This is a genomic window from Bradyrhizobium sp. 14AA, assembly GCF_054185205.1.
Map to the genome: position 1 here is coordinate 112,650 of NZ_JAVAYM010000013.1, position 114,401 is coordinate 227,050.

A 114,401-nucleotide genomic window follows, 5' to 3' on the forward strand; every position below is an offset into this window, starting at 1 on the left:
ACTTAGGTCAAGTTCGAGGAGCGAGGCCCCGGCATTGTCCAAGGCGGCCACCTCTCCGTTCGACAGCCACCCAGTACCGCTCAACGCGGTGCCTGACACGGCGACGGTTGCTCCAAAAGGTTTATCGGCAGACTCCGCTTTGCGTCCACGGCACAGCGAGAACATCTGAGCCGGAGGCGCGAGAACCAGCGACGCCGACGTTTCGACGTCCGCATCTTCTTCCCCGCGGATCTCGACGAGCCTGTTCTCGAGTGGAACGTCAGCCATATTGAAGCGCGAAAGAACCGGCGACTCGACCATCACTTCTTTGTCTCCGGCGATGCTGCGATTGAGTTCGTCAATGAACTCCGGATCGCGACGCTTGAGGTTCTCGTACGTGATCTGCTTGCTGCGCGTTAGGAGGCTGAAATTGAATGCAACCGGCGACAGCGGCCAGTACCTGTTCAGCGCCTCGAACCAACGGAGACTGATCTCTGCAGCGCGCTGAATGCGTTCAGCCGGAGGTCGGCGCTCCTGCTCGTAGGCACTCAATGCCTTCGGCACATTGCTCCAGTTGTCCTTCAGGCACGCCGCCAGCGCGATTGCATCCTCCATCGCGAGCTTGGTCCCGGAGCCGATCGAATAATGCGCGGTATGAGCGGCATCGCCGAGGAGCACGACATTATCGAAGTGCCAGCGCTCGCAATTCACGACCGGAAATTGGCGCCAGACCGACTTGTTCGTGGTGAGCGTGTGCCCTTTTAGCTCTTCGCTGAACAGCTTGCGGACGTACGCAACGGTCTCAGCCTCGTCGTCCTCCTTCAAACCCGCGCGATCGAACGCCTCCGGCGTCGTCTCTACAACGAAGGTCGAGGCGCCGTCCTTGTACTGGTAGGAGTGAACGACCCAGACTCCATGCTCATTCTCCTTGAACATGAAGGTGAAGCCCGGCAACGGAATACTGGATCCCAGCCAGACGAACCTGTTCGGCCGTACCTCCACGGAGGGCTTGAACCGATCGCGGTACTGCTCGCGGATAAGACTGTACACGCCGTCGCTGACGACGACGAGGTCCGCATCGGCCAACTTGCCGAGCGACGTCACGTTGTGGGAGTAAACACACTCAACACCCAGCTCATCGGCACGAGACTGAAGAATGTTCAGAAGCGTCAGGCGCTCCAGACCCGAAAAACCGTGCCCCCTCGAGCGCACGCTCTGCCCCTTGAACCAGATATAGAGGTCGTCCCAGTAGGTGAATTTCGACCTGATCGTTGCGCAGCTCGCGGGATCGGCCTCTTCGAGCCGGCCGAGAGTTTCGACGGATAGCACGATGCCGAACCCAAACGTGCTGTCCTTCGCGTTGCGCTCGAACACGCGGATCTCGGCATCCGGGTTTTGTTTCTTGAGAAGGATTGCCGCGTAGAGGCCACCCGGACCACCACCAATCACATTGACCCGCATAAGCGTCACCGCCCAGATTACGTTGTAATTTACGCTGTACTTTATATCATCAGGCCGTCCTGTCAAGCGACAGCTAAGTAGCGATCCAGTACGTCTTGATTGTCAATCAACGCCTCACTGACGTCCGACAGAACGATGGATCCGTGCTCGAGGACGATCGCGCGGCTTGCGAAATTCAACGCACTTTCGACCTTCTGCTCGACGAGAACGATGGCCATGTCGGAGGTCGCGGCCAGTGCTGCGAATGTCTCCATGAGTTGTTCGCAGATCAATGGCGCAAGTCCCTCGAGCGGCTCATCAAGCAACAACAGTACAGGTTTGCCGAGAAGCGTACGCGCGATTGCCAGCATCTGCTGCTCACCGCCCGACAGATCTTTCCCCCAGCTGCGCCGCCGCTCCGCAAGCCTAGGAAACATCTGATAGCTTTCCTCGAGGCAGGCTCGCGAGCGCCCTTTCAGACCGGTCAGAAGATTCTCTTCCACGCTCAGCGAACGAAAGATGTTGCGGGTCTGCGGAACGAAACCGATTCCCCGCATGGCGCGCTCATCCGGGCTCTCCGAGCTGATGTTCTCGCCCGCGAACAAGATGCTGCCGCCGGTCTGGGTTGCCAAGCCAACAACAGCTTTCATCAGGGTGCTCTTTCCGGCACCGTTGCGCCCCAGGACTGTTAGGCGGTCACCGCGCCTGACCGTGAATGACACTCCCGACAGGACCTGAACCGCGCCGTAACCGGCATCTACGTTCTCGAGTTTGAGGAGCGCATCCATTATGTCATTCCTCAGCCGAGATACGCTTCGCGCACGCCGCGATCCTGGCGAATTGTGCCGGGCGTTCCATCGGCGATAACGCTTCCGTGGGCCAAGACGACGATCCGCTGAGCGAAAGCGAAAACGAGATCCATGTCGTGTTCGATCATGAGGATCGCTAGTTCCTTCGGAAGCCGCGCAAGGGTTCCCAAGACTTTATCCCGATACGTACTGGGGACGCCCGCCATCGGCTCGTCGAGAAGAAGCACCTTCGGGCGTAACGCCATTGCAATCGCCAATTCCACGAGGCGTTGCTCTCCGTATGCGATCGCGGAAGGTGGACGTTGCTGGAGATGGCCGATACCCAAATGCTCCAGGTGCGACGCAGCCTCAGCTCGGATCTCCGGGTAGCTGGAGATCGATCTGATCATGTTCGATATCGATTTCTCGCGAGCATGAATGGCCAGCTCGACTTGCCGCTGGATCGGGAGATCCATGGCCAGCTGCGTAATCTGGAATGTGCGACATAAGCCGCGCTTGACTCGTCCTGACTGCCTCAGTCGTGTGACGTCACTCCCTCGGAGAAGTATCGAGCCCTCCGATGGCAAGAGCGATCCCGCCAACATATTGACCAAGGTCGTCTTGCCTGCGCCGTTTGGCCCGATGAGGCCGATCCTTTCGCCCTCGCCGATGCCCAGTGAGACATTGCGCGTGACGTGCAGACCGCCGAAGTGCTTTTCCAGCGAGCAGGCCTCCAAGACGTTCATGCGATCCTCGGCTGTGCGCGCGACGCAAACCCCGATGTGACCCGCTTGCTGAACCAAGCTGCAGCGGCTTCTCGCGGGATGAACGTGGCCGCCATCAGCAGGCCACCAATGACAAACAACCAATGGTACGGGTTCATCGTCGCGGCCGTATGGTGAACAACCGTGAAGAATACGGCGCCGACCAGGCCGCCGAAAAGCGTGCCGACGCCTCCCAACACAAGCATCACCAACGCATCGGCGGACAGCGCGAAACCGAGGCTATCAAGACCAATGACCTGATTGATCTGTGTGGACAACGCGCCCGCCAATCCCGCGAAGAGACCGGCAACGCAATAGGCGGTTAGAAGTGTCGGCTGAATACTTGCGCCGATTGCCTCCATTCTCGTCCTGTTTTGTTCGATGCCTCGGCATGCGCTCCCAAACGGAGATCGGACAACCATCCGTAGAAGGAGCATGCAACAGACGAGAACCGCAATGCTGTACAAGAAGGCGACCCGGCCCTCGAGATCGAACTCAAAAGCCCCGAAGAGGCGCCCAACGGTGAAGCCGCTCAGGCCATCGTCACCGCCGGTGATGCTCTGGAACTTGCTCGCAAGGTTGAGGACGACCTGGCCGAATGCGATCGTAAGGACAATGAAGGGGAGACCGATAAAGCGCAGGAGAACAGCGCCCGATACAAAGGCTACGGCACAGCCCGCCGCCGCACCGACAGCCAGTCCCAAGAGCGGATCTGAGAAGCCACGCACTGCGATGAAGGCCGCCGTGTATCCCCCGATGCCCCATAACGCTGAATGCCCCAGTGAGACCAGCCCGCAATATCCGACCACGAGGTCGAGCGACATTACGAAAATGGCCAGGGTGGCAATTCGGGAGGCCAGTGGCATCCACTCTGGAGCGGCGACGTACAACGACGCTGCTGCTCCGACCACGAGCATGTAGGGAAGAAGTCGAGAAATGCTCATTTCTGCGGACCCATGATTCCGTGTGGCCGGAACACCAGAGCGGTCGCCGCGGCCGCAAAAAAGAGAACGCTCGCCCATTCGGAAGCGAGATACTTGCTTCCGGTCTCGATCACTCCGAGTCCCAGAGCGGCAATCGCCGTTCCAACGATGGAGCCAGCCCCACCTACCGCGACGACCACGAGGACGACCACGAGGTATTTCACGGGATAGAATGGCTCGAGCGGCAGGATTTCCGCGCCAAGAATGCCACCGAAACCGGCCAGCCCGCATCCGACGCCGAACGTGACCGCGTAGATCTTGCGAATTGGAAGACCAAGAGTAGACGCGGTCGCTCTGTCGTCGACAGCCGCTCGTAGCCAGACGCCGTATCGCGTCCACTGAGTCACGGCGAGCAGGACCGCCAAGATCGTTATCCCGGCAACGATCACGAACAAGCGTTGAGACGGTAGAGTCCGGAAGCCGAGATCGACCGGCTGGGCCAGCCACGACGGCAGCTTAAGGATGCGGACATCAGGACCCGCGATCGCGTTGATCGATGCAATGCAAACGAAACAAAGACCAATCGTAAACATGACCTGCTTAAGCTCGCCCTTGTCATAAAGATGACGGAACACGAGCCGCTCGAGCAGAATGCCGACCACCGCGACACCCAGAACCCCGCCTATGACAGCAGCGAAAAAGGTAGCGTTCAAGCTAATCAGACCGGCGGCTATATAGCCGCCGATCATTGCGAACGCCCCGTGAGCCAGATTGACGAACCGCATCAGCCCCAACGTCACCGTCAGACCGACCGCCGTCACGAAGAGGATCATGCCATAGGCGATTCCATCCACGGCGATGTTGAGCACCTGCGGCATCGTCGCTACTTTAGTTCGCCGGACGCGCCGCGAACGCCGAGTGACTTGACCTCGCGGTTCACCAGCTTGCCTTCATCATTCTTTTCAATCGTTCTCAGCCACACCGTCTGGTTAACGTGGCGGGTCGCCGGGTCGATCGAAACCTGACCGCGAGGGCTTTCCCACGCGAACCCCTTCGCAGCAGCGATCGCGCCTTCGCCATCCCGTTTGCCGGCGGTTGCGCTGACCATGCGATGGATGAGCCGCATTCCGTCCCATGCACTCGCCGCAGCGTAGTTCGGAATGACATCTTTATTGTAGGCTTTCAGGTCCGCGATGAATTTCTGATTCAACGGGGACTCGTGCGAGGCGGCGTAATAGTACGACGTTGTGATACCGACCGCGCCGTCTCCAAATTTCGGCAGGTCGAACTCATCAGCTTCCGCGGTCCCGTAAAGCTGGACGCCCGCCTCCTTCACCCCGTTCTCAACATATGACTTGACGAAACCGAGGGTCGGCGGGCCGCCCGGGAAGAACACGTAGACCCCTTGCGCGCCGCTCGCCTTGATGCGCTGCATGAATGGTGCGAAGTCGGTCGTGCTCAACGGGATACGGATCGACTCGAGCACCGCGCCGCCGGCGGCGGTAAACGACTGTTTGAATGCGCTCTCCGCATCGACACCTGGCGCATAGTCCGCGACGACCGTGAGCATCTTGTTGATCTTGCTCTGCGCGAGGTACTCCGAGAGCGGGACAGTGACCTGCCGGAGCGTGTAGGATGTGCGCAGGTAATAGTCTGACTTCTCCACGATGTCCTGTGTTCCAGCATTGAAGATCACGGTCGGGATCTTTGCTTGCTGGATCAGCGGGGCGACAGCCACGGCATTCGGCGTAAACACGAAGCCGCCGAGATAGCTGACCTTGTCCTTGATGATCAACTCCTGAGCCAACGACCGCGTCAGGGTCGGGTTCGGTCCGCCGGTATCGCGGAAGATGAGCTCGATCTCATGACCGTCGAATTTTCCGCCTTGAGATGCGAGATATGTTTCGACACCGGCTTTGAAGAGCTGACCATAGTGGGAGTATGGTCCCGAGAACGGCGCGATGATCCCGACCTTGACGGTATCGCCATACGACGACAATGGTGCAAAGCACATCGCAACGAATGTTGCCGCAACGAGTCTCTTAAGCAAAGCGTCCCCCTGTATTGTTATCTTGCGTTGGCTGGCGTCGTAGTCGCCAGCTTCTGCCGGATGTATTCGACCAGCTTGGATTTGATCACCTTCTTCGTCGGCGTCAGCGGCATTTCATCGATCAGTTCGAGCCGTTCCGGCCAAAGCAGCTTGGCCAGGCCTTTGTCTTTCAGGAAGTGCGTTATGTGAGGCAGCTCGGGAGCATCGCCCTTGGGGACGACGAACAGACAAGCGCGTTCGCCTAGCTTTGCATCCGGCATTGGCACGATCGCGCAAGCCAGGACGCTTGGATGCTCCAATACCAGCGCCTCGACGTCCGTTGGATTGATCTTCACGCCGCCGCGATTGATGATGTCTTTGCTTCTGCCGGTGACCGTTACGCTCCCGTCAGCGCCGATGTGGGCAATATCGCCCGTCTTGAACCATCCATCACTCGTGAACGCATTTCGCGTTGCGTCGTCGTTGTCCAGATAGCCAACGAAGATGGACGCACCCTTGATTTGGAGCTCGCCATCGACGCCGGGATCCTCGATCACCTCGTCATCTACGGCAACACGAACGGTTGCCCCCGGCGCCGCACGTCCTACCGTACCGAAACGAATTTCGAGACTATCGTCCAGTCGGGTGATGCAGCCGCATTGTACTTCACTCATGCCCCAAAGCTGGAGGACCTTGCCGTGTCGAAGGACGTCCTGTGTACGGCGCGCGAGCTCGGGCGGACACGCCGCACCAGAGATCATCACGAAATCCAGCGCTCCGAAGCACTCGGAGGTCAACGTTCCCGCATGTTGGCAAAGGCTGAGATGCGCGGGGCCGCAGAAGAGCGCTGTAGGCTTCAAGCTCTTCACATCATTGCCGAACGTCGCGGCATCGAACGACGGCATGAGCGCAATGGTCGCACCGACGTACAGGCTGACATTGAGAGTGAAGATGCCATACAGGTGAGTGAACGGCGCGGCCGAGACCACAGTTGAGTCACCAGATAACCCGAGTATCGGCGCCGTGCCCCGGGCATTCCCGAGATAGGTCTCGTAGATCGACGGGACCCCCTTCGGCGAACCCGCCGTGCCAGAGGTGTAAAGCAGGACATAGGGATCGGTGGATTGCGGAACATGGCTGGCCGTAGCGCTGGTCATTTCGCAGACATCGGCGAATGCAATCGCGCCATCCGGCGACTCGCCTACCGAGATGATCCGTTCAAGGCTTGGGAGACGCTCCTTCAAGCCGACAGCAAGCGCTGCCGCTTCGTAGTCCTTCACGGCGCCATGACAGACGAACACCCTTGCGCCACTGTGACCAAGCAGCTGGGTGAGCTCGTTCTCGCGATACGGCATATGCACCGTCTGCACGATTGCACCGCATAAACCGCTCGCGAGATAAACTACAATGAATTCGGGAACGTTCTGGAGTTGGACAGCGATCACATCGCCTTTGCTCACACCGAGAGATGCGAGACCGTTCGCGAATGCCTGAACCTTCGTCCTCAGCTGCCTGTAGGTCCACTCGGCTGTCGCTGATCGGACGGCTACGCGATCAGGATACTTGGCATTAGCTCGATCGAGCCAGGACTTGAGGGTATCGCCGTTCCAGAAGCCCTCCTCCTTGAAGCGGGCAGCAGTGGCCTCACCAATAGGAAACTCTATCCGGCCGCGCCGCATATTCCCTCCGTTTCGGACTGTACAATCTACGTCGTAAATTCAGCAGTATATTGCCATGTAAAATTATGCAGTCAAGCGATGTCGTTGCTGTTTCATGCGCTGCGGGTGCCTCAAAGGCGTGCGAAAGGCCCATTTTCCAACCAAATCTGATGTTGCAGCGCAATCTGCGTCTAGCGGACGCACTGCCGGGCGAAGGGCCGTCAACCAACAGAAGCGACGCTATCGAGACGTCTTCCCCGCATTCGGCCGAATATTGGAGGGCACCTCGAAATGTAGTCGAGCCCTACTGCTGTACACCGCCTGGATGCTGAACATCTGCATCCGCGTTCACTGCGTTGGATCGAACGAGTGAAGCCTAATAGTTGATTGGCCTCTACATATGGAAATCGCGAAGACGGACTACCCGCTCGCAGTCGAACTCCAAATATCTCACCCTCACAAAGGATATCGCGAGCCGCATGAGCGTGGTCGCGAGAAGGGTGAAGAAGCTCCTGGTACCGATTCCATCCTGCCCCATCGCATGGGATCCTGCATCGGTCCTTACAGTGCCCACTTTGGCTGTTTTCGAACCGCAATCGAGGAGACCAAGCTCGCATCCCGCGCCTGATGGTTTTCCGCTGGCTCAAGCAGGGAAACTGATTACGATCGGATCGAAGTTTCGGGCCCTCGCTCACGAAAGAGGATAAGCGGATGAAGAAGGGTTATATCGTCGGTAGGATCGATGTCGTGGATCTGGACAGATATCATGCATATCTCCGTCTGGCGGCAGCGGCCGTCAAGGCTAATGGCGGAGTCGTGTTGTCTGGAGGCCGTCGCGCGCAGGAGCTCGAAGGCAAATCCCGGGGCCACAATGTGATCGTTGAATTTCAAACGTTCGAGGCGGCTTGCGCATATTTCAACTCGCCGGAGTACGAACTCGCCCGGAGAGCTCGCGAGGGAGCGGCGATCGTCGAGATGATTGCTTTGGAAGGTGTCTGACCAGGCGGCGTAATGGGTCTAAACCGAAACAATTGCCGAGGTTGGTGTTGTGTTCCTAGACGGGAGAGATCATGAAGTGGGTTGGTCATACGCTGTCCGTTTCGAGTGCTGTGGCCTCTCCATAGGTGTAGGTGACGAAATCGCGATGCACTGATTGATGGAAAGGTGAGCGTCGTCCTGCGGCCACCTTTCGGGTGAGCTGATAGTCTGCGAGTCTGCGATGCGCTTTGTTCGGTAGGCTTAGAATGGACACAGTGGATAGTGCTATCACGGAGCCGGTTCGGCGCCCGGAAGTCTTCGCGGGAGCCGGTTGTCGGCGGAAGTGGGGCAATGAGTACAAGGCGCGGATTGTCGCCGAGATTGTGGCGAGTGGTGACGCGGTCTGCGCGGTGGCTCGACGCCATGGATTAACGCCACAGCAGTTGTTCAACTGGTGCCGACAACTGAGAGAAGCCGCGGCGGGGCATCCCCAACGGGAAGACGTGTAGTTTGTGCGCCGGTGGCGGTGGAAGCCGCCGCGCGGGCACCTGCTCTTGGCCAAGAGCGCGGAACGCTGCCGGGTAAGTCCATGTCCGACGTCTGAATGATCGAGATTGAGATTGACGGCTCGTGGTCCAGGTCGGCCGCGGCGCGGACGCCAACACGATTGCCGCGCTTGTGCAGGCGCTGAAGGACGCCCCGGTGATCGGGCCGTCCGGAACGGTGCGGGTGATAGTGGCGACCAAGCCGGTCGACTTCCGTAAGCGAATGGAGGGGCTAGCGCTGCTGGTGCGCGAGAGCATGCTGACCGATCCGTTCTCGGGCAGGGGCTATTTGTTCCGGGCCAAGCGGGTGGACCGGATCAAGCTGATCTTCTGGGACGGAACGGGTCTGTGCTTGTTCGACAAGCGGCTCGAGGATGGCATCTTACGCTGGCCGAAGATCGAGGATGGCGTGATGCGTTCGTCGTCGCCGGAATTTTCGGCGTTGCTCGAGGGGCTTGATTGGCGGGATGTCCACACGGCACGGGAGACGGTTGTCCCGACGCGGGCCGGATAATTGTGAGCCACGCTGCGGCGAAGTGAGTCAGGGCATCGAACACGTCGTCAGACGGGCACGAATACGCTCTGATTACCACCTCGACATCTGGTCATTTTAGTGTAGTTGCAGAGCAAATGTGCAATCGAAGGAGCGCCCTATGGATCTACCGAAAAACAAATTCAAGCAGGCTCTGCGCGAACGGCAGCAACTCGGCGTCTGGTCGACGTTGAGCAGCAATCTTCTCGCAGAGCTTCTTGCTGGATGTGGATTCGATTGGATGCTCCTCGACACCGAGCATTCCCCCAACGAGCTGCCGAGTCTCATTTCTCAACTGCAGGCATTGTCGAGTTCGAAGACGAGCGCAGTTGTGCGCCCCGCCTGGTCGGACATGGTATTGGTCAAGCGAATCCTGGACGTCGGCGCTCAATCGCTCCTGTTTCCGAATATTCAGAGCGCCGAGGAAGCGCGTGCCGCTGTCAGCTACACTCGCTATCCTCCTGATGGGATCCGGGGAGTATCGTCTGGCTCTCGCGCTGCGGCTTACGGATTGAATCCAAACTATCTCGTCTCTGCGCAGGCCGAAATCTGCGTTCTCGTTCAGATCGAGTCTGGAGAGGCGCTCAAGAATTTGGAAGAGATCGCCCGCGTGGATGGCGTAGATGGCGTATTCATTGGTCCCGCCGATCTCGCTGCTTCGCTTGGTCATCTCGGAAATGCCCAACATCCAGAAGTCCAAGCGGCGATCGACGACGCGTTTCGCCGGTTGCGATCTACTGGTAAGCCTGCCGGCTATCTTACGACCAATGAGGCCGAAGCGAAAAGGCGTATTGCAGACGGCGTTCACTTTGTCGCCGTTGGGACGGACACATCGATTATTGGCCGAGGTGCGACGGAACTGCTTCGCCGGATGTCAGCTTAGGCGAGCGGCTGGTCTCAGCAACCATACGCCGTTTGTCGGCCTCGTCGAACGTGCGTCGGTGCCCCTCACGCGGCGAAGGGAGGATCGGTTCTGGCGGCTCACTAGTCATATGACTAAGCTATGATTGAGCGCTATGACTGAGGGTCTGAATAAGCTGTCGCGGCCGATGTAGCAGTTTCGGCTCGGGTGGCTTGGTCTTGAACTTTGCTCGCCCAATTGCCCAACGCATTGGGCGGTATACCTGCGGCTTCCAATATTGGCGCAGCTTCAAGGGGCTACGCATCCATGCTTCATGATGCGCTCGCCAAAAGGCATCGCGCATCGGACGCGAGTCACACTTTCGTTCGCGATCATGTTATCTCCTCATCTGTAAATCGAGGGGGAGAACAGATCGCGTCCGCAAGCCGCGAAACATGGAAAGCCCGATAGTGACTTTGACGCGTTCGAGAGGTGCCAGCACCGTAAACTGCTTGCAGTTCCGGCAAGGTATACAACCTATCGGACCCCCTCGGTAATCGTGGCTCTACGCTATCGCCCTCGGCTGCGCGGTCAGGAGGTGCGGTATGGTCCAACTGCGTAACCAATTTGACACACGCTGCACGATTCAAAACCCCTCGACCCAAGATGGGTCTTCCGACCCAAAAACCAGCCGCCCCCCGCGTCAACTGAAATTCATTCGAATAGATCTGCCTCGCAGTGAATTCGAAGAGCGAGGCCCCGCTGGCGGAAGAACGTTAGCTCACAGCCAAGGGCATCGTCCGTTTATTCAAAAGGGGGACTCTCGAATGTCTTACACGAGGATTGCATCTACCGCGGCGTTTCTTTCGCTCGCCGGGCTTATGCCGGCTGGATTTGCGAGCGCCGCCGACCTGCCGGTCAAGGCAGCGGCGAAGGCCCAAGATCTTCCGTTCTTTCTTCTTATCGATGACCGGGTGACCTTCTCATGGATGCCCAAAGGCACCGACCCCGGTGTCTTCTCAGTCCGTCCCGATGGCAGCATCAACGGTACGACCGCCAAGCAGGTGTATTCGTTCACCCATTTCGACATTTGGCAGTACGGTACCAACTTCTTCACAATCTCGATGTTCAAGTCGGATCACAATGATCCGGCCAACCCCTGCACCAACGCCGGTTCGATAACCTCGCCAGCGGCCGGCTTCGCCACGGGTTCGGCGTCTTGCGCAGGGGCCACCGACATCTACGGTCTGTTCCGCTCGACCTTGGGCTGGAACCAAGTCTTCAATACGAAGCAGTTCACGATGGGGCCGCTGCGCAATATCTCGTTCGAGGTTGGCATGGACGGCCAGGCGGCGAATACGTACTTGGCGCCAGCCAAACGTGATGTAGTCGCTGGTCTGCAGTTCCAGTTCGACCTACCCTATAAGGGCTTCTTCGACATTGCGCCTCTGGCGTATTGGGAATTTTCCACCCACGGCGGCTTTAGCCAGTGCGGTGCCGGCTGGCAGGCGCCTCCGGCTGTGCCGGGCGTGAATTGCCTGATCGACGGCAACCGCAGCTACAAGCCGACTTGGGCCGTCGAGACCAACTACTACATGGATCTTGGCTTCCTGCCCGAGAATATGCAGTTCTGGTCGATCAGCGGCCGTGCCGCATGGTATGGGAAGAAGGGGACCGAGAACAACCCGCTTCCGTTCGATCCTGTGTCCAACGCCAGGACTGCAGTCGAGTTCAACTCCGAACCGATCCGTCTGACGCTGGACGCTTCCAAGGCGGTGTGGGGTCCGAAATATAGCCACTTCGTGGACGTCTGGGTGGCCTACCGGTACTGGCAGAACAAGTTCGGCCTCGACCATTCCGCGAGCTCGGTTTGCAATGTCGCTCCGGGCCGCAGCAACAACACGTGCACCGAGTCTACCGTCTACACCGGCATTACCGCGAAGTTCTAATCGCCGGTCTCGTTCAAGGCAAAACGACAATGGCGTCGCGATGTACCGCGGCGCCATTTTTCCATTTCCACACTAGGTTTCTTTCTGGCGAACGTCGCCTAGATCGGCTTGATCTTAGAGTTGATCGACCCACTCCCCTTAAACGGATCAGGCCGAAAGTACGCAGGATGTGCGTCCGTTCAGCGGTCACGCTGTGCGTATTCATAGCTACGACTATCATCACCGCTAAATACCCGGCCATCGTACGGGCAATGTGCATTGGCAGCCTGACCATTTATGCAACGTCCTGACGTCCTTGGGCGCATGGCCTCGACGAGGCAGAATCGGAGGGAAAGACAAAGCCCGATCTTAAGCACGGTCGGAGCCGAACATGGTGGCAAATTACCTGCACGCTCGATCGCGAGTCGGCACGAACGGATGATGCGTGTCCCTGTAAATCCGCGCAAGGGATCGCGCGCAGCAGGGCCGGCTTCCGATTTCATTGAGCCCCCGAAACTCGAAATTGGACGGTCCTCAAGATCAGCGAGAATGCCGTTGTCGAAGCGGAACCCAGCTCGTTGCGTTTCGTGATCAGACGATGGCCGATTGCTTCATTAGTCGGGGGGACGCTCCTCCAACGGACTTGGCGCCGCGGTGGCAAATAAGGGCGGAACCGTCAAATACCGAGATAACGGTGCTGCAGACCCGGTTCGGCGATCAACTGCTCCGACGTGCCACTCCATACCGTGCGACCGCGCTCGGCGCGCTGCGTTTTGCCTTGTCATTGAACCGCGCGAGCGACGTCTCGAAGGAGCCCGGCGACGAGAGTCTCACGATTCAACGCTCACGGCCTTTCGTCATGTGACAGCACGCTCCAGCATCCGCCACCAGACCGTGGCTTCCTTGATATGGATGCCCTTCGATGTGCTCTCAACGTATTCGAGCGCTGCCAGTCTCGTGATTTTTCGGCGAACGGTTTCCTTCGGAATGCCTAAGAGCGCCGACACCTCGATTATATTGATCGGAATGACCTGGATTGCAGCAGTTGTGGTCCTCGTTCCTAGATACCCAATCGCGAAAAAAATCAGCAGTTCGTCAGGCGTCAACCCCAACCGCTTTCTTGGTGAGGTGAAGACGCGCAGCAATCTGGCGACTTTCTCACGATACTCAAACATCTGAGCTCGCTGAGAACTCGCCTCGAATGACGGTCGATTGAAGTCCCGTAGGGCGTCGACATCCAGATCATCCTCACCCAATCGCGATCTTCTGATCATCACATCTGACCCTGGCTCTACCCTTGGCTCGCGGCGAATCGATAAACTCGGTCCATGGCAAATGGCGACAAGTGGAGCGACATCTCACTGACAGGTGCACTAAGCTCTTCGCTGACCAAGCTGTCTTGCGCACTACCGGGCCATCAGCGAAGCCTTCCACCGCCCACATCTGCCAGCGGATGCTCCCATTCGGGTACGAGCGCGATACCCATGCCCGACTCGCCTGCGTGCCGGAAACGTCGGGAGCAGCAACTGTTATGCGCTTTCATATTCCTGCGTGCGTCCCATTTCTCTCAACCTCCAGATCCTGCTATTCGGATAGCCGACACAAGCGTTTGTGGCCGTTCCTATCTGCTTGCCTTGTGACCCGCTCGACAGCGATGTCCTTTCGGCAGGTCTACTTTGCGCCGCGCAGGGTAATGGGGATTTCAGAGATGGAGATCTCCTGCAAGCGTGCGACCGATCCCCGGCCGCACGCAAGTTGCGAAGGGTTCTTGCTAATGCTTGCCGGCGTGCTTGCCGAAAAGCAGAGCGGCGACCACTCGATGGGATCGCTGCAACGCCCCTAGTCTCGCCCCGCCTCAGCAATGGCCTGCGCCAGTCGCGCGGGGTTGCTGAAGAGCATCTCGTGGCTACCGTCACATTCGACCAAGCGAAATAGGCCGAGCCGCTCCGACAGCCGCGGATGCCAGGGCGAGCTGTGAGGCAGTGCAGTATCTTGCCGGCAGTTCACATATGATTTTCCGATCGGCAGTTCAGCCAATGCCTGCTTCAACGTGATCTTGTCGGTAAGGGTGCGGTAGGGATGTGGATTGAGAGCCGCGTAGCTGGATTGTGCCAGTTCGATGCTTGCGTCGTTAATGAAAACTTCGCGCCAGATTTCGAATGGCAGCATCACCGCGTTCTTGTTGGCGGCTGCGATGGCATCGAACATGCCAGCATACTGCGGAGGCACCATGTCGACGAGGGATTGGCCGTTCAGCGGAACAAACGCATTGACGTAAACAATGCGGGCGATCTGATTGGCCAGCCGGTCCGCAACTCCAGAAATCACCATCCCGCCATAGCTGTGGCCCACCAGACGGATGTTTTGCAACTTGTTCTCTTCGATGTAGTCAATAATCGACGAGATCGCTTGCTCCAGCCCAATGGTTTCGCGATCGTCATTCGACCTATTACCGGCTATGGTCGGACAATGCACCACATGACCCTGCTGCCGGAGGTGGCTGGCTACGGCCTCCAATTCAGCCCCCGTGTGCCACCCACCATGAACCAGGACGTAAAGATCTCCCATATCTGTCTCCCCTAAGGTTACAATACCCTGGAAGCTTAGGGGAGCGCAGCGCTTGGGAATGGCCGATTTAAGCCACAGCAATTGGTAATTTATGCCAACTCTAGCGGTCGCGTCTGAACGCACCAGGCGTCATGCCTAAATACCTGCGGCATTGACGGATGAAGTGTGACGGATCGGACAGGCCCACCCGCATGCCAATTCCGCTGATGCCTATGTGGTCGAAGCGGGACTCACTCAACATTCGCCGTGCAATTGCAATCCGGTACTCGTTCAGCACGCCATTAAACGTTAGCTTAGCCTTGTTGAGGCACCGATGTAGTGTTCGTTCAGAGACGAGTAGATGCTCGGCGACAACCGAGGCAGTCAATCCCGGTTCTGCATAGCGCGAATGAATAGCCTGATTGACCCGATGTAGAAGCTTCGTTGCTTCACGCTGTTCGCCGATTGTGGCTGGGATTTCGCTTTCTAAAGCAAGCGCGAGCAGACCTCCGAGCTGGTCGCAAATCAATTTCGCCGGTAATGGTGGCGCAATGGCGAGTTGAGGTGACATCTGGCGAACGAATGTGCTGAGGGCTGAGCCCCAGCCGGCGCGGCCCTCGATCCGCTGCCCTATTTTCCGATCGGGATCGGTGATCCACGAATCGAGCCAGGCCGTCGGAAGCTCCAATGATAACGCATTCACCGTCTCCGGGTAGTCGAACTCGTAGCAGCGGCGAGAGTCAAGCAAGACGAGGTCGTACGGCTGCAGTCGTGTGGAATGTTCGGACTGCGTGGCAGCCCAAACCCCGTCGGTCTGGCACACCAAGTAGTAGTAACTAGATGCATTCGGAGCGAGATGATTTCTTCTACGGAAGACGCGCTGGGCAGGACCCTGCACCCGACAGATTCCGATCGCATCGAGTTGCCCGCGCGAAAGGCAGTTGTTGAAGTCGCTGCGAAGGGATGTGGTAATGTCCATCTTGAGGAAGCATTCGCATACGGCGCCAATCCAGTAATCCAGCCGCCGCTTTTCCTCGACATGGCCAGTCGACCAAGTCTTGACCTCTCCACTCGCGCTCTGTGCCATAGAAGCCAATCCAAGGTCTATGTTATCCCGGCAGAATCGCTGCTCGTTGACGGCCGGCAAGATGCCAGAAGTCGGCCGGGCTCGCCCAGCCCAGCATTTGTCTCGTATTCCGTCGCTCCATGTCAACCTCAAGCCAGACGTTGTGCAGTGGCCGCCATCGTGAACTGCTTCGTCCCGGAATTGGCAACGGCTTCTGTGCATCAGGACCGGGAAGGCTGAAGACAGACCGATCCGTCGCCGTATTTCGCGCATCGCTTGCTTCAACGGGTTTCTCGAAAGCTCCATTCGGAAAACCTCCCGCCCGCATATCGATATACGATCAGGGCGCGGTTGGTTCGGCTTTGCGTCACTCAGCCGACTCTTAGCGCGACCCCGCCAAGTGCACCGAAGTCTGCATGAAAGCAGTCACCCTGCGTGGCAAATGCCACGCGAGTAAACGAGCCTGTCAGAACGATATGACCCGGCTCCATGGTAATGCCCGGCTACCGAGCTTGTTTGCAAGCCAAGCGATGGCGAGGGCCGGGTGGCCCAGCACGCCAGCTAACCCAGCGATCAGGTGCGGCTGCCATGGCGGCCGTAAGAGACCAGACCAGTTCCCTGGGAAAACGTCTTCGTCCACCGCGACATAAACATGTTGCGGACGTTTTATCCAAAGTCTTGCTTCCTCAACGGGTTTACCTTCCAAAGATGCACACGCCTCGCCGCGAAGCTGGACTTCATCGTCGACCTGCTGCAGAGGCGAACGCCGCGACCGTGCTCGCAGCCGACTACTTCTCCGATCATGTAGCCCACATGTGCATGGAGCCGTTGAACGTAACGGTGAAGGCCGAGAAGGGACAATTGATATCTAGTCCGGCAACCAGTCACCAAGCACGAGGAATTCTTGGAATGATCGTGGGCAAGACGACACCTAACAAAGTCAATGTCCACACGATGCTGCTCGGTGGCGGATTCGGCCGACGCGCGGATGGCGATGATATGGTAATGGCGCTCATACTCGCGTTGAACGTGCCCGGAAAGCGGAACCGATTGCGTTCCGAAGTTAGACAACGGCCGAATGCTTTAGTAGCCGCGAGGAGGCGTTCCCCCAGCAATGATCTTGCCGACGCGGTGGCAAATAGCGGCGGAGCCGTCAAATGCCGAGATAACGGTGCTGCAGATCGGGCTCAGCGATCAGCTGCTCGGATGTGCCGCTCCACACCGCCCGACCGCGCTCGATGATGTAATGTCGGTCGACGATGCGGGCGAGATTGTCGACATTCTTGTCGATCACGAGCACCGATTGGCCGCGCGCCTTTAACATCGACAGGCAACTCCAGATCTCCTCGCGGATCAGTGGTGCGAGCCCTTCCGTCGCTTCGTCGAGAATGAGCAATCGCGGATTCGTCATGAGCGCTCGCCCGATCGCGAGCATCTGCTGTTCGCCACCGGAGAGCTGGTTGCCCATATTGTTGCCGCGCTCGGCGAGCCGCGGAAACAGCGCGTGGATCTTTTCCAGCGTCCAGGGATTGCGGGAGTCGAGGCGATTGGCCGAAGCCGCCACCAGATTTTCGCCCACGGTTAGATTGGGAAAGATCTGACGGCCTTCGGGTACGAGACCGATGCCGAGTTGCGCGATGCGGAATGCTGCCAGCCCGCGAACCTCGCGGCCGCGGAAGCGAACGCTACCTTCGCGCGGCGGCGTCAACCCCATGATCGAGCGGATGGTCGTGGTCTTGCCCATGCCGTTGCGCCCCATCAGCGCGACCATCTCGCCGCTCTTGACCGACAGCGACAGGCCGAACAGCACTTGGCTTAGACCATAACAGGTCTCGATGCCGTCTACCTCGAGCAGCGGTGCCGCGTCAGCCATGGCGAGCCACCACATGCTGATCGCCGAGATAGGCACGCTTGACCTCTTCATTGACGCGAATCGCGGCCGGCGCGTCGGAGGCGATCACGCGGCCATAGACAAGGACCGTAATGCGGTCGGCCAGTGCGAATACCGCGTTCATGTCGTGCTCGACCAGCACGATCGTGACTTCCTTGCGCAAGTCAGCGAGCAGCCTCACCATGCGTGTCGATTCGGTGGCGCCAAGACCGGCCATCGGTTCGTCGAGCAGTAGTAATTGCGGTCTGGTTGCGAGAGCCACTGCCAGCTCGAGTTCGCGCTGCTCACCGTGACTCAACTGAGAGGCCACGACATCGGCGCGATCGGAAAGTCCGACGCGCCCCAGCGCCGCAAGCGCCGCGTCGCGAAGCCCCTTCTCCTTGCGGGCACTGCCGAAGAAGCGAAACGAGTGCCCGTCGCGGGCCTGCGCTGCGAGCGCGACATTGTCGGCCGCGGTGAAGTCGCGCAACAGCGAGGTGATCTGGAACGAGCGCGCCAGCCCGAGATGGCTGCGCTTCCAGGCCGGCAGATGGGTGACGTCCTGGCCGGCTACGCGGATGATGCCGGCAGTCGGGCGCAACTGGCCAATCAGCTGACTGATCAGCGTGGTCTTGCCGGCACCATTGGGACCGATGATGGCATGCAGTTCGCCGGGTGCGATATCGAGCGAGAGATTGTCGGTGGCAAGGATACCGCCGAAGCGCTTGATCAGGCCGTCGATGCGGAGCAAGGGTTCAGCCACGGGAGAACCTCCCGATCAGACCGAGGATGCCGCCACGCCCGAACAAGACGATCAGGAGCAAGAACGGCCCCATCATCATGGCCCAGTACTCGGTGACCTGCGACAGAACTTCCTCCAGTAGGAGATAGACGATAGCGCCGACCACCGGACCGAACAGCGAGCCCATGCCGCCAAGGATCACCATAACCATCAAATCGCCGGAGCGGCTCCAGTACATCACAGCCGGGCTGATGAAATCTGTGTTGCTCGCGAGCAGCGCGCCGGCAAGCCCACACATCGTGCCGGCAATCACGAAGCAGACGAGTCGATATCGCGTCGCCGGAAAGCCGATTGCCTGCATGCGTTGCTCGTTCGAGCGCAACCCCTGCACGACAAGACCGAAACGGGAATTGACGATGCGCCAGACCAGAATAACCCCACCGAGCAAGCAGAACAGGCAGAGGTAGTAGAACTGGACGCGGTCCGACAGGTTGATCAAGCCGCCGAAGGTGCTACGCTTGTAGATGGTCAAACCGTCGTCTCCGCCATAACGCGACAACCCGGAGGCGACGTAATAGGCCATCTGCGCAAAAGCGAGCGTGATCATGATGAAATAGACGCCGCGGGTGCGCAGCGACAGGACGCCGATTCCCAGTGCGAACAGCGCGGAAGCGAGGAGCGCCACCGGCCACTGGACAAAGCCGGAGCCGATCCCTTCGGAGGCGAGAATTCCGACCGCGTAGCCGCCGATGCCCAGATAGGCCGCGTGGCCAAAGCTCACCATGCCGCCATAGCCAATTATAAGATTGAGACTGACGGCAGCAAGCGCAAAGATGACGATGCGCGTGAACAGCGTCAGCACGAAGACGTTGCCGGTTGCCTGCGAGAACAGCGGCAGCGCCAACAGACCCACGACAACAACCACCGCAATCACGTTGCGGGCATTGAGCGATGACTTCATCGACGGCTGGCCGGGAACAGCCCCTCCGGCCGTGCCAGCAGCACGATTGCCATGGACAGATATATCAGCATCGATGACAGCGCAGGCGCTGCGGTCGAGGCCGCCGCCGAACTGAGGACGCGCCGCAAGAGATCAGGCAGGAAGGCACGCCCGAGCGTATCGATCATGCCGACCAGGATCGCGGCAACGAAAGCGCCACGGATCGACCCGATGCCGCCGATGACGATGATGACGAAAGCGAGAATGAGGATGTTTTCGCCCATGCCGATCTGCACAGTGAGGATTGGCGCCTGCATCAGCCCAGCAAGGCCTGTCAAGGCCGCGCCAAGGCCGAACACCAGCGTATAGAGCAGCTTGATGTTGATGCCGAGCGCGCCGATCATATCACGGTTCGAGGCGCCGGCGCGGATCAGCATGCCGACGCGCGTTCGCATCACCACGAGGTAGAGCATCGCGGCAACCACCAACGCGACCGCAATAATGGCAAGACGATCGGCAGGATAAAACACGCCGGGGATGATTTGCACCGGCACAGCGAGCCAGGCAGGCAGGGGCAGTGCGAGACCTGCGGGTCCCCAGATCAGCCGCGCCAGGTCGTTGAAGAACAAGATCAGACCGAAGGTTGCGAGCACGTGATCGAGATGATCGCGCCCATAGAGATGCCGCAACGCGACGACCTCGATGGCAATGCCGAGCAGGAGCGTTGCGCCCAGCGCGAGTCCGATGCCGATGATGAAGTTGCCGCTCCAGGCGACGAACGTCGCGGCGAAATAGGCGCCCATCATGTAAAGCGAGCCATGGGCAAGATTGACCAGGTCCATGATGCCAAACACAAGCGTCAGCCCTGCCGCCAGCAGGAACAGCAAAAGGCCAAATTGCAGCCCATTCAGAAATTGTTCGACGATAAGCAGCATGGAACCGACCAAAGTGTGCCTCGTTACGCTCTTTATCAAGTTGCCGGCCTCGTAGTTCAAGACGCGATGCCTATTGCGCCGGTCGCTTACGGCCTCACTCGGCCGGCTCGGCGTTCCGCGCTCCTCACCATGAGGGGTTTTGACCGGGCGTGCGCTCGGCCTCATCCTGAGCAGCATCGCGTCGGCGATGCCGCCTGGAAGGATAAGCCACCGGTCTGACGAATATCAGCCGTCGGCGGCCAAACCGGTGCCGATGGTAAGAGATGGCGGCGCAAGTGCGACAGGCCCTTCTCGAAAGCACCGCTTACTTCATCGAGCATTTGTCGTGAAAGTTGTCCTGGCTGTCCTTGACGATGGTCGCCATGGTCTTCAGCGAGAGCCGACCGTCAGCATCCTTCACCACCTCCTGAAGATAGAAATTCTGGATCGGGATATGGTTGTTGCCGTACTTATAGCTGCCGCGCACCGACTTGAAATCGGCCTTCTCCATCTCAGCCTTCATCGCGTCCTTCTTGCTGGTGTCGCCTTGCACCGCCGTCACGGCGCTGTTGATCAGCTGAGCGGCGTCATAGGATTGGGCGCCGTAGAAGCTCGGGCGTCTACCATGATATTTTTTGAGGTAATCCTCGACGAACCTCTTGTTCTGCTCGTTCGGCAGGTCGTGCACCCAATCCTGTGCACCGGGAACGCCGATCGCATTGTCCTTTTGCAACGGCAGCGTCGTCTCGTCGATGGTGAAAGCCGTGTAGAGCGGCACCTGCCCCTTCAAACCAGACTGCGAATATTGATTGAGGAACTGTATCCCGGCAGCGCCTGGATAGAACACGAAGATTGCGTCCGCTTCCGAGTTGCGCGCCTTGGTGAGTTCGGCCGAGAAATCGAGCTGGCTCGGCCACACCGTATATTCTTCGCCAATTATCTGCCCCTTGAACGTGCTCTTGAGGCCGGCCATCGTGTCCCTACCAGCCGCGTAGTTCGGGCCGATCAAGAATGCCGATTTGACGCCTTTCTGGTTCATATACATGCCCATCGCCGCCGGCGTCTGGTCATTCTGCCATGACGTCGAGAACACATAAGGCGAGCACAATTCGCCGGCGAGCTGGTTTGGCCCCGCATTCGCCGAAATCAGGAACGTCTGCGAGTCCACGGCGGTCTTGAGCGAGGCGAGCAACACGTTGGACCAGATATAGCCGACGATGAAATCGACATGATCGGACTGCACCAGCTTCTCGGTTTTTTGCTTGCCGATATCCGGCTTTTGACCATCGTCCTCGTAAATCACTTCGACCGGCTTGCCAGCCATCTTGCGGCCGAGATGGTCGAGCGCGACCTCGAACGAATTGCGCATATCGTTGCCGACGATCGCGGCCGGACCGCTGAATGTCGAGACGAAGCCGATCTTGATCGTATCGCCTGCCGCCGCGGGCTGCGCCAGCGCAAAGGCTGCTACGCCAGTGAGCCAAAATGTCGTTCTCATGGTGTCCCTCATCTTAAAGTCCCGCGTCAACAGCATTTGTCGTCATGTGACAGCACGCTCCAGCATCCGCCACCAGATCTTCGCTTCCTTGATAAGAATGCCCTTCGATGTGCTCTCAACGTAGTCGAGCGCCGCCAGTCTCATTATTTTGCGGCGAACGGTTTCCTTCGGAATACCTAAGAGCGCCGATACTTCGATTATATTGATCGGAATGACTTCGATTGCAGCAGTTGCGGTCCTCGTTCCTAGATAGCCAATCGCGAAAAAGATCAGCAGCTCGTCAGGCGTCAACCCCAACCGCTTTCTTGGTGAAGAGAAGACCCGCAGCAATCTCGCGACTTTCTCACGATACTCAAACATCTGAGCTCGCTGAGAACTCGCCTCGAATGACGGTCGCTTGAAGTCCTGTAGGGCGTCGACATCCATATCTTCCTCACCCGATCGCGATCTTCTGATCATCACATCTGACCGATCCTATTCTCTCATTCCTATCCTTGGCTCGTAGCGGATCGTTGAGCGCGGTCCAGGGCAGTGGCTACGCGGCCATATTTCACCGACAGGTGCGCTACTCTCTTCTATGACCAGGTTGTCTTGCGTGCTGCCGGGCTATCGGCCAAGCCCTCCGCCGCCCACATCTGCCCGTCCGGATACTCCCATGCGGGTACGAGCGCGATACTCATACTCGACTCGCTTGCGCGCCAGAAACGTCGGCAGCAGCAACTGATATGCGCGCTCGTATTCCAACATGCGTCCCATTTATCTCAATCACCAGATCCTGCTATTCGGATACCTAAGGACGGCATTGACTATCCTTGCGTTCGGCTGCGGACTAAATAGCCATTTCATGAAATCGAACACCCACCCAGGGCGCTGATGCTCGAAAGCCGAAAAAGGGCGCTGCGTAGTTGTATTGTAGGTGTGTACTCGCTGACCGTGGTGGCAACTTCTTTTGCCAAATTGGTCGTTGTCTTCGCAGCGGATCCACGGGAGTCTTGAGGCCCGTTTCAATTGATAGCCGGCAAGTAGGCGCGAGGAATGCGCCCGTTCAGAACTAGTCTCTTACGGGCGCCGACAGTCTTCAGCCTATACGAGAGATCCAGGGCGGAACGGACGTGCAACGAAACTTGGAGCAGTCCGGCTCTGTCTGAAAACCATTCGGCCTCTCCCGGCCGGACCAGGGCGCTTGAGTGTTAGCGTCCTTTACTGAGCCCGCCATATGACCCGTGGCGGGCGTTTTTTTGCTGTATGCGTCGTCTAGCTGATGTTCGACAGGGCTAGCCTGCGCCTCGCGCAATCCCGGTCATCATGGAACGAGGTAGCATCGTGTGTTCCGGCGCACCGCGACATTGGAAGATGACCCGGAAATGTTGCAGAGTGCTACGTTGGCCTGTAGCGTTTGGTGAAAACCGGGAGCGAAACCACGCGTGGGGATTGGGCGGACCCGGATGGCAGAGGCTCTTCTCTCCCGTTGTCGTCGTGACGGTAGCGCGATGACCCGAGCAACTCCTCAAACGCGTGTCGCCAGTGCGATGAGCTCCTGCATGTAGTGCCGCTCAAGGAGTCGAGCGCGCTGAGGACAGTTCTCGGCCGGGGCCGTTGGAGCGACGAAATAGCTACCTTGCGACCAGAATATTGGAGCCCGTCGGAGCGCCAAGCTGGTAATTGCTTTTTCGGAACTGGCTGTTGTTCTAGCAGCCAATGTGCGGAAATGTTTTGGCCAATGTTGTAGGTCCCTCAAACGTAAAAGATCAGCAAGAAAGCAAAAATGACAACGTCTTCAATTCGCCTAGTGCCAAATCCCGGTTCGCGCGTGCTGATCGCCGGCGGATGCGGTGGTATCGGACGCGAACTCACGAAAGCCTGCGTTTCCCTGGATCTCGATGTCACCGTCCTCGACATTGCGCCCGCCATCGAAGCAGCGACACGCGAAGATAATGTTCATTACATTTGCTTCGACGGACGCGACGCAGCGTCGATCCGGGGCGCCGTTGCGGAATGCGCACGGGACAGGGACTCTATGGACGCATTCTTCTTCTTGAGCGGCTTCACGATCGGCCAGAATCGACGGCTTGCAGAGGTGGCACTCGAGAAGTGGAATGAACTAATCACAGTCAATCTCACTTCCGCGTATCTGCTCGTGAACGAGGTGACCCCTCTACTGAGGAAGGCCACCGCACCAGCCATCATCACTGTGGTGTCGAGCCTTGCCTATCAGCCCCGGCCAGGCATGGGCCCCTACGCCGCTTCGAAGGGTGGCCTGGTGACACTCACCAAGGCATTTGCGTCGGAGCTGGCACCGCAAATTCGTGTCAACGCCGTGGCACCTGGCGCGGTCGACACCGAGTTCCTCTCAGGCGGAACGGGGCGGACGAAAGACCTCGAGGAACGCTCCTCGTTCGAGGCAGGAAGGGAGAAATACGAATCCTTGATCCCTCTCGGACGTATGGCCACTCCTACGGATGTCGTAGGACCTATGCTGTTCCTCAGCAGTCCCGCCTCCGCCTATATGACTGGGCAAGTTCTTCACCTGAATGGCGGGCGTCTCACGCCGTGATCCATACGTTGGCCTTCGCGTTTGTTTGGCTCGGATTTCGGCAGGTCGCGGAAACTGCGCGCTTGTCGAAAGCCCAAGCCTCCATATCGGTGCCGAGGGTCCCTTTTGCGGGCCGCATCCCTACAGTCGGGTCGACGTGACGGCGCCGTATGGGAAGTCCCACGTCGACCAGGAGAAGGATTCTTGCCGAGATGACCGAAACGGATCCCTTGTTCAATACATTCGAGTACTTTGACGGCCAGCTACGAAATACGCACCCCCCTCTCCTCGCCAGCTTCGAGGGAAGGAGCGAAGCGTCCGTCAAAACGCATAAGGGGTTGCTCGACATAGACTACGGCTCTCATCCGCGACAAAAATTGGATATATTTCTTTCACCGGGACCTGCTCGCGGCGCAATCCTCTATTTTCATCCAGGTTATTGGCAGTCTCGCGACAAATCGACCTTTCGATTTCTCGCCGACTCCTTCGTGCCGCTGGGCTACGATTTCATTCTCGCGAATTATCCATTATGTCCCGACGTCACGCTCGGCAGCCTGGTCGAGCACGTCGCCGCGTCTGTACCATTTGCGCTGAATTGTCTCGTCGAGAGGGCTTACACGAATGGCGGGCTCATCGTTGCCGGACATTCTGCTGGTGGACATCTAGCCGTCGAAATGGCTCTGCGTGCTTGGCCAGCAACCCTCTGCAATGGTCGTCCCGTTCGAAAGGTGATGGCGATCAGCGGAGTCTATCAACTTACGCCGCTCGTATGCACGCCGGTAAATGACAAGTTGCAGCTGAACTACGAGGAAGCGAGGGCGAACTCTCCGATCCATCGAGCATCAGAAGTCGGTGTGCCGGCGATCTTCGTGGTCGGAGGCGACGAAACATCAGAGTTTCGGCGCCAAAGTCGCGATATGCGCGATGCTTGGAAAAGGGCCGGAAACGCGGCAACGTACGTCGAGGTGCCAGGGGCGGATCATTTCAGCGTCGTTTCCGATCTCGCATCAACGCAAATTCCGACGCTGCTGGCATCGTTCGGGCCATAACCGCCTGAAACTTGTCTCGGCGGCCCATCGGCGGCGGCGTGCGTAGGTGAGGCGAACCTAGTGTTGGACCCAGCCAACTGCGCCAGGCAAGGTGAGAGCGGAACGACGCCGGCTTCCGAACCCGGGTCCTCGGTATAGGACGGCGGCAATTGGCTGTCCTCGGGCGCCGTGAGAGTGAATAGCCATTTTGCCAAATCAAGCAACCACCCCGCGGCCGGGATGCGTGAAAGCTCCCAGACAGCTCATGCGCGACCAAGTGTCCTTCATTAATCTGACTGGCAATTCCTTTTGCCGAAGTGGTCGTTGTCTTTGCAGCCAATACGCAGAACTCTGAGGAGCGGGTTTGGACAGAACCCATCCTCAATAACCGTCAGCCAGCGAGCAGCGAATGAACCCTCATCGTGGTCGGAACCAGCCTTTCACCGGCGCCGAATATCTCCAGTCTCTACGAGACGGCCGCGAGGTCTGGATCTACGGCGAGCGCGTCGACGACGTTACCACGCATCCCGCATTTCGTAACGCCGCAGTCTCGATTGCTAAGCTCTATGACGCACTTCACGACAAGTCGCTCAAGCCGGTTCTGACCGTCGAAACCGACACGGGCGGAGGCACCTTTACTCACCGCTATTTCCGCTATGCGCGGTCGCGCGAAGATATGATCGCCCAGCGCGACGCAATCGCAGCCTGGTCACGCTTGTCATATGGGTGGATGGGACGAACCCCCGACTACAAGGCGAGCTTTACGAATACGCTTGGGGCAAACGCCGACTTCTACGGCAAGTTCGCAAACAACGCACGCGCCTGGTACAAGCAGGCGCAGGAAAACGTCCCATTCATTAATCACACGCTTGTCAATCCGCCGATCGACCGAAACAAGGCGGCGGACGATGTGAAGGACATTTACGTTCGAATTGAAAAAGAAACAGACGCCGGCATCTATGTTTCTGGCGCGAAAGTCGTGGCGACCTCGTCGGCGCTGACGCACTACAATTTCCTCGGCCAGAATATGGCTGCAGAAATCACCGATGACAGCATGGCGGTGATGTTCATGGTCGACATGAGCAGCCCGGGCATCAAGCTTATTTGCCGGCATTCGTATGAACTAGCCGCCGCTGCGACCGGCTCGCCGTTCGACTACCCGTTGTCCAGCCGGTTCGACGAGAACGACGCGATCTTTATTTTCGATAACGTATTTGTTCCCTGGGAAAACGTCTTCGTCCACCGCGACATAAACATGTTGCGGACGTTCTATCCAAAGTCCGGCTTCCTCAATGGGTTTACCTTCCAAAGCTGCACACGCCTCGCCGTGAAGTTGGACTTCATCGTCGGTCTGCTGCAAAAGGCCCTCCGGGCCTGCGGCACAGACGAATTCCGTGGCGTTCAGGTTCAGCTCGGCGAGATCGTGGGCTGGCGAAACCTGTTCTGGTCTCTTACGGACGCCATGGCAGCCGCACCTGATCGCTGGGTTAACGACGGATTCTTGCCGAACATACGTGCATGCACGTCATTCCGGATATTCGCCACAGAAGCCTATCCCGCTATCCGATCGATCATTCAGCAAATCGTCGCCTCGGGGTTGATTTACCTTCCTTCGAGTGCCCGAGACTTGAAGGTACCGGAGGTCGAGAAATACCTCGCTCGCTACTCGCGCGGTTCGAATGGAATCAATCACGTCGAGCGCATCAAAATCATGAAGGCGCTCTGGGACGCTGTTGGATCCGAATTTGGCGGTCGTCATGAGCTTTACGAGCGCAACTATGCAGGCAACCATGAGGCGATCCGGCTTCAGGCGCTGATCCACGCCAAAGTGTCCGGCGCAATGGGGGAAATGGAAGCCTTGGCGAGTTCCTGCCTCGCCGACTATGACGAGAACGGTTGGCGTGATCCCGCCTATCACAACGGCAACGATGTCTCCGTGCTCGACTACCTCGCGAGGAGTCGCTGATGGCCGTTGACCGCGTTGCCTTTCGGGATATGATGTCGCGGTTCGGTGTCGCCGTTTCGGTGGTGACGACAGATGGCGCAGCTGGCCAGTGCGGGTTTACTTGCACCGCGGTTTGTTCTGTCACGGACGAACCGCCCACGGTTCTGGTGTGCCTCAATCGCAAAAGCCAGATGAACGCGGTTTTTCGCCGGAACGGTGTTCTTTGCGTTAATGTCCTGAGCGCTGCACAAGAAGAGCTTTCCGTAGCTTTTGCCGGGCGCCGTGACATCAACATGACCGAGCGGTTCACTGTCTACCCTTGGGACCGGATCGCCACCGGTGCGCCGGCGCTACGAAACGCTCTCGGGGCGTTCGACTGCGAGATCTCGGAAACACAGGATTATGGCACCCATACCATCTTTTTCGGGCGGGTGGTTGCGATAGCGCTTAACCCTGCGCGCGACTCGCTTCTTTATATCAACCGCGAGTATCGCGTTGTGCCGTTCATGCCGCCCGCAGCTGTCGTTGGTCAAAGCTGAACCGGTACGTGTTAGACGAATAGCTTGGAGAGCCCATGAAACACGCGTTGGAGAACCTGCCGATCAACCTCGGCGACTGGATCGACAAGAATAAGGACACTCTCAAACCTCCGATCGGCAATCGTCAATTTTGGAAGGGCTCGTGGGAGACAACACTAGTCATGATGGTGGGCGGCCCGAACTACCGTCCTGACTATCATGACGACCCAGGCGAAGAGCTGTTCATCCAACTGCGTGGCGACCTTACGCTCAAGTTAATCGACGCTGCATCAGGAGAGCGCAGCGAGGTCGTCGTACGCGAGGGAGAAATGTATCTCCTACCATCGCATGTTCGGCACTCACCCCAACGGCCGGACGGATGCATCGGATTGGTTATCGAGCGGCGTCGCCAGCCGGGAGAAATCGACGCTCTAGAATGGTATGACGAGCGCGGGCGCCTGGAATTTCGCGGCGAGTTCCTCGTGAAAAATATCGAAGAAGATCTCGCCATAGTGCAAGCAGCTTGGAAGGCCTGGTCGGCCAACCCAGCTCGACAAATCCCGACAACGTGGCGGGTTGGAATGCCGGAACCCGCTTAAGTGGGACAATGATGGGAACGAGGATGGCTCAGAACGAGGAAAGTATCGAGCGGCCAGAGCACGGCAAACCGACGCAGGTCCTCAATGTGCCGGCGTATTTCCTCTATGGAGAAGACTGGTCGGGGTCGATCTTCGCTTTCTTCCATATCGAAGAACTCTTCGTCCGAAATGCACCTAATGAATGGCACATCGCGCTTCATCGCCATCTGGATTTCGACCAGCTTTCCATTCTCCTCAGCGGCCACTGCACGTTCGAACACGATGGTATTTCGCAACGCGTCGAAGCACCGAATTGCATTTTTACGCCGGCCAATGTCGTGCATCAGTTCGACTATTCATCCAACGCGGTCGGGTACGTCATCAGCGTCTCACCTGATTTCATTGCGGGGCTACCTTCAGTTGAAGGAGCAACGAGTACTGCTCTCCTGCGTTTGGCGAACGACCGGGTCGTCACATTCGAAACCGATCAGCAGATTGCAACGGTCCGCAAGCTGCTCGAGCTACTCTCGGAGAGGACTGCATCGCGTCATCCCTATCAACGCGATGCACTGCGGTATCTTTTCGGTAGCCTTCTCCTTGAGCTCGGTGGGGCGCTGATGTCGCCGTCGCAAAACAAAGCGCCGCAAGTATCCGCATCCGAACTCGATCTCTTCAAGCGCTATCGCGAATTGATCAGCTCAACCCTGAACGCCGTTGGCTTCACTGATCACCAAAGAACGAATACGTTCACCGTCGAGTTCTTCGCACAGCGGTTATCGGCGACGCCCTACGCGCTCAACACCGCCTGCCAGCATATTGCTGGCTTCCCAGCTCGCGACATGTTGCAGACTGCGGTCTTGGAGCACGCAACGCGCCTACTGGTTTACACAACGAAACCTGTGAAGGAGATCTCGTATCTACTCGGCTACTCGCACGCCTCTCACTTCGCCCGATTCTTCAAACAACGCCGAGGAACGACGCCCGAAGCCTTCCGCAAGGCTTGCGTCGATACAGCAGGGAGCGAAGCCGGGATCCAGTCCAATGAGCCAATACTCGATGACGAGCCATGAGAAGGACAGTTTATGACACGAACCATATTCAACAATCCCACCCTGCCGCGATCGAAGTCACCGCATTCGAATGCGGTCAGAATTGGCAACCTGATCTTTGTCTCGGGCTTTCCGGGCTACGACGATAATATCCAGGTTCCGAAGGGCGATTTCGCAGCACAAATGCGGCTTGCTCTCAAACACGTCAAGGCGACACTCGAATTCGCCGGAAGCTCGATCGAGAAAATCGGGAAAGTGAACATTTACCTCGATCGCAGGGCGGACTTCGATCAGATGAATGAAATCTATCAGGAATTCTTCGGAACTGACCCTTCTGGGTGGCCTGCCCGGACGACAGTAGAAGCACGTCTGCCGCGACCTGAGTTTCTTCTCGAGATCGACTGCGTCGCAGAAGCTTGAGTGAGAACAGGCAGCCAAGGTCGTCTGACGTGACACACCCTGATCGCGCGCATCTCTATAGCGGGATAAATCACCTATGCTAACTACACAACAACGCAAACAGGCCGCGGATGTTCTCATAGAGGCAGCGCGTAGCCGCGTACAGGCGACACAGCTCTCGACGCAGTGGCCGTCCATCACTTTCGAAGACGCGTATGCGATTTCCGCCGAGGTCAACACGCGGCGCCTCGAAGCAGGCGCCAAATTGATCGGTTACAAGGTAGGCCTAACCTCGAAAGCCATGCAGAGGTCCTCGCAGATCGATGAGCCGGATTTCGGCTATCTCTATGATCACATGATGATCGCGGACGGTGGAAGCACGCTTCACGAAACCTATTGTGTCCCCCGGGTTGAAGTAGAACTCGCATTCGTCTTGGGGAAGCCGTTAAAAGGTCCGGGCGTCGGGGTATTCGAAGCTCTTGCTGCTTGCGAGTATGTCTGCCCCGCGATTGAAATCGTCGATGCTCGTATAATAGATCCGCGAAAGATCTACGACACGGTTTCAGACAATGGAGCAGCAGCGGGCCTGGTGCTTGGTGGAAGGCCGGTTCGGCCCAACGACGTCGATCTGCGCTGGACTGGCTGCATCCTCTATCGCAACGCTGAAATCGAGGAAACCGGGCTGGCGGCTGGCGTGCTGGGCCACCCTGCCCTTGCCGTCGCCTGGCTTGCAAACAAGCTCGGCAACCAGGGCATCACCATTGAGCCGGGACACGTCGTTCTGACCGGCTCGTTTACCCGCGTGGCGTTTGCCAAGCCGGGTGACTGCTTTCACGCGGACTTCGGTACGCTTGGCGGAGTCGCGCTACGATTCGGCTGAGCGACGTAAAAGCCGAACCGCGGTAAGGGAGCTTTCGAATCGAGGTTTCGAGAGACCCGTTGGCGCAAGCGATTCTTCAAGACGGCAGTGGATCGGTCTGTCTTCAGCCGTCCCCGTCCTGATGCACAGAGGCGGACTGCGAGACAAATGCGGGGCCGGCCGAGTTCGGCCGGCTTCCTCGCATCTTGCCGGCCGTCAACGCGCAGCGAGTCTGCTGGGAGAACATCGACCTTGGATTGGCTTTTACAGCACAGAGCGCGAGTAGAGAGGTCAAGACCTGGTCGACTGGCCATGTCGAGCGAAAGCGGCGGCTGGATACTGGATTGGTGCCATCCCCAGCGCGGCGATAAAGAGCGGGTCACAAGGCAAGCAGAGAGTAATGGTCGTAAACGCTCTCCTCAGCTAGCCTATTCAGTCGACGATGGCTCTGTCAATTCGGCCTTGCCTGCGATCGCCACTCGCGTGCCGTCAGGTGGTAACGACGTTTGAACATACGGCAGAAATGGGAGAGATCGTTGAACCCATTTCGGTAGGCGATTTCCGAAATGGTGTATTTGGATTGCCTCGAATCCAGCAGAGCTTGTCTACACGCCTCAAGGCGCCGCTCTAACACCCAGCCGGCAAAGGTCAGGCCTAAGCGTTCGAAGCGCGCGTGGAGCGTTCTCAGCGAAATGTCGAAATGGGCCGATACAAGTCCCGCTGATAGCTCCGGATCGGCAATGTTGTTTCGGCAGAAGGATAAGATCGTCTCAATTTGCATGGCATCTTCAAACTGATCAATCTGTACATCCCGTGTCGCAAGCGCGAGGAGATTACAGACGTTCTCTGCCAACAAGCTAGTCTCGCCCTCGGGCTTGTCTTCTCTGGACACAAGTTCGCGAATGTGACGGCGCGAGAGGTCGCTGTATCGAAAATCCGCTTCGATCTTCAGCGTGTGTCGACGCCTTAGACTAGGAATCCGAGATTCAAGCGTAGCACGTGACAGGACCGCTATCATACGTTCGACATGCGGTGAGAAATCAATTTCATATGGAAATCGCGTATCGACGATCGCTATCTCGTCGACGTCGAGGTGGAAGCGGGCATCGCATTGCGCGATCGAACTGCGCCCACTCACCTGCAGGCTGACGAGATAGGGATGGTCATCTTCCGCCCTTATGTGCTTGTGAGTCCGCGCGATGCGATGCTGCTCGGAGTGGAACCAGGCAACTCGCATCGAGCCGTAGCTGCGGGCAACGAGTTGGGCCTCGAAATCGCCGCGCCCCTCGCGGTCGGCAGTGGCAGTGTTGATAGCTCGAGAGACGACCGCTTCCCACACGTCGAAACGGTCCTTTTGTCGAACGTTGTCTGTCGTCCAAAGTCCCATAGCTCCTTCCTCTCCAGCTCTTTTCGCGTCGTCTTCTGCGCCGCAGGCCCCTTTGTCAAAGGCCAACTATAGCAAGAGGCTCGAACCTGCCGCGATCAGGCAATTGCGTTCCCAGCCTGTCTGCACAATTCGACAAAAGTGATTGCATGTTTCTCCAAGACGCGAATAGTTCCAATAGTGACTATGTGCGGTAACCTTGGCACCATTATCGCGAATGGCAAATGCAAACGAACTTTACGGCCGAGCAGCTGGCTGACCCAAGCATTGCAGAAGTGAATGCGATCCTCAAGAGCTGCGTACACTACGGTTTCTGCACCAACACCTGCCCAACATATGTCCTAAGCCGCGACGAAAATGAATCGCCCCGGGGTCGCATCGACCTGATCAACAAGATGCTTGAGATCGGTGGCCCTCCCGATCCGAGTACCGTCAAGCATCTGGACAACTGCTTGTCGTGCCTTTCTTGTATGACAACTTGTGCGGCGAAGGTTGACTATGTCCACTTGATCGATCACGCCCGAGCACATATCGAGCGTCACTTCCGGCGTCCATTCAAGGATCGCCAGGTGCGCAGGCTCCTTGTCAAGGTCCTGCCCTATCCACGCCGTTTCCAGCTCGCGTTGGTGCTGGGTAGACTTGCAAAGCCCTTTGCTCGCCTCATGCCATCGGCTCTAAGACCACTCGTGAAGCTGATCCCGAGCGACAACGCACCGAAGATTCTCAAGCCGCAGGTCTTCAAAGCACAAGGCAAACGGCGCTATCGAGTGGCGTTGCTCGCAGGATGCGCTCAACAGGTTCTAAACAGGAACATCAACGAGGCTTCCATTCGCCTGCTGCAGCGCCACGGGTGCGATGTCGTCATCGCCGACGGCGCCGGCTGCTGCGGTTCGCTAGCATTGCATATAGGTCAGGAAGCCGCAGCCAAAACGACGGCCCGCAGGACGATCACCGCTTGGAGCCGAGAGATCGAGGCGATCGGTCTCGACGCCATCATCATCAACGCCTCAGGCTGTGGGACGACTATCAAGGACTATGGCCACCTATTCGCCCGCGACGACATTCGCCGCATCGCAGAGGGTGTGTCCCGACACGCCGTAGACATTACGGAGTTCTTGGCCCGGATCGGACTACAGGCGCCCGAGAGGGAGAAACGATATCGCATCTCTTACCACGATCCCTGCTCGATGCAGCATGGGCAGAAGGTCGTGCGAGAACCTCGCGAGTTGCTCAAGAAGGCAGGTTTCCTCGTCCAGGATGTGCCAGAAAAGCACTTCTGCTGCGGTTCTGCGGGTACCTACAACATCCTGCACCCCGATGTGGCCCGGCAGCTCGGAGAGCGGAAGGCGAGCCATATCCGCAGTACCGATTCGGACCTTCTAGCTACGGGCAACATCGGCTGCATGACACAGATGGGCCAGTACCTAGATTTGCCGATCCTCCACACAGTCGAATTGCTCGATTGGGCAACCGGCGGACCTTTGCCTCCTGCCCTCGAGGGGCGTCTCCTCCGCGAGCAGCGGCCTGAGACAAAGATCGAGATCATTTCGCAGGAATCGACCACCGAGCCACCGCCGTCCGTTGAGGACGCCAGCGGCTATTGGTGAACTCAATTCACAGGAGCACGTGGATGATGAAACAGGCGGACAAATCGGCCTTCTTCAATGCGGTAGCAGACAAGCTTGGCGCAGAGGCGGCCAATCGATCGGAAGAGACACTGACGCGTTATGGCGAGAACACGTTGCCCGGCGGCGATCGTCGACCAGCTGCAGTGCTTTACCCAAAGAATACTGCACAGGTTCGGATCATCGTCGGCCTCGCCAATGAGTTTGGCATGCCGCTCGTTCCCATCAGCACGGGCAACAATATTGGCGCAGGCAGCCGCTCGGCTGTCTTTTCCGATCAGGTGATCCTTGATCTCGGTCGCCATATGAACCGGATACTGGAGGTCAACGAACGTCTCGGCTACGCCGTGGTGGAGCCCGGCGTCAGCTACCAGATGATGCATGACGAACTCGTGCGTCTCGGCAACCGGCTAATGATCGACGTCACTTCCGGTCCCCCGCAGGGTGGTATCATCGGCAATGCCTTGGACAAGGGTGGGGGGTATGGTCCCTATTTTGATCATTTTGGAACGTCCTGCGGAATGGAGGTCGTGCTCGGCAACGGAGACATCTTGCGCACAGGTGATGGCTCCTTAGACCGCGAAAACCTCACCAATTGGCATACGTCGAAGTATTCATACGGCCCGATAATTGATGGGTTATTCGCGCAATCCAACTACGGCATCGTCACAAAGATGGGCATTTGGCTACTGCCTCGACCACCAGCCATCCGGTCCTTCCACTTCGCCTATCCGGACGATGAGGATCTCGAAGAGATCATCGAGCTCTGTCGGCCTCTGAAGATGTCGAACTTTGTCCCGACGTTGTTTCGTGTCGCGAATGATCTTTATACGTGTGGTACTGAGGCCGCCAATGCTGAGTATGCGGCGAGCTCAGGTCGCAAATCGATCTCGAATGAAGGCCGCCGTGCCCTTCGAGAGGCACAGGGCCTGGGATCCTGGACGGTGTCTGGCGCATTCTATGGCGCAAGCGATGCGGCCCTCGAGCCGCAAATTCGACGGGTTCGTGATCTTTTCGAGCGGTCGGGCAAAGCCAAGTACATACCGCACGAGGAAGCCCAGGCAATGCCTCCTCTTCGAGTTGCGATCGACGCCTTTTCCGGCATTCCTGGTCATACCGAACTCGGTCTGCTGAAATGGAGACCGGGAGGTGGAAATACCTGGTTCCTTCCAGGAACGCCTATGGACGGTAAGGTCGCTAACGATTTCCAGACACTTTGCCGTTCGATCTACGAAAAGCATGGGCTTGACTATATGGTTATGAACGTCTGCGGAGCTCGCTTCGCGCGCGGGCTGCACGTCCTCGTCTTCAATCGCCAGGACGAGGACGAGAATCGCCGGGCGGATGCCTGCTACAAAGAGATGTCCGATGCCCTTTCTCATCGTGGTGTCTTCATCGGCCGAGCCCCCATCGACTGTCACGACTTCCACATGCAACAAACGATGCCGAGCTTCCGGAACGTCTGCAATGGCATCAAACGTGTAGTCGATCCCAATGGCATCATTGCGCCGGGTCGCTACGGCATTGGCGGATGAGGAGTGGAGGCAGGCAACAGTCACCGTATTGGCCCGGCGTATTGTCGGCTGGCTCATCTACTTTGACAGGTCATTTGTCAGCGTGGACAGGTACTCCAGATAAACGTCAGTCTGGATAGCCTCGGAGGCGCACCAGTTTCACACCAGAAAGAACCCGAACGAACGACACTCATAAGCGGCCAAGCGACGCAAAAAAACTGCGTAAAATCAAGAAGTTTGGACCCGATTTGAGTTCGTAAGAGTTCAACCGAGCGACCCGTTTGGCAATTCATTTTGCTGAATTGGTCATTGTCTTCATGGCCGATGTGCGGAAGTGTTTTAAGCCTGGTTGAGCGGCTTTAAGATCAAATCTCTCTTCCGCGTATCTCCTCGTAAACGGGGTGGCCGCCCTTCTAAGAAAGGCCACTGCACCGGCCATCGCGCTGTGGCTAAGAGCGATACACAGTGAGAGCGGCAAGATGCTATCCGCTGCAAGCGGCGAACAAGGGGGAGAACTCATGACCACGGTTACCTTTTCCATCAACGGAAAGCCCGCAAGCGTCGAGGCCGATGCTGACACGCCGCTTCTCTGGATTGTCCGCGAGCATCTCAAACTCACCGGAACGAAATTCGGCTGCGGCGCTGGACTATGCGGCGCTTGCACGGTTCACGTCGAGGGCAAGGCGGTTCGCTCGTGTCAGACACAGCTCTCGGAAGTCGCTTCGAAAAACGTGACCACTATTGAAGGTTTGTCCGTCGACGCGAATCATCCGCTTCAGAAGGCGTGGGTGGCGATGCAGGTGCCGCAATGCGGTTACTGTCAGTCCGGTCAGATTATGCAGGCTGCCGAGTTATTGGCAAAGAATCCGAAGCCGACACGAGAGCAGATTGTCGAGCATATGGACGGCAATATCTGTCGATGCGGCACCTATAGCGAGATCGTTGCCGCCATTCAGAGCGTCGCATAAGAAACTGGGGGGACGGAACATGTTGAACGACACCAGCACGCTTGCGCTCTCGCGCCGTTCGTTTCTCGTGACAAGCGGCGCTTTCAGCGTCGCCGTCGCCTTTGGGCTTCGTCCCGAATCGGCGATAGCCGCGGCGTCATTCAATCCGAACGCGTGGGTGACTATCGGCGAGGACAACATCATCACAATTGTGGCTCCGGCCGTCGAAATGGGGCAAGGTGTACGCACATCTTTGCCGCTCATTCTGGCTGAGGATCTCGACGCCGACTGGGATATGGTCCGCATCTCCGCAACGCCGGATAATGATCAGGTCTACGGCAATCCGATTTTTCGAGAGCTTTTTGGCAGCGCACAACTGACCACGGTTGGCAGCTTTTCGATCGCTGGCTACTACGAGAAGCTGCGGCTAGTTGGTGCACAAGCACGCAAAATCCTGATCGCAAACGCAGCGGCGGCGTGGAGCGTGCCCGCCGGCGAACTCACGACCGAGCCAGGCAAGGTCGTTCACAAGAAATCGAATCGCAAAGTTAGTTACGGCGAGATTGCTAAGACTGCGACTGTGCCGAACCCGCTGCCGGCCGTGACCCAGGCCGATCTGAAGCCATCCTCGCAATTCCGCTTGATCGGGCGAGACACGGCGCGCGTTGATGTGCCGTCGAAGGTGAACGGCACCGCGCAATATGGCATCGACGTACAGCTTCCTGGCATGCTGTATGCGAGCGTGCTGTTTCCACATGTGCAGCACGAGAAGGCTGAGCAGATCGACGATGCGGCGGCGAAAGCAGTTAAGGGCGTAGTCAAGATCGTGCCGCTGCCCTCCGGCGTTGGCGTCATCGCCGACACGATCGAGGGCGCGATGAAGGCCAAGGATCTGCTCAACGTCACCTGGTCGAAATCGACGCCGGCACAGAGTTACGACGACGATCGCGTGATGCAGGACTATCGTACGATCGCCGTAGACTGGAACCAGCCAGGTTTAGAGATGATCAAGACCGGCGATGCCGACAAGGCCATAAAAGGTGCCGCGACCGTGCTCGCTGCGGACTATTTCTCCGATCACGTAGCCCACATGTGCATGGAGCCGTTGAACGTAACGGTGAAGGCCGATAACGGCACAATTGACATCTGGTCGGGCACCCAGTCACCAAGCACGATGAAGATTCTCGGAATGATCGTCGGCAAGACGACACCTGACAAAGTCAATGTCCACACGATGATGCTCGGTGGCGGATTCGGTCGGCGTGCGGATGGCGACGATATGGTGATGGCGCTCTTACTCGCTCTGAACGTGCCTGGAAAGCCGGTGAAGATGATTTGGAGTCGCGAGGACGATATTCGCAACGACAAACCGCGGCCTCTCACCGCACAACGCATAGAGATCGGCCTAGACCGCAACCACAATATCGTCGGCTGGCGGCAGCGGATCGTCAATGAATCCTATTTCGCTCGCATCCTGCCACCCGATCTGAATGCCAAGACTAAGGACATCGTGTCCGGCGGAGGGGGCGAGATAAGCTACGCGGTCGCCAATCATCGCGTGGAGTGGGTCCGCGCTGCACGCGGAATCGATGTCGGTGCTTGGCGTGGAATTGCGGCCGGCTACACCAAGTTCGCCATTGAAACGATGATTGATGAGATCGCTGCGCTCAGGAAAACGGACGCAGTCGCCTATAGACTGGAGATGCTCAAAGGCGCTCCGCGTGCTGCCAGCGTTGTGAAGCGTGTTGCGGAGATGGCGAATTACACGCGAAAGCGCGACGGCCGGGCTGTCGGAATTGCCTATTCGGATGCACTGAGAAGTCACACTGCGGTGGCGGCCGAGGTTTCATTGGACAAAAAGACCGGCGAGGTCAAGGTCCACCAGTTGTGGGCTGCCGTAGATGCGGGCACCGCGGTGCAGCCCAAGAACATCGTCGCGCAGTTGAAGAGCGCCATGACCTTTGGCCTCGGCGCGGCTCTCAAAGAGCGGCTGGTCATCAAAGGCGGCGTGATGCAGGCCACGAACTTCGACGGTTACCCAGTGCTGCGTTTGTCGGAGGTTCCGCCGATGGAAATCGCCGTGATCTCGACAAACGCTCCACCGAGCGGTGTCGGCGAAGCGGGCGTACCGGCGGTGGCTCCGGCAATCGCCAACGCAATTGCACAACTTACAGGGAAACGGCTGCGGCATCTGCCGATGACGCCGGAGCGAGTGAAGCAGTCGCTGGGATAGAGAATGGCCATCGACCAATATCCCGCCAAAGGGAGCGGGCCGCGCGAAGTGCGCGCGGCTCGAGCAAGTGATCGGTCCGCGGCACAACGATCCCTCCTGCGGTTCTGCGGGTGACCACGAGCGCGCTTTCCGTTGCGATGCAGCGATGCGTTAAGTCCGCGAGATCACATCGCGTCTGAGGTCATCAAAACCGGTGATGCGTCCAGCGATAGCGCTTGCCGCTACCGTGTACGGGCTCGCGAGCCAGACCTTGCCTGGACCCGAGCGACCAGGAAAATTGCGGTTGATCGCACTGATTACAACCTGATCGGGGGTTTCCGATGATCCCGGGCCGCAATTGGCACACGCACCGCAGGCGGGCTGCAATAGTTGGGCGCCGACAGCAGCGAATGCGTCGAGATAGCCCTTCTCCTCGCAATAGCGGCGCACGTCGATCGTACCGAACTGCAGGAAGAGTTGCACTCCCTCTGCAACCCTCAGGCCACGCTGTGCCGCCCAGGTCAGGACTTCGTGATAGCAGTCGAAATCATCGCGCTTGCCCGCCGTGCACGACCCGCCATATGCGATGTGAACATTGACCGGCTCGGCCAGCGCGGACAGCGCGAGCCCGTTGCCAGGGTCACCTGGGCGTGCGAGCATTGGCGAGAGCGTTGCGACGTCGATTCTGATCGTCGCCGCATAGGTCGCACCCTCGTCGCTCCGCATCCAGTCTTCGATAACAAATGTCTCGCCGCGGCGCTCCTTGATGAAGTGCACGGTCTCTGCATCAGGCGCGACGATACCGGTGAAGCCGCCGAGTTCGGCGGTCATGTTGGTCAATGTCGCACGCTCGTCGATCGACAGCGCCGCGATGGCCTCGCCGGCAAATTCGAAAACCCGGCCGACTCCCGCGCCTGTCCTGATCTGCGGCAGCGCGAGCAGATGCAGGACGATGTCCTTCGCCGTGACGCCAGCTTTGCGGCTGCCGACCAGCTCGATTCTGATGCATTCGGGCATCACGATCCGCACCACGCCCGTCACGAAGGCGTTGGCGATGTCGGTGGTGCCGACGCCGAAGGCGACGCAGCCGAGCGCGCCGCTGTGTGGGGTGTGCGAATCCGTTCCGACGATGAGTTCGCCGGGCCTTGCGTAACGCTCCGCCATCAACGCGTGGGAAATGCCCTGCGAGCCCGGGCCGTCGTTGAGATAGCCGTGGTGGCGAAGGCCATGCGTGGCGACGAATTCGCGATGCGCCTGCGAAAGCTCGCGCACGTGGGGCATCAGGTTGCGATGGGCGCTACTCAGATGCGTGTAGGAATAATGGTCCTCGAACACGATGATCGAGCCGGGATCGTGCAGACGCAGTGCATCGCCGAACTTATCGTGCAGCAGATGGCTGCACATCGCGGTGTAGATGTCGTGGATGAAGCGAATGTCCGCGCGGACGAAGCCGCTTTGGCCAACCCTGGCAACCGGCTCGGCATCAACAGCTCCGACGGCGTGGCGCGCGACGATCTTCTCGAACAGGGTTTTCGGCCGTTGGTCGTCGGCGACATCGGCCGGCGTGACAGTTGCGAGCTTGGCCCGCCCATAGTCCAGCAGGCCGCCGGCCCGCAGCACGGCGGCTGCGATCGGGTCGCGGCCTGCGAGCAGGTCCTCGACGGAGATGGCTTCGCCGCGGCGGATCCGGTCGATCAGGCCGAAATCGGTGGACGTGAACAGGCCGACATTGTCGGCGTTCTGGCGATAGATGCGCTCGAAGCTCTCGGCGATCACGAGGCGGATGCCCGTGGCTTTTTCCGCCAGCGGACTGTGTTCGCGCGACGATCCCTTGCCATAGCGCGCGCCGCCGACGAGCACGGAAAAGCCACCGGCTTTTAGGGCACCGCGGCCGATCGGCGTTTCGGCTCCGGCCTTGAAACCGATATGCGCGATATCACCAAGTCGCTCGTCGAACACCACAAGCGTGGGAACTGGCGTGATTTCGTCGGTCGAGATGTCGTTGCGCAGCGGCACGGAAGCGGCAAGCGTCACGTCCGCGCCTTCCAATTGCCGCCGAATGAGATCGGCATCGGCAGACAGGAAGAGCAATCGGCCAGGAAGTGCGACGATCGGTTTCAATGTGAGATCTTCTCCAGTTCGAGTCCGCTCGTGCGCGGCCCCATCAGGCCGATCGCCAGCATCACTATTGCCATGGCCGCGCCGATGAAGATGAACACACCGGTGACGCCGAAATTCTGCAGCATGAACGCGATTAGAAAGGCGCTCCAGATCCCCGAGAACCTGCTCCACGAATAGACGACCCCGACGGCGCGAGCGCGGATCCCCGTCGGGAACAATTCCTGCTGGTATGCGTGATAGGTGTAGGAGATGATGTTACCGGCCAGCGTCAATGCAATGCCTAGCGCGATGATCGCGGCTGTCGAAGAGGCCTGACTGAATAGCAGACCGCAGACGATGTTGACGGCGGCCATGATGACGATGACATGCTTACGTTCGAAACGGTCGGCGAAAAGCAAGCCAAGCAGCGGACCGACCGGCGCAGCGAGCGCGATGACGGTGGTGTAGCCGAGGCTCGTCGTGACGGTGATGCCCTGCTTAATCAACAGGGTCGGTACCCAATTGGCGAAGCCATAATAGCCGATCGTCTGGAACACGTTTAATATGATCATCATGATCGCACGCTTGCCATAGGGCGGCGCCCACATGTCCGCGAACTTACCATGCGGCGCAACGGGTTCGGCAGCGGCGGCGACGGGCAGCGGCTTGCCGTATTCTTTCTCCACGCGGCGTTCGAGGTCCGCCATGACGCAATTGGCCTCGTCGAGCCGGCCCTTCATCGCCAACCAGCGCGGGCTCTCAGGCAAAGCTAAGCGAATCCACCACACCGCGGCGGCGGCGATGATGCCGATCAGGACCACCCACCGCCAGCCGTCCAGTCCGAACGGTGCATTGGGTATCAGCAGATAGGAGAGATAGGCGACGACCGGCACCGCCGAAAAGCCGAACGCTTGCGAGCAGGCGAACGCCCGGCCGCGCAGATGCTTTGGCGCGAGCTCGGAAAGGTAGGCGCCAATGGTGACAATCTCTACGCCGAGTCCGAGTCCGGCGATGAACCGCCAGCTATTGAGGCCGAAGGCGGTGGTCTGGAATGCCATCACGAGATTGGCGGCGCTGTACCAGAGCAGCGACCAGGTAAATATCGCGCGCCGGCCGAACCGGTCAGCGAGGAAGCCGCAGGCGATGGTGCCAATAAACAAACCGGCGAAAAGCGCGGCGACGAAGCTCGCAACCCCCGTCGAGCCGAACAGGCCAGGCGTGGTGGGCGTCAAAATCCCTGCCCTGACCAGGCCTGGGGCGACGTAGCCTGTGAACAATAGGTCGTAGAGCTCGAAGAACATGCCGAGGCTCAGCAGAATGATCATTTTCCAGACGGTCCAGGTTGCCGGCAGCCGATCGAGGCGTGCCGAGATCGAGCCGGCGGACAGGCCTTGATCCATGCTGTCGGGCTGGGCGACAGCGAGATTCGATTGCATCGGCATTGGGTCCTCCTCCCGGTACCATCCGACGGTTTCTCTTGACGGAAACGCTGCTCTTGTCAGATGGACGCAATTCCGCAAAATAGTCGATAATCAGGGGTAGAGAATTTCTATTTTGCGAGCATAGTGTTCGTACGTGACGAACGCTCGCCAGTGAAGGCGTCGCATGGCCGATCCCGATCTCCAGACGCTGCGGCTGTTTTTGTCCATGGTGGAATTGGGCAACCTCACGCATGCCGCGCAGCGCCATAACATCGCGCCGTCTGCGGTCACCAAGAGAATTCAAGATCTGGAAAATCACTACGGTGCGAAGCTGTTCGAACGGCAACCGCGTGGCGTGACGCCGACCTACGCGGGCGAAGAATTGGCACGGCAGGTCCGCGATCTGTTTGCGCGAATGGATCGGATCGAGGGAACGATGAGCGAGTTCTCTCAAGGGGCGCGCGGACAGGTGCGGGTCCATGCGAGTGCCTCGAGCCTGTTGGAACACCTCGTGCAGTCGATCGCTTCCTTTACCCGGGCACATCCGCTAATCCGCATCGAACTACAAGAACTCATGAGCTCAGCGATCGTGCGTGACGTGTATGAGAGACGCGCCGATGTCGGCGTGGTTTCTGGGGCGGAGGAGATCCCAGCGGACCTGACCGCCGAATTTTACCGGGAAGACCTATTGATGGCGCTTGTGCCGTCGGATCACGTGCTCGCACCCAAGAGGTCGGTGAAGTTTATCGAATTGCTGGACTTCGACCATATCGGCATTGGCGTCACGAGTGCGCTGTCCGTGCAATTGGCTGAACAAGCCGCCCGGCTCAACCGCACGATCCGGCATGCCTATCGTTCCGCCACGTACGATGTGGCCCGGGCGTTCGTCGTGCAGGGATGCGGGATCGCAATTCTGCCGGGCAGCCTGACGCTGCCCTATGCCGAACTGCTCAAACTTCGTTGCATTCCGCTCTCCGACAGCTGGGCGCGACGCGAAATGCAGATATGCTACCGGGAGGACGCCGTTCTCACCGTTGCCGCGCGGCTCTTCATCGCGCATCTGCGGGAGGACGGCCGACAAGCGTGAGAATCGCCGGCGGGCGCATCGCGTCCTGTTCCGAATGGACACTCAAAGTCGGTAGCAAGAGAGATGGAGGCGTGCGCGATTGATTGCCGGGACTGCCGAGGAAGCCCGACGCGCTAGCCATTGCCCAATCGGGGGGGACGACACACGAAATCCATGCGAGCGAAATCGCATGAAACTGCAGTCTGGCACACAAATGGGGCCGCGAACTCTCCGCGTCGAACTTAGAGCGATTTCACACTGACTAGAATCCACGGGAAAGAAATATCATGAGCATGAACTCAAGCGAGCCCGCGGCTGCGGGTTTCCTCGTTCGGGAAATCGGGAGCTTTCATACTGGCGGACGACAGATCACGTTGTCTGGGCTTCCCGCCAAGACGATCAGTTTCACCGAGGGAATGGAGCCATTCCAAGTCGACCCGAATGGCGAATTGGAGGTCGAGCAAATGTACGTTCAATACGTCAAGCTCGTTCAACCCAAATCAAAACTGCCGATCTTGCTTTGGCACGGCGGCTCAATGTCCGGAGTCACATGGGAGACAAAACCCGATGGCGAGCCCGGCTGGCAGCAATTCTTCCTGCGTGCGGGCTACGATACGTATGTTTCTGACGCGGTCGAACGCGGTCGAGCGTCCTGGGCGACTTATCCGGGTAGTTTTGAGGGTGAACCGATGTTTCGTACCAAGAAACAGGCGTGGGAGGTGTTTCGGATCGGTCCATCGTATGAGACTGGCGGAAAGCGGAAGGCTTTCGAGAACACGCAGTTTCCGGTGGAGGCCTTCGACCAACTTGCAAAACAAGCTGTGCCACGTTGGACTACCAGCGATGCTCCGACACAGGCGGCGTATGATGCGCTCGTCCAGAAACTCGGCGCATGCATCATCATCGCGCATAGCCAAGGGGGCAACTTCGCTTATCGTGCCGCGTTGAATGCGCCGGACCATGTGAAAGCCGTGGTAGCAATCGAACCGTCAGGTGCACCCGACCCGACGCAAATAGACCTCGCGAGACTCAAGGGCATTCCACACCTTACCCTGTTCGGCGACTTTCTCGCGAACTCAAAATTGTGGCAAACCTTCGTAGAGGCTTCGATGCGCTATCACACGGCGCTTTCAGAGGCAGGTGTTGCGGCAACATGGCTAGACCTTCCCGGGGAGGGCATCCACGGTAATAGCCACCTGCCAATGATGGACCGCAATTCGGATGTGATCGCTCAGCGAGTTCTCGGCTGGATCGCTAATCACGTGACATCTTCGATCTAGGACCAATAATGTGTGAAGGTCGAAGGTTGTCCAGCCTTAGGAGCGGGCCGCAGACAGGCAACGCGTTGTACTCCAATCGGCGAATTAAGCGTCACAGGCTCGCTTGGGGGATCAGGGACCGACTACTCCGACAACTGCAGCCATAGCCGCACCAACGCGGCCTCGGGGGTCAACTTCCCACCGTTTTCAACACCGCTCTCCCAGAGCGGAGCACCTGCGGCATACGCACCGGGCACGAGGCCACCGTTTTCGCAACTGCTCACCGCGACAATACGACATCCTCGGCTTACGGCATCGCTCAACGTTCGAAGCAATTCCGGGCTGTGCATCAGCGTCCCCACGCCAAAGACACGCAGTACGGCACCTTCAAGCTCGCTGAGAGCCGCATCAATGGCCGCGATGCAAACACCAGGCGAAAGGGTCAGAATGGCGAGCTGCCGCGGCAGGAAGTGACGCGGCCGAAAATGCACGACGCTTTCCCGCTCGTCTTGACCGTCGGTTTCCCGGAAAGATGCCGGCCCTATTGAATGATGCTTGACCAGCTTTCGCGCGCACAGCAGCTCGCCGTCAAAGGCGAGCCAGACTCCCGGAGGACCTGAAATAGCACTATGAAGCGCGAAACGAAGATTGTCTTCGGCATTCACTCCGATCCCGAGCGGCTGCATTGAACCCGTGAAAACCACGGGCAGCCTGATGCCTTCGAGCGCGTAAGATAAGGCTGCGCCCGTGAATGGCATGGTGTCCGTCCCATGCGTAATTACAACGCCATCATATGGCCGCGACAGAATCAGCTCGGTTAATCGGTTCCATTGCTCCGAACCAACGTCGGCGCTGTCAACGAGCGGAACAAACGAAACAACGTCTAGTCGCGCGGCTACAGGGGCGAGCCGATTGAAGGCCGTTTCGACGACCTCTGCAGCCGGCTCAAGGCCATTCGGTCCCACCGACATACTTAGTGTGCCGCCCGTATTGATCGCCAAAATATCCCGCACGTCCGGCCTCTTAAAAATCACTACAACTGAACACGCGTCGGCAGATCAGGCACCCGCGCTGGCGACGCTGCCTGACTTGTCCCGTGACCGTCAGCATGCAACCACGTTGACCGCGAGCCCTCCGAGGCTCGTCTCCTTGTATTTGCTGCTCATGTCGGCGCCAGTCTGTCGCATTGTTTCAATAACAGCATCCAACGACACGACCTGGTCATGTGCTTTCAGCGCAAGCCGAGCAGCATTGATCGCTTTGACCGCGCCCATTGTGTTGCGTTCGATACAGGGAATCTGGACCAGCCCCCCGACAGGATCGCAGGTCAGTCCAAGGTGGTGTTCCATGCCGATTTCGGCGGCGTTGGCGACTTGCTCATTGCTGCCGCCGAGGACGGCTGTGAGAGCGCCGGCCGCCATGGAACATGCAACACCAATCTCGCCTTGGCAGCCCATTTCTGCCGCTGAGATGGAAGCGCGCATCTTGTACAGGATACCGATTGCTGCGGCCGTAAGCAGAAACTCACGAGATCGAGACGATGAAGCACCCAAACAGAAAGTCTCGAAGTATTTGAGCACGGCCGGGAGAACACCGGCAGCTCCGTTGGTCGGAGCTGTAACAATCCGGCTTCCAGCCGCATTTTCTTCATTTACCGCGAGCGCATACAGGCTGACCCAGTCCATGCCGCGCATTGGATCCTGCTGGTCGGACGACTGACACAGTGATCGATACATTGCCGGCGCCCGGCGCCGTACATTGAGACCGCCGGGCAGAATGCCCTCCGCGAGACATCCGCGATCGATGCTTTTCATCATGGTATCGCGCACGAGATCCAGAAACCCGCCTGTTTCTGTTTCCGATCTCCATGCAATCTCGTTCGCCTGCATGACCCCGGCTATCGTCATGTTCTGGCGCCGCGCGATCTCGAGCAACTCCGCCGCGGACCCAAAAAGGAACGCAGGGGTATAATTTGGCGGAGACCGATTGACGCGACCGTCTCCTTCCATGATGGTGCCGCCGCCCACCGAATAATAAGTCCTCTGCAGAACGACGTCGTTGCCGTTGAAAGCGGAAAAGTCAACAGCATTTGGATGACGAGGCAGGAATTCGTGCTTACGGAAGGTGAGATGCGTAGTTTGGTCGAACAACACGCGCTGCGTTCCACCAAGACGAAGCTCACGTCGCGTCCTGATGTCGTCGATGATCAATGGAATGCTTCGAGGATCGATCGTTGCTGGATCGTACCCCGATAGACCCAGCATGACGGCAACGTCTGTCGCATGCCCTTTTCCAGTCAGGGCAAGCGAACCATACAGGTCGATCCTGACACCAGTGCAATCCGAAACTTTGCCGCCAAGCTCGTTGACGAACTTGAGGGCTGCGCGCATCGGGCCAACCGTGTGCGAACTCGATGGCCCAATTCCAATGCCATACAGTTCAACTACGGATATCGGAGCGACCGCGCCGGCCGCAGGCCATTGATGACCTTTACTCATAGAGGTCACTTTGCCGTCCCCGGGCCATTGGGTCTGAATCGGTCAGGCCGGCGGCTGCGCATTTGCGTTTCTATTGCGCCGGTTCGCGCAATCGTCGGTTCCGCGACGACTACTGCGCCTCGGTCAGCAACTTCTGCCACTCGTCCGGCAAGACTGCTGACGGTGCATTCTCTAACGCCTCGAATCGTGCCGAGGCTCTGCAAGAGATTCGTGAGTGCCGCATCGTCACGCACTCCGACACGGTAGCTTACCATCCCCGAGCCAACTTCCCCCCGAGCTTCCACCGCCTTGAGTTCAACCCCTAGTTCCAGGAGGATAGGAGCGGTTGAACAAATGACCGCAAGCGCATCAGGTCCGATCAAATTGATCTCATGGACCACCTCAGTCCCAGGAAACGCGGCCTCAACCAGCGTCCGGAACGTGAAATGACGGCCATTGTCGCTGCCGTTCATGCTCGGCTCGCCCATGCGCTGCTTGTATGTATGAGTGGCTGCGGATCTTCGTCGCGACGCGTTTGGTGTCGCCGCCGAGCCTCCTATTGAGAGACCGCTGCTGTCACGATGATCTCCACCAGCACGTCGGGCGCGCCCATGTCGCACTGTGCGGTCGCTCGGGTTGGAGCCGCATTCGGCGCAGTCCAGGCGTTCCAGACTTCGTTCATGCCCTCGAAGTCCTTGACGATGTCCTTGATCCAGATCTGGGCGGTGAGCAGGCGGCTCTTGTCGGTACCCGCCTTCGCGAGAAATTCCTCGATTTTTGCGAGCGTCTGCCTGGTTTGTCCCTTGATGTCCTGACTGCGATCATCTGCGGTCATGCCGCCTACAAAGACCATGCCGTTGTAGGTCACGGCACGGCTACGACGCTTGTCGGTCTCGATGCGGACGATGTCACTCATTTGATTTTCCTGATCGATCTGTTGCTGTTTGGGGGGCGTTTGGCTAGCTGCCGAGCTCGCCGAGCGTGATCGGTTTGATCGGTGGTCTAATTCGGTAGTATCCGACATCAGTCGGATCGACGCCGCGCGCCTGGGCGATAGTCTCGGTGACCGTCAAACCGCATAAGCGCCCTTGGCAAGGTCCCATCCCGCAGCGACCAAATGCCTTGGTCTGGTTGGGACCCAGGCAACCCAGCTGCACATAGTGGCGTATCTGGCCTGCGCTGACTTCCTCGCATCGGCAAACCAGGACGCCATCAGCCTCGGGTATCCGGTTCTCGTTCTTGGGCCGGTAAAGAGTATCCAGGAATGGCCGGATGTGCGTGCGACGCTTGAGCTCGCGGTGCAACTGGTCTGAGTGCTCTGCAATGCTCCTGGTAGCGCCGAGCTGTAGGCCGATGGCGAGAGCAGCCAAGCGACCCTGTATCGCTGATGCCTGGGCACCCACGATCGCTCGACTATCGCCGGCTACATAAATCGGCGTTTCTCCTAACCGGCCCCATGCGTCGGTGACGGGCTGCCAGCAAAGCTGATCCGGACTCCACCGATGCTCTGCGCCAACGGACCAGCTAAGCTGCGTGTTCGGCACGACGCCTTGATGCAGCAGCACCAGCGAGGCGGGAAGCCGAACCCGTTTGCGGCGATGCGTGAAGGTCACGCCCTCGACGTGGCTCTTACCTTCGATTCGCAGCTCGCCAGCTCCGGAGAATACCGGAACGGCGTGGCGCCGAAGAGCGGCCAGCAGCTTCACGCCCTTCGCCAGGTCCGGCCAGCCCCTCAGCGCCGCCGGTAGGTGGCGAATGGCACGTAGGTAGTCGGCCGGTCTGGTCGTGTCGACCAACGCTTCGATCTTGGCGCCTGCACGCAAATACTGCCAGGCCAGCAGATAAAGCAAGGGACCGCAGCCTGCGAGGACAATCGGCTTTGCTGGCAGCGCTCCGGCGCTTTTGAGCAGGATTTGTCCGGCGCCGGCCCCCATCACACCGGGCAATGTCCACCCCGGAATCGGAAACGGCCGCTCCATCGCGCCGCTCGCAATCAGGATATGCTTACCAACGGCCTTCTCGGCCTTGCCGTTCGCGGTGTAGCCGACTGTGCCGTCCATGGATATTTTCCAGACGGTCGCGCCGCCCAGATATTGCGCGCCACTGGCGCGGAATTCCGACGTTAAGTTCCGACCAGCGGCGTAGTCTTGGCCGAGAATGCTCAGCCGTTCCGTTAGCGCGGATTCAATGCTTCGATAGATCTGTCCGCCAATCGTCGCCTGCTCGTCGAGCAGCCGGACGAATAGTCCAAGTGATCGTGCTTGGCAGGCAGCAGCCAATCCGGCTGGACCCGCTCCTATAATGACGAGATCTGCCACGGAATCAGTCACGGCTTCTCTCCCAAGGCATCGCCACTCAGTTCAGCGGCGCCGACCTGACGCCGCACCTGCATTCCGTCCCGCACTTGTATGAGGCAGCTCTGCCGAGCGGGAACGTCATCGATTTCAACCAGGCATTCGAAGCAGACACCCATCATGCAATAGGGAGCTCGCGGGGCCTGCCCGACTACGCTCGAGCGGAAGTCTCTCACGCCGGCAGCGAGCAAGGCGGCGGCAACACTGATACCAGCGGGCACCTTGCAGGCACGCCCTTCGAACGTGATCGTGACTGCCTCCGACTCCGACGATCTTGGGAGCACAAAGAGCGGATCAATGGTCATGGGAGAAACTCGCATTGGGGTCTGCAAACCGATCACCCCTAAAGACGTCGAATTCGGCAGGCGTTTGCATGAGGCCGCTCATCCATGGTCCAATGACGAGAGCATGCGCGGATGCCAGGGTCACGCCGCTATGGCAGGTCGCGACAAACGCGCCCGGGCAGGACGGCGATTCCTGATAGATCGGATATCCATCCGGCGACAGCGGTCGCAAAGCCCCCCAAGCCCGGACCAGCCGCGCTCGCGCCAAAGCGGGAAACGTCGCAACCGCACGGCGAGCCAACCATTCGATTTTATCGGACGTGGTGCCGTCGTTCAGGCCGACATCTTCGGAGGTGGAACCGATCTGCACGGTGCCTTCGACGGTCTGCCTTGCCTTGTTCGTCGGATAGTCGAGGAAGGGCTTCAATCGCTCCGTGATCAGCACTTGCCCGCGCGTCGAAGCGACGGGAGCACAGAGACCAACCTGCGATGCCAGCGACGCATTGCCGAGCCCCGCGGCCAGCACCACGCGCTCGCTCTTCCAGCTCTGGCCATCGCTCGCAATCGCCTCAAAGAGGCAGCTCTTGGCGTCGTACTTGACCTGCTCGACGTCGACACCGTTTATGACATCAGCGCCCTTGAGCCGCAGACCTGCATGCAAGCCGTGGAGCAGCATCAACGGATTTGCATGACCATCCAGCGGACCGAAACTGCCGCCAACCACAGCGGATCCCAGCCCGGGCAAGTATTGCTTGAGCTCCGCCGGCTCCATCATCTGAAACGGGACGCCACCGGCCTCACGGTCGATCTTTGTCAGGACCTTGGCGCGGGCTTCGACTTCTGCCTCGCTGAAGCCCAGCCAGAAGCCCCCCGGCTGCCGCAGACCGGAGTCGACCCCCGTCAACTCCAGAAGTTCCTTATGCAAGGACGGCCACAGTTTGGCTGCGTCGCGGCTCCATCGGGCATATCGGGGAGTCCCTGAGCCTTTGCTGGAAACCCAAACGAGACCGAAATTGCCGCGCGACGCCCGGTAAGCGACATCGCCCTGGTCCAGCAGGCGGACACGCGCGCCGAGGCGCGCAGCGCCATAGGCGATCGCAGCCCCGACGAGGCCGCCTCCTACCACGGTGATACATTCGTTGCTCATTCAAAGTCTTCCAGTTCTTATCCAAAATTGGGCTCTCAGACGCGCGAACGCCGTCGTCCTCCAGCCAGAGGCGAGAGACGGTTCAGGCGAAGGCGATCTAGCTCTTTCCGACCAAGACCCTGTCCAGACCGACGATCCGGTCGAGGGCGAACATCAACAACAAGGTTCCGATAATCAGAACCGTTGAGACGGACGTCGTCACCGGATCTGTCAGCTGTGATACGCGATTGTACATGGCGACCGGCAGCGTCATCGTCCCTGGCGTCGCCACGAAGATCGTCATCGTGACCTCGTCGAAACTTTGAATGAACGCCAGAATCCATCCGGCAATCACGCCCGGCAAGATCAACGGCAGGAGAATTCGACGAAAAGCGACGTAGCGCGATGCGCCCAGCGACCTTGCTCCGGCTTCCGCGTCGCGCTCGAGACCGATCACGGCCGCAAGGGTCAACCGCAGCGAATAAGGCACGACGACAACGGCATGGATAAGGACCAGCGCAGGGAAAGAACCCGTCCAGTTCATGAGCGAAAAGAACCTCAGGAATGCCACTCCGAGCACAACATGGGGAATCATAAGCGGGGACATCAGCACCGCCATCAACACGTCACGTCCGGGGAAGCGATGCCGCGCGATGGCAATGGCTGCGGGAAGGGCAACAACGGAGGCCAGCGTGGCGGATGCGAGGCCCAACCAGATTGAGAACCAGAATGCGCCGATCAGTTCGGGCGCAGCGAATATTTCCCGGTACCAGCGCAAGGAGGCGCCATCAAAAGGCATCGAGATATATTCTTTGCTCGAGAAGGAGACCAGCATCACCACGATCAATGGCGCTGTTATGAACACGATGAGCAACGCGTGGAATGCCAACGCCACCGGCCCGTTCCGCCCGACTGTCCCGCTGGTCATGCGAACACCTCCTTGAAGCGGCGCTCTATCAGCCGATTGGAGCCCACAATCACGAAGACAATGGCAATCAACAGCAGCACGGCGATTGCCGCTCCGAGAGGCCAGTTCAGCGAGTTCAGGAACTCATCATAGGTCGCCGTGGCGACGACTTTGACACGCCGGCCGCCGATGATGGACGGAGTTGCGAACGCCGACGCGGACAGCGCGAATACGATGATCGCGCCAGACAGAATGCCCGGCATCAACTGCGGCAGGATGATGCGACAAAACGTTGAGATCGACGTCGCTCCAAGAGACCTCGCGGCATGCTCGACTTCCCGGTCCAGCTTTTGCAACGCGGTCCAGACGGCAATGATCATGAAGGGCAGGAACACGTGCGTCAGAACGATGATCACGCCTGTCATGGAGAACAGGAGACGAACCGGCTGGTCAATGATGCCGATCCCGAGCAGTGCGGAATTCACCAAGCCGCGGTTTCCAAGCAGAACGGACCAGCCAAGGGTGCGAACGACGACCGAAATCAACAATGGGCCAAGGATGATTGCGAAAGACGCGCCACGCCATAACGGCGCCATCCGCGACAAGATCAGCGTTTCTGGCACTCCGAGAAGGATGCAAATAAACGTAACGCCGAGCGCCATTCCTGCGGTACGCAAGAATATCTGATGATAATAGCTATCAAGGAAAACCTCGGCGTAGTTCTGCAAGCTGAATCCAGGCTGAATCCCTCGCATTCCGTCGAACGCATTGAACGAAAGGATCGCGGTCAAGGTGAGCGGCACGGCCAGAAGACCGAGGAACAGCAAAAGGACTGGCATGGATAGAAGCCACGGCGTACCGCGATCCAGGAAGCTTGGCTTAGCCATCTGCTTGCTCCGAAGCGACAACCCGCAAGTCGCCGTCATTCCAGCCTATCCCAACGAGCTCTCCTTCTTTTGGCTGCTCTATTCCCAGATTCTGCGTGGTCACGCGAAGCGCACCGATGTCGCTTTCGATTTCGAAGAGCCAGAGGCCCCCGAGGAAGAGCCGCGTTCTAACGCGTCCTCGAACGTGCGATTTATCGGCTGCGTTGATGCGCAAGCGCTCGGGACGAACGAACAGTTCGATCTGGGGGCCCACATGCTTTTCGCTGATCCCGGCCGAAAAGCTTGTCGACCCGACACGAATGACGGCGCTGGAGCAGTTTCTCGATAGGATCTCTCCGGTAATGACATTGGCATGGCCGAGAAATTTGTAGACGAACTCGGAGGCCGGCTGGTCATAGATCTCATGCGGGCTGCCCAATTGGGAAATACGGCCGTTGGTCATGACTGCGATCCGGTCGCTCATCGTCATGGCCTCAACCTGGTCATGCGTCACGAGAACCGTGGTGATGCCGAGGCGCCGTTGAAGGGCACGCAATTCCACATGCATCTCGCCACGCAATTTGGCATCAAGATTGGACATGGGCTCGTCCAACAGCAGGACGCTCGGTTGGATTGCCAGCGCCCGCGCGATGGCGACACGTTGGCGTTGCCCGCCTGAGAGTTGACTTGGATAGCGATCTCCGAAACCGGAGAGACGCACCATAGATAGCGCCTCCTCGACGCGATCATGGAGTTGAGTTCGCGCCAGTTTCCGCATCTCCAGGCCAAAGGCGATATTCTGCCGCACGGTCATATGAGGGAAAAGCGCATAGCTCTGGAAGACGACACCCATGTCGCGTTTTTCGGGCGCGACCACCGTGAGATCGCGCCCTCCTACAACGACAGTACCTGCCGTCGGCGGCACAAAGCCGGCGACCATTTGCAATGTCGTGGTCTTGCCGCACCCGGAAGGACCGAGCAACGAGAGGAACTCTCCGCGCTCTACATCCAGATCCAGGCCGCGTACCGCATGGGCCTCACCATAGACTTTCGACAATCCACATAGGGACAAATAGCTCATGAGATCCGCTGAGGCTTGGAGGAAGGCTCGCTATTATGAAGAGCCGCGCTCACCGTTCGATTGTACGATTCCAACGATTGGTCCAATCAGCCCGCATCTCGTTGATCTTGGTCCAATCCACAATTGCCAGTTTGGCGATCGTATCCTCACCATAGGGCACTTGAGCTGCCAGCCTGTCGTCCAGCTTCGTCTGCTTGTTCGTCGGCCCCCACCCTTCAGTTGCCAGCTTCGCCTGAACTTCCGGCGACGCCAAGTATTGGATGAAAGCCTGAGACGCCTCCGGGGCGCTGTTCTGGACGACCGGGCACGCCGCCGTAAGGAGCGCGACTGCCCCTTCCTTCGGGTAGACGAACTCAACTGGAAACCCCGTGTTCTTGAGCGCCATTGTGCGGCTACTTCCCCAAACAGCCACATCAATTTCATTATTCTGGAACATTTCAGCGAGCTGGGCCGGCGATGAAGACCAACTCAGCACGTTCGGAGCGAGGTTCTTGCGGATTTCCTCGAACCCGGGCTCGATGTTGTTCTCGCCCCCGCCCTTGATGCGAGCAAACGTCACCAGTGTATGGACACCGTACGTTCCGGATAGCGACGATGCCGTGAAACGCTGCGCATATTTCTTGTCGGTAAGATCCAGCCACGAGATCGGAGGTGCCCAGCCTTTCTTTTGAAAACTGGCCTTATTGTACGCGATGCCGGTTGCGATGAGGCCAACTCCGACCGCCCGTCCGCCGAAGTGAGCAAATTCGTAAAGGTCGTTGTAGACCCGTGACGGCGCCAGCTTGTCGCAATATCCGTATTGTATCGCCTGATACATCGGACCGTCATCGACGATAATGACGTTCAACTCCTGTTTGCCGCGCTGCGCCTGCAGCTTTGCGACGATCTCACTTGAAATTCCTGGCACATACGTAATCTTGACGTTGTGCTTGGCTTCGAACTCCGGAATGATCTGAGATTGGAATAATCTCTGGACACTGCCACCGGACCCGGCGACGTACATCGCTTGCTGGGCAAATGCAGCCGAACCGACCAAGGTCGCGCCCAAAAAGGCCAGAGTGCCCAACGGTTTCATTTGGTTTCCTCCCTACCTTGCTCCGGTATCCCTTCGGGCCGGATCAGGTAATGAATGAACCCTATGAGGCAGCTCCCATCAGAACAAATAGAAAGATAGGTAGAGGTCATGCATTGCTGATATAGGCCAGCGGATCGCTCAAAGGGTGTGGATGACGAATGAATCTCTTGGAAGTCGTGATTGACAGCCGATAGAGATCAGGCACGGCGCTGTGAGCCGACCGAGCCCGATCTACGGGATTATGCCGACCCTGTCAGCGCACGCTGCTCTTCCAGCGTGACCGTCTTGAGGACTTCCACAAAGCTGGAAACGAGGCGATCCTCACGGCTTTCCCTCGGATAGATCAACATGGCCGAATGCTTAATCGATGGGCGGAATGGTCGGATCACAACGCCCATGTGCTGATAATCCTGAGCAGCAATTGGATTTACGATCGCGACACCAAGACCCTGCGCGACAAGGGAGCAGGTGATCGAGCTGTAGGGCGTGTCGAGCGTCATCTGACGCGCGACACCGGCCTGCTCGAAAATCGCGTCGACGTCGGAACGGCCATAGTCGTTTTGAGAAAAGGAGATGTAGGGTTCTCCCGCCAGGTCGGCGGGCTCAATGTAGGCGTTCGCGGCCAGCGAATGGCCCTTCGGCATCACGCAGACCCCGTCTATCCGATAGAGCTCCTCGCTTTCAAAGCCGTAGCTTCCAGTCAGGTGGGACACGACGCCAAAGTCGCAAAACTGCTCGTCGACCCATTGCGACACTGCAGCTGAATGGCCCGCATGGATCGAGATGCTCGCCTCGGGATAGATTTGAGCAAAACGCCTGAGTGCTCGCGGAATCAAACCGAGCGCCAACGTCTGTATGGCAGCGATCCTGAGCAGCCCTCCGCTGAAACGGCGGATGCGTTTCGCAGCCTCTTCGAGGCGCTGCAATCCAATGAAGCTGCGCTGCACTTCCTTGAATAACGAGAGCCCATCTTTCGTCGGAACAACTTTGCCGGGAAGACGCTCAAACAGCCGCAAACCGGTGGACTTCTCCAACTGAGCGATTGATCGGCTCACGTTTGGCTGAGACGTATTCAGAATGCGAGCAGCCGCAGTCGTAGAGCCGGAGACCATCACGGCCCGAAATGCCTCCACATGTGAAATGCGCATCAATACCCGCGTCCTTTCCGGCCCAACACTTCGTTGCCAGCGCGCCCGATCCGAAGAGAGCGCAATGATGCACCGGCCGCATCCGGACCGCGTCGCAATTGGCACCGATCAGTCAGGCGAGCCACCTTAGCAACATCCGGTCGCAGGACATCGATACAATCTACTTCGGACATCGCAATAAAATCATAGAGGCTTCCTACGATCTCGCCTACCGCAATCCGGCGACAGCCCTGCCCGGTGACAATCAAATCCACCGTCCTGTGAGCACTTGCAGCTTGATTGATGGGGCATTCGGAGGCGCTGAATCGGCAAGAGACCGCAGCAGCTCGATTGATCAGAATTCGGTTTCGACCAACCTATTGCGGCGCATCATTTACGCCTTCGCGTGCGCGAGTCCGCACTCGGGCACGGGCACACGTCCGGCATCGATGCGGGGCGCGGCCATCGGCCCCGCAGTGGAACTAGTGCGAAGAAGGCATCCCGAATTTGATCGGCCTCTCCATCGTCACCATCCGGAAGTCCGAAATCAGGATATCGAGGCGCAGCGACCACTCACCCGCGGTCGGTATCACAAGCTCGTCGATCCACCAGTGGCCGTCCGCGTCGGCTTTCGCTGTGCGTCTGAGTGGTTCGATGCCGGCGGAGGGCAAAGACAGCGACACGGTCACCTGCTTTGCGGGAAGCGGCTCGAGGTCATCGGTCTGAAGGTTGATTTCAATCGCCACTGGGCCTGCGGTGTTGGGCCGGATCGCGACCTCCGCCATCGCCTTTTCGGTGTGGATGTGAGCCATCAGGGTTGAATGCGTGAGAGCCAGCGCCCGCGGCGGCGACGTGAAACGCCATGTCGCCGCGAGGCCGAGCACGACGACGATGAGCAGGGATTCCACGGCGACAACCCGCGCGAGGTTGCGAGCCTGCCGCGCTTGATCGGCCCGCGCGGTGAACCACCAACGATTGAGTGCCGCGAGCGCGAAGACGCCCATCACCACGACCAGTTTGCAGATCAGTACAAAGCCGTAATCCGTGCCCCACAAACCGTTAAGAGTGTCAAGCTGGACGATTGCAAGCGCTGTACCGCTTGCGACAAGAAGCAAGACAACGACTGGAATGACGCGTGAGAAGCGCTTGAGCGGCATCGCGGCACGAACTCGATCGCGATAGAGCAGCAAGCCGAGCGGGGCGAGCGCCCCGACCCACGCGGCGATCGCGATGCCGTGCGTGAAGACGGCCGGGCGCGTCAGCCATTGCGGCGGCGCAGAGCTCGCATGGCCGCTCGCGGCCAGCGCCAGGCCGACGCCCGCAAGTGCAACAAGGGAAAGCGCGCGGGCCGTAGCGAGCCGCGACACGCGTAGCGAAACGAGACCCGTAATCAGTGACACCGCTGCGACGAAGATCGTCGTACCATAGCTGGTGCCCCAGGCGGCATGCCAAGTCGTCGCGTTGAAGACGTCGCCGAAGCCAAGGCCGAGCAGGTCTAGACCCTGAAATGCGAGCGAAGCCGTAGTCGCCACAAGCCCAACCCAAAGAAGGGCGGGAAGCAATTTCGGCGCCGGACTGTGGCCGTTGTCGATAAAGGCGAGAAAAAATGCTCCGCCGATACCGAAGAACAAAGCGGCGTAGAGGACAACCTTGGTAAGCCAGATTGAGAGCTGGAGCGGCGCGTTAGCAACCTTGCCGAGATCAACGGCGCTCGCCGTGACGCGGCCGACCGAGAAAAGGATGGTGCCGCTGATCGGGTGGCCGTCTTCCGATACGACTCGCCAGCTGAGCAAATGCGTGCCGACACTGACGGAACCTGGTTCGTCCACGACCAGTGTCTTGCCTGAGACATTCGGTGCAAGCGACAGCACCTCGCCGGATGGAAGCTTCAGCTGCAGTCGGAGCGCCTTCACCGGCTCGCTGAAGGTCAGCCATAGCTTGGTCGGCGACGAGGCGAGCAAAACGCCGTCAGCGGGCTCGGCCGAGACGAGTTCGGCGTGCGCTCGCGCGGGCGCGATCGTACCAAAAAGCGCGCAGGCAAGAACTGCGATGGAAGCCGCAATCCTAAACAGAGTGCTCAGCATGCGCGAGACGAAGCGCATCGCGTTTTACCGCTTCGGCACGAGCTTCAATCCGGGGGCAGGCGTTTTATAGTCGCCGTCACTCTTGCCTTCGGCTGGAACCTCGATCCAGCGCACAACACCCTGCTCACAGTCTTGCACAAGCGGAAAGTAGAGCATACCGGGCTTGAGGGTGTCGGAGAGCGATCCGCGCAGTACGAATTCGTCGTAATGAGCATCGAGTAGCCTGCCACCGCTCCAACTCACCTCCTTGACGGCGCCCTGCTCGCTGGAAGATTTGGTGTCCCGATCCACAATGGTCTCGAGCGTCCAGCCCGGCTTCGGCATTGGCTTTACGCCGGTGACGCCCGGCGGAATCTGCACGCGGACCCTAACCGTCGGCGAACCCTCGCAGCCATGGGGCACGCGGAACACCGCCTTATAGGTCGAGCCGATAGCGGCCTCGCCGGTCTCCAGCGTAACATGAGCCTGCACGGCAGGCGCAAACGCGACGAGCAAAACAGCAAGGGCGATCGTGGAAAAAGCGTTCGAACGACGCATGAGCACCCCTCAATGTCTGAGAATGTCTTCGCGACTGAGACACTGCTCGGGTTCAACGTATTTGACGGGCCTCATTTCCCGCAAATAGAAATGCAGGTGGGGCTAATGCACTGGTGATATAGGCGGGACTATAGATTCTCCGGCCGAGTCGGCTCGCTCGACGCAGGCGTTATCGGGCGGCCCGGCGTGCGCCTCGATGGTGTTCGGCGGGACCCGCCGCAAGGTCTAAGGTCCGCGACCATCCTCAAGATGGCGGAGCAAAGTCGTAAGAGATGCGACCCGCGGGCAGATAGAACAATGCGATGACCGCGCCGCCTTTGACTTCAGGATAGTGGCGGCTCCCCGGATCCGGTGCCGTCCAGCCGGCCCCCTGCCAGCCTTGCAAGCCTTTCAACTCGGCGCCCTTGTTCAAAGGCACCACAAGATTGAGCTCGCCGTAGGGATGGCCGTGAAACTGGCCTCGCAGCACTTCATCCTCATGGTCGTCGCTGAAGCGCTTGGTGTCGTTGCTATTCATATACACGGCGGTAATGCTGAAATGGAACGTCTCGGCCGACGGCTCCCAAATCCGGCTGCGCCGGTAATTTGGACCGTCCACCTCCTGGTTTGCCGCCCACCCTTCCTCGACCCCGATCTTGATCAGGCGAGCCAGGTCCTGATAGAGCGAGCTCGCCTCGCCATATTTATCATTTAGCCAACGCTCCATCTCGGCGCTGGGCGTCATGTCCTTGACTTCCCGAAGAAAAGGAATGCTGCGTTGGATCAATTCTTCACGGGCGCCCATGGTCGTCTTCCTCTTCGATCAACTGTTAATCTTCGAATCCTAAAAACGTGGCGAACACGTCGACCTCCGCCCGCGGCATGAGCCTTTCCGTCGCCTCGCACTTCGCGTGTCCGATCGAGATGCCGCACACCACCATGTGCTCGGCGGGGATCGACAGCAGCGGGCGAAGTATCCGGTGGTATCTAGCGAACGTCTCCTGGGGGCAGGACTGAAGCCCGTGGCCCGCCGCAGCCAACATCACGTTCTGGACGAACATCCCAAGATCGAGCCAGCTCCCCACTTCCAGGCGACGGTCGATCGTCACGATCAATCCCACTGGCGCACCGAAGAATGCGTAGTTTTTAGCCGTTTGCCGGCTCCGGGCTTCGACGTCGCTCAGGGCGATCTCGAGCGAGCCGTAAAACAGCCGTCCGAACTCCTGCCGCCGCTTCAGGTAAGGCTCAGGTAACTCGTTGGCGTAATACTTGTACTCGGATACATGTTCATCGCGGCACGTCTTGTGTGCCTCCAGGAGAGCAGCCGACACTCGGTCCTTATCAGTGCCCGCCAGCACATATGCATGCCACGGCTGGATGTTCGCGCCGCTCGGTGCGAACCGCGCCACGCGAAGAATTTGCTCGACGGTCTGCCGTGAAACGGGAGCGTCGGAGAAGTCGCGGCACGCAAAACGGCCAGCGATGATCTCGTCAATTCGCGCCAGGCGAACCGCACCCTCGCCGATCACGGCTTCGTCACGAGTGAGCATCCTCCCTCCTCCAACGGTCTGAAGGCTTCTTCTCCTGGAATTGTCGCAAGCAGCTTGTAGTAGTCGAACTTGTACTTGGACTCCTCCGGCGACTTGACGCGGAACAAATACATGTCGCGAACCAGCCGACCATCCTCTCGAATCCTGCCGTTCTTGGTCATGAAATCGTTGACGGGCATTTCGTGCATCTTGGCGGAAACAGTCGGTCCGTCCAGCGTGTCCGCAGCTTCAACCGCCTTGAGATAGTGCATCACCGCGCCATAAGTGCCGGCATGGATCATGGTGGGGACCTTGCCGGTCTTTTCGATGAAGCGCCTGGACCATGCGCGTGTCTCGTCGTTGAGATCCCAATAGAATGCCGAGCTCAGCATCAGGCCCTGCGCGCTCTGCAATCCAAGGCTATGAATGTCGGCAATGAAAACGATCAGACCCGCAAGCTTCTGCTGCTGCGTGATGCCGAATTCACCCGCCTGTTTGACAGCGTTGATGAAATCGCCGCCGGAATCGGCGAGCGCGATCACGTCCGCCTTCGAGGATTGCGCCTGCAGCAGGAAGGAGGAAAAATCAGGCGTATTCACTGGATGCTTCACAGCGCCGACAACCTTGCCGCCGGTGGCCTCGATCACCTTGCGGCTATCGGCCTCAAGCTGCGAGCCGAGGGCATAATCGGCTGAAAGGAAGAACCAGGTCTTCGCGCCGAGGCGCGAAATGGCCTTGGTTGTGCCCTGCGACAGGGCATAAGTGTCGTAAGTCCAATGAATCCCGGTGGGCGAGCATTCGTCGCCCGTCAGGCGGGAGGTGGCGGCGCCCGTCGCGAGGAAAAGCTTCTTCTTGTCTCTGGTGATGCCCTGTACCGCGAGCGCCACGGCCGAGTTAGGCACGTCGAGGATCGCCTCGACGCCCTCGTTTTCGAGCCACCGTCGGGTGATTGCCGATCCCACGTCGGCCTTGTTCTGATGGTCGCCGGTGACAACCTGAACGGAGCGCCCGAGCACTTTCCGGTTGAAATCGTCGACGGCCATTTGCGCCGCGACCACCGAGCCCTGACCGCCGTTGTCGGCGTAGAGTGAGGACATGTCGGTCAGGACGCCGATCTTGATGAGATCGTTCTGCGCGATCGCCGATGTCGAGAATATCGCCAACGTGAGTATCGCACCGATCGCCCTTCCTGTGGCCCCCGACATCACTCCGGATCTCATTTGCCGCTCCTCCAAACTTGGCCATGAGATATTGGCGGGATCGGTTGGTTGCGGAAGTGAAACTCTTGCAGAATGGTCCTGAACCGCCTTCAGGTTGCCCGCGAGGCGCCTGTTTCGGGCGGTTCGCTTAGTTGCGCTTAGGGCAGGTCTGGATTTAACTGGCGAGGATCGCGGCAGTCTGTTCAGGCACGCGGTCAGTCAGCAACTGGATCCTCCTCGTGTCCGTTTCCTTCAAGACATTGGACCTGAACCTTCTCAAGGTATTTGACGCCGTCATGGAGGAACGCAGCGTGCTGCGGGCCAGCCAGAAAGTCGCGCTAAGTCAGTCTGCCGTGAGCCACTCGCTCGCTCGGCTGCGCGAAATGCTGGACGACGACTTGTTCGTGCGCACGGCAACAGGAATGCTGCCCACGGCGCGCGCGTTGACTATGGCGCCGCAGGTTCGCGATGCCTTGCGCGCCCTGGAGAGAGCGGTCGAGCTGCCGACCTTCGTCCCGACAAGCTCAACCAAGCTATTCACGCTCGCCGCCAATGACTTCACCACGATGGTGCTGGCGTCTCCACTCCTCAAGATGCTCGGCCGCGAAGCGCCTTCCATCGACCTAACCATCAAACCAGTGACTCGGATCGATCTTGCCGAGCAGATCGACCTCGGCCGCATCGACGTCGCGATCGGCGTGTTCTCGGCCCCGCCGAGCCGCTTCCGCACTTCGCTGCTCTTTGAGTACGACGATGTGCTGATCGTCGGTGGAAAGCGCAAGATCGGTCGGCTGGACAAAGCGAAGCTTGCGCGCCTGCCGCTGGTCGTCGTCTCCTTTGGCGGCGAGCAGGAGGGCGCGATCGATGGCTTCATCTCCGAGCGGGGCCTCGCCAGACGCTCGGAAATGTATGACCGGGCCGCGCTCGAGCGGGCGCTCGCCGAGAGCGAGCGGCCACCGCGCATCGCAGTCTCATTGCCGCATTTTCTTGCCCTGCCCGCGCTGCTGCAGGATTCCGAACTTGCAGCCATCGTCCCGCGTCCGCTCGCCAAGGCCCTCGCGCAAAGCCATGCGATCGCCACTTATGATCTGCCCTACACGACAACGCCGGCGGAAGTGCGACTTCTCTGGCATGAGCGGGTCGAAAGCGAGCCATCCCACGAATGGCTTCACGACATCCTCCGGCGCGCTGCTGAGGAACTCAGGCGCGGGCGCTAACTAAAATTATGGATCGAGTTCTGTCGACACGCTTCAAAATGGCAACCGCCTGATCGCACGGATGTTCGATTAGCGCGCTCCAATTATCGCTCGGCGAGCACATACCCCGAGAATGTTGCTTCTGCTCGCATGCTCACGTTGGATGTGGCGCGACGATTCGGACGAGCGTCCATGGTCGTTCCCAACTCCCGCTTACCTGATCGTCATACGCTTGCGATCAAGCCGCCGTCAATGCGAATGACGCTTCCCGTGATGTAGCTGGCTCGATCACTCGCCAAGAACGTGACGACGTCGGCATATTCTTCAGGCCGACCGTAACGACCAAGAGGAATCGACGCAACGCTCTCTCCGGTGACTTTCTCGATACTCCGCCCCTCCTTCTTTGCTTTCGTTTCGTCCAAGAAGCGGATCCGATTGGTTGCAATGCGGCCAGGCAACACGATGTTCGCTGTAATGCCGTCGTTTCCAACTTCCCGAGCGAGAGTTTTCGACCATCCGGCGAGCGATAGCCGCAGCGCGTTCGAAATGCCGAGGTTCGGAATCGGCGAGACGACGCCCGAGGAAGTACTGGTGATTACCCGGCCCCATTTTCGCGCGCGCATGCCTGGTAGAACTCTGTCAGTCAAGGCAATAACCGAGAGCACCATGGAATGGAAGTTGGACGACCAAAGCGCCGGGTCTTGACCGGCGGCAGGCGTCGGCGGCGGGCCACCGGTGTTGTTGACGAGAATGTCCACCGGGCCGAACGCCTGCTCGATCGCACTGACGTTCCGGTCGATAGCCGAAAGATCGGCAAGATTCCAGGGCAGTGCCAGGCTTGCACCGTTCTCGCGCAAGATCGCGGCACTCCGCTGCTCGAGAGCCGCCGCATCAATATCGCCGAGCGCCACGCGAACACCTTCATGAGCCAAGGCGCTCGCGATCGCACCGCCGAGGCCACCGCCGGCGCCCAAGATGAGTGCAGTTTTTCCCGCAAGTCCCAAATCCATTTCGATTATCCTTCGGCTTGGTTGATGTTAGTTTGACGAGTCGAGCCAATGTTCGCCGGTCTGACCGGGCGATCGCGGCAGACGCCGGACCCGCGACAGGAACCCACACAAGCTTGGTGCGCAAATTCACAGCCAAGATTGCTCGATCAGTGAGAGAGTATCTTCGACAGAAACGTCTGCGCGCGGTCGCTCCGCGGCTGACCAAAGAAGTCGGCCTTGTCCGCGTCTTCGACGATTTCACCGCGGTCCATGAAGATCACTCGGTTGGCTACCTTTCGGGCAAATCCCATTTCGTGGGTCACCACCATCATGGTCATACCATCACGAGCGAGGTCCACCATGACGTCGAGCACTTCGCTGATCATCTCAGGATCAAGCGCGGAGGTCGGCTCGTCGAACAGCATTGCAATTGGATCCATTGCCAGCGCGCGAGCAATAGCCACGCGCTGCTGCTGACCGCCGGAGAGTTGGGCCGGGAATTTCTGCGCGTGCTCCTTCAGGCCGACACGATCTAACAGAGCCATACCCTTCACTACCGCCTTTTCATGCGGCCTGCCCAGCACCTTTTCCTGAGCCAGGCAGAGATTGTCGATGATCTTGAGGTGAGGAAAAAGCTCGAAATGCTGGAACACCATGCCGACGCGCGATCGGAGTTTCGGCAGGTTGGTCTTGGCATCATTGACGATCGTTCCATCGATTATGATGTCGCCGCCCTGGAAAGGCTCCAGGGCGTTGACGCACTTGATCAGTGTGGATTTCCCCGAACCGGAGGGACCGCAGACCACGACCACCTCGCCCTTGGCGACGTTCGTGGTGCAATTCTTGAGCACCTGAAAGGTGGTGCCGTACCATTTATCGATGTTTCTGATGTCGATCATGATTGGCTCTATCGAATGATGGCAATGCGCGACTGCAGGCGGCGGACGCCGAAGGATGCGACGCAGGAGATGGCGAAGTAGACGAGTGCTGCGAACAGATACATTTCGACCAGCCGGCCATCGCGCTGTGCGACCTTGCTCGCAGCACCGAGAAAGTCCGGAATCGAAAGCACGTAGACCAGCGATGTATCCTGGAACAGCACGATGGTCTGAGTCAGAAGAACCGGGAGCATGTTCCGGAAAGCTTGCGGCAGTACGACGTAGCGCATGCTTTGGGCATAGGTCAGGCCGAGCGCACTTGCAGCTGCGGGCTGTCCGCGCGAGATGGACTGGATTCCGGCCCGCATGATCTCGGAGAAGTATGCGGCCTCGAACATGATGAATGTGGTGAGCGAGGACGCGAACGCGCCGATGCTGATCGGGCGCGAGGCGCCGGTCACCCATTGGCCTATGTACGGGACCAGGAAATAGAACCAGAAGATGACGAGTACCAGCGGCAGCGACCTCATGAAGTCGACATAGAGGCCTGCGATACGTCCGAGCGGCGCGCGACCGGACAACCGCATCAGGGCGATGGCGGTGCCGAAAATCAGTCCACCTAGAGCGGATAACGCCGTCAGCATTAGCGTGAAGCTCATCCCCTGGTAGAACAGATACGGCAGCGCGCGGCGGATGACGTCGAAATCCAGGTTTGCGAACATCCTCATTTCCCCGTGATGTAGCCGGGTATGGCGACGTAGCGCTCGAGCACGCGCATCCCGATCACTACGACCACGTTGACCAGAAGGTAAAGAATGGTAGCCGCTGTGAACGCTTCGAAGACCTGGAATGAAAACTCCTGCATCGAGCGCGCTTCCCCGGTCAGCTCGAGCAGACCAATGGTGATCGCGACGGAGGTGTTCTTTATCGTACTTAGGAACTCGGAGGTCAGCGGCGGCAGGATGATACGAAATGCCATAGGCAACAGGACATAGCGATAGCCCTGCACTGTCGACAGCCCAAGCGCTGTCGCCGCCTGCCCCTGGCCGCGGGGTAGCGAGTTGATGCCAGCCTGAAGCTGCACCGCAACGCGTGCCGACATGAAGAATCCGATGCCGATCGCGGCGGTCCAGAACGGCGCATTCGGCAGGTGTTTGAGCCACGATCCCGCGGACTTCGGCAGAATTTCCGGCAGGACGAAGAACCACAGGAATAGCTGCACCAATATCGGGATGTTGCGGAAGAACTCGACGTAAGCGAAGCCCACCCAGTTAGCGCGCTGCGATGACAGCGTACGCATCACGCCGACCACAACCCCTGTGATCAGCGCGATGAACCAGGCTAAGAGTGCGGTTTCGAGGGTGACCACCAATCCCGACACCAACATATCCAGATAGGTGCCGCTCCCCATCGGATTCGGCTGGAAGAAGATCATCAAATTCCAATTGTAGTTCACGATCCCCCCACGCCGACGGACATGTTGCAACTGCTGCTTTCGTGCTGATCTACGATCGAGAGATGCGTTTTCCTTTCGAAAAGACCCATCACCTCCAATTCGAGCTTTCGCGCCGCGTCAGAGCAGGTGCCCGGAGCCCCGGTCAGCGCGACGCGCACCTCATGCGCCGCACAACCGACGCCGCCTTACCGCTGTCAGAACTTTGGGCTCTTGGCCTTTCGCGGCGGAAGTCTCAATCCATGAAATCCAAGTCAGTCCGCGCTCCCGAGCCCACCCCGATCACTTGTAGTCGTCCGGACTTGGAGAATCAGACGGCTTGGCGAACTCGTTCTTCAGCTCCGTCGATATCGGCGTGTTGAGGTTCAAGCCTTTCGGCGGGATGTTCTGGGTGAACCATTTGTCGTAGAGCTTCTGGCCTTCGCCGCTTGTGTAGAGCTCTGCGGTCGCGGCATCGACGACCTTCTTGAAGGGCACGTCGTCCCTGCGAAGCATGATGCCGTACGGCTCGGGCTTCGAAAACGCGTCGCCCGAGATGACGTAGTCCGACGGGCTCTTTGAAGTCGCGATGAGACCGGCGAGCAGGACGTCGTCCATGACGTATGCGACAGCGCGATCAGTCTCGACCATCAGAAATGCTTCGGCGTGGTCCTTGGCCGCAATGATGGTAGCGCCCAGATGGCGGGTGAGATTCGCTTCGATGAGCTGTTTGATGTTGGTGGTGCCGGCTGCCGATACGATCGCCTTACCCTTCAGGTCGTCGATCGATTTGATGCCGCTGGACTTCTTCGCAAGATATCGGCTCGCGGTGAGAAAGTGCGTGTTGGTGAACCAAACCTGCTTTTGTCGTTCAGCATTGTTGGTCGTCGATCCGCACTCGAGATCTATCGTGCCATTAGCCAAAAGCGGAATGCGCGTTGCCGCAGTTACCGGGTTGAGCTTGACTTCGAGCTTGTCGAGTTTGAGCTCCTTCTTCAGAGCGTCGACGACCTTGTAGCAAATATCCATCGCGAAGCCGATCGGCTTCTGATTGTCGTCCAGATAGGAAAATGGGATCGAGAAATCCCGGTAACCCAACGTAATCGAGCCAGTGTCCTTGATGTTCTTGAGAGTGCCCGTCAGCTCCTCGGCGCCTGCCGCTCCGGCGGTAAAGGTGGCAACGAGTGCGAACCCAAGATTGCAGAAATACTTCACTTCATGTTCCTCCTTTGATGGAGCCGCCCGGACCGCGTTGAAAGGCCAGGCAGCCACGACCGCCGACGATGCCGCTACACGAGCCAAGGCTCGTCCGATCGACCGTCATTTCCGCCCTGTGCTTAAGTCGGCCGCTTTCGAAACAGGCATCACAAGCGATAGGGCCGGTGAGCTCATGACGTTGCAGCGCCGAAGCCGCGTCGTTTCCGAGCGAATAACGGCCTGATTTCCGTGAAAACGCCCGGCCTCGATAAGCGACCCTTTTATTGAATGATCTAATTGTCTACAACAATACAATCCGAAATGCGAAAGGGTCAAGAGTTTTCAGGCAGATTCGGCTCAATTCGTCGCGCAAGGGCGCCGGAGCCGCCTCACCGTATTGTATTATTGACGCATTCGGGTCGCGCCTGATGCGTGCGCGAGCACAACTTGGACGGCGCTTCGTAGGAGATGCGCTCGTTATGCGGCCGCGTCAGCAAGGCGGAGCTTGCTTACGTGCAGGCCCTTCGTGCGCGGGGGTGTACGTTCCGCGACGTCGAGCCACTAACTCCGCGCGATATCCAAGTGCTTCTTAGGCGCAGCCCTGAAAGCTGCATTGAGGTGCTCCGCCATCAGTTGCGCGGCTGCGCGCCTGTCGCCGGAGCCAATCGCGTCCAGGATCTTCAGGTGCTCTCGACACCAATCTTTCACACGCCGGCGGTTTGCATATCCGCCGAATTCCAAGAGCCGACGCATGCGGTTCTGCTGCTGGATCGCCTGCACGAAAAAATTGTTGCCGCTAAACTCGGCGATCATCTCGTGGAACTGAGCGTCTGTTTCGAACAGCAGCGTAGATCTTACCGTTCCGATATTTGGATGTGCCTCCAGGAAAAGGTGCTGGCGTCGAGCCTTTTCTAGCGCAACGCTGTCTACTTGGAATGTGTCGAGCAGAATTCCGGCAGGCTCGATCGTCTTTCTGAAATCATAGCTGCTGCGTAGAGCAATTTGCGAGTCTATGGTCGGCTGAAAGGTCCAGCCGCGGCCGCTATTTCGCGAGAGCAGTCCATCGTTTTCTAATTGTGTAAGTACTTTCTGAAGCAATACACGATCGACCTCGTATCGCCGCGCGATTTCGGACTGAGTGAAGGATTCGTCCAATTTGCCCGATAACCGCTCGTCGACGATCTTAGCATAGAGATCCTGCTCTGCCGTCGTCGGCACCTCCATGTCTACGGCATGAAGCTCTTGGGGCCCCGCCTTTAGAAAAAAGCCCTGGTTCTTCCTGGATTCCAGAATCCCCTGCTTCTCGAGCAAGCTGAGCGCCGCCCGAGCCGGCGTTCTGGACACTCCCAGCATTTCGCTGACGTGTTGTTCACGCAAGTGATGCCCGGGCCCAAAGCGAGCGTCGCGCACAAAATCCAGTATTTGATTGGCGAGTCGATAGCTGGATCGAGACATAAGTTCGAGCCTACCTCTAGTTGAGACCGCGCTGTCTAAGTGACTTAGAGTCCACGGCTCGCATTCTATGTGTGGGTGATCGAGCGCATTCCAAAGCGGCGAACACTGAATACTCATTTCTAGGCAATACAGCTCCAAAAAACGAGTGCCGGAAAGCCCACGTCGGGATTTTGCATAGGAAAGCCATCTCCGCTTTCAGGGCCAATCTATCCGGAGCGCCGTGTCGGGCGCTGGGGCAAGGCCGAGCCTTGACTCGATCTGTTCATAATTGTACTAGATGTGTCGATTAAAACAATTACTGTTCTGACCCGACTCCAACGGAGACATCATGAAGCTCGAGACTAGCGCCTGCGGCGTCTATCCGATCGCGCCGACGCCATTCCATGAAGATGGCCGAATTGACTTTGCATCCATCGATCGCTTGAGCGACTTCTATACGGAGATCGGTGCGACGGGGATGACCGTTTTGGGTGTGCTCGGGGAGGCACCCAAACTCGACGGCGCTGAAGCATTGGAAGTCGCCGCCCGCTTCATCAAACGCGCCCCCAAGCTTCCGGTGATCGTCGGGGTCACTTCAGCCGGTTTCGCTGCAATGCGCACGCTGGCGTCCGCCGCTATGGATGCCGGCGCCGCCGGCGTCATGATCGCTCCGCCCAACACCTTGCGGACCGACGATCAGATCGTGACGTACTATGCTCAGGCGGCAGACGCGATCGGCTCCGACACGCCGTTTTGCATCCAGGATTACCCGCTGAACTATTCAGTCGTGATGTCGCCCACCGTCCTGAAGCGCATCATCACGGACAATCCGTCTTGCGTGATGGTGAAGCATGAGGATTGGCCCGGCCTGGAGAAGATTACGACGCTGCGCAAATGGGAAGCAGACGGAGCTCTGCGTCACGTTTCCATTCTCTGCGGCAACAACGGTCTCTTCCTCGATTTCGAGATCGAGCGCGGCGCGGACGGCGCGATGACCGGCTATCCATTTGCCGACATGCTCGTGGAGCTCATAAACCTGGCTCGGTCCGGGCAACGCGACGCCGCTCACGATCTGTTTGACCTCCACCTGCCTCTTCTTAAGTACGAACAGCAGCCTGGTGTCGGGCTGAGTGCCCGCAAATACATCCTGGCTCGCAGAGGTCTCATTTCTTCGCCAGCTCAGCGTAAACCCGCCGGCGCGTTCACGGAAGCGGCGCGCTCCGAGGTCGACTACCTGCTTTCTCGGATCGCGCGCTCAGACAAGCGTGGAGCCTGCAATCCGCTGAAGATCTGAGCCTCATAAGTGTGCGCCCAATCTTGTTGGACTACGGCTAGGTAGAAGCCCTCGGTCCGCTCCTTCCTCCCAAGACTGATCGCCTTTGGCGATCGCAACCGCTGCCCCTCGGGGCAGCGGCTTTTTTTAAGCCCTCCCCAGCCGCGGCGATTTCATCGGAGCAACGCGTCTAATCGCCGGATCAATTCTCCGACTCGTCCGCCACCGGGTGGGGCGGCCGGGTAGCGGCGCAGGACATCGAGCACAACTGGCAACGCCAGTAACCCCGATCTTTCGACGTGGCTATCGCCCACGTTGGCGTCGTCGCCGGCAGAGAGCTCAAACGCGCGTGCTGCATGGGCGGCGGACCCGAGAATATGTTTAACCTGTGTAGCTTTCGCGAGCGGGTGGAGAAACGCCGCGCTTGCCGCGGCTATAGCCGCACGTGCAGCCTCGCTGGCAGCCGCCAGTCCAGTGTCTCGGGTTTCATGAACTGCCCGTTGGGCAGCCCACGCGCAGTCGCGCAGCGCCTTGGTCCGCTCGGCGCCATCCGCGAACGTCTGTGCCGCGTCGATCGCGAGGCGGGGACGTGGATCGCCGGGGCGTTCGGCCTCGAAGATCGTCAAGGCCGGTCGCGCGCAGGCAGCCGCGTATCCGGCGACAGCACGAAGTTCGGCTCGGCTGAGTTCTATCATCTGAGATTCATTTGTCATGCAGGCAACCATATTGCAACCGAGAGTGTTGCGCATCATACACCTGCTGATTAGTGGGCTTCTGGAAGCAGTGATCTCGCGCAGGCGGAGGCTCTTGACGCGCAGAATGGAGATCGAAGATTCATGCTAAGACCCGCTTGAGCATGGGGACGCCGACCGGCAGATAGCCGTTAAGGTCGAGGAAGGCCGCAAGCGGCTCCGGCGGCTACACGGCGACCAACTTAGTGACATGGAAGCTCTTCCGCTGGTCGCAAGCGACACCCGCACGATGACGACTCGATCCTTAATCAATTCGACCGCATCGTTCAACTCCACGGCTGGAGCTACATCGAAGAACTCTTGACCCAGGAAGTTTCCTGGAATCGCGGTTCGGGCGCCACGCGACAACGGATCGAAAAAGGCGAACGCGCGGTTTCCTTTACGACGTCAGGCCCGCTTGTCGCATCCGGGGGCCCGACCCGCTTCTTTCTTCCCCGCACCGACAGCTTCCTGTCGTGGGCCCATCCGGCCGCGATTTTCAGGCGGGCACGGCATCCGGAAGCCGCGAAACTCTATCTCTCGTGGCTGCTCTCGTCGGAAGTTCAGGGCACGAAGCGTCAGTGGTCGGTTCGACGAGACATGCCTCCCCCGACCGGTTTCGACGCCATCTCGAACTACAATTCGTACCCGATTCACTTTTAAAAAAAGATTTGGAAGAGCGTACCCGGCTGGAGCAATTCCGCGATCAACTCGAGCAATACATTGGTCCCATGCAAGGAGACAATCCAACCGGCGTTGTCGGCATATTTCCAGAGGACGGCAGTAAGCATTCCCGTTCGATGTCGCCATCATTTCCGGACGACCCCTTCCAGATCAGCACATCGGATAACTTCGCCTTCGCCTGACGCCCGCATGATCCGCTATCTAAATGCCAGATGGATGTTATCTGGAGGTTAGGCTTGTTCCGTCGATCGCGGTGCGTTTCGATCCGTTGGAGAGGATGATTTCGAGTCCCCAAGGAGACCGCGAAGTGACGGATAACGGCCGACGGAAGGCGAAGAGCGCGAGGACACGATGCCCGTCTACGCACTAGATGGTGTGAGCCCGACTCTGCCCGAACCGGGGACATTCTGGATCGCGCCGGGTGCTCACGTCATCGGCAACGTCCGGATCGGACGGGATGTCGGAATCTGGTTCGGAGCCGTTCTGCGGGGAGACAACGAGCTGCTCGACATTGGAGACGGAAGCAATATTCAGGAAGGCGCCCTCCTGCACAGCGACCCCGGCTTTCCACTCGTCATAGGACCTGGCGTCACGATTGGGCATCACGCAATTGTCCACGGCTCTAAGCTCGGCTCCAACGTATTGGTCGGAATGGGCGCGACCATTCTCAATGGTGCGCAGATTGGGGCCAACTCGTTGGTGGGTGCCCAGGCACTTGTGACCGAGGGCAAATCCTTTCCCGACGGATCGCTGATCGTCGGATCGCCTGCGAAAGCAGTCCGTCAACTGGACGAGAAGACGATAGCGAGCCTACAGCAAAGCGCACTGAATTACGTGAGCAACTGGCGACGTCACGCGTCGAGTTTGCACCAGATTGACTGAACACGAAAAGGCGCCTCGATTGCTGAAGCCCACCCCGATGCGGCCATAGCAAGCTCGAGCGTTTCGACAACTAAGATGATGGCCGTGAAGACATCCACCACATGGCTGGCATCGATCGCTGCCGTAGGACTGACCCTTCTGTGGCCGCCTCAGATTGCCCTGTCAGCAAAGTCCCACGACGAGCAAATGCAAACTCTGTCTTCCGAAACGAGAATTGAGCAGCGTTGCAACGCGCGTGCGATGGGTGTCATTGGTCGCGAGCATCAAGGATTTCGACCGGACGAGTTCGTCGCCTATGCATTTGCTGATCCGGTCATTCGGGGCCATCTCATAACGGCAGAGGGCGCGGCCTTGCGAAGTCGAGGCACGTGGTACCACGTCGCCTATCGTTGCGAGACGAACGACGATGGCCTGAGGATCCAATCCTTCAGCTACACGCTCGGCACCTCGGTGCCGCGCCAGGAGTGGAATAGCCACTATTTGGTGCCATAGATCTCAAGCGGCTCCAGATGGAGTTCGTCGATGACACTAATTATCAGAAGCCCTTACTGGGTTAGTCCCGCGATCATTTCCGCGTTTCTTGGCGGACGTCTTTCTTGGCTTGTCGAGTAATTCGGCCGGCCACCGACCGTTCTTTACATCCTGAAGAACAACCTCCTTGAGCATTTGTCTCACTTCCGTGAATGCTCTGGTCTGTGGATGGTCAGCCAGCGTTATCAGGTTGAGATCACGCATCAGGTTGGGTTCGACGATACGCCTTGCGTGAACGCCGTTCCGCAACAGATCGCTTCCCACGGTTGATCTCGCCAAAATGCCACAGCCAAGACCAGCTTCAAGAGCCGTGCGCATAACACTTAGTGAGTCGATTTCGAGTCTTGGGCTTGGCTTGATCTGATTCCTTAGAATTTGCGTCTGAATGATCGCGCGCGAGGCAGGCGGCGTAAGTCCGAGCACGGACCCCTGAGGTATGTCGGCGAACGCAACGGGCGAAGTCGACTTACCGATGATCTCGGGTCGGCCAATCAGAAAGAGCTCCTCCCTCAGGAGAGGTTCACGCTCCAGGCGCGTATCGTTTGACGGGTTGAAGGCAAGTGCAAAATCGAGAGCTCCCGAGAGCACCCGCTCCGTCAGATATGGGCTCAAGCCTTCGCTAATCGTCATGTGCACATTTGGGCAGGCTGTTCCTACGCGCTGCATCAGAGGCAATGCGCTGATTGCCGCTGCTGTATGGCTTAGGCCGACCGCCACCGGTCCGGTCGCCAGTTCCGTAAACGTCTTGACGTCAATCTCCGCCTTGGTCATGGCCGAGAGAATGGCGCCGGCATGCTCATAGAGTCTGCGACCGGCTGGCGTCAGCGCGATCCCTCGCGGTCGCCGATCCAACAGGCTTACGCCAAGCTCGGACTCGATTTCAGACACGTGATGGCTCAACGCGGACTGCGCGATGTTGAGCGCTTCAGCCGCCCGGGCAAACGCGCCGGCGTCCGCGATCGCAACGAAGTAACGCAACTGTCTGAGACTGAGCGTCATGTGGGACCCTGTGCTCCCAAGTTCTCCCGGACCTGCGACCAGCAGGTATCGGATCAACATCTAAAATGCAGATACACTCTATATCGAAGATATAATTGTTAGACCTCTGCAAGTCCATCAGTCTGCGGCTCAAACGATCGCTGGCATCGGCGAAGCAGACGGTCACCCGCCGACCGCGCTGGCTGTGCTCGCGCACCGAGACAACGATCGGGGGAGGATTGCATGATTGGGATTACGGGGTCGTCGGGCTATCTCGGCGGCAGGATACTACGTTCTGTTACATCGCGGCGGCCGGCAGACCAGCCAGTCATCGCCATGACGCGCCACCCTGATAAAACTCCCGAGCTGGAGCGCGTCGCCGACGAAGTCCGACAAGCCGACTTTACCGAGCCCGAGGGCCTGGTGCGAGCTTTTCGCGGGATAGATACTTTGTTGATCGTCTCTGTCGAGGGACAAGACGAAGAACGTATCCGCCTCCACCGCAATGCGCTCGAAGCTGCGCTCGCATGCGGCGTACGCCGAATCCTCTACACGAGCTTTTTCGATGTGGATACCAATTCGCCATCGAGCGTCGCCCGCGTTCATCGCATGATGGAGGCCGACCTAATGGCGTCGGGCAGCGATTGGGTCATGCTGCGCGACGGCCCTTACGCCGACAATTTCGCGAATCGGGTCGCCGAAGCAGCGAAGCAGGACGGCATCTTCCGCATGGCTGCAGGCGAGGCCCGCGTTCCTTTCATCGGCCGAGGCGACCTTGCGGAGGCGGCCGCCGCCGCGGTCCTTTCGCAACGTAGCGGAGTGGCTTGGCGGCTGTCCGGAGCGGAGCTCCTGAGCTGCGCGGACCTCTGCGCCATTGTCTCTGAAACGTTCGGTCTGCCTGTCAGATATCAGGCGATCTCGGACGAGGAGCAGGCCGCCGACCTGCAACGTCAGGGATTGCGAGCCGATTTGATCGAGCGCCGTGTCGCCTACGGACGCGCAATCCGCGAGGGTTACATGTCCGCTCTGACGGACGATTTTCAGAATCTGGTTGGGCGCGCCCCGGTGCGGATACGCGACCTGCTCCCCAGCCTCGACCTCAATCTCGAAGTTCAGGCCGTACGGACTGCAACTTCCAAAACGAGGACGTCATGACAGGTTCGCAGCGATCAGCTTTGGGTCCGGTCTTCGCCAAGGTCGCGTGGCGGATTCTTCCGATACTATTCGTCGTTCAACTGATCGGTATCGTCGATCGGTTCAATGTCGGTTTTGCCCAGCTCCAGATGTCGAAAGAACTCGGACTGTCCAATGCCGCATATGGGTTTGGTGCCGGCCTTTTCTTCGTCGGCTATTTCATCTTCGAGATCCCGAGCAACATGATCCTGGCCCGTGTCGGCGCCAAGGCGTGGTTCACGCGGATTCTCGTGACCTGGGGTGTTGCGACGCTCGCCATGGCGTTCGTGACAAACGAGACCTGGTTCTATGTCCTGCGTTTCCTGGTCGGTGCAGCCGAGGCCGGGTTCGCGCCCGGCACCCAGCTCTATTTTTCACGATGGTTTCCCAATGACTATCGGGGACGCGTCAACGGCTGGTTCCTGATGTCCATTCCGCTCGCGGGAATGCTGAACGGACCGATCTCGGGAAATATCCTCGGGCACCTCTCGGGCTTTGCGGGGCTGTCCGGGTGGCAATGGCTCTTCCTCGTCGAGGGCGTGGTCACGATCCTTCTTGCCCCCCTGCTCTTCGCCATTCTGCCAAACGAACCAAAGGACGCAGACTGGCTTGGCAAGGACGAGCGCCTGATCGTCGAAGAGGGCGTGGAGACCTCCGGGCGTCTGGCGCATACGCATGCCATCGGTGACATGCTGAGGAGCCCCCGCACGCTGCTGATGGCCGGCGTCTACTTCCTGCTTCTGCTCGGGAATTACGGGATCGCGTTCTGGATGCCGCAGATCATCAAGGGCTCCGGGATTGCCGATCCCGTCGCGATCGGCTGGTTCGCCGCAATCCCGTCGCTCTGCGCGTTCATCGCAATGCCCTTACTCAGCCGCCTCTCCGATGCGGGCGGCCGCAAATGGTATCTCGTCGCGGGCGGCCTCATCGCGGCGACCGGCCTTATGGTCACCTCCCTGAACAGCACCAACACCGCCCTCGCCATCGTCGGTCTCGCGCTCACCGCAAGCGGTGTGCTCGGCTGCGTCCCGGTGTTCTGGGCCTATGCGGCCAGGGTCTATTTCGGCCCGGCCGCCGTCGTCGGCTTCGCCCTGATCAACTCGGTGGGCAATCTCGCCGGCTTCGTGGCGCCCTACTACATCGGCGTTGTTGCGGATGCGACAGGCTCGCCGGTGAATGGCGTTCACGCCATCGCGATCGGCCAGATCGTCGCCATCCTCCTGGTCGCAGCCTTCTTCGACAAGGCCGAGTCAAGGCCAAGGCTCGAGCCGCAGCGACTGTGAGCCCTCCGTATCAAAGCCGCCAACGTCATCCGGGAAAGCAGCCCATGCATCGTGAAACCACCGGCGCCCTGATCGCCAAATCCCTCGTCAATCACGGCGTCGACACGATCTTCGGCATTCCCGGCGCGCACATGTACGACTTCAACGACGCGCTCTACGACCAACGCCACAAACTGCGCTTCATCCACACAAGGCACGAACAAGGTGCCGGCTACATGGCCTATGGCTATGCCAAATCGACCGGGAGGCCCGGCGCCTACACGGTCGTTCCCGGTCCGGGCGTCTTGAACTCGGGAGCGGCGCTCTGCACCGCCTATGGCGCGAACGCGCCGGTGCTGTGTGTGACCGGCAACATCATGTCCGATCTGATCGGGCGCGGGCGCGGCCAGCTTCACGAACTGCCTGATCAACTCGCGACGCTGCGCGGACTGACGAAATCGGCGGCGCGCATCAATCATCCGAGCGAGGCGAGCGATGTGATGGCCGCGCTGTTCACGCAGATGCTGAGCGGACGGCAAGGGCCGGTCGCGGTCGAGGCGCCCTGGGACGTCTTTGGCACGCCAGGCAGCAGCGCTAACCCGGACAAGATTGGAAAGGCGCTGCCAGCGCCATCCCCCGATCCGGACGAGATCAAGAAAGCCGCGGCCTTGATCGCAGCCGCCAGGAATCCACTCATCATGGTCGGCGGCGGCGCCGTTAACGCCGGCCGCGTGATACGTGAACTCGCTGATCGGCTGCAAGCTCCCGTGACCGCCCACCGGTCTGGCAAGGGAATCGTGCCCGACGACGATCCGCTCTCGCTCGATTTCGTGGCCGGACGCGATTATTGGAAGACCGCAGATCTGTTGATCGGCATCGGCAGCCGGCTCGAGCTCCAGTACATGCGCTGGCGCTGGATGCCCGCCGGCATCAAGGTCATCCGCATCGACGTCGATCCGACCGAGATGGTGCGGCTGAAGCCGGACGTCGGCATTATCGCCGATGCGGCGGAGGGCACCCAGGCCCTGATCGACGCATTGAAGACGGCGACCCCGACCTCGCGGCGCGACGAATTGCTTCGACTCAAGGCGACAGCGCGCGTCGCCATCGCGGACGTGCAACCGCAAATGGCTTATCTTGACGCGATCCGCGCCAGCCTGCCGCGCGACGGTTTCTTCGTCGAGGAAGTCAGCCAGATGGGCTTCACCGGCCGGTTTGGCTTTCCCGTCTACGCTCCGCGGCACTACGTGACGTGCGGCTACCAAGACAATCTCGGCTTCGGCTACAATACTGCGCTCGGCGTGAAGGTGGCCAATCCCGACAAGGCCGTCGTCTCCGTATCGGGCGACGGCGGCTTCCTGTTCGGCCTTCAGGAACTGGCGACGGCGGTGCATCATCGCATCAACGTCGTGGCCATCGTCTTTAACAATTCTGCTTACGGCAACGTCCTCCGCGACCAGCGTCAGGCCTATCAGGGCCGGTATATCGGATCCGACCTCACCAATCCGGATTTCGTGCGCCTGGCTGACTCCTTTGGCGTGAGAGGTTATCGCGCAACCTCGCCCACCGCGTTGAGAAATACGCTGGACGAAGCACTTGCGCTGGATACGCCGAGCTTGATCGAGGTGCCGATCGAGAAGGGCTGTGAGGCGAGCCCGTGGCCCTTCATCCATCCGCTGGCCTCCTAAGGCAAAACCCGCAATCATCAGGAGATATCGATGACCACACACATTCGCGCCGAATTGCCCGTAAGCGAGGCGACCCGGACTTTCCTCGCCGCCGAACACACGATGACGATCGGCGGTCGTGACGTTGTTGCCGCCAGTGGCGCAACCATCCCCGTCTACGACCCGGCCGCCGGTGGAACCATCGCCGCCGTGCCTGCGGGTGGCAAGGCCGAGATCGACGCTGCGGTCGCGGCCGCACGAAAGGCCCTGGACGGCGCCTGGTCGAAGCTGCGGCCGGCCGATCGCGAACGTCTGCTGCTCAAGCTCGCCGATGCGCTCGAGGCCGACGGCACCGTTCTCGCCGAGCTCGAGACCGCAAACAACGGCCAATCGATCGGCATCGCGAAGGCCATTGAGGTCGGCGCGTCCGCCGAGCACCTGCGCTACATGGCCGGCTGGGCCACCAAGATCTACGGCCAGACGCTCGACGTCTCGATCGCCGTCCCGCCCGGGACACGCTATCGCGCGATGACCCGCAAGGAGCCGGTCGGCGTAGTCGGCGCCATCGTGCCGTGGAATTTCCCGCTGTCGATGGCGATCTGGAAGATCGCGCCCGCACTCGCCGCCGGCTGCACCATCGTGCTGAAGCCGGCGGAAGAAACTCCACTCACCGCGCTTCGCCTCGGGCAGATCATCCGCGAGGTCGGTTTCCCCGAAGGCGTTGTCAACGTCGTGACCGGATATGGCCACGAGGCCGGTGCAGCGCTCGCCTCGCATCCCGGCATCGACAAGGTCGCATTCACCGGCTCGACCGAAGTCGGCAAAATCATCGGCCGAGCCGCGGTCGACAACATGACCCGCTTCTCGCTCGAGCTCGGCGGGAAGTCACCGATGGTGATGTTCGACGACATGAATCCCGATCTGATCGGCGCCGCGGCGGCGATCGGCGTTTATTTCAATCAGGGTCAGGTCTGCACCTGCGGCTCCCGCGTGCTGGTGCAGAAGAGCATCTATGACCAGGTGGCGGAGACGTTCGTCGGCGTCGCTAACAGCCTCAAGATCGGCTCCGGATTCGATCTCGCCAACCAGATCAATCCTCTGGTGTCGAAGAAGCAGCAGGCGCGCGTGCTGGACCTGATCGAGAAAGGCGTCGCCGAAGGCGCGCATTTGGCCGCAGGCGGCGCCGCGACGGATGGCAATGGCTTCTTCGTCAAGCCGACCGTGATCCTCGGGGCCAAGCCCGACAACATTCTCGTGCGCGAGGAGATCTTCGGACCCGTCGCCGCCCTGATGCCGTTCGACGACATGGACGATGCGATCCGGCAAGCCAACGATACCGTCTACGGGCTCTCTGCATCAGTCTGGTCGCGAGACGTCAATCGCTGTTTCACCTTTGCCGATGCCGTCAAGGCAGGCACCGTCTGGATCAACATGCACAATGTCGTCGACCCCAACATGCCCTTCGGCGGCTTCAAGCAATCCGGCATCGGCCGTGAGCACGGCGCAACGGCTGTCGAGAACTACATGGAGACGAAGTCGATCTGCATTGCGCTCTAACGGGCCGTCCGCCGGCCCAAACGAGTTGATCACAGGGGAACAGCATGCCAGACGCGCCTGCGAATAGTCTTGACGCCAACCGGCAACGAGCTTCCGGCTACCTGAAGCGCTTCAGCGAGGCTGTCGTGCCGCACTTCATCGCGGGACAGCGGACGTTGTCGGCCTCCGGCGCAACCTTCGAAACGATTGATCCGGTCACGAACGAAAAGCAGTCCACGGTCGCCTCCGGCGATGCAGCCGATATCGACAAGGCCTGCGAAGCGGCGGCAAAGGCGTTCAAGACGTGGCGTAATGTCTCAGGCGCGAAGCGGCGCGAGATTCTTCATGCCATTGCCGATGCCATCGAGGCTCGATCGGACGAGATCGCGCTGGTGGAAAGCTCGGATACCGGGCAGCCCATCCGCTACATGGCGAAGGCCGCATTGCGGGGGCGGAGAACTTCCGCTTTTACGCCGACCGGGCGCCGGGCGCGGCGGACGGCCAGTCGCTACCGAACACCGACCACATCAACTACACCATGCGTCAGCCGATCGGACCGGTCGGCGTCATCACGCCGTGGAATACGCCGTTCATGCTGTCGACCTGGAAGATCGCGCCTGCCCTGGCGGCAGGATGCACGGTCGTCCACAAACCGGCCGAATGGAGTCCCCTCTCGGCGGTGATCCTGACCGAGATCATGGACGAGGTGATCCGGAAGCACGATGGCCCCGCTGGCCTGGTCAATCTTGTGCATGGCATGGGCGAGAGCGCCGGCAAGAGCCTGACCGAGCATCCCGAAATCAAGGCTGTCGCCTTCGTCGGCGAGACCACGACCGGCTCGCATATCATGCGTCAGGGCGCTACGACCCTGAAGCGGGTCCATTTCGAGCTCGGTGGCAAGAACCCAGTCATCGTCTTCGACGACGCCGACCAGGACCGCGCGCTCGACGCGGTGCTGTTCATGATCTACTCGCTCAACGGCGAGCGCTGCACGTCGTCCTCTCGCGCGCTGGTGCACGAGGCAATCTACAAGGATTTTGCCGCCAAGGCTGCCGAGCGCGTCGCAAACCTGAAGGTCGGTCACCCCCTGGATCCGGCGACCGAGATCGGCCCCCTGATTCACCCGCGCCACACCGAGAAGGTCCTCAGCTATCCTGCTTTCGCTCGCGAGGCCGGAGCAACCGTCGCGGTCGGCGGCGAGCGAGCGCTGAATGGCAAAGGCAACTTCGTCCAGCCGACCCTCTTCATAGGGGCGAGCAACGACATGCGAATCGCCCAGGAGGAGATTTTCGGCCCGGTGCTGACCATGATCCCGTTCAAGGATGAGGCCGACGCCGTGCGCATCTCGAATGACGTGCGCTATGGCCTGACTGGCTACATCTGGACACGCGATGTCGGCCGCGCGCACCGCATCGCGCGCGATCTCGACGCCGGCATGATCTGGGTGAACTCCGAAAACGTTCGCCACCTGCCGACCCCGTTCGGCGGCGTCAAGCAATCCGGCATCGGCCGCGACGGCGGCGACTATTCCTTCGAGTTCTACATGGAAACCAAGAACATCGCGATTGCCTATGACGGTCACAAGATCCCGCGCATCGGGCTCTGACGCATATTCCGGAGAAAGAGACATGTCGATCCCCGCCAGTGTTCTATACCCCCCGTTCAATATCGTCAGGCTGAGCCACATCGTTCTGGCCGTCACGAACCTCAAGGCGTCCCGCGCCTTTTACGTTGATACGCTGGGTTTGCAGGTCACCGCGGAGGACGCGAAACGAGTCTATCTGCGGGCACTCGAGGAGCGCGGGCACCATTGCGTCATCCTCGAGCAGGGCGACCACGGCGTCGCGAACGAGCTCGGCTTCAAGGTATTCGACGAAGAGCACCTCGATTGGGCCGCAAAGCATTTCGAGACACAGGATTTGCCGGTGCAATGGGTCGAAGCCCCGCATCAGGGACGCACCTTCCGCACTCGCGACCCGCAGGGCATCCCACTCGAGTTCTACGCCAGGATGGACCGGCTCATTCCGATCCATCAGAAGTACGCCCTCTACAAGGGCGTCAAGCCGCTTCGGATCGATCACTTCAACTGCTTCTCGCCGGACGTGCGCGCCTCCGTCGCGTTCTATAACTCGCTCGGCTTCAGGGTCACAGAGTACACCGATACGGAAGACGGATCGGAGCTGTGGGCCGCGTGGATGCATCGCAAGGGCGGCGTGCATGACATCGCGTTCACGAACGGCCTCGGCCCTCGCCTACATCACGTGGCGTTCTGGGTGCCGACGCCGCTCAACATCATCGACCTGCTCGATGTGATGTCGACAACCGGTTATGTCGGCAATATTGAGCGAGGTCCGGGGCGCCACGGCATTTCCAACGCCTTCTTCCTCTATATTCGCGACCCCGACGGACATCGCATCGAGATCTACTGCTCGGACTACCAGACGGTCGATCCCGACCTGGAGCCGATCCGCTGGGATCTGAAGGATCCACAGCGCCAAACCCTTTGGGGCGCACCTGCGCCGCGATCCTGGTTCGAGGAAGGCTCAGCCTTCAGGGGCACCGAATTGCGCTCCTCCAAGCTGAAGTCGACACCGATCGTTGCGCCGTAGATCCGATATCCGGGTTCGGGGGAAGACAGGATCATGAACCAACCGAAGCTCTGTACATTCCTGGCTGACGGCACGGTCCGCTACGGCCTCGCCAGGCCCGGCGGCGTTGTCGATCTCGAGGCTCGCCTCGGCACACGGTGGCGCGGCCTCAAGGAGGCGATCGCGGATGTCGCGCTCAATCATCTCATTGAGGCGGGCGCATCCCCTCCCATCGACTTTGCGGATGGCGAATTCCGCTTTCTTCCACCCATCGAGGCGCCCGAAAAGATCATCTGCGTCGGCGTCAACTACCCGGATCGGAACGAGGAGTACAAGGACGGTCAGGCGGCTCCCCAGAACCCGTCGCTGTTCGTCCGCTTTCCGCGCTCGTTTGTCGGTCACGATGCTGCACTGACGCGACCGCAAGTATCCTCCCAGCTCGACTATGAGGGCGAGATCGTCTTTGTCGTTGGGAAGCAGGGTCGTCATATCCCCGAACCGAAAGCGCTTGACCACATCGCCGGACTGTCGATCGCCAATGAGGGCACGATCCGCGACTGGGTCCGGCACGCCAAATTCAACGTGACGCAAGGCAAGAACTTCGACCGGACTGGCTCAATCGGCCCCTGGATCGTTCCCTACACAACCGAGGATCAGCTCGCCGACATCAGGCTGACCACGCGGGTCAACGGTGAGATCCGGCAAGATGACCGCACGAGCCGGATGATCTTCAGCTTCCGCCGATTGATCAGCTATATTTCCACCTTTACCACACTGACTCCGGGCGACGTCATTCTCTCTGGTACTCCCACTGGGGCAGGCGCGCGCTTCGATCCGCCACGCTGGCTCGTGCCGGGTGACGTCATCGAGGTCGAAGCCGACGGGATCGGCGTCTTGCGAAACGGTGTTGTCGACGAGACTGAGCCAAACGCCCCACCCGCCTGAAGTCCGGTCTCATCGCGAGACCTTCTATGACCTCGCATATGTGGTAGTTCCCTCCCTGAAAGGGCATCGACGATATGTTTCGCCTTGCAAGATCCATTCGAGCCGCAGCCCCGGCCCTGGCGTTAATGATGGCCATGCCCGTCGCTGCCAATGCGCAAGCCGGCGGTCCGCATGCCGTTCCCGCTGCGCAAGACAGCGAATTCCTGCCGACCGGAAAGTCCTACAATGTGGACTTCGGAGATCAGAAATTTCGACTTGATTTCAAGTCCGCACATCAGATGATCTTCACCTCACCCGACGGCAAAAACACCGCCGACGTCGAAATTTCGACGACGCGTATTGGGGATGGCATCTACATGATCTACTGGTCCCGGCGCGCCGGTCAGCATGTCGTCCACGTCGATGACTTCAAGAACGGTATCGCGTACACCAACATCTTCCTGCCGGACGGATCGGCGAGCCGGCGGCGGGGCACTCTCGTCGAGATAAAGTAGTAGTTGCAGGCGAAGCGGCCAAAGAGGACGACAGAATGAACACAATACGCGCCGGCGACCAGGGCCAGTTGCAGTTGAGAGGAAAGATTGCGGTCGTCGCGGGCGGCAGTAGCGGAATCGGTGCCGCAACTGTGCGGCGCCTCGCGGCTGAGGGCGCGCGCGTCGTGGTCGGCTACAACAGCGGCCGCGAGCGCGCCGAGGCGCTGATTACGCAGCTCCCCGGTTCCGGTCACATTGCTCTCTGCATTCCCATGGAAGACAGTGGGACGATTGCAGCCTCGGCAAAAGCCGTTCGCGACCATTTCGGGAACGCCGACGTGCTGGTGAACAGCGCCGGCGTGACCCGCGCCATCGCCCATTCGGATCTTGAAGGGCTGGACGATGCCACCTTCGATCGCATCCTGATCACCAATGTCCGAGGCCCGTTCGCCACGATTCGCGCTTTTGCCCCGTTGCTCAAGGCGAGCGGAGACGCCGCAATCGTCAACATATCCTCCCTTTCGGCTACGACCGGTCTTGGTAGCAGCATCGCTTATTGCGCCTCCAAAGCGGCGATGGATACGATGGGGTTGTCCCTGGCGCGCGTCCTCGCACCGGAAATCCGGGTTATCGGCATTTCACCTGCCGCCGTGGCGACCGACTTTGTGCCGGGCCGCGGCCGAGAGGGGGTGGAAAAGCAGGCTGCGTCGACGCCGCTAAAGATCGTTGCCGAACCCGACGATGTCGCGGTCGCGGTGCTAGCTGCGATCACCCAGCTTCGGCTAACAACTGGCACCAACATCGTGGTCGACAGCGGACGACATCTCTAAGCGGAACCACACCCGCTGTGCGGAGCCACGCTCATGCAATGCTCAGCACTCATCTTGGCGCAAGGCACCCTGGAGGCGGTCGCGCCTTCGGACCACCTCCACGAACCAGTATGCCAATCGCGCGCGGCCTTTCTCCGCCAGCTAGACCACCCTGGATGCCAACGGCTGATCTGACGTCTGCTGTGCTAGGACACCAGACGACCGGAGGTTCGCGATCTCCTGGTCGGAATAGCCAGCCGCTCGCATGACCTCATCGGTATGTTCGCCGACGCGAGGCGGCTGACGCTCGAGGCCCAATCTCTCCCGCGCGTCGCCGAATTCGACAGGTAGCGCGGGAATGCCGACCTGAGGGCCGCCACCATAGCCCGAAACGGCTGTCGCGAGCAGTCCTCCATGGGCGAGCAGATGGGGGTCCGTCGCGAGTTCATCCGGCCGGCCGACCCGTGAATACGCGACTCTTGCAGCTTCGCACTTCTGGAGGATTTCCTCGAGCGTAAGCTTTGACAGCGCCTTCTCCAACTCCGGAAGCATCCATTCGCGCGCGTCGCAGCGCTTGGCGTTGCTCGACAACCGCTCGTCATCGCGCCATTCGCCGAACCCGAATTGCTCGCAAAATCGCTGCCAATGACCGTCTGACGTGCAACCGATGAAAGCCTGACCACCATCTTTCGCCGTGAAAACGTCGTAGACGCCCCAGGCGTTCTTCCGTGCCGGCATCGGGGGCATCGGGCCGCCAATGACGGAGCTGCCGACGATCACCGCGCCAAGCATGAAGGTTGCGCTTTCGAACAGCGAGCTTCCGACCTTCTTGCCGACCCCGGTCTGGTCCCGCTCGCGAAGCGCCGACAATGCGGCCACAACTCCAAATACGCCGCCCAGAATATCGATGACGGGAGCCCCCGCGCGGAGCGGGCGCCCGGGCGGGCCGGTCATATAGGCGAGTCCGGACTGCATCTGCACGACCTCGTCGAGCGCGCCGCGGTTCTCGTAGGGGCCTTTCAAGAACCCCTTCATCGAGAGATATATGAGCCGAGGATTGATCTTTCGCAGATCGTCCCAGCTGCACTTCAGTCGTTCGATCGTGCCGGGGCCGAAGTTTTCAAGAACGATATCGGCGTCTTTGACGAGACGGTGAACGATAGCCTGTCCCTCGGGACGCTTCAAATCCACCGCGATCGAGCGCTTGTTGCGATTATACGTTGCGAAAAAGCCCGCGGCAAAGCCCGGCAATTTTCGTGTCGGATCCCCTTCGACGGACTCGATCTTGACAACATCGGCTCCCAAATCGGCGAACAACACGCCGGCGCAGGGGCCCATGATGGTATGCCCGAAATCAAGAACCTTGAGACCGGCGAGCGGCTTGGGTGAGCTGGTCGTCATGCGGCGTTTCTCCTGAATGCCTCGAGTGTGCCCGACCGAAGGGCAGCACTCGGCAAGCTGTGCCCAACGATGCGTTCGGCCAAGCGGCCTGCCTCAATCAGCGCTTCGACATCAAGTCCGGTCGAAATGCCCATTTCCTCACACAACATCGCAAGCTCCTCCGTCGCGATATTGCCCGGTGCTCCGGGCTGCCCCGCAAATGGGCAGCCTCCCAAGCCGCCAACTGCGGCATCAAATTGCGTGACGCCGAGCCGCAGTCCTTCATAGGCACAGGCAATTCCTTGTCCGCGTGTATCGTGGAGGTGCAGCGCGATCCTAAGCTCCGGCCAGCGACTGCGGACCGCTCCGACGGCGAAGGCCACGCGTCGAGGCGTCGCCCATCCCATCGAATCGGCGAGCGTTACATCGCCTACTTCGATGCCCGCTTCGCGCCCGATCTCGATCGCGTCGCTGACCGTCTCAACGACTTTATCCGCCGCGATATCGCCCGCGAAGTTGCAGCCAAACGCAGCCATGATGATGATCTTTGCGATCGGAAGGCCTGCGTCGCGATGGACTTGCACATATTTCTTCATCGCTTCGATCTGACCGGCACGATCGCGGTTCAGGTTCCTGATCGCGAACGGCTCCGATGCGCTGAGTGACAAGAAGCCCGCAAGCTTCAGCTTGTCTTTGAAGACCAGTGCACGGCGAAGGCCGGATTCATTGAACCACACGGCCGAATAGGCGATTCCGGCGCGCGGCGTAAAGCCGGCAAACACTGCTTCGGCGTCAGCCCAACCAGGTACGTGTTTGGGATTGACGAAAGAGCCCACCTGGACGTGTGACAGGCCACATCCCGATAGCGCATCAATGAGGGCGATCTTGTCGGCCGTCGCGATCGGCCCTTTCTCGATCTGGAAACCCTCGCGTGGTCCTTCTTCGTTGATGACAACGCGTTTTGGCATATCCATGTGAGCTCGCCTCCCAAGCATTTTGTTGTCCAAACCTGTCGGGCCTGCGACCATCTGACAATTACAATTTGGAGATCGGGTCATTCTAGGAATTAGATGTCCGAGGCTAAAACGCTACGGAGGAGCTCTCCGGAACCGAAGCATCTGGTTTTTAGAACTCTCGTATCGGATAGTTCTACTGGTCTCGTCTCCGCAGGTTCGGCATCTTCGCTCCCCAACAAGCAAGAAAAGTATTCTGCAATGTCAGGTCCTACGACAAGGACCTCGGACGGGGAGGATGACAATATGGCAGCAATTGCCGTCGCAACGATGGACGAGGGCGTTCGATCAGACTCGCACCGCGGCTCGATTGAAGATATCGCTGGCCGCATGGAGCGGCTGCCAATGTGTCGCTATGTCTGGCGACTTGTGGTGCTGATTTCGCTTGGCGGCTTCTTCGAACTCTACGATCTCTTTTTCACCGGGTATATAGCTCCCGGAATGACAAAGAGCGGTCTGTTGTCCACGACCACCGCAAGCTTTTTTGGTTTCCAGGGCATAGGCGCGTTTGTGGCCGTGACATTCGTCGGCCTGTTCATCGGTACGTTCTTCCTCGGCTTCATTCCGGATAAGCTCGGACGCCGCTTCGTGTTCACCTGGGCCCTCGTCATCTACACCGCGGCCACGGTGATCATGGCATTCCAGACTACCACCGAAGGTCTGCTCGCTTGGCGTCTGTTCGCGGGCATCGGCCTCGGCGTAGAGGCGATCACCATCGACGTCTACATCACCGAACTCGTGCCTCGCCGTGTGCGCGGACGCGCTTTCGCCCTCAACCAGTCGATCATGTTTGCGGCGCAACCGACGGTCGCGCTGATGTCGTGGTGGTTGGTCCCTCACTCTCCTTTAGGCTTCGACGGCTGGCGCTGGGTCATCTGCATCGCCGCTGTCGGAGCTGTCATCGTCTGGTTCATACGCCGGGCCGTTCCGGAGAGTCCGTTCTGGCTGTCGCAAAAGGGGCGAACCGCAGAGGCCGACGAGATCCTTTCAGCCATCGAGGCGCGGGTCGAAAAGCAGGTTGGCGCGAAGCTGGCGACTCCAGAACCGATGTTCATTCCACGATCATCGACGACGGCGGCACTGCCGGATCTGTGGCGGACGCCGTATCTTGGAATCGTCCTGACGTTGGTCATCTTCAACATCTGCCAGGCCTTCGGATACTACGGCTTCTCGAGTTGGGCCCCCACCCTCTTGATCGAGAAGGGTATCACCATCACGAAGAGCCTCGAGTATTCCTTCATCATTGCCTTCGCCGCACCATTGGCGCCCCTGATCGCGATGACCTATGCCGACAAGGTGGAGCGCAAATGGATCATCGTGACGACCGCTTTCGTCATCGCCTGCGCTGGATACGGTTTCGGCGAGTTCGTTCTGCCTGCTGCAATCATCGCCTGCGGCATCGCAATCACCTTCGCGAATACGACTCTCTCGATGGCGTATCATACTTATCAAACCGAGGTATTTCCCGCGCGCATTCGCGGACAGGCAGCGGGCATTGTATATTCTGCGAGCCGGGTTGGTGCCATGTTCTCGGGATTCATCGTTGCCGCCGTTCTGCGCAGTGCCGGCGTCTCTGGCGTATTTGCGACGATAACGATCGCAATGGTGATCGTCATGGTGGTCATCGCTGCGTTCGGACCCAAGACGCGCGACCGCACTGCCGCCTGATCCGCTCTTCCAGGCGTTGGCGGAATATTCGTCCGTCAACGCTCTGTCGAAAGACTCTGTAAGCGCATTGAAATGAACTTGGACAAGGAACATTGGAGGAGAAGATCGATGGGACCTTTCCCGCACGACGCACCGCCGCCCAAAATCGACGCCACCAATCCGATGGGCACGGACGGGTTCGAGTTCGTTGAATATGCTCATCCCAGGCCGGCCGAACTGCACGCGCTGTTCTACTCCATGGGATTTACGCTCGTGGCCCGGCATAAGACGAAGGCCATTGCGCTGTATCGCCAAGGGACCATCAACTATCTCGTAAACGAAGCACCTGGTACCCACGGCTTCAATTTCGTAGCGGCCCACGGTCCTTGCGCTCCATCGATGGCATTTCGTGTCGTCGACGCGAAGCCGGCTTACGAACGAGCGATCGCCCATGGCGCCGAGCCAGCTGATCCGGCCGACGGCGACAAGACGCTGGACGTCCCGGCCATCAAGGGGATCGGAGGATCGCTCCTCTACCTCGTCGATACGTACGGAGCGAAGGGCTCTGCGTATGAAGAGGAATTCACCTGGATAGGAGCTCGGGATCCCAAGCCGCCTGGTGTCGGCTTGTTCTACATCGACCATCTGACCCACAACGTCCATCGGGGACGCATGTCGGTCTGGGCCGGCTTCTACGAGCGCATCTTCAATTTCCGCGAGATCCGGTATTTCGACATTGAAGGCAAGCTGACAGGCCTGTTCTCGAAGGCGCTGACCAGTCCGGACGGCAAGATTCGGATCCCGATCAATGAATCCGCTGACGAGAAGAGCCAGATCGAGGAGTACCTCCACGCCTACAACGGTGAAGGCATCCAGCACATCGCATGCGGCTGTCGTGACATCTACCCGACGATCGAGAAGCTGAGAGCCGACGGCGTTTCCTTTATGCCTCCTCCTCCGAGCGTCTATTACAAGCGGATCGACAATCGCGTGCCCGGACACGGAGAGCCACTGGATCGGCTGCAGACAAATGGCATTCTGATCGACGGCGAAGGTGTCGTTGACGGCGGCCTCACCAAAGTGCTGCTTCAGATTTTCTCATCGAACGCGATCGGTCCGATCTTCTTCGAGTTCATACAGCGCAAAGGCGACGACGGTTTCGGCGAAGGCAATTTCAAGGCGTTGTTCGAGTCGATCGAGGACGATCAGATACGCCGCGGTATTTTGAAGAATCCTCCTGCGGCTGAATGACTGTTCGAGGACATCTTGGCTGAGGCTCTGAAATAGCTCCGCACCGAAGCAGAAGACCAGAGACGGACTTGGGAGACTTGTCATGAATTTGCAAACAGCATCACGTCTTGGCTTCGGCGCGACCGGCTCGGGAATCACGCCCGGATACATGTCCGGCTTTGGCAATGGATTTGAGACGGAGGTGCTGCCCGGCGCGCTCCCGGTCGGACGAAACTCGCCACAGAGATGCGCGTACGGGCTCTACGCCGAGCAACTGTCCGGCTCTCCCTTTACGGCGCCGCGCACTACGAATGAACGTTCCTGGTTGTATCGGATCCGACCAACAGTCGTGCACTGGGGCGACTTCTCGAAGGTCGATATCGGGCTATGGCGGACCGCACCTGTGCAGGAAGCACATGTGGCCATAGCTCCCCTACGCTGGGATCCAATTCCGATTCCAAACAGGCCGCTCTCCTTCGTTGAAGGCGTGCACACGATGACGACGGCGGGCGATGCCGGTACACAGGCGGGTATGGGAGCGCATATCTACTTCGTCTCGCGGTCGATGCAGGACGAATATTTCTACAACGCCGACGGCGAAATGCTTTTTGTCCCGCAGGAAGGCAATTTACGTATCTGCACGGAATTCGGACTGATCGATATCGAACCAGGCGAGATCGCCGTGATCCCTCGCGGTGTGAAGATCAGGGTTGAACTGCCGAGCGGCCCGGCAAGAGGCTATCTCTGCGAAAATTATGGTGGGGCTCTCACGTTACCGGAACGAGGTCCTATCGGGGCAAATTGCCTTGCAAACCAAAGGGACTTCCTGACGCCAATCGCGGCATACGAGGACCGCGACGCTCCTTCCAAAATGTTCGTGAAGTGGGGTGGTTCGCTCTGGTCCGCCGATATCGACCATTCACCTCTCGATGTCGTCGCCTGGCACGGCAACTACGCCCCCTACAAATACGACCTCCGCAAATATTCGCCGGTCGGGCCGATCCTGTTCGACCATGCCGATCCATCGATCTTCACCGTTCTGACCTCGCCGTCGGAAACGCCCGGCACAGCCAACATCGACTTCGTCATCTTTCCAGAGCGTTGGCTCGTGACCGAAAACACGTTCCGGCCGCCCTGGTACCACATGAACGTGATGAGCGAATTCATGGGTCTCGTCTATGGCGTCTACGATGCCAAGACGGGCGGAGGCTTTGCGCCCGGCGGTGTATCGCTGCACAATACGATGCTTCCGCACGGGCCAGACGTTGCCGCCTTCGAAAATGCGTCGAAGGCCGATCTGAAGCCGCATAAGCTGGAGAACACGCTCGCTTTCATGTTCGAAACGCGGTTCCCTCAGAAAGTTTCCACTTTCGCTGCGCAGCACCCATCCTTCCAGAAGAGCTACTCACGCTATGGGAAGACGCTGCGCAAGCATTTCGATCCGTCGCGACCGTAAGGTCTTGATGGTTGAGGACATGGCCGGATAGAGGATCGGGAGATGCATCTGGACGAAACGCACGACGCCGCTCAGACGAGCTGGGTGACCTCCGCCAATGGTCACCCGGATTTCCCGATCCAGAACCTTCCCATCGGCATTTTCTCTCCTCGCGGGGGTGGTAACCGGCCCGGTATCGCCATTGGGGACTTCATCCTCGATCTCGCAGCACTCGGCTCCACGGGATTGCTGACCGATGGCGCAAAGTTGGCCGCCGCTTTTGAAAAGAACCTCAACGGCTTTCTGGCCCTTGGCTCCTCGGCCCGGCGCGCGCTGCGGACGCGGCTGTTCGAGCTTCTAAGGGACGGCTTCTCCGAGCGCGCAAGGATCGAGGCTCACCTCCATGAGGCTGCATCGTGTACCCTGCACATGCCAGCTGTCGTCGGCGACTACACGGATTTCTACGTAGGCATCCACCACGCCACCAACATTGGAAAGCAGCTTCGACCGGACAATCCGTTGCTGCCGAACTACAAGTTCATACCGATCGGCTATCACGGCAGGACATCATCGATCCGGCCCTCGGGCACGCCGGTCCGACGGCCGACCGGACAGATCAAGATCCCAGGGGCAGAAATCCCAGCCTTCAAACTGAGCCGGCGTCTGGACTACGAATTGGAGCTCGGGGTCTGGATTGGTCCAGGCAACCAATTGGGAGAGCCGATCCCGATCGAGCAGGCCGCCGAGCACATCGCCGGCTATTGCATCCTGAACGACTGGTCGGCTCGCGACATACAGGCTTGGGAGTACCAGCCTCTCGGCCCCTTCCTGGCCAAAAACTTCGGAACGACAATCTCTCCGTGGATCGTGACGCCCGAGGCGCTCGCACCATTCCGGATTCCGCAGCCGAAGCGTCCCGCTGGTGACCCTCCCCCGTTACCCTACCTCTTCGATGCGACGGACCAGCGCGAAGGGGCGTTGAACGCCGAGCTCGAGGTCCTTCTGCTCACATCGAAGATGCGGGAGGCAGGCATCCCACCGCACCGACTTTCCCTGTCCAACGCCAGGCACATGTATTGGACCCCGGCACAGATGGTGACCCATCACGCCAGCGGCGGTTGCAACCTTCAGCCGGGAGATTTTCTTGGTACAGGCACGATCTCCGCGCCCGATGCGGCCGGATGCGGCTCCATCATGGAGACGACCAAGGGTGGTACCGAGCCCGTCCATCTGGCATCGGGGGAAGAGCGCCGCTTCCTGGAAGATGGTGACGAGATCATCATGGCCGCTCGTTGTCGTCGCGAAGGATTTGCATCGATCGGATTCGGGACGTGTCGAGCCGAAATTCTTCCCGCTCACGGATCGTAAGCTCGCGGCCAGGCTGTAGAGATGAGTTGGGTTCACACCGCCGACACCTCGGATTTCACGGAATCAGTCGTGATCGAACGGGTCCGGGGCAAACGATCGATTGCCATCTATCGAATAGACGGCAACTATTTTGCTACATCCAATATCTGCACACACGCCAACGGGTTGCTTTCTTGTGGGCAGATCGTCGACGGCTATATCGAATGTCCGCTGCATTTTGGTCTGTTTGAGGTAGCCACTGGCAAGGCGCAAGGCGCTCCCGTCACGCGCGATCTCGCCACGTTTCCGGTGCGCATCGAAGGCACTCGGGTGCTCGTGCAATTGGCCGATGATTCAACCTGATCCGACCAACGATACGAAATCGTCAACGAAGGTCTGAAGACGCTGGGTCACATCCGCACTGCAGCCGCTCCGTAAGGCCCTGCTAAACGGAACCCGTCGTCGAAGTTACTCCTGCAAAGGTTCTCCATGATCGCAGCCGTCACGGTTATCCTCCTCTGTCAAGTCGTCGGCGAGGTCATTGTGCGGAGCTTGGGTCTTCCACTCCCAGGACCGGTCCTTGGGCTACTGCTCTTGTTAATCACGCTGCTGGTTCGGGACCGCTTAGCGATGATCGCCTGGGGCCCGCTTCGGAACAATGGCGTCGAGGATGCTAGCAAAGGGCTGCTAAACCATTTGTCACTTCTGTTCGTGCCCGCCGGCGTCGGCGTCGTCCAGAAGCTCGAGCTGCTCGCTGTGCACGGCGTCGCCATCATCACAATTCTCATGCTGTCGGTGACCCTCACCTTGCTCGCGACCGTGCTGACGTTCCGCCTCGTCAGTCGGCTTATGAGCCGACAGGAGGCGTCATGAATGAGAATCCCTTCTCGCTCTGGGTCTATCTCTCGCAATCCCCCTTTGCTCTCGTTGACAATCACATTGCTGGTTTATGCGATCACAGACGCCGTATCGCTTGCAACGCGTCGGCATCCGCTCGCCAACCCCGTCCTGCATGCGATGTGGATCATCGGCCTGTTTCTGCTCCTGACGGGCACTTCCTACACGACATACTTCGCAGGGGCACAGTTCGTTCATTTCCTGCTCGGACCTGCAACGGTTGCGCTTGCGGTGCCGCTCTACGAGAACCGTAAGCTGGTCACTAAGTCGATCGTTCCAATGCTGCTCGCTCTGATTGCGGGATCGCTCACAGCGGTTGTCTCAATCGTGCTGCTTGCTGAGGCCTTTGGCCTGCCGCGGGACGTGGTCTTATCTCTGGCGCCGAAATCGGTCACGGCTGGCGTTGCGATGGGGATTAGCGAAGCGTTACACGCGGATCCGTCCCTGACGGCAGTCGCGGTCATTTTCACCGGTATCCTAGGCGCGATCGTCGTAACGCCGTTAATGAATCGCACCGGGATCACCGACTTTCGGGCGCGCGGCCTTGCGGCAGGCACCGCGGCGCATGGCATTGGCACAGCCCGCGCCTTCCAAGTTGACGAGATCGCCGGCGTGTTCTCGAGTCTCGGCATGGGCCTCAATGCCCTCGTGACGTCGTTTCTGGTGCCGCTTATCGTGACCATGCTGGTCCGATAACGGTGCCATCGTGTCGCTTCGAACAGCTCAATGTGCGTAGGTCAACGTCATGCACATCCCCTGCGAAATAGCGTGCTTCGCGCCGTCCTGGGGCACACAAAGCACCTGTTCTCGCAGCACGCTCAATGACTACAGGACGAGCACCGCGCGAAAACCCTATGTTGAATCTGCAATCGGATTGTCTGTCAGATTGATCGATTGCAAACTGCGAAGTTCCCGGCGGACCAATGGGCATGATGGACTTGTGCGGGCCTGTAGACTTGAAGCCTCGAAAAGGGCTTCGCCGCGGAGTTAGCATTGGCCACTGCCTCTGGTCACAGCGGAAGCGTTAGATGGCCAATGCGTCGCCGATGACATCGAACAGAAGTGGGAAAATGCTGGCTGTGTCGGGCGGCTTTGACCCAAGGACAACAGCGGTCCTGTCGCGCGGCCTTGGCACCTTCGCTGAGACGAGTAGAACAGAATGCTGAGAGCGAACTCGCCGAACGGCCGCCAAAAAGACGGTTTGAAAAACCGTTTTAGTTCGGCCTTCTCAAACGGTTTCTCTCGCTGAGGTCTTTGTATGATGGGCGCACCAGAGCTCGAACCTGGGGCCCGCTGTCAGTCTGTTCCTATCCGAAGAACTGCATCGCCGGGGCATATGGCTGAGAGATGCAAGCTTCGCGCCCGCAGAACTACTACGACGCCACGCAAGGGGACCGTCAATTTGACGTGGAGGACGCTCGCACAACAGGAAGCCAAAAGTCAGCGCTCTTTCTCCTTCATTCTTAGTCGCCCGTCATGACGCGTCTGATCGTTGTGGGTTTTTGGTCGCTGGCGCTCTTGGTCCGCCTCCAGAATCGTCGCGCGCGCAAACGAACGACCGCTTTCGCGATGGTGCGCGATCCGCTCCTTGGCGAAGGCCATAATACTCTGGCGAGCATTCTCATCGTTCGGCAGAGCGCGTTCGACAAGCTTGTTGATGACGACAATCTGGGATTGGGCCGCGAGCAGGTCGGAATCGTGCGCAGCCGCCGGTCGGTCCGCACGGCGTTCCTCCATTGTCACACTCCACATGTTGCGCCACATCTTGCGCCGTTCGGTGCCAGGGATTCCTGTGGCGGTGTCTATGACCTTGATCGCCCTGATGACGGGTTCGACGCCATCCCTTCGCAGCGAGATGCGGTCGCCAGGCCGGGCGCCACTATCTGCGACGTCCGTTACAACGCCGATGCCCCACACCTGATGTCGCCGGCCGTCATCCAGTTCGATGGCTACATATGTTGACGGCTCCGCGTCGGCGCGGTTGCGATACGGGCCAAAACCGACCTCCATCAGACGTCCGGAAACGCCCTTGTCGTAATCGAACCTATCGGCCTGCGGTGACCTGTCGGAGGCCGAGCGAGCCTCGACATCGTTCGCCCGGGCGTGGGCTCGATCCCATGCGACTCGTCGGTCAGCGAGCGCCTGGCGATCAAGCTCGTTTGACTGATAGCCCTGCACCTCTATTCCGCGCGCGCTAGCCTCGAGCCACGCCTCGCGCCGGAACTCGACGGAACCACGGACCTGCAGTGCCTCCCACTGGCGATGCTGTGCCACGCTGACCATATCCCGGATCACCTCGGCGGCAGCTAGGCGGGTGACCAGGCGATCGTCAGTTGTCTTGAACGCAAGATACTCTTTCCGCTCATCGGCATAGAGCCGCGCTTCGCGGCTAGATCCATCCTTTTTGGATTCACTGGCCACCACGTAATATTTCCGACGGATACGGTCCGGAAACGCGCTATCGGTGACCTCCGCGGATGAAAGCTTTTTGGAGGCTATTGCTATGTCGTCTTCCCCCTTTTTTCGGGCGGAAGCGCGCCCGGCGCGACGTGGCCGCTCCAGGCTGAATTCGTCGCTCGCATCATGCCTGTCGTTCATGCTGCTCACCCCTCTGCTTGCGGCCGGTCCGCCGTGTCGGCGAAATGACCTGAGCGTCGATGTAGTTCAGGGTCCAGGCTTTCAGTTCGTCTTCGGAGAGGCCTTCAAGGTCGACATCCACGTTACCGAAATCGAAGCTGGCGCTGGCAGGAATCGTGGAGGGGTCGGCCACCTCCTCATCCGTCATGGGCCGCGCGCGCAGAACCACGCGCAACTCGGCAATTTCGGAGCGCAGCTCCTTGATCTCAGCGTCGAGCAGCGCATTTGAACGACCTTTGGGCATCTGCAGGGCAGGCGCCGGCAGCAATCGCTTCAGAAAAGACTTATCCTCGTAATAAATGATCTTGTCGGCGATGATGGGGGGAATGCCAGTGCCGAGAATGAAGGCCTTGGATTTCGGAAGAAGCTTGAGCTCTTGTGGCAGCATGAGAGCGCGCCGATGCTCGGACACTGTCTCGCTGATCGCGCGCATCGCGAGCCCTTTTGGTCCGCTGCGGCTGCGGGCGTTGACAGTCTCGTAGCCGATGCGCTCCGAGAGCTCGTTCGCCACGTCCTGCTCCTTCGGGGCAAACACGACCTCAACGGCGTGGTTGGTCATGAAGTTGCGCGCAGCATCTACCCCGTAGATCGCGCGGAGCTGCGCCGGGCTCTGGACGACGGTGAGGAGGCGGATGCCGTAGCCGGCGACGAAGGCGACCGATTTCGCCAGCACGTTGACATTGCCGAGCGCCGGAAATTCGTCCAGCAAGAGCAGCACCTTCCGAACGAGTTTGGGGTTTTGTTCGGGTAGTTCGCGGGTGTTGAGGTCGACCACCTGCTGGAAGAACAGATTCAGGAGCGGCGCCATGCGGTCGAGATTGTCGGGTGTCACCCCGAGGTAAATGGAAATGGGACCTTGCCTCAGCTGCCGCAGATCGAAATCATTACTCGAGGTCGCGGCATCAATCCGGGGATTGAGCCAGAGGCCGAGCCGTGCCGTCACGGTTTTGCGGACCGAGTTCAACGTGTTTTCGGAAGCCGCGAGAAAGTCGTTCAGCGCCGTGATACAGTGCCGCGACAGCGCGGAAGGGCCCGCCTTGCGGTCTGCGATGATCTTGCCGAAGTGCGTCTTGAGATCCTGGGTTGCCGACAGCTGGCGCAGGATCTCACCGATCGTCAACGGCAGGCCCGGCGTTTCCGCGACATAGCCGCCGATCGCTACAAAGGACGAACGAGCCGCCTCGAACCAGAACGGATCGCCCCGGCTTTCGGCCGGAAATAGCATCACCCCGATGCGTTGAAGGTCGTCGTAGAGGTCCGCGGGATCACTGCGCACATAGCCCAGCGGGTTATAGCGCGCCGTGCGACCGTTCTCGTCGAGAGGATCGAACAGATGGACTTCCTGCCCGTGGGCGGCACGAAAGCCGGCCGAGCGATCCCAGTTCTCCTTCTTGACGTCGAGTGCAACGACCGAGTCAGGCCAGTTGAGCAGGTTAGGAATCACATAGCCCACCCCCTTCCCGGCGCGGGTCGGGGCATAGAGGAGAACGTGTTCCGATCCGCCGAAGCAGAGCATTTTCCCGTCTTTGCGGCCGAGCAGCAGACCCTCCTTCGATCGCAGGCCGGCCGCCTTGATCTCGCGCTCGGAGGCGAAACGGGCCTTGCCGTGAAGGGGAAGCGGACGGTGTCGAAGGATGGCGCCGAGCAGGCCAAAGACCACGATCAGGCCGGCGAGCGTCGACAGCGTCAGCCAGCGGTCGAAGCGCGGGTCGGCGCCATAACGAGGCCAGCCGGTAGCGATCTCCGACCAGTGGAAGCCACCATCGTGAAGTCTGAGCCCGAGCAGCAGGACGTTCGAGGCGACCAGCAGGAAGACTGCGCCGGCCATGAGGGCAAGCGCCGTGCCCCCGGCCGCTTTAGCGGGCGTGGTCGCGTTTGCGAACGGGGTCATAGTAGATTTCCGAAATGCGATAACGGCCGTCACGCTTCTGCATCTGGACGACGACGTCGACGAGATGCAGCAAAAGCGAACGAATATCGTCCCGGTGGAGGTCACGTCCCTCCGCACTCTCCTTGACCAGCAAAGTCATTTGCTCAAAGGCAAGGCGGGCACTGTCGGCGTGAACCGTCGTGATCGATCCCGGATGCCCTGAATTCACATTCCTAAGATAAAAGAAGGCCGTGCCGTCCCGCAGCTCCTGGAGCAGGATGCGGTCGGGCCGCATGCGCAATGACGATTCCAGGAGTTCGCGGGGACCGATTTTGGCGACGCCCTGCCCATCCTTGGCATAGAGCAGCCGAACGCAATTCTGATGCGGGATGACGAGCTCGGCGGTGTCTTCGATGGTGAGCAGCCGTTCATGCGCGGGAATCGCCGCGATCAGCGCCTTGGATAGAGTGGTCTTGCCCGAACCGGTCGCCCCCGAGATCAGGATATTGCGGCGGGTGCGCACCGCAAGCTCGAGGAACTCGCGCCAGTGCCCGGCTTCTTTCAGCGCAAGCAGTCGATGCTCGTCGGCGTCCAGCTCGTCACTAGCGGAACGGACTTCTTCGAATAGTTTTGCCTGTTCAAGAGCGTCCAGGTTCATGGTCAGTGTCGAGGGTTTGCGGATCGTAAGACTGGTCATGCCCCCTGGGACCGCGGGCGGCACGACGATCTGACAGCGCTCCTCGCCGAGTAGGCTTGTCGAGACCACCGGGTATTCCGGACCTATGTCCTGACGGGTGTGACTGGCGGCCGCGGTTGCAAGATGTGAGAGGTACGTTTGCGTGAGGGCAGCGGCTTCATGCCTGGTCCAACCGCCGGGCCCTTCCACGAAAATCTCGCCCGGGCGGTTGACGACGATTTCAGTGAGGGTGTCGTCTGCCAGGTATGGCGCCAGTGGCTCGAGGTAGCGCGCCAGCACCAGGCGACCGCCATCCCGTTCGATCGACGCGGCTGCGGTCATTTCGTCACCATTGCCGGTCCGACGAGGCCTCCGGGGAGGGTGCGGTCGAGAATCTGGGTGCGGCTTTCGATCCGTTTGAGTTGGTAGACCGACGAGAAATCGAGATCCCGCGCAACAAAGATATTGACGAGCTCGCCCTGATTCTTGCTCAGCGTCGGCGGGATGTTGATGGACTGCTCGACGGCAATGCCGGCGGCCGTGTTGGTCGCGCCAGCCGTGTTGTTGATCTGGATCGAGCCGTCTTGCAGCTGCTGGCGTCCGATCGAAGAGGCATCGCCGACGATTGACAACAATAGCGCCGAGCCGAAGCGCTCCCAGAAGTGCGTGTCGATGTCGCCGTCGAACCCTGCCCGGCCGAGCGCGTCCGTAGCGGGCGAGGCCAGCGCCACGATGACGCCTGTCGGCGTCTTGGCGCGAGCCCATAGCACAAACATCCGTTTGGAGCCGCGCCGGACATTGCCGCGGTATTCGCCCACGACTTGCGTGCCCTTTTCCATGAGCACAACGTTGCCGGAATCCGACATCACGTCGCGCAGCACGACGCAGGAGACAAAGCCCGCCACATCCGACGACATTGCAGTCTCGAGCACGCACGGAATCGACGTGCCCTGTGTGACCAGAAGATTGCGATTGGGCAGCCGCGCTGCCCGCACGCCCTCGATCGGCGTGGGTTTCAGCTTGTCGGCAAGCTCATTGCGTGGCTCGGCCCGCCCGAAATCATAGGGATCAACGGGCACACCTCCGGTCGGGTCGTTGCGGACCGAACGTCCCGACGCGACCGGCCGATTATATGCTAGCACCGGTGCGCGCCGCGCGCTTTCGAGCATCTGGTCGGGAGCCGGCGCGGGGGCCGCCGGCGTGGCTGAGATAGGTGCGACCGGAATGGAGGCCGTGGTGACCGGTGCGGCAGGTGTTTCCGCGACGGGCTCGAAGGCCGCCGCCTGGCGGATCATGAGCTTTCGGGCCGAATCCGTGACCGGCTTATCGCTTTTCCAGGTTCCCCAGATGATCAGGAAGGCGAATGCGGTGAGCGCGAGCGCGCCGAAGCCGCGTTTGAGCATCGCCGTTCGACCGCTGTCCCCTCCTCCCACCGGGGTAATTCCGCGCTCGCCGGCAAGCGTCTCATGTTCATGCTCGGTCATGTTGCGCCCGCCTCATCGTGCCTTAAGGGTTGGAGATGACCTCTTCGCCCGCCGCTCGACCGAGGGGCTCGTGGTGTTGGTGCCGGGATTGACGCCGACAGCATCGAACGCTTCGTTGAAGATGCAGAGCACGATGTCGCCCTTGCGCAATCGAAACTCGCGGGCCGTGGCGTGGACCACCACGAGTTCGCCACGGACATCCTTGGGCACCAGACTTTCGGAGCCGTCCGAGTTGATCAGGTAGATCGCCGGGATCTCGCGATTGCCTGCGAAGCGGAACGTGGTCTCCTTGCCGTCGTCGAACACAGCTTCGGGTTCGAGGTCGATCGAGCCCTGGGCCGAAAAGCGCCAGTTGCGGGCGCCGTAGGCATGATGCAGGTCGAACGTCTGATCGATCAGTGCGCCCTCCCGCTCAGCACCGCGAGCGGCGGCTTCGACGCGCCGGCGCTCGAACTCGTCGCTGGGATAGGCGAAGCGGACGACGAAGTAGCTGTCCGCCAGCGTCGTCTCGGCGATAGACAGCTCGAACTGGTAGGAGCGCTTACGCCCATCGGGGCGGGTGGTGACGACCTGCAGATTGGTCGGTGGATGCTTTTCGCGCGGTTTGAGGAACAGGATCGAGCCTGCGGGTGCAACCTCCCATGCGATCGCGTCGCCGATGGCGACATGCGCGATCTCCTCGTCATCGGCAAACACGACCTGGGTCGAGGCGCGAATGACGCCGTTGAGGCGGACCACATTGGCGGGATCGTAGGTCACGGTGCGCACGCGCGCATCGTGCTGCCCCGGCGCCGGCTGCTGCAGCGCCAGCACGGGCCCCGGCAATCCGAGGGCTAAACTGATCAAAAGCGCGAAACGTCTCATGGCACGACCTCCGGATCGGCGCGATATTCTGAAACCAGAAAGCCGAGCGGATTGATCAGGCGGTCGGCGGACGACATTGGCGCATTGGCGTAAGTGAACGTCAGGGTCGAGACCCAGTGGGTCACATGGGTTTCCTCGCCCTTGCGGCTTTCTTTCATGAACCGCACAGAAGCGACATTGTCGGCCAGCAGCGAGATCGCCTTGATACGTACCGTCGCAACGCCGAAACGGCCCTGAACGACCTGCGGGCTTTCGGGATTGGAGCCGCGGTACCAAGCTGCGAAGCGGGCCTGTTCGCCCTGCCCCGATAGAAGGGAAATCGTCCGGAAATTGGTTTCCGCTTCCGGATAACTGTAGCCTTCGCGCGCGCGGACGTAGCGTCCGAGGAAATACTTGGTGACGGCTTCGTCGTAGCGCGCCGGCGTCGAATTGAGGGCGGAGACGGTGTCGACAATGCCGGTGGCATTGTCGACCCGGATGACGAATGGCTCGACCGTCTTCAGCGGCGCGAGTGCCGCGACCGCACCGACCGAGGCGACCGCCAAGGCGCAGGCGCACGCCGCAACCACCCACGCAATTCGCCGCGACCGATGGGCCGACAGAAGCAGATCCTGTTCCCATCGCCGCGCATTCTCGAAATAGCTTTTCAGGTCATCATGCCGGACCATCTTACGCCTCCTTGCCGCAGGCGCGGTAGGATGCCGCTATGTCGGCCCAGCGGCCGGACACGGCGAGAGGGGCCGAAGGCGCGGTCGAATTGCTTTCGCCCTTCCGGATGATGGGTGCGGATGGCGAAGCTGGCGGCTCCGGTGCCGCCACCGGCGCGCCGGACTCCCAATCCCACAACGAGCGATTGAGCGGCCGCCGAGCCAGGCCATCGCATGACGGCGGTCCCTTTGACCAGTTCGCGCAGCCGCCAAGCTGCCATGCGATGACGCAAATGATGAATAGTCGACGCCACATCGTTCTGATGCCCCTGTTATTTGTCGCCTGATTCCGGAGACCGTTGCTTACGCCGCAGTCGTGCCCCGCGATTGAGCGCGCTGCATGCTGCCGCCCTGACGGTTGGCTCTGAGGGCAGCGAGGCCGCGGCCGGCCGACCAGCGGGCGCCGGCATAGGCGCCTCCGGCCGCGGCCGTGGCATTGGCAATCATTGGACTCGTGACCAGTCGGCTTGCCAGCGACGCCCCGCCGCCGGCCAGACCGCCCGCGATGACCGGCAATTGAAGCGCGATGTATCCCGACAGACCCAGCACCGCGCTGATGGCGACTGCGGCCACGACCATCTCGCCTGCCGTTCCTGCGTTCGCCGCGAACCGGTCGATGAAGCCGCTGACTGTGGTTAACATCAGTCCGACTAGAGCGACCACCAGCACCAATAGAATCACGAAGTTGGCGACCTGCCGAAGCCAGGCTTCCGTGAACGGGCGGGTCGCCTCAAACAGTCCCAGTGCAATGAAGGTCGGACCGAGCGCGATGACGACGCCAAGACCCACTTTGGCGTAGAGCAGAATGGCAAATTGCAGGAACGATCCGACGGCCACAAAGACGAGCAGAATGGCCGCAATCAGCGCGGGTGCGATGTTGGTCAGGCCCGCCTGCTCATAGATCTTGTTGGCAACATCAATTCCTTTGGACAGAAGCTGATCGAACGGAGCGCCGGAACTGGTATTCAGTCCAGATCCTGCCAGCGCATTGCCGATCTCCTTTGGCAAAGAGTCGAAGAACAATCCTGTCACGTACTGTTGGAACGTGCTCGAATTCGTCGCTAGCAGCACCACAACCACGATCCGCATCGCCCGCCAGGCAAATTCCATGACCGGCTCGGAAATGGCTCCCCGCATCACTGCAAAGCCGTAGAGGATAACGTAGAGCATTACGGCGGTACGTAGTGGACCATCGATGTAGGAGGCAAGATTCGAAACCGAGGTCGACACGAATGCCGTGATCGGTTGTTCGAACTCTTTCAAGAAGCTATCGAAGACGTTAACGGCCATCGTGCGATCCTTATTTCAGGGCGTCTTTCATTTCTTGGACGGTGACCTTGTTGCGGGCCTCATTGGCATTGACGCAATTTGGCGTCTTTGCGAGTTCGCCTGGGTTATCGCGGCACGCCTTGAGAGCCACCGCAAGCTCGTCGCGATGCTCGAAAAACCAGCCGACTGTTTTCGTCGGACGGCTGGCGTCGGTCTCGTTGCAGCCCGTGAGGCTGATTGTTGCGGCGAGCAATACCAGAATAGAATTCATCGTTTTCATTGCAGGGCTGCCTTGATTTCATCGACCAATTGTCGCTGTTTCTCCCGCTCGCGCTGTCCATCCATGTCCATGCGGGCCTGCTGGACCATCGCCAGGCCCTGCATCCGAAGCACGTCGTTCTGCAGCAGCGCCTGTTCGGCCTGCAGCCGTGCTGAGAGATCGAGAACCTCCTTGGCGTCAGTCGCCGAGCTGATGCGGGATCTGAGCTCCTCGAGTGCATCGATGCGCTGGGAGGCCGTGTCATAGACCGCTTGGCCGAGCGAGTGCTTCGCGCCGGTCTGCCGGGCGATCCGGTCAAGCTCACTCTGGTAGTACGAATTGCCGCTGTTGCCGGCATAGGCCCGGTTCTGCGAAAGATAGTGGTTGATGGCCTCGGCAAAATTGCCGCCACCCTGCCCCGCGACGAGACGTTCGATGTCCGAGAACTGTTGGGGCAAGACTTTCCGGAACTGTGGCGTGTTCAGGAGCGCGCCGATGTCGTTGGCGTTAGTTCGCTTGTTGAAGCTGTCATAGAGCTGCTTGGCCTGGCTCAATTGATCCTGCGCGACCTTGAGCTGCGACGTTAGTGTGTCGACCTGCTTCTTCAGCTCAGTCAGCTGCTCAAACTGCCGCGCATACACGCTCGGATCGAATACGATCTCCCCCGCGGCGGGAGAGACCATCAGGAGCGCCATGACTGACAGGCAGGCGAGAATCGCCGGCTTACGCTGAACCGTCATTGCGCTTTCCTCCGCTCCGCATGAAATACCGGCAGCCATTGCGCGGGGTCGTCGCCGACCTGCTTACGAATGCGGTCGAGCAGCTCCACGGTTTCCGTGCGTCCCGACAAGACGGCGAGCGCATCGTCGAAGCCGCCAAGGTCAAGTTCCGCCACCACCGAGTTGTGGCCTTGCTTGACCAGGAACCGCCGGCTTTCAGGAGCGAGCTCCTCCTTGATCAGGCGGAATTCTGTGTCGGTCAGATGGAAGCCATCGACATAGTCCGAGCGCGTCCCCCGCGCGTTCGGCAGAAAGATCTGGGTAGGGCATTGTTCGACAATGGTGTGCGCGATCGACGAGGCCAGCGCGTCGCGCGGCGACTGCGTCCCGAACACCATGACGCCGTTCTGCTTGCGGATGGTTTTCAGCTTGTTGTTGGCGAGATCCCGGAACGCCTCGTCGCCAAGCGCTTTCCAGAACTCGTCGATGTCGATAATCAGGCGCCGGCCGTCGATCAACCGCTCCACGCGATGGAACAGATACATCATCAGCGGCGTGCGCACCGTAGGATGATCCAGGAGGTCGGTCATGTCGAAACCAACGAACCGGGCATCGAGACCGATCGCATCCTGATCGCCATCGAGCACCCAGCCGAAAGGAGCGCCCCGGCACCATCGCTCGAGCCGCGCGCCGATGCCCTCGCGATCCTGCTGGCCGAGAAAGGCCCGCAGCGTGCCGAACGATCGCTCTGATTGCCGTAGCTGACCGAGCGCTCGCAGTCCGTAATCGATCCGTTCCTCCTCGATCACGGTCAGCGGGCGGTCGTCCGGCGTGACGAGTTTCCGGACAAGTTCGCCCAGGAAGGAAAGGTTTGCTGGCGTCAGCTCCAGTGCCTTGAGCGGTGCGCACCCGGTCGGGGCGCCATTGTGGAGCGTCAGATAGGTGCCACCGGCAGCGCGCACGAAAATCTCGGCGCCACGGTCCTTGTCGAAGAAAACATAGGACGCACCGAGCCGCTCGGCTTGAGATAGCAGGAAGTTCTGCACGACGGTCTTGCCGGACCCCGAGGGGCCGCAGATAAAGGTGTTGCCGAGGTCGCCATGATGAAAGGAAAAATAGAAGGGCGAGCCGGACGCCGTCTTGAGCATCGCCACCGCCGGACCCCAATGGTTGCCCGTAGGCTGTCCGGTCGGATAGGTGTGGAACGGAGAGAACGCCGCGAAATTCCGCGAGTTGATCGCACCGGTGCGTGCCCGGTATTTGAAAAGCCCGGGAAGCTGCGCCCAATAGGCGGCTTCAAGTCCGAGATCTTCCCGGGCGACCACGGCACCCGCATCGGCCAGTGCGCGCCGGGCCACGCTCATGTGATCCTGCAGCTGGGACGGCGTATCGGCGTAGACCAGGAGCGAGAGGTGATGGTCTCCAAGCACGAACCGGTTGGATTCGAGGTCGTCGAGCGCGTCAGAGAGCTCGTCGATCTGTGAGGCGGCCGGGTCCTGGGCCGAGACCAGTTGGTTCTGCTTGCGCGTCAGCACCGTTTTGGCGTCCGCCTTTGCCAGAAACGCGAATGATTGCGTGACGATGAGCTCAAACGGCGCCGAAAGCAGCGCGTTCAACAGGCCAGGCCGCGTGGACGCCGGATATTCCTTCAGCCCGAACATTCCAGCGAATCGCGATCCACCGGCCCCGCGGATCTCGAGGGCTTCGCGGCCGAAGATGACGCGATTGGAATAGAGCGCAGGACCGATCGGCCCTTGCGGCAATGGCATCGCCATCCATTCCCCGGAGGCGAGTGCGTGGAGCAATTCCATCGGCTCTGAGAAGGCGATGCCGTCGCGCTCGACCAGTCCGACCGTGCGGGCGCCGTAACGGTCGAGGGCGGCGACGATGTCCCGCGTTGCATCGTCAAGCCGCTTCAGGGCCGCGCTGTCGACCTCGGCGGAATTCCCTACGCTTCGGCCAAGCCGCCGAAAGAACGCGGCGGCCGTATCCGTGGCCGCGCGGCCGGGGTGACAAACAACGGTCAGATAGAGATCGTTGCGAAACAGCGCTTCCTTACAAAGTCGTTCGCGATATTGTGCGTCAAGCGCAGCTGCGAAAGCCGACCGGAAGGTGCCGTCCGGATAGACTGACGTCCGGCGGCGCACCAGGTGGCTCCAGAGCGCGAGCTGCGGGTCTGCAACATTGCGCAGGGTCAGATTCAGCTTGCCATGAAGGTCGTTCAGATCCGATGTTTCGGCAGTCTCGAACGAGGTGCCGTCAATCCGGATCACCGTCAGCAGAGCTCGTGTTGTAAGACTGATCACCGTGTCGGTGACATGCCGGCCAAACGGCAGGTAGACATCGGGCTCGATCTCCCGGATCTTAAGCCCCCTATTACGCATAACCGAGGTCCCTTGTTCGATATCGCCGCATGAGTTTGAGCGGCGTGCAGGACGAGCCGCCCCAGAATGCGGCGTTGCGCGCGCGCCCGCGGGTTTCGATCCAGGCGAGCAGAATCCGAAACATGTTGGGATCGTGCCGGCAGATGATGCGGCAAAGACCATGGATCGGAATCGCGACCAGGCCGTAGACGATGCTCCCAGCCGCCAGGAACAGGATGCAGGAGAACATGACGTTGAGCGCCATGGCTTCCATGGTGACGCCGGCAACCATGGCGGGCCGCGTGCAGGCGAGGAACAAGGTGTCCTCCGTGAGACGCGCGGCCTCGACCATCAATGACCTCCGGTCAAGGTCGAGACCACCTCGGAGGCGCCAAACGTGATGGCGACGCCGAGCACGACATAGGCCGCCTTGCGCAGATCCAGATAGCCGAACATCCAGGCGATGCCGACGATGATGACCGCGAGTGTCGCCAGCAGGCGTGCAACGTTGCCGGTCAGCATGTTGACGATGTTCTGCAGCACGCCTTCTATGTTCGCGGTCTGCGCCAGCGCCGGTTCCACCAAAGCAATGCTGAGAACGGCCCCCATGCAAAAGAGGGCAGCGGAGTGTTTAAGAGGAGAGGTCATGGCTCGGCTCCGATTGGTACTGCAGCCGGACCCCCGCCCGGACCGCGTATTGAGTTGAGAGGAAAAGAGGGCGTTCTTCATCGTTCGTAGACGAAGGCTGACGTGCCTAGTCCCGAGCGATAGACGTCCCAGGGCCGGCGCTCGCCGGCAGAAGGTGCGGGCGGATTGATTGTCGTATCGCTGGTGGGGCGATCGTGACCGGTGGTCGCCATCGGCTGGGCGCGAGGCTCGTATGCTTGGCTGGGCGCCGTGGACGCGAAGCTCGCGACAACCTTGGCAATCGCCTGGTCGCGATCTGCGCTTTTCAAGCTCGCCGCTTGCAGTCGCGCATCGAACAATCTGCCAAGGCCAGCAATGTGCTGGCACGCATCAAACGTGGTGGTAGCCGTCAGCCCGGCCTTCTTTGTTTCCTCAGCATCAAGTTGAGAAAGGCCTGTTCGGACCTGCTGGCCGTTGGCGATGGCCTCGGTCGCGAGCTGGATGGCTTCGTCACGATCTGTGGCCTGAATCGGAATTGGTTTGCGTCCCCGAATCGTGATGAGCAGCGGCTCGAACGAGCTCGCCTGCCGCACGATTGTGGTCAGCGGCCGAAACATTGCCGTCGGCGCGCATCGCTCGACCAAAGCCGCGAATGCAGCAGGATCCATGGTTGAGAGCCTTTTTGAGGTGCTGAGTTCGAAGCTATGCCGCGAGCGACAGGCTTAATGACGCATCAATCGCGCGCTTTGAGATTTGCCCGGCGGCTCGGATCGCGCCGAGGGCCTCCTCGGTAATCGGCAACAGACCGGCGACGGCTTTGGTCGAGCCGATCTGGCGAGGCATGCCGAGGCGATCGAGCCGCCATCCGGCCCGGCGCAGGATGCGCTCCATGCGCAGATCGGTGACGGTCGCGATGGCCTGGAGATCGCGCTGCTGCCCCCACTCGATCATGGCTGCAAACAGCAGGAACGTCGCCTTGTGCAGACCGCTCTCTGCCGTTGCAGCAACGGTCTTTGTGTCAACGCAGAAGCGCGAGCTCTCCCAGATCCTGGCAGACTTCGGCGCCGCGTTGCCGTCCAGCAACACCGGGAACGTATCGGCGAGCATGTTGCGCCCAGTGGTCGGCAGCAGGCGAACACAGCCAACAACGTCGCTCTGCTCAAGTACCAAGAGATAAGTCGGCCTGAAAGTGTCGTACTGATCGATCTCCAATCCGTCGGAAACAGAGACCTCCCAGTCGAGCCGATCCTTGAACACGCGCCCTCGCAGGCGATGCATTCCCTGCGTTAGTTCGGAGTCGTGCAGAAGTGCCGCACGGCTACGCACAATGACCTTCATTCTTAACCTCAAACTTACGAATCACAGCTTCGAGATCAAAGAAAGCAGCCACCGTCGCGGCGTTGCGCTGTCAGTTCTGACAGGGCGAATGGATCTGTTGGGTCGCGAGCCGTATTCGCAAGGCGCGGTTATCCGCGCGCATTTTGGAAGCTCTATAAACTCGAGACGCGCGGAGTCTCACGGCCCAGGGAATGGAATTCCTTCACTTCTATAAATGGAGAAAAATTGTTGCTTTCGGCGACTCGGTCAGAGAGTGTTCCTCCTCTGTCTGTATGTTCGCGGCTGTCGCTGTAGTTCTGAGAGGGCGGCATCGAATTGCTCGTGCCGCAAAGCTGCCGCAACCTCGCAATACACGGCTGCACGTGGAACGCGAATCGTCGGATTGTTCGCGTTGTGGGAACTAAAGAGTGACTGAAGTGGCGCAATGAAAGATGTCAAAAGAGCATGCGATGAGTTTGTCGATTGTCTTCACTCGGCCCATACGGAAGATGATTTTCGGCGTGTCGCGGAGCGAGCCGCGCATGCATTGGGGTTCCGGTGGTTTGCCTATTTTGGCCAGCGCGCGCGTCGACCTAATCTGATCTCATCCTATCCGAAGAGTTGGACCAGCCACTATTTTCGGGAAGGATATCACAACATCGACCCCGTTCTTCAGGAACCGCGAAACACGAGCCGGGTATTCCTGTGGGATGGACGCGAGGCACGAAGCGCTAAGTCGCCGAAAGAGCGCCGTCTGTTTGACGATGCACTCAGCTTCAAGATCAGGACTGGCCTGACGGTTCGCATTCCCTCGAGTCAGAACCAGTTCGCGGCGTTTACGCTGGCCGTAGACGAGCGCAGCCTTGGACTCGATCGCTTCATCGAGAGCTCGGAGGACATGCTGGAAAGGATGGGTCTCATCTACCATGCGCATGTGAGCGCCGCCAGAGTTGGATGCACGCCTGCAAACGGACAGCAGGTGAGCTCGCTGACTCAGCGCGAGCGGCAGTGTCTTGCATGGATCTCCGACGGCAAGACGATGCAGGACATCGCGGACATCCTTGGTGTTTCTTTAAGCGGCGTGAAGTTTCATCTGGACAATGCCAGGCGAAATCTTGCTGCATTAACGCTCCCGCATGCTGTGGCGCTTGCGTTTCGGCAGGGATTGCTCCCGTGATGCGCAAAAGATCGACGTTTCAATCAGGATGATAGGTTGGGCGGTCGCATTCAAGGCGCGGGCGTCTTTGGCACATAACCACGGCGTGTTTTGCGGACAAGCCAAGCCTCGAGTGCTTCTACGGCCTGGACCCTCCCAGCAAACAGATCCATCCGCCGGCGGCCGCGTTGGCCGAGACGCCCCCATTCGCGCACCAACGCTGTGTCACCGAACAGAGTCGGTTCGATCGTGAGGACGTAGAATCTGGCCATATTGCAGGCCGGATCGCACCGTTGGAGCACAAGGTAGGGCACCGTGATTTCGGACATGCGCAAGAATCGCAACTGTCGAAACCGCTGTCCAATTAACTTATCGAATCGATCAGGGCTCTCGATTCAGAAGTTTAATACCGGTGATGAAAGCCATTGAGGGTGTTCAGCGAGAGGTCTCGGAAAATATGTCGGCTGTTGTGCGCCTCTGACTGCGAAGAAGATGGGCGTCACCCTACGGGCCGGGCTGTTGGCTGCGCTGAAGCCCGCGAGCGGGTCTTCGCCCTTACGGGCTGCCATCCCTGACGCGAAGCTGCCCAAGTCCCCGAACAAGCCAGCTGCTGGGTCTGTCGGAAGCTCCCACGCATAAGCGTCGGACCCGAACTCCCAAATGCAAGCGATCGCCTATGGCCTCGAGGACATCGAACGGACGCGAAAATTGCGCGGAGCAACCGCCGGGGGGCAAATCGACTTTCGCTTCGGACAAAAAGGACGGCGGCTGTTCTCGCGCTCAATTAGACCGGCACTGCATCCGCGGAACGAACCATGTGCGTTTCGGCTCACATGCTCCCGGTGGAGGACCAACCCGCTCTCGAATGGGCTTTCCTTGGTTCTGGTGCGGCCTTCTACGATCAACCCACAAGGGGTTCGCTACGCAAGCGTGCGACCTCTCCGGCTTCGCCTCCGAGGTGACCGCAGCCGCCCCTGAACACGTCGGCGCCTGTCGAGCGGGGATGGTCCCCGCCGCAAGACGGGAGCCCTTCATGTCGCACAATCTCACCCTCGCTCAGAACCACGCCTTCGATCTGGCCCGCACGCTGATGGTGCCCGTCATCCTTTTCCAGACTGAGAACGAATTCGGCGTGATGGTCTCCAGCGAATACGACGGCGATCAGGACGCCATCGTCCATGAATACGACCCCTGGTGCCCGGCTCATTGAGCCGGGTAACCGGCTGCCGCTGGCGCCCTGCCGGCTGCAAGGGAGGCTTCGCCGCGCCGACGATGCGGCGACTGACGGTTGGTCAGCGCGCCCTTGCATTCGGCAGGCTTCGCGGCCGGTCGGGGAGGTGCCGCAAGACCAGGAACAAGTGAGACCAACAGAAGAAGGGCTGGACGTCGCTTGCGCGACCCCGGTGCAGACAAATGGACAAGAGAGAAATTGAAGAGCTGCGCGACAAGGTTGGCTGCGCTGCTCTGCTGGAGAAGGACGGCTGGAAAGTCGACGTCAAGGAAAGCACCCGGCGGGCGATCAAATATCGCCGCGACAGCAGCATCGTCATTGTCATCCACCAAGGCCGCGGCTGGTTCGATCCGTTGTCGCCGGCGAAAGGGGACGTGTTTTCGCTCGCCGAACACCTCGGCGCCGACGGTTTCGTCGAGGCATATGACCGTGTTGCGGATGTGGTTGGCTTCGTCCCGGCTGCACCTGCGTGGCAGCGCCCGGCAAGGCGCAAGGCCCTTGCGTCCGTAACAGAGCGGTGGGGACATCGCGTCAAGCCGCGTCTCGGCTCACCAGCCTGGCGGTATCTCACCGGCGAGCGCCGGCTGCCAACCGACATCGTGAATCAGGCGGTCGCGAGCGATCGGTTGCGAGAGGGCCCCCAAGGCAGCATGTGGGCGGCGCATAGCGATTCCGCTGGAGCGCTTACAGGTTGGGAGGAACGTGGACCGGCATGGCGGGGCTTCGCCACGGAAGGCGCCAAGGAGCTCTTTCGCTTCGGGTCGGACGAGGCCGAGCGGATCTGCATCACCGAGGCGGCCATCGATGCAATGAGCCTCGCCGCGATCGAGGTCGCGCGTGCTGACACCCTTTATGTCAGCACCGGCGGCGGTTGGTCGCCCGCAACTGATGTCGCCATGCGTCGGCTGGCCAAGCGTGCCAACGCTTGGCTCGTGGCGGCGACCGACAACAATCGGCAAGGCGACATCTACGCCGACCGTGTTCGCGCCATCGCGGCGGACGCAAGTGCGCGGTATGACCGATTGCGGCCCTGCGCGGGCGACTGGAATGAGGATTTAACGGCCTGACGCGACCTCTTGAGGTAGCGCGCGAGAGTGACGCACACGCTGCGTGGTGACGCCGGCCCAAGGCCTCCGCACGAGTGGATCCCTATCCCTCGGCATTGAGCGAAGGGAAAGGGAGATCGAACAATGACGGAGGGGAAATGAAATGAGGCGCTGCCGCATGCCCGGCCGGCGCGTCAAGGGTGAAGCTTCGCCCGCGTTCCGCGGCCCTTGACCCGCCGGTCCTGCGATGCGGCCGACGAGGAGGTGTGATGAAGGACTGAAGTGACGAAGGGATCAGGCGGATCGCTCGCGCTGTCAGTCCGGCCAGGCCAAGAGGAGCCGCCCATGCACACCTCCCCCAGCATCCGCAAAGTCTTCGAAGGCGTTGCGACGCGCCACGAAATGCACCGCTTGTTCAACCGCCATCGTGGTGACCCGGCGATGGCCGAAGGTGAAGGTCAACATCTCTTCGCCGGCGAGTGGTTCGAGATCAACGATCGGGAGCACGACTACATGCTCGAGATCCTGCCGCCGCTGTTCATGCGCGCTGACATGTTCGCGATGCGCGAATTCATGACGGGCAGCGTCACCAGCATCTTCTTCGCCCTTGCCATCGACGGAAAGCGGCGCTGGTTCCATGGCTATTGCGATCTTTCCGATCGACTGTCGCCGGAGCGCATGAAGGCTGCGATCATCGAGCGCGAGTCACGGCCCCTGCGCGCGATGACGCGCGACGAGCGGCTCGAGCACATCTGGTCGAGCACGCATGACGATTATCGCGGCTATGCCGGCGAGCGCTGGCCGCAGGCCATTCGCGGCCGCCGCACCGTGCTCGTCTATGCCGGCCAGAGCGGCACAGTCCTGAAGCTGCTCGACGACCTCACCGAGGCAGAGATCGCGGCCAAGCTGCCGGTGCAGTTCCGCCATCTGCCGGAGACGGTTGCGGCCTAGCCCGACCTCCCCTGCCCGCCCCGCGGCAGCCCAGCCTCGCGCCGGGCGTCGCATTTCAGAACCCGGCCCGCCGCCGGCCCACTCATCAACCCCCGCATCCCCGTGCAGTCCATCGCAGCCCGCGTCGGCGGACGGCGGCGCGCGCCCAACCGGAGGACATTTCCCATGTCGCATGACGATCCTTTCACCCTCGACCTCTTCGGCAATACCGCCCTTTCATCCAGCCTCGGCCTCGGCGTCACGGCCTTCGCTGCGGATTTCGGCGGTGACGACGACCATGAGCATGATCCACCGCCGTCGACGCCGGCCTCGGTAAGGCCGGCGATCGAATCGGCGCGGCGCTCCGATGACGGTCCCCCCAAGCGCGGCGACAACCTCTATCTTACCGGCGAGCGCGGCCTCGCAAAGGGCTGGAAGCAGCGCGCCCGCGACAGCATCGCCGCAGTTCGGCTCGCCGCACAGATCGAGGCCGCGCAACGGCCCGCGACCGCCGAGGAGCAGCGGCAACTGATCCGCTTTACCGGCTTCGGCGCCTCAGAGCTCGCCAATGGCGTCTTCCGCCGACCGGGCGAATCCGAATTCGCAAAGGGCTGGGACGAGATCGGCGCCGACCTGCAGGATGCGGTCGATGAGGCTGACTACGCTTCGCTGGCACGCTGTACGCAGTATGCCCATTTCACGCCGGAGTTCATCGTCCAGGCGATGTGGGCGGGTTTGCTGCGCCTCGGCTGGCGCGGCGGCCGCGTGCTTGAGCCCGGCATCGGCACCGGCTTGTTTCCGGCGCTGATGCCGCCGGTTCTCCGCGAAGTCTCCCAGGTCACCGGCGTCGAGCTCGATCCCGTCACGGCGCGCATCGCGCGGCTGTTGCAGCCCCGGGCGCGGATCGTCACCGGCGATTTCGCGCGCACCGAGCTGCCGACGCGGTTCGACCTTGTGATCGGCAACCCGCCCTTCTCCGATCGCACCGTCCGCTCGGACCGCACGCTGCGCTCGCTCGGTCTGCGGCTCCACGACTACTTCATCGTCAAGGCGATCAAGCTGCTGAAGCCGGGCGGTCTCGCCGCCTTTGTCACGTCGCACGGCACGATGGATAAGGCGGATGGCTCGGCGCGCGCGCTGATCGCGAAGCACGCCGATCTCCTCAGTGCCATCCGTCTGCCGGAGGGTAGCTTCCGCGCCGATGCCGGCACCGACGTCGTGGTCGACATCCTGTTCTTCCGGCGGCGCAAGCAGGGCGAGCTCGAAGGCGACCTCTCGTGGCTCGAGCTCGACGAGGTGCGCCCGGCGACCGAGGACGAGGGCGCAATTCGCGTCAACCGCTGGTTCGCGTGCCATCGCCACCTTGTGCTCGGCGCGCACGCGCTGACCTCCGGCCCGTTTGGCGAGACCTACACCTGTGTGCCGAGTGACGGCGAGGTCCCCGCGACCGCGCTGGACGAGGCGATCACCCTCCTTCCGGCCGCAATCTATAACGGCGAACCGGAGGCGATCGACCCTGACGATGAGTGCGACGCCGAGCCGGCGAAGTCGGAGAGCTCGGCGAGCCTCACGGCGCGCGAGGGCAGTTATCTCCTCGATAGCCGGCATGGCTTGATGCAGATCCTCGACGGGAAGCCGGTTGCTGTCTCGGTGCGCAAGGGCCGCAGCGCCGATGGCATTCCGGAAAAGCATGTCCGAATCGTCCAGAAGCTGATCCCAATCCGCGATGCGGTGCGAGAGGTGCTGAAGTGCCAGGAGCTCGACCGGCCGTGGAAGGATGCGCAGGTCAGGCTGCGCATCGCCTGGTCGAACTTCGTCCGCGCTTTCGGGCCGATCAACACGACCGTCGTGTCGACGGCGGAGGACGATGAGACTGGGGAGGTCCGCGAAACGCACCGCAGGCCGAACCTCCAGCCATTCCTGGACGATCCGGACTGTTGGCTGGTGGCCTCGATCGAAGACTACGACCTCGAGTCGGATACGGCGAAGCCGGGTCCGATCTTCACCGAGCGGGTGATTGCTCCGCCGGCGCCGCCCGTCATCACCAGCGCCGCCGACGCTCTCGCCGTCGTTCTCAACGAGCGCGGCCATGTCGACCCCGACCACATCGCGGAGCTCGTGCACCGCGACGCGAACGGCGTCATCGCCGAGCTCGGCAGCGCCATCTTCCGTGATCCCAGCGGCGGCTCGTGGCAGACGGCGGACGCGTATCTGTCAGGTGCTGTGCGCGACAAGCTGAAGATTGCGGAAGCGGCGGCTGAGCTCGACCCCGCCTATGCGCGCAACGTGATCGCGCTGCGGAAGGTGCAGCCTGCCGACCTCCGGCCCTCGGACATCACCGCGCGCCTTGGCGCGCCGTGGATTCCCGCCGCCGACATCGTCGCCTTCGTCAAGGAGACGATGGGCGCGGAGATCAGGATCCACCACATGCCGGAACTGGCGTCGTGGACCGTGGAGGCCCGGCAGCTCGGCTGGATGGCCGCCGGCACGTCGGAATGGGGCACGGAGCGGCGCCACGCCGGGCAGCTTCTCTCTGATGCGCTCAACTCCTCCGTCCCGCAGATCTTCGACACTATCAAGGATGGCGACAGCGAG

Annotated in this window: 108 protein-coding genes and 4 pseudogenes (2 of these 112 cut by a window edge); 49 read left to right on the plus strand and 63 right to left on the minus strand. The window is 59.8% G+C overall.

Annotated elements, in window-relative coordinates; all coding sequences use genetic code 11:
- The 7 genes from RAD15_RS23335 to RAD15_RS23365 all read right to left on the minus strand — a co-directional run.
- Positions 1-1,440 carry the 5' portion of an FAD-dependent monooxygenase gene (locus RAD15_RS23335; RefSeq protein ID WP_458180546.1) on the minus strand. It extends 366 nt beyond the left edge of the window, so only the first 1,440 of its 1,806 coding nucleotides appear in the window; its start codon is at positions 1,438-1,440; its stop codon lies beyond the left edge, outside the window.
- Positions 1,441-1,502: 62 nt separating this feature from the next.
- The gene (locus tag RAD15_RS23340; protein WP_458180666.1) at positions 1,503-2,210 is read right to left on the minus strand and encodes an ABC transporter ATP-binding protein; all 708 of its coding nucleotides are present in this window, start codon (positions 2,208-2,210) and stop codon (positions 1,503-1,505) included.
- Positions 2,211-2,218: 8 nt separating this feature from the next.
- The gene (locus tag RAD15_RS23345) at positions 2,219-2,953 is read right to left on the minus strand and encodes an ABC transporter ATP-binding protein (protein WP_458180547.1); all 735 of its coding nucleotides are present in this window, start codon (positions 2,951-2,953) and stop codon (positions 2,219-2,221) included.
- A complete protein-coding gene (locus RAD15_RS23350; RefSeq protein WP_458180548.1) occupies positions 2,950-3,915 on the minus strand; it encodes a branched-chain amino acid ABC transporter permease in 966 nt (321 codons plus the stop codon). The genes RAD15_RS23345 and RAD15_RS23350 overlap by 4 nt, the downstream gene beginning before the upstream one ends.
- A complete protein-coding gene (locus RAD15_RS23355; protein WP_458180549.1) occupies positions 3,912-4,772 on the minus strand; it encodes a branched-chain amino acid ABC transporter permease in 861 nt (286 codons plus the stop codon). The genes RAD15_RS23350 and RAD15_RS23355 overlap by 4 nt, the downstream gene beginning before the upstream one ends.
- 5 nt (positions 4,773-4,777) lie before the next feature.
- Positions 4,778-5,944 carry an ABC transporter substrate-binding protein gene (locus RAD15_RS23360; protein ID WP_458180550.1) on the minus strand — a complete coding sequence of 389 codons (1,167 nt, stop codon included), beginning with the start codon at positions 5,942-5,944 and terminating at the stop codon, positions 4,778-4,780.
- Positions 5,945-5,961: 17 nt separating this feature from the next.
- On the minus strand, positions 5,962-7,602 hold the full coding sequence (locus RAD15_RS23365; RefSeq protein WP_458180552.1) for an AMP-binding protein: 1,641 nt from the start codon (positions 7,600-7,602) through the stop codon (positions 5,962-5,964).
- A 690-nt stretch (positions 7,603-8,292) separates the two neighbouring features.
- Here RAD15_RS23365 and RAD15_RS23370 point away from each other — a divergent pair.
- The 5 genes from RAD15_RS23370 (at position 8,293) to RAD15_RS23390 (ending at position 12,426) form a co-directional block, all read left to right on the plus strand.
- Positions 8,293-8,580 carry a DUF1330 domain-containing protein gene (locus tag RAD15_RS23370; protein ID WP_458180553.1) on the plus strand — a complete coding sequence of 96 codons (288 nt, stop codon included), beginning with the start codon at positions 8,293-8,295 and terminating at the stop codon, positions 8,578-8,580.
- Between the two features lie 245 nt (positions 8,581-8,825).
- On the plus strand, positions 8,826-9,068 hold the full coding sequence (locus tag RAD15_RS23375) for a transposase (RefSeq protein WP_458180554.1): 243 nt from the start codon (positions 8,826-8,828) through the stop codon (positions 9,066-9,068).
- Positions 9,069-9,189: 121 nt separating this feature from the next.
- On the plus strand, positions 9,190-9,618 hold the full coding sequence (gene tnpB / locus RAD15_RS23380) for an IS66 family insertion sequence element accessory protein TnpB (protein ID WP_458180555.1): 429 nt from the start codon (positions 9,190-9,192) through the stop codon (positions 9,616-9,618).
- A 139-nt stretch (positions 9,619-9,757) separates the two neighbouring features.
- On the plus strand, positions 9,758-10,519 hold the full coding sequence (locus RAD15_RS23385; RefSeq protein WP_458180556.1) for an HpcH/HpaI aldolase family protein: 762 nt from the start codon (positions 9,758-9,760) through the stop codon (positions 10,517-10,519).
- A gap of 785 nt (positions 10,520-11,304) precedes the next feature.
- The gene (locus RAD15_RS23390) at positions 11,305-12,426 is read left to right on the plus strand and encodes a hypothetical protein (RefSeq protein ID WP_458180557.1); all 1,122 of its coding nucleotides are present in this window, start codon (positions 11,305-11,307) and stop codon (positions 12,424-12,426) included.
- Positions 12,427-13,081: 655 nt separating this feature from the next.
- Here RAD15_RS23390 and RAD15_RS23395 read toward each other — a convergent pair.
- The 4 genes and pseudogenes from RAD15_RS23395 to RAD15_RS23410 all read right to left on the minus strand — a co-directional run.
- A pseudogene (locus tag RAD15_RS23395) lies at positions 13,082-13,165 on the minus strand (ABC transporter ATP-binding protein); the annotation flags it as partial.
- 97 nt (positions 13,166-13,262) lie between these two features.
- The gene (locus tag RAD15_RS23400) at positions 13,263-13,580 is read right to left on the minus strand and encodes a MarR family transcriptional regulator (protein WP_458180558.1); all 318 of its coding nucleotides are present in this window, start codon (positions 13,578-13,580) and stop codon (positions 13,263-13,265) included.
- A gap of 664 nt (positions 13,581-14,244) precedes the next feature.
- Positions 14,245-14,973, minus strand: coding sequence for an alpha/beta fold hydrolase (locus RAD15_RS23405; protein ID WP_458180559.1), 729 nt, complete (start codon positions 14,971-14,973; stop codon positions 14,245-14,247).
- A 100-nt stretch (positions 14,974-15,073) separates the two neighbouring features.
- A complete protein-coding gene (locus tag RAD15_RS23410; RefSeq protein ID WP_458180560.1) occupies positions 15,074-16,039 on the minus strand; it encodes an AraC family transcriptional regulator in 966 nt (321 codons plus the stop codon).
- 687 nt (positions 16,040-16,726) lie between these two features.
- On the opposite strand from RAD15_RS23410, the gene RAD15_RS23415 reads away from it, so the two are divergent.
- Complete coding sequence (locus RAD15_RS23415; RefSeq protein ID WP_458180667.1) at positions 16,727-17,260, plus strand: molybdopterin cofactor-binding domain-containing protein; 534 nt, start codon at positions 16,727-16,729, stop codon at positions 17,258-17,260.
- Here the strand turns inward: RAD15_RS23415 and RAD15_RS23420 are convergent.
- The 6 genes from RAD15_RS23420 to RAD15_RS23445 all read right to left on the minus strand — a co-directional run bounded on the left by RAD15_RS23420 (position 17,172) and on the right by RAD15_RS23445 (position 22,408).
- Positions 17,172-17,891 (minus strand): ABC transporter ATP-binding protein, encoded by a 720-nt coding sequence (locus RAD15_RS23420; RefSeq protein ID WP_458180561.1) that lies wholly within the window; start codon positions 17,889-17,891, stop codon positions 17,172-17,174. The genes RAD15_RS23415 and RAD15_RS23420 overlap by 89 nt on opposite strands.
- Positions 17,884-18,651: an ABC transporter ATP-binding protein gene (locus RAD15_RS23425; RefSeq protein WP_458180562.1), complete on the minus strand. Its 768-nt coding sequence runs from the start codon at positions 18,649-18,651 to the stop codon at positions 17,884-17,886. The genes RAD15_RS23420 and RAD15_RS23425 overlap by 8 nt, the downstream gene beginning before the upstream one ends.
- A complete protein-coding gene (locus RAD15_RS23430) occupies positions 18,644-19,591 on the minus strand; it encodes a branched-chain amino acid ABC transporter permease (protein WP_458180563.1) in 948 nt (315 codons plus the stop codon). The genes RAD15_RS23425 and RAD15_RS23430 overlap by 8 nt, the downstream gene beginning before the upstream one ends.
- Entirely contained in the window at positions 19,588-20,505 is a 918-nt protein-coding gene (locus RAD15_RS23435) for a branched-chain amino acid ABC transporter permease (protein WP_458180564.1), read from the minus strand. Before RAD15_RS23435 ends, RAD15_RS23430 begins: the two co-directional genes overlap by 4 nt.
- Positions 20,506-20,809: 304 nt before the next feature.
- Complete coding sequence (locus tag RAD15_RS23440; protein ID WP_458180565.1) at positions 20,810-21,982, minus strand: ABC transporter substrate-binding protein; 1,173 nt, start codon at positions 21,980-21,982, stop codon at positions 20,810-20,812.
- A gap of 42 nt (positions 21,983-22,024) precedes the next feature.
- Positions 22,025-22,408 carry a MarR family transcriptional regulator gene (locus tag RAD15_RS23445; protein WP_458180566.1) on the minus strand — a complete coding sequence of 128 codons (384 nt, stop codon included), beginning with the start codon at positions 22,406-22,408 and terminating at the stop codon, positions 22,025-22,027.
- A 1,339-nt stretch (positions 22,409-23,747) separates the two neighbouring features.
- Between RAD15_RS23445 and RAD15_RS23450 the strand changes: the two genes are divergently transcribed.
- From RAD15_RS23450 to RAD15_RS23485, 8 genes are all read left to right on the plus strand, one after another.
- Positions 23,748-24,536 (plus strand): SDR family NAD(P)-dependent oxidoreductase, encoded by a 789-nt coding sequence (locus RAD15_RS23450; RefSeq protein WP_458180567.1) that lies wholly within the window; start codon positions 23,748-23,750, stop codon positions 24,534-24,536.
- Positions 24,537-24,727: 191 nt separating this feature from the next.
- On the plus strand, positions 24,728-25,564 hold the full coding sequence (locus tag RAD15_RS23455; RefSeq protein ID WP_458180568.1) for an alpha/beta hydrolase: 837 nt from the start codon (positions 24,728-24,730) through the stop codon (positions 25,562-25,564).
- Between the two features lie 388 nt (positions 25,565-25,952).
- Positions 25,953-27,509, plus strand: a complete 1,557-nt coding sequence (locus RAD15_RS23460; protein ID WP_458180569.1) for a 4-hydroxyphenylacetate 3-hydroxylase N-terminal domain-containing protein — start codon at positions 25,953-25,955, stop codon at positions 27,507-27,509.
- Entirely contained in the window at positions 27,509-28,027 is a 519-nt protein-coding gene (locus tag RAD15_RS23465) for a flavin reductase (RefSeq protein WP_458180570.1), read from the plus strand. The genes RAD15_RS23460 and RAD15_RS23465 overlap by 1 nt, the downstream gene beginning before the upstream one ends.
- Positions 28,028-28,062: 35 nt before the next feature.
- Complete coding sequence (gene nbaC, locus RAD15_RS23470) at positions 28,063-28,605, plus strand: 3-hydroxyanthranilate 3,4-dioxygenase (RefSeq protein WP_458180571.1); 543 nt, start codon at positions 28,063-28,065, stop codon at positions 28,603-28,605.
- Between the two features lie 23 nt (positions 28,606-28,628).
- Positions 28,629-29,654 carry an AraC family transcriptional regulator gene (locus tag RAD15_RS23475; protein ID WP_458180572.1) on the plus strand — a complete coding sequence of 342 codons (1,026 nt, stop codon included), beginning with the start codon at positions 28,629-28,631 and terminating at the stop codon, positions 29,652-29,654.
- A gap of 12 nt (positions 29,655-29,666) precedes the next feature.
- A complete protein-coding gene (locus RAD15_RS23480) occupies positions 29,667-30,053 on the plus strand; it encodes a RidA family protein (protein WP_458180573.1) in 387 nt (128 codons plus the stop codon).
- A gap of 76 nt (positions 30,054-30,129) precedes the next feature.
- Entirely contained in the window at positions 30,130-30,912 is a 783-nt protein-coding gene (locus RAD15_RS23485; RefSeq protein WP_458180574.1) for a fumarylacetoacetate hydrolase family protein, read from the plus strand.
- Positions 30,913-31,342: 430 nt separating this feature from the next.
- Here the strand turns inward: RAD15_RS23485 and RAD15_RS23490 are convergent, their stop codons facing one another.
- Entirely contained in the window at positions 31,343-32,278 is a 936-nt protein-coding gene (locus tag RAD15_RS23490) for a helix-turn-helix domain-containing protein (protein WP_458180575.1), read from the minus strand.
- Between the two features lie 221 nt (positions 32,279-32,499).
- Between RAD15_RS23490 and glcF the strand changes: the two genes are divergently transcribed.
- The 4 genes from glcF to RAD15_RS23510 all read left to right on the plus strand — a co-directional run bounded on the left by glcF (position 32,500) and on the right by RAD15_RS23510 (position 38,594).
- The gene (gene glcF, locus RAD15_RS23495; protein ID WP_458180576.1) at positions 32,500-33,882 is read left to right on the plus strand and encodes a glycolate oxidase subunit GlcF; all 1,383 of its coding nucleotides are present in this window, start codon (positions 32,500-32,502) and stop codon (positions 33,880-33,882) included.
- A gap of 23 nt (positions 33,883-33,905) precedes the next feature.
- A complete protein-coding gene (locus RAD15_RS23500; RefSeq protein WP_458180577.1) occupies positions 33,906-35,435 on the plus strand; it encodes an FAD-binding oxidoreductase in 1,530 nt (509 codons plus the stop codon).
- Between the two features lie 497 nt (positions 35,436-35,932).
- A complete protein-coding gene (locus RAD15_RS23505; protein WP_458180578.1) occupies positions 35,933-36,382 on the plus strand; it encodes a (2Fe-2S)-binding protein in 450 nt (149 codons plus the stop codon).
- A 19-nt stretch (positions 36,383-36,401) separates the two neighbouring features.
- Positions 36,402-38,594, plus strand: a complete 2,193-nt coding sequence (locus RAD15_RS23510) for a molybdopterin cofactor-binding domain-containing protein (protein WP_458180579.1) — start codon at positions 36,402-36,404, stop codon at positions 38,592-38,594.
- Between the two features lie 150 nt (positions 38,595-38,744).
- Here the strand turns inward: RAD15_RS23510 and RAD15_RS23515 are convergent, their stop codons facing one another.
- Both RAD15_RS23515 and RAD15_RS23520 read right to left on the minus strand, forming a co-directional pair.
- Positions 38,745-40,694 (minus strand): aconitase family protein, encoded by a 1,950-nt coding sequence (locus tag RAD15_RS23515; protein ID WP_458180580.1) that lies wholly within the window; start codon positions 40,692-40,694, stop codon positions 38,745-38,747.
- A complete protein-coding gene (locus RAD15_RS23520; RefSeq protein WP_458180581.1) occupies positions 40,691-42,115 on the minus strand; it encodes an MFS transporter in 1,425 nt (474 codons plus the stop codon). The genes RAD15_RS23515 and RAD15_RS23520 overlap by 4 nt, the downstream gene beginning before the upstream one ends.
- Positions 42,116-42,278: 163 nt before the next feature.
- Between RAD15_RS23520 and RAD15_RS23525 the strand changes: the two genes are divergently transcribed.
- Both RAD15_RS23525 and RAD15_RS23530 read left to right on the plus strand, forming a co-directional pair.
- The gene (locus tag RAD15_RS23525; protein ID WP_458180582.1) at positions 42,279-43,181 is read left to right on the plus strand and encodes a LysR family transcriptional regulator; all 903 of its coding nucleotides are present in this window, start codon (positions 42,279-42,281) and stop codon (positions 43,179-43,181) included.
- 266 nt (positions 43,182-43,447) lie between these two features.
- Entirely contained in the window at positions 43,448-44,440 is a 993-nt protein-coding gene (locus tag RAD15_RS23530; protein ID WP_458180583.1) for an alpha/beta fold hydrolase, read from the plus strand.
- A gap of 122 nt (positions 44,441-44,562) precedes the next feature.
- On the opposite strand, the gene RAD15_RS23535 is transcribed toward RAD15_RS23530, so the two are convergent.
- The 17 genes from RAD15_RS23535 to RAD15_RS23615 form a co-directional block, all read right to left on the minus strand.
- Positions 44,563-45,432: an asparaginase domain-containing protein gene (locus tag RAD15_RS23535; protein WP_458180584.1), complete on the minus strand. Its 870-nt coding sequence runs from the start codon at positions 45,430-45,432 to the stop codon at positions 44,563-44,565.
- A gap of 90 nt (positions 45,433-45,522) precedes the next feature.
- Positions 45,523-46,917 carry an L-serine ammonia-lyase gene (locus tag RAD15_RS23540; RefSeq protein WP_458180585.1) on the minus strand — a complete coding sequence of 465 codons (1,395 nt, stop codon included), beginning with the start codon at positions 46,915-46,917 and terminating at the stop codon, positions 45,523-45,525.
- Positions 46,918-46,922: 5 nt separating this feature from the next.
- A complete protein-coding gene (locus RAD15_RS23545) occupies positions 46,923-47,369 on the minus strand; it encodes a hypothetical protein (protein WP_458180586.1) in 447 nt (148 codons plus the stop codon).
- Between the two features lie 83 nt (positions 47,370-47,452).
- The gene (locus RAD15_RS23550) at positions 47,453-47,812 is read right to left on the minus strand and encodes a RidA family protein (RefSeq protein ID WP_458180587.1); all 360 of its coding nucleotides are present in this window, start codon (positions 47,810-47,812) and stop codon (positions 47,453-47,455) included.
- 43 nt (positions 47,813-47,855) lie between these two features.
- Positions 47,856-49,226: an FAD/NAD(P)-dependent oxidoreductase gene (locus RAD15_RS23555; protein WP_458180588.1), complete on the minus strand. Its 1,371-nt coding sequence runs from the start codon at positions 49,224-49,226 to the stop codon at positions 47,856-47,858.
- Positions 49,223-49,555, minus strand: coding sequence for a (2Fe-2S)-binding protein (locus RAD15_RS23560; RefSeq protein WP_458180589.1), 333 nt, complete (start codon positions 49,553-49,555; stop codon positions 49,223-49,225). Before RAD15_RS23560 ends, RAD15_RS23555 begins: the two co-directional genes overlap by 4 nt.
- Positions 49,545-50,681, minus strand: a complete 1,137-nt coding sequence (locus RAD15_RS23565; RefSeq protein ID WP_458180590.1) for an NAD(P)/FAD-dependent oxidoreductase — start codon at positions 50,679-50,681, stop codon at positions 49,545-49,547. Before RAD15_RS23565 ends, RAD15_RS23560 begins: the two co-directional genes overlap by 11 nt.
- A gap of 97 nt (positions 50,682-50,778) precedes the next feature.
- Complete coding sequence (locus RAD15_RS23570) at positions 50,779-51,588, minus strand: ABC transporter permease (RefSeq protein ID WP_458180591.1); 810 nt, start codon at positions 51,586-51,588, stop codon at positions 50,779-50,781.
- Positions 51,585-52,454, minus strand: a complete 870-nt coding sequence (locus RAD15_RS23575; RefSeq protein WP_458180592.1) for an ABC transporter permease — start codon at positions 52,452-52,454, stop codon at positions 51,585-51,587. Before RAD15_RS23575 ends, RAD15_RS23570 begins: the two co-directional genes overlap by 4 nt.
- Entirely contained in the window at positions 52,447-53,514 is a 1,068-nt protein-coding gene (locus RAD15_RS23580; protein ID WP_458180593.1) for an ABC transporter ATP-binding protein, read from the minus strand. The genes RAD15_RS23575 and RAD15_RS23580 overlap by 8 nt, the downstream gene beginning before the upstream one ends.
- Positions 53,515-53,563: 49 nt before the next feature.
- Complete coding sequence (locus tag RAD15_RS23585; protein ID WP_458180594.1) at positions 53,564-54,589, minus strand: ABC transporter substrate-binding protein; 1,026 nt, start codon at positions 54,587-54,589, stop codon at positions 53,564-53,566.
- Positions 54,590-54,828: 239 nt separating this feature from the next.
- A complete protein-coding gene (locus RAD15_RS23590; RefSeq protein WP_458180595.1) occupies positions 54,829-55,737 on the minus strand; it encodes a LysR substrate-binding domain-containing protein in 909 nt (302 codons plus the stop codon).
- Positions 55,738-56,198: 461 nt separating this feature from the next.
- Positions 56,199-57,818, minus strand: coding sequence for a copper resistance CopC/CopD family protein (locus tag RAD15_RS23595; protein WP_458180596.1), 1,620 nt, complete (start codon positions 57,816-57,818; stop codon positions 56,199-56,201).
- A gap of 6 nt (positions 57,819-57,824) precedes the next feature.
- Entirely contained in the window at positions 57,825-58,337 is a 513-nt protein-coding gene (locus RAD15_RS23600; protein ID WP_458180597.1) for a YcnI family copper-binding membrane protein, read from the minus strand.
- A 244-nt stretch (positions 58,338-58,581) separates the two neighbouring features.
- On the minus strand, positions 58,582-59,121 hold the full coding sequence (locus tag RAD15_RS23605; RefSeq protein WP_458180598.1) for a 4-hydroxylaminobenzoate lyase: 540 nt from the start codon (positions 59,119-59,121) through the stop codon (positions 58,582-58,584).
- A gap of 25 nt (positions 59,122-59,146) precedes the next feature.
- The gene (locus tag RAD15_RS23610) at positions 59,147-59,866 is read right to left on the minus strand and encodes a nitroreductase (RefSeq protein ID WP_458180599.1); all 720 of its coding nucleotides are present in this window, start codon (positions 59,864-59,866) and stop codon (positions 59,147-59,149) included.
- Positions 59,842-60,942: an ABC transporter substrate-binding protein gene (locus tag RAD15_RS23615; protein WP_458180668.1), complete on the minus strand. Its 1,101-nt coding sequence runs from the start codon at positions 60,940-60,942 to the stop codon at positions 59,842-59,844. Before RAD15_RS23615 ends, RAD15_RS23610 begins: the two co-directional genes overlap by 25 nt.
- Here RAD15_RS23615 and RAD15_RS23620 point away from each other — a divergent pair.
- Both RAD15_RS23620 and RAD15_RS23625 read left to right on the plus strand, forming a co-directional pair.
- Positions 60,941-61,147, plus strand: coding sequence for a hypothetical protein (locus tag RAD15_RS23620; protein WP_458180672.1), 207 nt, complete (start codon positions 60,941-60,943; stop codon positions 61,145-61,147). The genes RAD15_RS23615 and RAD15_RS23620 overlap by 2 nt on opposite strands.
- A gap of 136 nt (positions 61,148-61,283) precedes the next feature.
- On the plus strand, positions 61,284-62,261 hold the full coding sequence (locus RAD15_RS23625; protein WP_458180600.1) for a LysR family transcriptional regulator: 978 nt from the start codon (positions 61,284-61,286) through the stop codon (positions 62,259-62,261).
- Between the two features lie 203 nt (positions 62,262-62,464).
- On the opposite strand, the gene RAD15_RS23630 is transcribed toward RAD15_RS23625, so the two are convergent.
- The 6 genes from RAD15_RS23630 to RAD15_RS23655 all read right to left on the minus strand — a co-directional run bounded on the left by RAD15_RS23630 (position 62,465) and on the right by RAD15_RS23655 (position 68,191).
- Positions 62,465-63,250: an SDR family oxidoreductase gene (locus RAD15_RS23630; protein ID WP_458180601.1), complete on the minus strand. Its 786-nt coding sequence runs from the start codon at positions 63,248-63,250 to the stop codon at positions 62,465-62,467.
- 146 nt (positions 63,251-63,396) lie between these two features.
- On the minus strand, positions 63,397-64,128 hold the full coding sequence (locus RAD15_RS23635; RefSeq protein WP_458180602.1) for an amino acid ABC transporter ATP-binding protein: 732 nt from the start codon (positions 64,126-64,128) through the stop codon (positions 63,397-63,399).
- An 8-nt stretch (positions 64,129-64,136) separates the two neighbouring features.
- Positions 64,137-64,829 (minus strand): amino acid ABC transporter permease, encoded by a 693-nt coding sequence (locus tag RAD15_RS23640; protein WP_458180603.1) that lies wholly within the window; start codon positions 64,827-64,829, stop codon positions 64,137-64,139.
- A gap of 2 nt (positions 64,830-64,831) precedes the next feature.
- Positions 64,832-65,563, minus strand: a complete 732-nt coding sequence (locus RAD15_RS23645; protein WP_458180604.1) for an amino acid ABC transporter permease — start codon at positions 65,561-65,563, stop codon at positions 64,832-64,834.
- 279 nt (positions 65,564-65,842) lie between these two features.
- Positions 65,843-66,754 (minus strand): amino acid ABC transporter substrate-binding protein, encoded by a 912-nt coding sequence (locus RAD15_RS23650; protein ID WP_458180605.1) that lies wholly within the window; start codon positions 66,752-66,754, stop codon positions 65,843-65,845.
- Between the two features lie 543 nt (positions 66,755-67,297).
- Complete coding sequence (locus RAD15_RS23655) at positions 67,298-68,191, minus strand: GntR family transcriptional regulator (protein WP_458180606.1); 894 nt, start codon at positions 68,189-68,191, stop codon at positions 67,298-67,300.
- 328 nt (positions 68,192-68,519) lie between these two features.
- Here RAD15_RS23655 and RAD15_RS23660 point away from each other — a divergent pair, with 328 nt between their 5' ends.
- Positions 68,520-69,464 carry a dihydrodipicolinate synthase family protein gene (locus RAD15_RS23660; RefSeq protein ID WP_458180607.1) on the plus strand — a complete coding sequence of 315 codons (945 nt, stop codon included), beginning with the start codon at positions 68,520-68,522 and terminating at the stop codon, positions 69,462-69,464.
- Between the two features lie 152 nt (positions 69,465-69,616).
- On the opposite strand, the gene RAD15_RS23665 is transcribed toward RAD15_RS23660, so the two are convergent.
- Positions 69,617-70,195 carry a putative immunity protein gene (locus RAD15_RS23665; protein WP_458180608.1) on the minus strand — a complete coding sequence of 193 codons (579 nt, stop codon included), beginning with the start codon at positions 70,193-70,195 and terminating at the stop codon, positions 69,617-69,619.
- Between the two features lie 85 nt (positions 70,196-70,280).
- Positions 70,281-70,410: pseudogene (locus RAD15_RS23670) on the minus strand (S26 family signal peptidase); the annotation flags it as partial.
- Positions 70,411-70,495: 85 nt separating this feature from the next.
- On the opposite strand from RAD15_RS23670, the gene RAD15_RS23675 reads away from it, so the two are divergent.
- From RAD15_RS23675 to RAD15_RS23690, 4 genes are all read left to right on the plus strand, one after another.
- Entirely contained in the window at positions 70,496-70,837 is a 342-nt protein-coding gene (locus RAD15_RS23675) for a hypothetical protein (RefSeq protein ID WP_458180669.1), read from the plus strand.
- Entirely contained in the window at positions 70,756-71,040 is a 285-nt protein-coding gene (locus RAD15_RS23680; protein ID WP_458180673.1) for a hypothetical protein, read from the plus strand. The genes RAD15_RS23675 and RAD15_RS23680 overlap by 82 nt, the downstream gene beginning before the upstream one ends.
- 169 nt (positions 71,041-71,209) lie before the next feature.
- Positions 71,210-71,740 (plus strand): gamma carbonic anhydrase family protein, encoded by a 531-nt coding sequence (locus RAD15_RS23685; RefSeq protein ID WP_458180609.1) that lies wholly within the window; start codon positions 71,210-71,212, stop codon positions 71,738-71,740.
- A gap of 75 nt (positions 71,741-71,815) precedes the next feature.
- Positions 71,816-72,232 (plus strand): DUF930 domain-containing protein, encoded by a 417-nt coding sequence (locus tag RAD15_RS23690; RefSeq protein WP_458180610.1) that lies wholly within the window; start codon positions 71,816-71,818, stop codon positions 72,230-72,232.
- Between the two features lie 36 nt (positions 72,233-72,268).
- Here RAD15_RS23690 and RAD15_RS23695 read toward each other — a convergent pair whose 3' ends face one another.
- Positions 72,269-73,270, minus strand: coding sequence for a LysR family transcriptional regulator (locus RAD15_RS23695; protein ID WP_458180611.1), 1,002 nt, complete (start codon positions 73,268-73,270; stop codon positions 72,269-72,271).
- 222 nt (positions 73,271-73,492) lie between these two features.
- Between RAD15_RS23695 and RAD15_RS23700 the strand changes: the two genes are divergently transcribed.
- The 9 genes and pseudogenes from RAD15_RS23700 to RAD15_RS23740 all read left to right on the plus strand — a co-directional run bounded on the left by RAD15_RS23700 (position 73,493) and on the right by RAD15_RS23740 (position 83,723).
- Complete coding sequence (locus tag RAD15_RS23700; RefSeq protein WP_458180612.1) at positions 73,493-74,404, plus strand: NAD(P)H-binding protein; 912 nt, start codon at positions 73,493-73,495, stop codon at positions 74,402-74,404.
- Positions 74,401-75,705, plus strand: coding sequence for an MFS transporter (locus RAD15_RS23705; RefSeq protein ID WP_458180613.1), 1,305 nt, complete (start codon positions 74,401-74,403; stop codon positions 75,703-75,705). Before RAD15_RS23700 ends, RAD15_RS23705 begins: the two co-directional genes overlap by 4 nt.
- A 44-nt stretch (positions 75,706-75,749) precedes the next feature.
- Positions 75,750-77,372: a thiamine pyrophosphate-dependent enzyme gene (locus RAD15_RS23710; protein WP_458180614.1), complete on the plus strand. Its 1,623-nt coding sequence runs from the start codon at positions 75,750-75,752 to the stop codon at positions 77,370-77,372.
- 30 nt (positions 77,373-77,402) lie between these two features.
- Complete coding sequence (locus RAD15_RS23715) at positions 77,403-78,908, plus strand: aldehyde dehydrogenase family protein (RefSeq protein WP_458180615.1); 1,506 nt, start codon at positions 77,403-77,405, stop codon at positions 78,906-78,908.
- Between the two features lie 44 nt (positions 78,909-78,952).
- A pseudogene (gene hpaE, locus RAD15_RS23720) lies at positions 78,953-80,493 on the plus strand (5-carboxymethyl-2-hydroxymuconate semialdehyde dehydrogenase).
- Between the two features lie 22 nt (positions 80,494-80,515).
- A complete protein-coding gene (gene hpaD, locus RAD15_RS23725; protein ID WP_458180616.1) occupies positions 80,516-81,496 on the plus strand; it encodes a 3,4-dihydroxyphenylacetate 2,3-dioxygenase in 981 nt (326 codons plus the stop codon).
- A gap of 33 nt (positions 81,497-81,529) precedes the next feature.
- A complete protein-coding gene (locus RAD15_RS23730) occupies positions 81,530-82,420 on the plus strand; it encodes a fumarylacetoacetate hydrolase family protein (RefSeq protein WP_458180617.1) in 891 nt (296 codons plus the stop codon).
- A gap of 128 nt (positions 82,421-82,548) precedes the next feature.
- On the plus strand, positions 82,549-82,914 hold the full coding sequence (locus RAD15_RS23735) for a MoaF-related domain-containing protein (RefSeq protein ID WP_458180618.1): 366 nt from the start codon (positions 82,549-82,551) through the stop codon (positions 82,912-82,914).
- Between the two features lie 35 nt (positions 82,915-82,949).
- Entirely contained in the window at positions 82,950-83,723 is a 774-nt protein-coding gene (locus RAD15_RS23740; RefSeq protein WP_458180619.1) for an SDR family NAD(P)-dependent oxidoreductase, read from the plus strand.
- A 141-nt stretch (positions 83,724-83,864) separates the two neighbouring features.
- Here the strand turns inward: RAD15_RS23740 and RAD15_RS23745 are convergent, their stop codons facing one another.
- Both RAD15_RS23745 and RAD15_RS23750 read right to left on the minus strand, forming a co-directional pair.
- Positions 83,865-85,103, minus strand: coding sequence for a CaiB/BaiF CoA transferase family protein (locus tag RAD15_RS23745; protein ID WP_458180620.1), 1,239 nt, complete (start codon positions 85,101-85,103; stop codon positions 83,865-83,867).
- A complete protein-coding gene (locus tag RAD15_RS23750; protein WP_458180621.1) occupies positions 85,100-86,056 on the minus strand; it encodes a hydroxymethylglutaryl-CoA lyase in 957 nt (318 codons plus the stop codon). The genes RAD15_RS23745 and RAD15_RS23750 overlap by 4 nt, the downstream gene beginning before the upstream one ends.
- 285 nt (positions 86,057-86,341) lie before the next feature.
- On the opposite strand from RAD15_RS23750, the gene RAD15_RS23755 reads away from it, so the two are divergent.
- The 7 genes and pseudogenes from RAD15_RS23755 to RAD15_RS23785 all read left to right on the plus strand — a co-directional run bounded on the left by RAD15_RS23755 (position 86,342) and on the right by RAD15_RS23785 (position 93,347).
- Positions 86,342-87,763, plus strand: coding sequence for an MFS transporter (locus RAD15_RS23755; RefSeq protein WP_458180622.1), 1,422 nt, complete (start codon positions 86,342-86,344; stop codon positions 87,761-87,763).
- 108 nt (positions 87,764-87,871) lie between these two features.
- The gene (hppD, locus tag RAD15_RS23760) at positions 87,872-88,993 is read left to right on the plus strand and encodes a 4-hydroxyphenylpyruvate dioxygenase (protein ID WP_458180623.1); all 1,122 of its coding nucleotides are present in this window, start codon (positions 87,872-87,874) and stop codon (positions 88,991-88,993) included.
- 82 nt (positions 88,994-89,075) lie between these two features.
- A complete protein-coding gene (gene hmgA / locus RAD15_RS23765; protein WP_458180624.1) occupies positions 89,076-90,428 on the plus strand; it encodes a homogentisate 1,2-dioxygenase in 1,353 nt (450 codons plus the stop codon).
- 42 nt (positions 90,429-90,470) lie between these two features.
- A complete protein-coding gene (gene fahA / locus RAD15_RS23770; RefSeq protein ID WP_458180625.1) occupies positions 90,471-91,775 on the plus strand; it encodes a fumarylacetoacetase in 1,305 nt (434 codons plus the stop codon).
- A 21-nt stretch (positions 91,776-91,796) separates the two neighbouring features.
- Positions 91,797-92,117 carry a non-heme iron oxygenase ferredoxin subunit gene (locus RAD15_RS23775; protein WP_458180626.1) on the plus strand — a complete coding sequence of 107 codons (321 nt, stop codon included), beginning with the start codon at positions 91,797-91,799 and terminating at the stop codon, positions 92,115-92,117.
- Positions 92,118-92,243: 126 nt separating this feature from the next.
- Entirely contained in the window at positions 92,244-92,627 is a 384-nt protein-coding gene (locus RAD15_RS23780) for a CidA/LrgA family protein (RefSeq protein ID WP_458180627.1), read from the plus strand.
- Positions 92,624-93,347: pseudogene (locus RAD15_RS23785) on the plus strand (LrgB family protein). Before RAD15_RS23780 ends, RAD15_RS23785 begins: the two are co-directional and overlap by 4 nt.
- Before the next feature lie 744 nt (positions 93,348-94,091).
- Here RAD15_RS23785 and RAD15_RS23790 read toward each other — a convergent pair.
- The 6 genes from RAD15_RS23790 to RAD15_RS23815 are packed head-to-tail and all read right to left on the minus strand — an operon-like array spanning position 94,092 to position 100,850.
- Positions 94,092-95,249: an LPD7 domain-containing protein gene (locus tag RAD15_RS23790; protein WP_458180628.1), complete on the minus strand. Its 1,158-nt coding sequence runs from the start codon at positions 95,247-95,249 to the stop codon at positions 94,092-94,094.
- Positions 95,233-97,179 (minus strand): type IV secretory system conjugative DNA transfer family protein, encoded by a 1,947-nt coding sequence (locus RAD15_RS23795; RefSeq protein ID WP_458180629.1) that lies wholly within the window; start codon positions 97,177-97,179, stop codon positions 95,233-95,235. The genes RAD15_RS23790 and RAD15_RS23795 overlap by 17 nt, the downstream gene beginning before the upstream one ends.
- Entirely contained in the window at positions 97,145-98,176 is a 1,032-nt protein-coding gene (gene virB11 / locus RAD15_RS23800) for a P-type DNA transfer ATPase VirB11 (RefSeq protein WP_458180630.1), read from the minus strand. The genes RAD15_RS23795 and virB11 overlap by 35 nt, the downstream gene beginning before the upstream one ends.
- Positions 98,173-99,318, minus strand: a complete 1,146-nt coding sequence (gene virB10 / locus RAD15_RS23805; RefSeq protein WP_458180631.1) for a type IV secretion system protein VirB10 — start codon at positions 99,316-99,318, stop codon at positions 98,173-98,175. The genes virB11 and virB10 overlap by 4 nt, the downstream gene beginning before the upstream one ends.
- Before the next feature lie 12 nt (positions 99,319-99,330).
- The gene (gene virB9 / locus RAD15_RS23810) at positions 99,331-100,182 is read right to left on the minus strand and encodes a P-type conjugative transfer protein VirB9 (protein WP_458180632.1); all 852 of its coding nucleotides are present in this window, start codon (positions 100,180-100,182) and stop codon (positions 99,331-99,333) included.
- Complete coding sequence (locus RAD15_RS23815) at positions 100,179-100,850, minus strand: virB8 family protein (protein WP_458180633.1); 672 nt, start codon at positions 100,848-100,850, stop codon at positions 100,179-100,181. Before RAD15_RS23815 ends, virB9 begins: the two co-directional genes overlap by 4 nt.
- Before the next feature lie 38 nt (positions 100,851-100,888).
- On the opposite strand from RAD15_RS23815, the gene RAD15_RS23820 reads away from it, so the two are divergent.
- Positions 100,889-101,176: a hypothetical protein gene (locus RAD15_RS23820; protein ID WP_458180634.1), complete on the plus strand. Its 288-nt coding sequence runs from the start codon at positions 100,889-100,891 to the stop codon at positions 101,174-101,176.
- 16 nt (positions 101,177-101,192) lie between these two features.
- Here RAD15_RS23820 and RAD15_RS23825 read toward each other — a convergent pair whose 3' ends face one another.
- The 8 genes from RAD15_RS23825 to RAD15_RS23860 form a co-directional block, all read right to left on the minus strand.
- Positions 101,193-102,179 carry a type IV secretion system protein gene (locus tag RAD15_RS23825; protein WP_458180635.1) on the minus strand — a complete coding sequence of 329 codons (987 nt, stop codon included), beginning with the start codon at positions 102,177-102,179 and terminating at the stop codon, positions 101,193-101,195.
- A gap of 10 nt (positions 102,180-102,189) precedes the next feature.
- Positions 102,190-102,438: an EexN family lipoprotein gene (locus tag RAD15_RS23830; protein ID WP_458180636.1), complete on the minus strand. Its 249-nt coding sequence runs from the start codon at positions 102,436-102,438 to the stop codon at positions 102,190-102,192.
- Entirely contained in the window at positions 102,435-103,196 is a 762-nt protein-coding gene (gene virB5 / locus RAD15_RS23835) for a P-type DNA transfer protein VirB5 (RefSeq protein ID WP_458180637.1), read from the minus strand. The genes RAD15_RS23830 and virB5 overlap by 4 nt, the downstream gene beginning before the upstream one ends.
- Positions 103,154-105,520, minus strand: a complete 2,367-nt coding sequence (locus RAD15_RS23840) for a VirB4 family type IV secretion/conjugal transfer ATPase (RefSeq protein ID WP_458180670.1) — start codon at positions 105,518-105,520, stop codon at positions 103,154-103,156. Before RAD15_RS23840 ends, virB5 begins: the two co-directional genes overlap by 43 nt.
- Positions 105,513-105,851, minus strand: coding sequence for a type IV secretion system protein VirB3 (locus tag RAD15_RS23845; RefSeq protein ID WP_458180638.1), 339 nt, complete (start codon positions 105,849-105,851; stop codon positions 105,513-105,515). Before RAD15_RS23845 ends, RAD15_RS23840 begins: the two co-directional genes overlap by 8 nt.
- Positions 105,851-106,147, minus strand: coding sequence for a TrbC/VirB2 family protein (locus RAD15_RS23850; protein ID WP_028337795.1), 297 nt, complete (start codon positions 106,145-106,147; stop codon positions 105,851-105,853). Before RAD15_RS23850 ends, RAD15_RS23845 begins: the two co-directional genes overlap by 1 nt.
- A gap of 77 nt (positions 106,148-106,224) precedes the next feature.
- Positions 106,225-106,794: a type IV secretion protein gene (locus RAD15_RS23855; RefSeq protein ID WP_458180639.1), complete on the minus strand. Its 570-nt coding sequence runs from the start codon at positions 106,792-106,794 to the stop codon at positions 106,225-106,227.
- Between the two features lie 34 nt (positions 106,795-106,828).
- Complete coding sequence (locus RAD15_RS23860) at positions 106,829-107,464, minus strand: acyl-homoserine-lactone synthase (protein ID WP_458180640.1); 636 nt, start codon at positions 107,462-107,464, stop codon at positions 106,829-106,831.
- Between the two features lie 424 nt (positions 107,465-107,888).
- Between RAD15_RS23860 and RAD15_RS23865 the strand changes: the two genes are divergently transcribed.
- Positions 107,889-108,620: an autoinducer binding domain-containing protein gene (locus RAD15_RS23865; protein ID WP_458180641.1), complete on the plus strand. Its 732-nt coding sequence runs from the start codon at positions 107,889-107,891 to the stop codon at positions 108,618-108,620.
- Between the two features lie 50 nt (positions 108,621-108,670).
- Here RAD15_RS23865 and RAD15_RS23870 read toward each other — a convergent pair whose 3' ends face one another.
- A complete protein-coding gene (locus RAD15_RS23870; RefSeq protein ID WP_458180643.1) occupies positions 108,671-108,928 on the minus strand; it encodes a WGR domain-containing protein in 258 nt (85 codons plus the stop codon).
- Between the two features lie 704 nt (positions 108,929-109,632).
- On the opposite strand from RAD15_RS23870, the gene RAD15_RS23875 reads away from it, so the two are divergent.
- The 4 genes from RAD15_RS23875 to RAD15_RS23890 all read left to right on the plus strand — a co-directional run.
- Positions 109,633-109,809, plus strand: coding sequence for a hypothetical protein (locus tag RAD15_RS23875; protein ID WP_165421579.1), 177 nt, complete (start codon positions 109,633-109,635; stop codon positions 109,807-109,809).
- A gap of 203 nt (positions 109,810-110,012) precedes the next feature.
- Positions 110,013-110,897 (plus strand): DUF3991 and toprim domain-containing protein, encoded by an 885-nt coding sequence (locus RAD15_RS23880; RefSeq protein ID WP_458180644.1) that lies wholly within the window; start codon positions 110,013-110,015, stop codon positions 110,895-110,897.
- 324 nt (positions 110,898-111,221) lie between these two features.
- Positions 111,222-111,827, plus strand: coding sequence for a DUF1419 domain-containing protein (locus RAD15_RS23885; protein WP_407194581.1), 606 nt, complete (start codon positions 111,222-111,224; stop codon positions 111,825-111,827).
- Between the two features lie 165 nt (positions 111,828-111,992).
- Positions 111,993-114,401: the 5' portion of an Eco57I restriction-modification methylase domain-containing protein gene (locus tag RAD15_RS23890; protein ID WP_458180645.1), read on the plus strand. It continues 2,694 nt past the right edge of the window; the window shows 2,409 of its 5,103 coding nt (coding positions 1-2,409); its start codon is at positions 111,993-111,995; the stop codon falls past the right edge of the window.

Bases quoted from the DNA above. Each gene is read 5' to 3' on its own strand.
- RAD15_RS23345 (WP_458180547.1), bottom strand. From the start codon at position 2,953: ATGAACGTCTTGGAGGCCTGCTCGCTGGAAAAGCACTTCGGCGGTCTG.
- RAD15_RS23350 (WP_458180548.1), bottom strand. From the start codon at position 3,915: ATGAGCATTTCTCGACTTCTTCCCTACATGCTCGTGGTCGGAGCAGCA.
- RAD15_RS23355 (WP_458180549.1), bottom strand. From the start codon at position 4,772: ATGCCGCAGGTGCTCAACATCGCCGTGGATGGAATCGCCTATGGCATG.
- RAD15_RS23365 (WP_458180552.1), bottom strand. From the start codon at position 7,602: ATGCGGCGCGGCCGGATAGAGTTTCCTATTGGTGAGGCCACTGCTGCC.
- RAD15_RS23370 (WP_458180553.1), top strand. From the start codon at position 8,293: ATGAAGAAGGGTTATATCGTCGGTAGGATCGATGTCGTGGATCTGGAC.
- RAD15_RS23375 (WP_458180554.1), top strand. From the start codon at position 8,826: ATGGACACAGTGGATAGTGCTATCACGGAGCCGGTTCGGCGCCCGGAA.
- RAD15_RS23385 (WP_458180556.1), top strand. From the start codon at position 9,758: ATGGATCTACCGAAAAACAAATTCAAGCAGGCTCTGCGCGAACGGCAG.
- RAD15_RS23390 (WP_458180557.1), top strand. From the start codon at position 11,305: ATGTCTTACACGAGGATTGCATCTACCGCGGCGTTTCTTTCGCTCGCC.
- RAD15_RS23400 (WP_458180558.1), bottom strand. From the start codon at position 13,580: ATGTTTGAGTATCGTGAGAAAGTCGCCAGATTGCTGCGCGTCTTCACC.
- RAD15_RS23405 (WP_458180559.1), bottom strand. From the start codon at position 14,973: ATGGGAGATCTTTACGTCCTGGTTCATGGTGGGTGGCACACGGGGGCT.
- RAD15_RS23410 (WP_458180560.1), bottom strand. From the start codon at position 16,039: ATGGCACAGAGCGCGAGTGGAGAGGTCAAGACTTGGTCGACTGGCCAT.
- RAD15_RS23415 (WP_458180667.1), top strand. From the start codon at position 16,727: ATGCACACGCCTCGCCGCGAAGCTGGACTTCATCGTCGACCTGCTGCA.
- RAD15_RS23420 (WP_458180561.1), bottom strand. From the start codon at position 17,891: ATGGCTGACGCGGCACCGCTGCTCGAGGTAGACGGCATCGAGACCTGT.
- RAD15_RS23430 (WP_458180563.1), bottom strand. From the start codon at position 19,591: ATGAAGTCATCGCTCAATGCCCGCAACGTGATTGCGGTGGTTGTTGTC.
- RAD15_RS23435 (WP_458180564.1), bottom strand. From the start codon at position 20,505: ATGCTGCTTATCGTCGAACAATTTCTGAATGGGCTGCAATTTGGCCTT.
- RAD15_RS23440 (WP_458180565.1), bottom strand. From the start codon at position 21,982: ATGAGAACGACATTTTGGCTCACTGGCGTAGCAGCCTTTGCGCTGGCG.
- RAD15_RS23445 (WP_458180566.1), bottom strand. From the start codon at position 22,408: ATGGATGTCGACGCCCTACAGGACTTCAAGCGACCGTCATTCGAGGCG.
- RAD15_RS23450 (WP_458180567.1), top strand. From the start codon at position 23,748: ATGACAACGTCTTCAATTCGCCTAGTGCCAAATCCCGGTTCGCGCGTG.
- RAD15_RS23455 (WP_458180568.1), top strand. From the start codon at position 24,728: ATGACCGAAACGGATCCCTTGTTCAATACATTCGAGTACTTTGACGGC.
- RAD15_RS23460 (WP_458180569.1), top strand. From the start codon at position 25,953: ATGAACCCTCATCGTGGTCGGAACCAGCCTTTCACCGGCGCCGAATAT.
- RAD15_RS23465 (WP_458180570.1), top strand. From the start codon at position 27,509: ATGGCCGTTGACCGCGTTGCCTTTCGGGATATGATGTCGCGGTTCGGT.
- nbaC (WP_458180571.1), top strand. From the start codon at position 28,063: ATGAAACACGCGTTGGAGAACCTGCCGATCAACCTCGGCGACTGGATC.
- RAD15_RS23475 (WP_458180572.1), top strand. From the start codon at position 28,629: ATGGCTCAGAACGAGGAAAGTATCGAGCGGCCAGAGCACGGCAAACCG.
- RAD15_RS23480 (WP_458180573.1), top strand. From the start codon at position 29,667: ATGACACGAACCATATTCAACAATCCCACCCTGCCGCGATCGAAGTCA.
- RAD15_RS23485 (WP_458180574.1), top strand. From the start codon at position 30,130: ATGCTAACTACACAACAACGCAAACAGGCCGCGGATGTTCTCATAGAG.
- RAD15_RS23490 (WP_458180575.1), bottom strand. From the start codon at position 32,278: ATGGGACTTTGGACGACAGACAACGTTCGACAAAAGGACCGTTTCGAC.
- glcF (WP_458180576.1), top strand. From the start codon at position 32,500: ATGCAAACGAACTTTACGGCCGAGCAGCTGGCTGACCCAAGCATTGCA.
- RAD15_RS23500 (WP_458180577.1), top strand. From the start codon at position 33,906: ATGATGAAACAGGCGGACAAATCGGCCTTCTTCAATGCGGTAGCAGAC.
- RAD15_RS23505 (WP_458180578.1), top strand. From the start codon at position 35,933: ATGACCACGGTTACCTTTTCCATCAACGGAAAGCCCGCAAGCGTCGAG.
- RAD15_RS23510 (WP_458180579.1), top strand. From the start codon at position 36,402: ATGTTGAACGACACCAGCACGCTTGCGCTCTCGCGCCGTTCGTTTCTC.
- RAD15_RS23520 (WP_458180581.1), bottom strand. From the start codon at position 42,115: ATGCCGATGCAATCGAATCTCGCTGTCGCCCAGCCCGACAGCATGGAT.
- RAD15_RS23525 (WP_458180582.1), top strand. From the start codon at position 42,279: ATGGCCGATCCCGATCTCCAGACGCTGCGGCTGTTTTTGTCCATGGTG.
- RAD15_RS23530 (WP_458180583.1), top strand. From the start codon at position 43,448: ATGAGCATGAACTCAAGCGAGCCCGCGGCTGCGGGTTTCCTCGTTCGG.
- RAD15_RS23540 (WP_458180585.1), bottom strand. From the start codon at position 46,917: ATGAGTAAAGGTCATCAATGGCCTGCGGCCGGCGCGGTCGCTCCGATA.
- RAD15_RS23545 (WP_458180586.1), bottom strand. From the start codon at position 47,369: ATGAACGGCAGCGACAATGGCCGTCATTTCACGTTCCGGACGCTGGTT.
- RAD15_RS23550 (WP_458180587.1), bottom strand. From the start codon at position 47,812: ATGAGTGACATCGTCCGCATCGAGACCGACAAGCGTCGTAGCCGTGCC.
- RAD15_RS23560 (WP_458180589.1), bottom strand. From the start codon at position 49,555: ATGACCATTGATCCGCTCTTTGTGCTCCCAAGATCGTCGGAGTCGGAG.
- RAD15_RS23565 (WP_458180590.1), bottom strand. From the start codon at position 50,681: ATGAGCAACGAATGTATCACCGTGGTAGGAGGCGGCCTCGTCGGGGCT.
- RAD15_RS23570 (WP_458180591.1), bottom strand. From the start codon at position 51,588: ATGACCAGCGGGACAGTCGGGCGGAACGGGCCGGTGGCGTTGGCATTC.
- RAD15_RS23575 (WP_458180592.1), bottom strand. From the start codon at position 52,454: ATGGCTAAGCCAAGCTTCCTGGATCGCGGTACGCCGTGGCTTCTATCC.
- RAD15_RS23580 (WP_458180593.1), bottom strand. From the start codon at position 53,514: ATGAGCTATTTGTCCCTATGTGGATTGTCGAAAGTCTATGGTGAGGCC.
- RAD15_RS23585 (WP_458180594.1), bottom strand. From the start codon at position 54,589: ATGAAACCGTTGGGCACTCTGGCCTTTTTGGGCGCGACCTTGGTCGGT.
- RAD15_RS23590 (WP_458180595.1), bottom strand. From the start codon at position 55,737: ATGCGCATTTCACATGTGGAGGCATTTCGGGCCGTGATGGTCTCCGGC.
- RAD15_RS23595 (WP_458180596.1), bottom strand. From the start codon at position 57,818: ATGCGCTTCGTCTCGCGCATGCTGAGCACTCTGTTTAGGATTGCGGCT.
- RAD15_RS23600 (WP_458180597.1), bottom strand. From the start codon at position 58,337: ATGCGTCGTTCGAACGCTTTTTCCACGATCGCCCTTGCTGTTTTGCTC.
- RAD15_RS23605 (WP_458180598.1), bottom strand. From the start codon at position 59,121: ATGGGCGCCCGTGAAGAATTGATCCAACGCAGCATTCCTTTTCTTCGG.
- RAD15_RS23610 (WP_458180599.1), bottom strand. From the start codon at position 59,866: ATGCTCACTCGTGACGAAGCCGTGATCGGCGAGGGTGCGGTTCGCCTG.
- RAD15_RS23620 (WP_458180672.1), top strand. From the start codon at position 60,941: ATGTCGGTCAGGACGCCGATCTTGATGAGATCGTTCTGCGCGATCGCC.
- RAD15_RS23615 (WP_458180668.1), bottom strand. From the start codon at position 60,942: ATGTCCTCACTCTACGCCGACAACGGCGGTCAGGGCTCGGTGGTCGCG.
- RAD15_RS23630 (WP_458180601.1), bottom strand. From the start codon at position 63,250: ATGGATTTGGGACTTGCGGGAAAAACTGCACTCATCTTGGGCGCCGGC.
- RAD15_RS23635 (WP_458180602.1), bottom strand. From the start codon at position 64,128: ATGATCGACATCAGAAACATCGATAAATGGTACGGCACCACCTTTCAG.
- RAD15_RS23640 (WP_458180603.1), bottom strand. From the start codon at position 64,829: ATGTTCGCAAACCTGGATTTCGACGTCATCCGCCGCGCGCTGCCGTAT.
- RAD15_RS23655 (WP_458180606.1), bottom strand. From the start codon at position 68,191: ATGTCTCGATCCAGCTATCGACTCGCCAATCAAATACTGGATTTTGTG.
- RAD15_RS23660 (WP_458180607.1), top strand. From the start codon at position 68,520: ATGAAGCTCGAGACTAGCGCCTGCGGCGTCTATCCGATCGCGCCGACG.
- RAD15_RS23665 (WP_458180608.1), bottom strand. From the start codon at position 70,195: ATGATGCGCAACACTCTCGGTTGCAATATGGTTGCCTGCATGACAAAT.
- RAD15_RS23685 (WP_458180609.1), top strand. From the start codon at position 71,210: ATGCCCGTCTACGCACTAGATGGTGTGAGCCCGACTCTGCCCGAACCG.
- RAD15_RS23690 (WP_458180610.1), top strand. From the start codon at position 71,816: ATGATGGCCGTGAAGACATCCACCACATGGCTGGCATCGATCGCTGCC.
- RAD15_RS23695 (WP_458180611.1), bottom strand. From the start codon at position 73,270: ATGACGCTCAGTCTCAGACAGTTGCGTTACTTCGTTGCGATCGCGGAC.
- RAD15_RS23700 (WP_458180612.1), top strand. From the start codon at position 73,493: ATGATTGGGATTACGGGGTCGTCGGGCTATCTCGGCGGCAGGATACTA.
- RAD15_RS23705 (WP_458180613.1), top strand. From the start codon at position 74,401: ATGACAGGTTCGCAGCGATCAGCTTTGGGTCCGGTCTTCGCCAAGGTC.
- RAD15_RS23710 (WP_458180614.1), top strand. From the start codon at position 75,750: ATGCATCGTGAAACCACCGGCGCCCTGATCGCCAAATCCCTCGTCAAT.
- RAD15_RS23715 (WP_458180615.1), top strand. From the start codon at position 77,403: ATGACCACACACATTCGCGCCGAATTGCCCGTAAGCGAGGCGACCCGG.
- hpaD (WP_458180616.1), top strand. From the start codon at position 80,516: ATGTCGATCCCCGCCAGTGTTCTATACCCCCCGTTCAATATCGTCAGG.
- RAD15_RS23730 (WP_458180617.1), top strand. From the start codon at position 81,530: ATGAACCAACCGAAGCTCTGTACATTCCTGGCTGACGGCACGGTCCGC.
- RAD15_RS23735 (WP_458180618.1), top strand. From the start codon at position 82,549: ATGGCCATGCCCGTCGCTGCCAATGCGCAAGCCGGCGGTCCGCATGCC.
- RAD15_RS23740 (WP_458180619.1), top strand. From the start codon at position 82,950: ATGAACACAATACGCGCCGGCGACCAGGGCCAGTTGCAGTTGAGAGGA.
- RAD15_RS23745 (WP_458180620.1), bottom strand. From the start codon at position 85,103: ATGACGACCAGCTCACCCAAGCCGCTCGCCGGTCTCAAGGTTCTTGAT.
- RAD15_RS23750 (WP_458180621.1), bottom strand. From the start codon at position 86,056: ATGGATATGCCAAAACGCGTTGTCATCAACGAAGAAGGACCACGCGAG.
- RAD15_RS23755 (WP_458180622.1), top strand. From the start codon at position 86,342: ATGGCAGCAATTGCCGTCGCAACGATGGACGAGGGCGTTCGATCAGAC.
- hppD (WP_458180623.1), top strand. From the start codon at position 87,872: ATGGGACCTTTCCCGCACGACGCACCGCCGCCCAAAATCGACGCCACC.
- hmgA (WP_458180624.1), top strand. From the start codon at position 89,076: ATGAATTTGCAAACAGCATCACGTCTTGGCTTCGGCGCGACCGGCTCG.
- fahA (WP_458180625.1), top strand. From the start codon at position 90,471: ATGCATCTGGACGAAACGCACGACGCCGCTCAGACGAGCTGGGTGACC.
- RAD15_RS23775 (WP_458180626.1), top strand. From the start codon at position 91,797: ATGAGTTGGGTTCACACCGCCGACACCTCGGATTTCACGGAATCAGTC.
- RAD15_RS23780 (WP_458180627.1), top strand. From the start codon at position 92,244: ATGATCGCAGCCGTCACGGTTATCCTCCTCTGTCAAGTCGTCGGCGAG.
- RAD15_RS23790 (WP_458180628.1), bottom strand. From the start codon at position 95,249: ATGAACGACAGGCATGATGCGAGCGACGAATTCAGCCTGGAGCGGCCA.
- RAD15_RS23795 (WP_458180629.1), bottom strand. From the start codon at position 97,179: ATGACCCCGTTCGCAAACGCGACCACGCCCGCTAAAGCGGCCGGGGGC.
- virB11 (WP_458180630.1), bottom strand. From the start codon at position 98,176: ATGACCGCAGCCGCGTCGATCGAACGGGATGGCGGTCGCCTGGTGCTG.
- virB10 (WP_458180631.1), bottom strand. From the start codon at position 99,318: ATGACCGAGCATGAACATGAGACGCTTGCCGGCGAGCGCGGAATTACC.
- virB9 (WP_458180632.1), bottom strand. From the start codon at position 100,182: ATGAGACGTTTCGCGCTTTTGATCAGTTTAGCCCTCGGATTGCCGGGG.
- RAD15_RS23815 (WP_458180633.1), bottom strand. From the start codon at position 100,850: ATGGTCCGGCATGATGACCTGAAAAGCTATTTCGAGAATGCGCGGCGA.
- RAD15_RS23820 (WP_458180634.1), top strand. From the start codon at position 100,889: ATGTCGGCCCAGCGGCCGGACACGGCGAGAGGGGCCGAAGGCGCGGTC.
- RAD15_RS23825 (WP_458180635.1), bottom strand. From the start codon at position 102,179: ATGGCCGTTAACGTCTTCGATAGCTTCTTGAAAGAGTTCGAACAACCG.
- RAD15_RS23830 (WP_458180636.1), bottom strand. From the start codon at position 102,438: ATGAAAACGATGAATTCTATTCTGGTATTGCTCGCCGCAACAATCAGC.
- virB5 (WP_458180637.1), bottom strand. From the start codon at position 103,196: ATGGCTGCCGGTATTTCATGCGGAGCGGAGGAAAGCGCAATGACGGTT.
- RAD15_RS23840 (WP_458180670.1), bottom strand. From the start codon at position 105,520: ATGCGTAATAGGGGGCTTAAGATCCGGGAGATCGAGCCCGATGTCTAC.
- RAD15_RS23845 (WP_458180638.1), bottom strand. From the start codon at position 105,851: ATGGTCGAGGCCGCGCGTCTCACGGAGGACACCTTGTTCCTCGCCTGC.
- RAD15_RS23850 (WP_028337795.1), bottom strand. From the start codon at position 106,147: ATGACCTCTCCTCTTAAACACTCCGCTGCCCTCTTTTGCATGGGGGCC.
- RAD15_RS23855 (WP_458180639.1), bottom strand. From the start codon at position 106,794: ATGGATCCTGCTGCATTCGCGGCTTTGGTCGAGCGATGCGCGCCGACG.
- RAD15_RS23860 (WP_458180640.1), bottom strand. From the start codon at position 107,464: ATGAAGGTCATTGTGCGTAGCCGTGCGGCACTTCTGCACGACTCCGAA.
- RAD15_RS23865 (WP_458180641.1), top strand. From the start codon at position 107,889: ATGAAAGATGTCAAAAGAGCATGCGATGAGTTTGTCGATTGTCTTCAC.
- RAD15_RS23870 (WP_458180643.1), bottom strand. From the start codon at position 108,928: ATGTCCGAAATCACGGTGCCCTACCTTGTGCTCCAACGGTGCGATCCG.
- RAD15_RS23875 (WP_165421579.1), top strand. From the start codon at position 109,633: ATGTCGCACAATCTCACCCTCGCTCAGAACCACGCCTTCGATCTGGCC.
- RAD15_RS23880 (WP_458180644.1), top strand. From the start codon at position 110,013: ATGGACAAGAGAGAAATTGAAGAGCTGCGCGACAAGGTTGGCTGCGCT.
- RAD15_RS23885 (WP_407194581.1), top strand. From the start codon at position 111,222: ATGCACACCTCCCCCAGCATCCGCAAAGTCTTCGAAGGCGTTGCGACG.